Genomic DNA, 113,723 nt, shown 5'->3' with positions numbered 1-113,723 from the left:
AGGGAGCGACAGTGAGTGGCGCGACTCAGACCCGGCGACAGTTCGGCGACGGACCACTGTCGCGGATCACCTCGCGCGTCTACATCCTGCTCGTGGTCGAGCTGCTCCTGCTGCTCACCACGTTGCCCGCCCTGCTCCCGCTGCTGCTGCTGCTGGGCCGCGATCCGAGCAACCTGCCGCTGGCCGCGCTCCTCCTCGTACCGGTCGGCCCGGCGATCTCCGCTGCCCTGTACGCCCTGCGCCACCAACGAACCGACCTCACCGACCTGCGCCCGGCCACCCTGTTCTGGCGTGGCTACCGGGCCAACGTGCTCGGCGTGCTGCGCGTCTGGGTGCCGACGCTGCTGTGGCTGACAGTGCTCGCCGTGAACCTCGCCTACCGCGGGGCGGTCGGCCTGTCGAGCTGGTGGGCGGTGCCGCTGGTGCTGATCGGAGTGGGTGTGACACTCTGCGCGGCCAACGCCCTGGTGATCACCTCGCTGTTCGACCTCCGCACCCGGGACGTGCTCCGGCTGGCCGTGCACTTCCTCGTGCGTACCCCCGGTGTCTCCGTCGGCAACGCCCTGCTGCTGGCCGCGGCGGCCGGGATCACCGCGGTCTTCTCCGAAGCGGTGTTGATGCTGCTGGCGTCGATCGCGGTGCTGGCGTACCTGCGCATCAGCGAACCGATGATCCACCTGATCCGGAAGGAGTTCACCTCATGAGCCTGCCCCTCAGCGCCAAGGTGCCCTTCGGGGGCGACTACAACCCGGAACAGTGGCCCGAGGACGTGTGGAAGCAGGACTACCGTCTCTTCGACACCGCACGGATCGACCTGGTCACCCTCGGGGTGTTCGACTGGGCGCTCACCCAGCCCGCCGAGGGCACCTACGACTTCACGCTGCTGGACAGGATCGTCGAGCGGGCCAGTGCCGAGGGACGCGGGATCTGCCTGGCCACCGGCACCGGCGCCCACCCACCGTGGTTGGCGAAGGCGTACCCCGAGGTGACGCGGACCGACTTCGAGGGCCGCAAGCACCGCTTCGGTCAGCGACACAACTCCTGCCCCAGCTCGCCGGTCTTCCGCCGGCTCTCGACGGAGCTGGCCCGCCGGGTCGCCCGCCGCTACGCCGACACCCCGGCGGTGCTCGCCTGGCACGTCGGCAACGAGTACGGCGGCGCCTGCTACTGCGCACTGTGCGCGGCCGGCTTCCGGAACTGGCTGCGCCACCGCTACGGCACCCTCGACGCGCTGAACGAGGCCTGGTACACCACCTTCTGGTCGCACACCTTCACCGACTGGGACGAGATCGAGCCGCCGTCGGCGCTGTCCGAGCACTGGCGCGGCCCGGACCACACCGCGTTCCCGGGCATCACACTGGACTACCTGCGGTTCACCTCCGACGCGATGCTGACCAACTTCCGCGACGAGAAGGAGGCCATCCGGGAGTCCAGCCCGACGCTGCCGGTGACCACGAACTTCATGGGCATGTACCGGCCGATCGACTACCACCGCTGGGCCCCTCATCTGGACTTCGTCTCCTGGGACAACTACCCGCCCGACGACGGGTCGGCGGCCCGGATGGCGCTCACCCACGACCTGATGCGCGGGCTCAAGGACGGCCAGCCGTTCTGGCTGATGGAACAGACCCCGAGCTGCACCGCGTGCCGCGACGTCAACCCGTTGAAGCGCCCCGGGCTGATGCGGCTGTGGAGTTGGCAGGCCGTGGCGCACGGCGCCGACGCGGTGCTCTTCTTCCAGCTGCGTGCCTCCCGTGGTGCCAGCGAGAAGTACCACGGTGCGGTCATCGGCCACGCCGGTCGCTCCGACACCCGGGTGTTCCGGGAGGTCGCCGAGCTGGGCGCCGAACTGGAACGGCTCGGTCCGGCGTCGCTGGGCGCGCGGACCCCGGCCCGGGTGGCGCTGCTGTTCGACTGGGACAGCTGGTGGGCGTTGGAGCTGTCCGACGGCCCGTCCCGGCTGGTCCGCTACCAACAGGTCGTGCTCGCGTACCACCGGGCACTCTGGGACGCCGGTGTGGACCTGGACGTCGTCGCGGTGACCGCCGACCTGTCCCGCTACGACGTGGTCGTGGCCCCGGCCCTGCACCTGCTCAAGGGTGACCTGCCGCAGCGGCTGGAGGCGGTGGCGACGCGCGGAGGGTCGGTGCTGACCACCTACCTGTCCGGCCGGGTGGACGAAAACGACCAGGTGTTCCTGATGGACGTGCCGGGCCCGCTCGGGCAGCTCATGGGCGTCCGGGTCGACGAGTGGGACGCCCGCGGCCCCGAGGTGGTGAACCCGGTCCGCCTCGGCGACGGCGCGGATCAGGTCGACGTCGACGCGCGGCTGCTGTTCGAGCTGGTGATTCCGCAGGGCGCTCAGGTCATCGGCACCTACCAGGCCGACTTCTACGCGGGCACCCCGGCGGTGACCCGCAACTCCTTCGGCGCCGGCGACGGCTGGTACGTGGCCGCAGGACTGGACCAGGCCGGGGTGTCCTGGGTGGTGCGGCAGGTGCTCGCCCGGCACGACCTGCTCGGGCCCTACCCGGACGTGCCGGACCTGGAATCCGCCGTGCGGGTCGCGGCGGACGGGTCGCGACTGCTGTTTCTGCTCAACCACCGCGCCGAGCCGGTCGAGGTGACCGCCCGGACAGGCGGCGTCGACCTGCTCACCGGCGACCGTACGGCGGCCGGCGGTGCCCTGCGGCTGCCGGCGTACGGGGTTGTCGTGCTGGAGGAGGACCGGTGAACGCCGAAGAGTCGGTGGAGTTGGAGCAGCTGATGTTCGTCGAGGAGCCGATGGACGGTGACGACCCGCGCGTCCACCCGGCCTGGCTGCCCCCGGAGGCGTTCCGGTCGCTCGGCGCGCGCCGCGTCCTCCTGCACGGCGAGGGGTTGCTCGTCGACACCGTCCTCAACGAGGTCTCGCGCGCCTGCGCGCGATACGGCGGACGGGTGTGGCACTCCCCGTCCTGGGACGTCGACGTCGACCTGGTGCTCGCCCTGCGCGACGCCGGTGAGCTGCCCAACCCGTCGGTGGAGGCGGCGCGCGCCGCCGGCGAGGCGGCGCTGGTCGAGCTGGGCGACGGCGGGACGCTCGGCGACGAGGGTTTCGTGTTGGCGCGGGCCGGCGACGTGACAGCGGTGCTGGCCGACGCGCCCGCCGGCCTGCTGTACGGACTCTTCCACGTGGTCCGGCTCTGCGCGGCGGCCTTCGACCCGGCCCGACCGCCCGAGCGGCACCGACCGGCGCTGCGCCGACGAATGCTGAACCACTGGGACAACGTGGCAGTGCACCCGGTGATGGGCCAGGTCGAACGGGGGTACGCGGGCGGCTCGATCTTCTGGCAGGACGGCCGTCCGCGCGGCGACCTGGCCCGGGTACGGGAGTACGGGCGGCTGCTGGCCTCCTGTGGGGTCAACGCGATCTCGGTGAACAACGTCAACGTGGCCCGTACCGAGGCGCTGCTGCTCACCGAACGGCTCGGCGACGTGGCCGAGATCGCGGACGCGCTGCGCCCGTACGGCATCCGGGTGCACCTGTCGGTCAGCTTCGCCGCGCCGGTGCTCCTCGGTGGCCTGCCGACCGCCGACCCCTTGGACGAGGCGGTGCGGGCCTGGTGGGCCGCTACCACCCGGCGGGTCTACGACCGCATCCCGGACTTCGGCGGTTACCTGGTGAAGGCCGACTCGGAGGGGCAACCCGGCCCGTTCACGTACGGCCGCGACCACGCCGACGGGGCGAACCTGCTGGCCGAGGCGCTCGCTCCGCTCGGGGGAGTGGTGCACTGGCGTGCGTTCGTCTACAACCACCACCAGGACTGGCAGGACCGGTCCACCGACCGGGCTCGGGCCGCGTACGACCACTTCGCCCCGCTCGACGGGCGGTTCCGCACCAACGTGGTCGTCCAGGTGAAGTTCGGCCCGGTGGACTTCCAGACCCGCGAGCCGGTCTCACCGGTGCTCGCCGCGATGCCGGCGACCCGGCTGGCGGTGGAGTTGCAGGTCACCCAGGAGTACACGGGCCAACAGCGGCACGTCTGCCACCTCGGCCCGTGGTGGAGTGAGGTGCTCGGCTTCGCCCCCTGGGGGCCGGGCGGGCGGACGATCGCCGACGTGGTCACGGGGGAGTCCGCGGCCGGCGGCGGGATGGTCGCCGTCGCCAACGTCGGCGACGACCTCTTCTGGACCGGGCATCCGTTGGCACAGGCCAACCTGTACACGTTCGGCCGGCTGGCCTGGGACCCTCGGCGGGACCCGACGGCGATCCTCGACGAATGGATCACGCTGACCTTTCCGCCGTCGGCGACAGCCGACGCGGATCTGGTGCGGCGGACCCTGCACGAGATCATGGACGACTCGTGGCGGACGTACGAGCGCTACACCGCCCCGCTGGGCGTCGGCTTCATGGTCAACCCCGGCGACCACTACGGCCCTGGCGTCGATGGGTACGAGTACACCCGGTGGGGCACCTACCACTTCGCCGACCGCGACGGCGTCGGCGTGGACCGCAGCCGTGTGTCGGGCACCGGCTTCGCCGGCCAGTACCCGCCGTACTGGGCCCAGGTGTACGAGTCACCCGAGACCTGCCCCGACGAGCTGCTGCTCTTCTTCCACCACGTGCCGTACGGGCATGTGCTGCACAGCGGCTCGACAGTCATCCAGCACATCTACGACACCCACTTCGCGGGGGTCGAGGAGGTGACGGCGATGCGACGGAAGTGGCAGACGTTGACCGGCATGATCGACCCGAGCGTGTACGAGCGGGTCGCCGAACGCCTCGACGAGCAGGTGCGCTGCGCCACCGAGTGGCGCGACCAGATCAACACGTACTTCTTCCGCAAGTCCGGGGTGCCGGACGAGCGAGGGCGGGACATCTACTGAGCGGGGGTGGGGCGCGGCTCGGCCATCCGGTCGGGCCGCCCTCGTGCCGTGCGCCCAGCGCCCGGCAGGTTCCGAAAACGTCCCGATAATTTATCGCCACCCATTGCCCCTGATCATGCCCGTCGATGCCCATTGCTGTGCAGGTGACCGCCGGAACCGTTGCGGCGAAAGGTTTCCGGAAGTCTTGACAATCGAGTGTGCTCGATCGAAGCTGACATGGTCACGCGAGCCGCGGTCAAGGTCGGGCGAAGGGCAGTCCTCGACTTAAGTCCCCTTCCACGCGCCTTTTTCGCAAGGGATCGCGACGATGACACTGAAGACGAAAATGCTTGGCGTCGTCATGGCGGCCGTGACACTGGCCGCCGCCGCGTTGACGTTCGCCACTCCCGCGTCGGCGGCGACGCTCACGCAGGTGACCAACTTCGGCACCAACCCCACCAACCTGCAGATGCACCTGTACGTCCCGGACCGGGTGGCGGCCCGACCGGCGATCCTTCTGGCCATGCACTACTGCACCGGGACGGGCCCCGCGTTCCACTCGGGCACCCAGTACGCCTCCCTCGCGGACCGGTACGGATTCATCGTGATCTACCCGTCGGCCACCCGCAGCAGCAAGTGCTGGGACGTCTACTCGCCGCAGGCGTTACGCCGTGGCGGCGGCAGCGACCCGGTCGGGCTCATGTCGATGGTCGACTACGTTCGGCAGCGCTACTCCGCCGACCCCGCGCGGATCTTCGCCACCGGCACCTCCTCCGGGGCGATGATGACCAACGTCATGCTGGGCGTCTACCCGGACGTGTTCGCGGCGGGCGCCTCGTTCGCCGGGGTGCCGTTCGCCTGCTTCGCCACCGGCGGCACCTCGGAGTGGAACAGCCAGTGCGCCAACGGGCAACTCATCCGGACCGCCCAGCAGTGGGGTGACCTCGTCCGGGAGGCGTACCCCGGATACACCGGCCAGCGACCCCGGATGCAGATCTGGCACGGCACGAACGACGAGACGCTGCGCTACCCGAACTTCGGTGAGCAGGTCAAGCAGTGGACCAACGTGCACGGGCTGAGTCAGACCCCGACGTACACCGACTCCCCGCAGTCCGGCTACACCCGCACCCGGTACGGCAGCAGCGGCCCGATGGCGCCGGTCGAGGCGATCAGCATGCAGGGTGTCACGCACAACCTGCCGGTCGACGCCGCGCAGGTGATCCGCTTCTTCGGGCTGGACGGCACCCCGCCGCCGACGACTCCGCCGCCGACGACTCCGCCGCCGACCACGCCGCCGCCGACCACGCCGCCCCCGACCACGCCGCCCCCGACGACGCCGCCGCCGACCGAGGGCGCCTGCCGGGTCGGCTACACGGTCAACGCCTGGAACAGCGGCCTCACCGCGAGCGTGGCCATCACCAACACCGGTGCCACCGCCGTGAACGGCTGGGCGCTCACCTTCACGCTGCCCAGCGGACAGCGCATCACCAGCGGCTGGAACGCCCAGTACGCCCCGACGAGCGGCGCGGTGACCGCCCGCAACGTCTCCTACAACAACACCATCGCCCCGAACGCGTCGGTCGAGATCGGCTTCCAGGCCACGCACGAGGGCGGCACCGGCAAGCCCACGTCGTTCGCCCTCAACGGTGCCGCCTGTTCGGTGTCCTGATTTCCCTTCCCACCCCACCACCCCCAGAAGGAGCCACACGATGAGAAGTACGAGATGGAAGGCGGCATCCAGAGCCGCCATCGCGCTCGCCGGCGCGGGTGCCCTCGCCGCCAGCATGGCGCTGTTTGCGACGGCACCCGCGTCGGCTGGGACGACGCTCGGTGCGTCCGCCGCCGAGAAGGGTCGCTACTTCGGTACGGCGGTGGCCGGATTCAAGCTCTCCGACAGTGCGTACACCACGATTTTGAACCGTGAGTTCAACATGGTGACCGCCGAGAACGAAATGAAGATGAACGCCACCGAGCCGCAGCAGGGTCAGTTCAGCTACGGGGCGGCGGACCAGATCGTCAACCACGCGCGCAGCCGTGGGATGAGCGTGCGGGGTCATACGCTGGCGTGGCATTCGCAGCAGCCCGGCTGGATGGAGAGCATGAGCGGCAGCGCGCTGCGGCAGGCGATGCTCAATCACGTCACGCAGGTGGCCACCCACTTCCGCGGTCAGGTCGTGGCGTGGGACGTGGTGAACGAGGCGTTCGCCGACGGCAGCTCCGGAGGCCGTCGCGACTCCAACCTCCAGCGCACCGGCAACGACTGGATCGAGGCGGCGTTCCGGGCGGCGCGTGCCGCGGATCCGGGCGCGAAGCTCTGCTACAACGACTACAACACCGACAACTGGACGCACGCCAAGACCCAGGGCGTCTACAACATGGTGCGCGACTTCAAGGCCCGTGGCGTGCCGATCGACTGCGTGGGCTTCCAGTCGCACTTCAACAACGAATCCCCGTACGTGAGCAACTACCGCACCACGCTGTCGAGCTTCGCGGCGCTCGGTGTGGACGTGCAGATCACCGAGTTGGACATCCAGGGCGCCTCGGCGAGCACCTACCGCAGCGTCGTCGAGGACTGCCTGGCCGTGGCCCGCTGCAACGGCATCACCGTGTGGGGCATCCGTGACAGTGACTCGTGGCGGGCTTCGCAGACCCCGCTGCTGTTCAACAGCAACGGCTCGAAGAAGCCCGCGTACGACGCGGTTCTCGCGGCGCTGAACAACGGCACCACGCCGACGGACCCGCCGACCGACCCGCCGACCGACCCGCCGACCGACCCGCCCACGACTCCGCCTCCGGGCCCGGGTGGCTGCACGGCGACGGTGTCGGTGAACCAGTGGACGGGTGGCTTCGTGGCGAATGTTCGAGTGACGGCCGGCTCGTCGGCCCTCAGCGGCTGGACGGTGACGATCGCGCTGCCGTCCGGCGCGACGGTCACCAACGCGTGGAGCGCCAACCGCAGCGGTAACACCGGCACGACCAACTGGACGAACGTGGCCTACAACGGCCAGGTCGGCGCCGGACAATCCACCGAGTACGGGTTCCAGGCCAACGGCACCGCCGGCAGCCTCAGCCCCACCTGCTCAGCCCGCTAAAAGCCCACCGGCCGGTGCGGAGGCCCACCGCCTCCGCACCGGCCCATCCCAGCCCTCGTTGATCAAGAAGTTTGCGTCATCCTGATGACCTGTCATGACGCAAACCTCTTGATCACCGGGGTGGATGGGGGTGCGCTGTGCGGGACGGAAAATCCGTACGCGGTCGGGACTATCGCCAATAGGTTTGTTGTGGAAACCTGTTGGCATGACTTCCCACGCGGTTCCTGCCGACGGCGATCCCCGCCGGCTCCTGGCTGAGGCGCGCGGCCTGGCGCGCCGAGTACGTCTGACCCAGCGGGTGACGTGGCTGCCGCTGCTGGTGCTGGCCGTCGTGACCTTCGGCGCGATTCCCGTTTCCGGCTGGGGCCCCACGGTCACCAGCGGCTGCCGTGCGGTGGACGGCGGTCAGGTATGCAAAGTCTGGGAACCAGCCCCGCAGCTCTACTGGCTGGCGGCGCTGCTCCTGGCGTACGTGGTGATCGCCCGCGGGTACCTGCGGGTCGCCCGGGCCCGCGGAGTGGACGCCCGGGTGCGACCGTACGTGCTCACCGGTGTCGCGCTCACGGTCGTGCTGTTCGCCGCCCTCGCAGCCGGCACCGGGGCGTGGATCGTCCCCGACCCGCAGCTCCTCGACCCGTCCACCTCCGTCCAGGTCCTGTTCCGGCTGCTCACTCCGACCGGCGGGATCGGGCTCGCCCTGCTGGTGCTGGCCTGGCTGGAACGGCACCCCGCGCTGCTGCTGTTCGCCCTCGGGTACCTGACGGTGGTGCTCGTGCCGGTCACCTTCGGCTGGGCAGTCCACTGGGGCGGCCGTTGGCAGTTCGCACCCATGCTGGTCATCACCGGCGGCTTGCTGCTGCTGGGCAGCACCGGCTTCGCGCTCGCCCAGCGGCTGCGGCGGGCCCGATGACCGACCCCGACGACACCCCCGCGCCGGACGAGACGGCACCCGCGCATCCGGTCACAGACCTTGACGACGTGGTGCACCAGCGGGTCCGGCTCGGCATCCTCACCATCGCGCACGAGGCCCGCCGGGTCGAGTTCGGCTTCCTGCGCACCCAGCTCGAACTGACCGCCGGCAACCTCTCCAAGCACCTGAGCGTGCTGGAGACGGCCGGCCTGATCGGGGTCGAGAAGGGCTACGAGGGTCGGCGCGGCCGCACCTGGATCACGCTGACCCCCGCCGGCAGCGCCGCGCTCGCCGCGGAGGTCACGCGTCTGAAGGTGCTCATCGCACGAGTCGAGAACACCGACATCCCGGAGGATCGATGACCACCACACTGAACCGCCGACATCTGCTCGCAGCCGCGCTCGTCACCGGGGTCGCCGTGCCGCTCGGTGGCGCCGGCCGCGGGTGGGCTGCCCCGGTGAAGGCCGCGTCCGGCCCGCCCCGGCTCACGCTGCCCCCGCCCACCGGGCAGCACCCCGTGGGCACCGTGGCGCTGCACCTTGTGGACAGATCACGCCCGGATCCCGTCGCCGGCCCGGGGCGCTACCGCGAACTGATGGCCAGCGTCTGGTACCCCGCCACGCGGGACGCTCGGCATTATCCGCGGACGCCGTGGATGCCCGCCGCGCCGACGCGCGCGCTGCTCGCGGCCAGCGACTTCGACGCCGACATCGCGGCGGCGCCCCTCACGGCCGGCCACGAGGGAGCTCCGGCATTGCGGACACCTGGCCAGCTGCCCGTGATCGTGTTCTCCCACGGCAACAACGGTCACCGATCCGAGACCACCATCGTGGTCCAGGAACTCGCCAGCCAGGGCTACGCCGTGGTCACGGTGGATCACACGTACGACGCGTACGGCGAGTTCCCCGACGGCCGACTCACCGTCCCCGCCGACATGCCGTTCGCACCATGGGACTCCGCCCACGACGTCCGGTTCGTCCTCGACCGCATCGAGGACCTCGCCGCCGGCCGCAACCCGGACGCCGAGTGCCGTGCGCTGCCGGCCGGCCTGGGCGTGGCACTCGACCTGCGTCGCATCGGCATGTTCGGCTGGTCGAAGGGCGCCACCGCGACCGCGCTCGTCATGAACACCGATCGGCGCGTGCGGGCCGGGCTGAGTTTCGACGGCCCGATGGAATCGGCCCCACCGGCCACCGACCTGGACCGGCCGTTCATGCTGTTGACTGCGGAGTACACCCGGACCCCCGAGTCGAGCGTCGCCGAGTTCTGGTCACACCTGCGCGGATGGCGGCTCAACGTGCACGCCGAGGGTGCGGCCCACGGGTCGTACTGCGACCTCCAGTGGCTGATCCCGCAACTGGCGACGATCACCGGAATGCCCGACGAGGCCCTCGCCGGCTGGATCGGCACCCTCGACCCGACCCGGGCGGTGCGGATCCAGCAGGCGTACCCACTCGCGTTCTTCGACCTGCACCTACGCCACCAGCCGCAGCGCCTGCTCAGCGGCCCGAACCCGGCCTTCCCGGAGGTGCGGTTTATCGCCTGACCCACGCCGAGTTGGTACCCGGGTGTAGAGCGGGCGCTTGGGGAGTGACGGTGAACCGGCGTTGACGGTGGGCAGCGCTATTCCGGCGATTCCGCTCTGATGCCGACCGGAAGGAGTGGCAGCGGCGGGGCGGCCGGGTCGGCTCGTACCGGGAGACAACCGACTACGCCGCTGGCGAGTTCACCTCGCGCTGGCAGGGTGCGGTGCCGACGAACGTCGCCGCGCTGGGCGAGTGGTTCATCGCAGGCGGGTCGCCGCCCGAGGCGCCGGTGCAGCATCTGGAGTACGTGGCCGAGTTGGTCGGTGTGCGGCTGCTGAATCCGGCGCAGCGGGCCACGACGCTGCGGCTGCTGGCCGACCTTCCGGGCGTCACCGTGACCGGCACCGTCACCGACCGCGCCAGCCGCGCCGGCGAGGCCTTCTCGATCACGTCCAGCGCCCACGGGTTGCCCGCCCAGTACACGGTCATCATCGACACCGAATCGGGTGCGCTGCTCGGCTACGAGGAGGTGTTGACCACGACAGCGGGCATGTTGAACGTGACGATCCCCGCCGTGATCACCTACCGCTCGTACCTGGTTGCCGAGTACGCCCCGCTGCCTGGCTGAACGGCTCAGCCGTCGATGCGGGTGATGTTGCGGATCTTGTTGGACGCGTCAAGGGCTGCGACCTTGTACGCCTCGGCCAGCGTCGGGTAGTTGAACACCGCGTCGACCAGGTAGTCGATCGTGCCGCCGCAGCCCATCACCGCCTGACCGATGTGGACGATCTCGGTGGCGGCGGTGCCGAACACGTGCACCCCGAGCAGGCGGCCGTCGTCGGGGGAGACGAGCAGCTTCAGCATCCCGTACGAGTCGCCCACGATCTGACCCCGGGCCAACTCGCGGTAGCGGGCGATGCCCACCTCGAACGGTGTCGAGTTTTCGGTGAGCTGCGCCTCGGTCTGCCCGACGAAACTGATCTCCGGGATCGTGTAAATGCCGATCGGTTGTAGGCCGTGCATCTCCCGGATCGGCTCGCCGCAGGCGTGCTGCGCGGCCAGCCGGCCCTGCTCCATCGAGGTGGACGCGAGCGCGGGAAATCCGATCACGTCGCCGACGGCGTAGATGTTCTCCACCGGGGTGCGGTAGTTGGCGTCCACAGTGATCCGGCCGCGTCGGTCCGCCTCCAGCCCGGCCGCCTCCAACGCCAGGTCGTCGGTCTGACCCTGCCGCCCGGCCGAGTACATCACCGTGTCGGCGACGATCTTCTTGCCGCTCTTGAGGATGCACAGCGCCGCCGTCTGGTGCTTCTCCACGGCGGCGACCTCCTCGCCGAAGCGGAACGCCACGGACAGGTCGCGCAGGTGGTACTTGAGTGACTCGACGACCTCGTCGTCGCAGAAATCCAACATCCGCTCGCGGCGTTCCACCACCGTCACCTTGGTGCCGAGCGCGGCGAACATCGAGGCGTACTCCATGCCGATCACGCCGGCGCCGACCACGACCATGCTGCGGGGTACGGCCTGAAGGTTGATGACGCCGTCGGAGTCCACGATCGTCCGGTCGTCGAAGTCGACGCTGTCCGGGCGGGCCGGGCGGGTGCCCGCCGCGATGACGATCTTGTCGAAGGTCACCTTGGACTCGCGGCCGGAGCCGCCGTCGACCCAGATCGAGTGCGCGTCGGCGAAACGCCCGGTGCCGGTGATCATCGCGACCCGGTTGCGGGCCAGTTGATTGCGGATGACGTCGGTCTGCCTGGTGATCACATGCTGCGTCCGGGCCGCCAGGTCGCTGACCGTGATTTCTTCCTTGACCCGGTAGCTGCTGCCGTACAGGTCCCGCTGACTCAGGCCGGTCAGATAGAGCACGGCCTCGCGCAGCGTCTTGGAGGGCACGGTGCCGGTGTTGATGCACACCCCACCGATCATGTCGCGGCGGTCCACGATGCCGACCCGCCTGCCGAGCTTGGCGGCGGCGATCGCGGCCTTCTGACCGCCGGGTCCGGAGCCCAGCACCAACAGGTCGTAGTCATACACACGCGTTAGCGTCGCAAGATGTCGTGGCTGGCGCCAGACCCCGGAGTCGAGCGTTATTCGTCTGCCACAGTGCAGAGGCCGCCGTTCAGCGTGATCTCCTCCGGCAGTTGCGTGCCGGTGGCGACGAGACCCAGCGACACCGTGCCGCCGGGCGGGATCACCGCGTTGTAGCGCACGTTGCGCACGCGCAGGTAGCTGCTGTCGCGGTCGACGACCTCCGCACCCCACAGGCTGCGCAGTTGTTGGCCGGCGTAGAACCGCCACCTCATCGTCCACCCGTCGATCGCCGTCGAGCCGGTGTTCGTGACCTGGAGGCGTGCCACGAAACCGTCGGGCCACTGCCCCACGGTCGACCGAACCGAACAGGTTGGCGGCGGCGGCAGGGTGGTCACGGTGACCGGTGCGGACAGCGGGGACAGGTGTCCGACCTCGTCGCGGGCCTGCACCACGAAGGTGTACGTGGTGTTCGGTGCCAACCCGCTGATCTGTGCACTGTTCACGGGCGGGTACTGGTACACCTCGCGGACCCGGGTGAGAGTGCCGCCGGCGTCGACCCGGAACACCTCGTACCGGTCGAGGGCGACGTTCTCCACCGAGTGCGCCCAGCGCAGCCGGACCACAGCGGCGGTGACGTCGTACGCCACCGGTTGGCCCGGCGCGCTCGGCGGTTGGTCGTCGCCCGGTGGCATCGTCAGCCGCAGGGTCGGGTTGGACACCGAGCTGTTGCCGGCCGCGTCCAGCGCCCACACCGAGAAGGTGTACGTGCGCGACGGCCGCAGGTTGGTGATCCGGATGCTGTTGGTGTCTGTCGAATACTGGGCGCCGGAATCCTCGTATTGCGCGCCAACCGGGTAGCGGACCACGCCCACGTCGTCGGTCGAGGCCGCCCAGGTCAGCTCGACCGAGGTGGTGTCGATGGCGACGACAGTGATCGGGCCGGGCGCGGTGGGCCGTTCGGTGTCCGCTGCGGCGTACGCCGGGGTCGCGCCCGCCGCGACCACTGTCACCGCCAGCGCGCACGCGGCCAGGGCGGAGACCGTGGACCGGATTCTGCGGAACGGATGATCAGGCACGATGATGACCTCGCTTCCGAGTGACCGCAGCGGACCAGTTATCGACTTCCATTGATGTTAGGGCAGTGCCGGTCGGACCGGTGTCCCGTCAGCCCACGAGGCGGCGTTCCCACGCCCAGGCGGCGATCTCGACCCGGTTGCGGGCCTTCAGTTTCATCTGCACGCTCGCCAGGTGGGTCTTGACAGTGCCCACGGCGATGAAGAGCTGGGTGGCGATCTCGGCGTTGGTCAGGCCCCGGGCGACGAGCTTCACGACGTCGAGTTCCCGTGGCGACAGGCCACCGTCGTCGCGCGCCGGAGCCGGCGAGCTGAGGTGCTCCAACAGCCGTACCGTGATCGAGGGGCTGATCAGCGCGTCGCCGGACACGGCCGCGCGGACCGCCTCCACCAGCAGGGCCGGGCCGGAGTCCTTGAGCAGGAAGCCGCACGCGCCGTTGGAGAGCGCGGTGTGCACGTACTCGTCGAGGTCGAAGGTCGTCACGACGACCACTCGGATCGGGTCGGCGACGCCCGGCCCCGCGAGCAGCCGCAGTGCCTCAAGGCCGTCGAGGCGGGGCATCCGGATGTCCAGCAGCACCACGTCCGGGCGCAGTCGTCGGGCCAGTTCGACGGCCTGGACGCCGTCGGCGGCCTCGCCGACCACCTCCATGTCCGACTGGGCGCCAATGATCATGCCGAAGCCGGTCCGGACCATGGCCTGGTCATCGGCGATCAGCACGCGGATCACGGCGTCACCGCCACGTGGAGCGGGAACGCCGCGTCGAGCACCCAGCCACCGGCGACGCCGGGCCCTGCGGTGATCGTGCCGCCCAGGGCGCGGACCCGCTCGGTGAGGCCGATCAGACCGAAGCCGTGCCCCCGCGCCGGCGCGGTGCGCGGCGACGCGCCGTCGTCGGCGACCCGGACCAGCAACCAGTCCGGGGTACGCCGCACCGCCACGTCCACTGACCGCGCGTCCGGCGCGTGCTGGCGGGTGTTGGTCAGCCCCTCCATCACCACCCGGTACGCCGACGTGGACACCTCCACCGGCAGTCCGTTCAGGTCGCCGTCGACGTGCAGTCGTGCCGGCGCGTTCGCCGCGCCGTTGTACCCGGTCAGCAGCGGCTCCAGTTCGGTCACCCCGGCCAGTGGCGCCAGCGGCGCGTCCGGCGGGGCGTCCGGGTTGCGCAGGATGCCGACCATCCGCCGCATCGAGGCCATCGTCTCCGCGCCGGCCCGCTCGATCTGCTCCAAGGCGACGATCACCCGTTGCGGGTCCTGCTCGGCGACGAACCGAGCGCCCTGCGCCTGCACCACGATGCCGGTGACGTGGTGGGCGATGAAGTCGTGCAGGTCCCGGGCGAACTCGGCGCGCTGCTCGGCCCGGACCAGCGCGATGGCCCGCTCCCGGCCGGCGGCCATGATGCGCAGGTAGAGCCCCACCCCGGCGGCGCCGGCCGCAGCGAGCACCTGGAGCAGGCCGAAGATCACCAGCAGGTTCTCGGTGCCGACGCGCAGCGGCATCGCGGCGACGGCGAGCCCGGCGGCCACCGCCGCCCACGGGGCGAGCCGCGGCGCGCCCCAGCGGCTCACCACGAAGACCACGCCGATCAGCCCGGCCGACTCGGCGAGCCCCCAGGTGCGGGCGAGCAGGATGCCGCCGCCTCCGGAGAGGAGCACCACCCCTGCGGTCACGGCCAGTGAGGCGGTGGCGAGTGCCAGCGCGGCCAGCGGCAGCCGGCGGGAACCCAGCCGGTGCACCGGCAGCCACAGCGGCACCGTCGCCACCGCCAACCCCATCGGCACCAGCAGGAGCAGAAGAGTACCGATACCGGAGTCATCCGCCGTGCTGGCCGCAAAGTCGAAGAGGGCGAGCAGGCCGAAGGCCACCAGCCCGGCCGCTTGGGCCAGGCGTACCCACAGACGTCGAAGATCCGGCGCGCTCATGGTGACCCAGCGTAGCTAGCCGGGTGGAGGTGGCGGATCGGCCAAAAGGCAGACCCGGCACCGGCGATACCCGGCCCCGGGCCGATGCGCGCACCCACCGGTGGCGGCGACGCTTTGCCGGTCACCACGCAGCCACTGGAGGAACGATGACAACCCACGCCCCGCCGGAGACCAGCCACGCCGCGGTCGCCGCGGTCGACCTGGTGAAGGTGTACGGCAGCGGCGACACCGCCGTCCGTGCCCTGGACGGGGTCTCGGTCGGCTTCGGCCGGGCCGAGTTCACCGCGATCATGGGCTCGTCCGGGTCCGGCAAGTCGACCCTGATGCACTGCCTCGCCGGCCTCGACACGGCCACCTCCGGTCGCGTCCTGCTCGGCGGCACGGAGCTGACCGGCCAGTCGGACCGGACGCTGACCCGGGTACGCCGGGAGCGGATCGGGTTCGTCTTCCAGTCCTTCAACCTGCTGCCGCAGCTCACCGCCACGCAGAACATCACGCTGCCGCTGGACCTCGCCGGTCGGCAGCCCGACGCCGAACTCCTCGCGCACCTGGTGCGGGTGCTGGGCCTCGGCGACCGCCTGAACCACCGGCCCAGCGAGCTGTCCGGCGGCCAGCAGCAGCGGGTGGCGCTGGCCCGGGCGCTGGTGGCACGGCCCGAGGTGGTCTTCGCCGACGAGCCGACCGGCAACCTCGACTCCCGCTCGGGCGCGGAGGTGCTCACCATCCTGCGCGACTCGGTACGCGATCTCGGCCAGACCGTCGTCATGGTCACCCACGACCCGATCGCCGCCGCGTACGCCGACCGGGTGGTGCTGCTCGCCGACGGGCGGCTGGCCGGCGAGATCGACAAGCCGAACCAGGTGTCGGTCACCGACGCCCTGCGCGACCTGGCGGCCCGCCGATGAGGGCGACAGTGCTGCGTACCCAGACGACCGCCGCGGCCCGGCGGCCCGGCCGGCTGATCCTGACCGGCCTGGCGATCCTGGTCGCGTCGTTCGTCGTGTTCGGCACCGTGCTGGTGCAACAGATCACCGAACGGACCGTGCGGGACAACCTCAGCGGCACCCCGGCCGTCACCGCCCTGGTGATCGGCAGCGTTGACGTGCCGCCACCCACAGTGACCGACGTGCGGCAGGTCCGGGCCGTGCCCGGGGTGGCCGAGGCGGTGGCCCGGGTCTCGACCGGGGTCTCCATCGGCGAGGGGTACCTCAACCTCCAGTCCGATCCGGGTACCGGCCCGCTGACCACGGTCCGGGTGATCGAGGGCAGCTACCCGGACCAGCCGGGCGAAATCGCGATCACGCCGCGTACCGCCGAACGGCTCGGGCTCTCGGTGGGCACCACCACCAGCGGCACCGGCGGTGAACTCACCACGCCCGCCCCGCTCACCGTGACCGGCCTGGTGGAGAGCAGCGCCGACGCCGGCTACGACGCGTACGCCCCGGACAGCGCCGTGATCGCCTGGGCGCGCCTGACGACTGTCGAGCGCGTCGACGTGCGGGTGGCCCCCGGGGCCTCGACCGACGCGGTCCGCCAACGGGTCACCGCGGCGGTCGCCGGCCAGCCGATCCGCTCCGGCGCCGAGGTGCGCGAGGCCGAGGCCCAGGCGGCGGCCGAACAGGTCGGGAGACTCTTCATCCTGGTCGGCATGTTCGTCTCCATCGCGGTCGTCGCGGCGGCGCTGGTGGTCACCTCGACCTTCCGCATCGTCTTCGCCCAGCGGATGCGGCAGCTCGCGCTGCTGCGGGCTGTCGGCGCGAGTCGGGCCACCCTGGTGGGGGCCCTGACCGCCGAGGGAGCCCTGACCGGGCTGGTCGCCGGCGTCGTCGGGGTTGCCAGCGCCCTCACCCTCGGGTACGCGCTGCCGGCGATCCTGCGCGCCACCGGCCACGCGGTCTCCTCGCCGGGCCTGCCGCTGGCGGCGGCGGTCACTGTGGTGATCGGTGCCGTCGTGATCACCGTGCTGGCCGTGCTGGCACCGGCGCTGTCCGCCGCCCGGGTCTCCCCGCTGGAGGCGCTGCGGGCGGCGAGCGTCACCGCCGGCCGCCGCGGCATCGGGGTGTCACGTCTGGTCTTCGGCCTGCTCCTGGCCGTCGGCGCGGTCCTGGCGGCGGTCGGGACGATCAGCCAGTTGCCGAAGCCGGACCAGTCGGACTACGACCCGTCGATGCCAATGCTCCTGCTGGTCGGGTCCGGCGCGTTGGCGTTCTTCGCGTTGGTGGCCCTCGGGCCGCTGCTGGTGCGTCCGGTGCTGGCCGTGGTGGGTTGGCCGCTGCGCCAGCTCGGGCCGCTCGGGCGGATGTCGGTCGGCGGAATCGGCGGGACGCCGCGCCGCGCCGCCGCGGTCTCCGTCGTGGTTGCGCTGGGCGTGACCCTGATCTCCGGGGTGGTCATCGGCGGTGCGTCGCTTAGGATCCTCACCGACCGCGAGATGGCGCTCTCGGCCCCGTCCGACTTCGAGGTCACCAGCAACGGTGGGACGCTCCCGCCAGCCGTCGTGAGCCGGGCCGAGGCGGCACACGGTGCGCTGGCCAGGGTAGTGCCGTACCGGATGGTCGACGACGCCACGCTGCTGCGCGGCGCGGACAAGCTCGGCGACGTCGAGGCCGGTTATCCGACCAGCGACCTGGACCTGGCGGCGTTGCCGAGCACCGGCGACCTGGACGTGGCCCAGGGCACCCTGACCGATCGTGGCCCCGGCCGGATCGTGCTCAACAGCTGGGTCGCGCGGGACGCGGGTCTGCGGGCCGGCGACACTGTCACGCTCGCCGTCGCCACCCGCACTGTCGAGGTGCGGGTGGCCGGGGTCCTGCCCGGTGACGGGCCGCTGCACGCGGGCATCCTCGCCGATCCGGCCGACCTGGACCGGCTCGGTGTGCCGGCCGCGTACACCGGTCTGCTGGCCGACGCGGCAGGCGCCGGCGAGGACGGTCGCACCGCCGGCGTGCGGGCCCTGCGGCAGGCGATCGGGGGCAGCGCCGGGGTGGGCCTCGCGGTGCTCGCCGACGAACGGGACCGCAACGACGCGTTGGTGCGCACCCTGGTCTGGATCGCTGTCGGTCTGGTCAGCCTGACCGTGCTGATCGCGGTTGTCGGCGTGGGCTCCACGACCGCGCTGTCGGTGGTCGAACGGGTACGCGAGTCCGGGTTGCTCCGGGCGATCGGGCTGTCCCGGACCGGCCTGCGCACCATGCTGACCATCGAGTCCGGCCTGTACGGGGTGATCGGCGCGACCATCGGCCTGGTGCTCGGCATTCCGTACGCCTGGTTGGCGGTCCAGACCCTCGGGATCGAGGCACCGCTGACCGCGCCGCTGCTGCCGCTGGCCGGGCTCTTCGTGGTGCTGGTCGGGCTGACCGCGTTGGCCGGGGTGCTGCCGGCCCGTCGGGCGTCGCGGGTCAGCCCGGTGGAGGCACTGGGGGCCGACAACTGAGCACAGTCGTGGGGTGGCGCCGTGCCTTCGGCGCCACCCCACGGCGGCCTGGTCAGTTGGGGTTGTTGGCGTGGGTCAGCGTCTCCCAGGCGACGAAGAGGTTGTTGGTTCCGGCCGGACGTTGTTGCAGCGTGAGGGTCTGGGTGTTCGTCATGACGTTGCCCAACCGGGTGCTCATCGCGTTGAAGCCGACCTCGGTGATCGGCCCGAGGCCCCGGGTGAGGCTGCCACCGCAGAGCCAGGAGGGCGGCGCCTCGCCGAGCTGGTAGCGCGAGTGGAAGCCCAGCGCCTGACGCAGCCGCTCACCGACCTGTGGGTACAGGTCCCGTCCCTGGATCCGGGAGGTCTCCGCGACGTGCGAGATGGCGGAGATCCCGTACCCGGTGTGGACGAAGTCGCGGCAGGTCTCCTGGGCGAGGCCGGCGACGAAGGTGGACTGGCCCTGCCAGTAGCCGATGATCTCCGCGCTGGTGTCCAGGCCGCTGCCGGGCATCGTGTACGGCAACGCGCCATCGCTGGGCAGGTAGACGAAGGCCCGGGCGCGGTTGAGGAAGCGGGTGGTCGCCGCGTCGTACACGGCCCGGTCGTCCAGGAACACCGCGATGCCGACGGTGGCCTCCATCATGGTCAGTTCCCAGTTGCCGTTGCTGTTCGAGCCGTTGCGCACCATCGGCAGGTAGACGTTGCGCAGCATGGTGGCGAAGCGGTTGGCGTTGGGCCAACTCGAGTACGTGTACTTGATGATCTCGGCCGCCCGGGGCCAGACCGAGGCGGCCCAACCAGTCTGCAGTGGGGCGTTGCTGCCGGTGTGCGCGGTGATGGTGGCCGACCACGCGTCCATGATCTGGATCGACTTCTGCGCGTACCGGGCATCCCCGGTGAAGTACCAGGCGAGCGCGTCGGTGTATGCCGCGATCGCGTCCTCCCGCTCGTCGGTGCAGCCGTTGTTCGGGTTGGAGTAGGAACCACACTCGACCACCGAACGGGGAGCCGGGGTACGCGACAGGGAGGCGTACCGGCTGCTCATCATCTGGTTGTTGGCCGCCGCCCACGGCTGCGCGCCGGCCTGCACCCGGCCGCGGACGAAGTCGAGCTGGCCTCGGCTGACCAGCACGCCGGGGTGGGTGAAACCACCCGAGGGCGGTGGTGTGGTGCCGCCGCCGGTGGGCAGCGCCCAGGTCTGGTTGGCGGTGCCGGTGCAGCTCCAGATCTGCAGCGGGGTGCCGTCGGCCGAGCTGGGGCCGGTCGCGTCGAGGCACTTGCCCGAGGTCGGGTTGACCAGTTGCCCGGCGCTGGGCGACCACTGCTGGGCTCCGGTGCCGTTGCAGTCGTAGATCTGCACCCGGGCGCCGTTGGCGGTGCTGGCGGCGGCGATGTCCAGGCACTTGCCCAGCGCCCGGATCGTGCCGTCGTCGGCCACCGTCCACTGCTGCGCGGTGGAGCCGTTGCAGGTGAAGAGCTGCACCGGTGTGTTGTTGGCCGGGTTCGCTGCGGCCACGTCGACGCACTTGCCGCCGTACCCGGTGATGGCGCCCGTCGCGGCCGCCACCGCGGGCGACGCGGCGACGACCAGTCCGGTCGGTACGGCGAGCAGGGCCGCGGCGAGCGCGGAGGTCAGTCTGATGCGGGGGCGGCGGGGCAGGAGCCCGGCCGATCGTCGCGCCATGTGGGGGTCCTTCCGGGGCGGCGAAACAATTGTAAAGTGTGTTAATCATTGCAGCCATACACACCGATATCAATGTCTTCGTCGCCACGGATGCCGTTACGGGTGCATGGACGCACCCTTGAGCACCTTGTCCACCACGTTGCGCGGCGCGTGCAGCGCCAGGCCCACCAGGTCGAGCTTCTCCCGTCCGACCGCCTCGACGGCGGCACGGTTGTCCCGGTCGTTGCCGGTGGCGAACAGCTCGGACGTGAAGATCGCCAGCCGCAGGCCACGGGCGAGGGCGCGCGTGTGCGCGCCGACCAACGTCGCCCGATCCCCGGCGAAGACCAGCACCGGCTGGCCGAACATCGGCAGGTAACTGGTGCCGTCCGCGTCGCGGTACTCCTCGCCGACCAGCTCCGGCAGGGTGCTCGCGATGCCGCTGACCAGGAAAGCCGTGACGTTCAGGCGTTGCCAGCTCGCCAGGTCGTTGCGGAGCAGTACGGCGATCTTGGTGGGAAAGCGGATCGGTTCGGTCATGCCGTCGAGCCTGCCCGCCCCCACGCCTCCCGGTCTTGTACGTTCTTAGCGTGGCCACCCGCCCGGCCGGCTCGCACGTCAGAGCGTGGCGACCCGCGGTAGCCGGGGTCGCCGAGGTCTTCCACGCCCATTTCGTCGACCACGCCTACCCCCGGCACATCCACGAGGTGTGGACGCTGCTGATCGTCGACGACGGCGCGGTCCACTTCGACCTGGACCGGCACCGGCACGGCGCGTTGCGCACGTCGGTCACCCTGCTGCCGCCGTACGTGCCGCACGACGGCAGCTCCGCCACACCGGACGGCTTCCGCAAGCGGGTCCTGTACCTCGACACCTCGGCGCTCGACGCCGAGCTGGTCGGCCGGGCCGTCGACGAGCCGGACCTGGCCGATCCGCAGCTGCGCGACCGGGTCCACCACCTGCACCACGTGCTCGCCACACCCGGCGACGAGTTCGAGGCCGAGAGCCGGCTCGCGTTCATCCTGGACCGGCTACGCCGCCAGCTCCGCCAGCGCTCCCCGGCCGGTGGCCAGCCCCCGGGGCGCGGCCTCGCGGTGCGACTACGGGAGCTGCTGGACGCCCGGACCGTCGAGGGCGTCACGCTGGGGGAGGCCGCGCAGCTGCTGCACGCCCACCCGACCCACCTGGTCCGGACGTTCACCCAGGTGCACGGCGTGCCACCGCACACGTACCTGACCGGCCGTCGGGTCGAGCTGGCGCGTCGCCTGCTCCTCGCCGGGCAGCGGCCCGTCGAGACCGCTGTCGCGGCCGGGTTCTTCGACCAGGCGCACCTGACCCGCCACTTTCGGCGCTACCTGGGCGTCAGCCCGGCCCGCTACCCCCGCCCGAGCTGATCTCGGTCAGACGAGCTGGCCGCCGATGACGGCGAGCAGGCGCAGCTTCTCGTCGCTCGGCGACCCGGGCACGGCCGTGAAGACCAACAGCGTCTGTGACTGGTCGGGGTCCACCAGCGTCTGGCAGTGCAGCTCCAACGCCCCGACCTCCGGGTGCACGAAGTGCTTGGGCGGGCAGTAGCCGGCGGGGACCGGGTGCTCCCGCCACAGCTGCGCGAACTCCGGGCTCCTGGCCAGCAGGTCGTCGACGAGCGCGGCGGCCCGCGAGCCGCGCCCGTCGCGGGTGTACGCCGCGTGCAGGTGCGCCACGAGCAGGCGACTCTGCGTCTGGTGATCCTGCGCCGGGTGCAGCCGCCGTGCCATCGGATCGGTGAACCAGCGGTAATGCGCGCTGCGCGCCAACCCGGTGTACCGGGTCTCGTCACCGAGCAGGGCGACGGCCGGCGCGGTCTGCGCCAGGGTCTCGCCGAGGTGGTTCACCACCTGGGCCGGGGTGTCGTGCATCCGGTCGAGGATGCGCATCATTCCCGGGTTCACGTGGTCGGCCCGCACCGCGCGGCGCGGAACGGCGTAACCGGCGAGCTGGAACAGGTGGTCCCGTTCGGCGAGAGTGAGCCGCAGGCCCCGGGCCAGGGCGGCGAGCATCTGCTCCGAGGGGTGCGGCCCGCGCTGCTGCTCCAACCGGCTGTAGTAGTCGGTGGACATTCCGCTCAACGTGGCGACTTCCTCGCGGCGCAGCCCTCCGGTGCGCCGGCGCGGGCCCCGGGGCAACCCGACGTCCTCGGGCTGGAGCGCCTCGCGGCGGGTGCGCAGGAAGCTGGCGAGTTGGGCGCGGTCCACGGTGTCTCCGATCACTGCGTGCCGGCTGTCGACCGGCGCATCGAGTGCAACAGGGGAGACCCGGCAGGGTGTTCCGCCTCCCGGGCCGTCCCGTGCGGTCAGCGCTGGATGGACTTGGTCTCCAGGAACTCCTCCAGCCCGAAGCGGCCGAACTCGCGGCCGTTGCCGGAGTGCTTGTAGCCGCCGAAAGGGGCGAGCGGGTTCCAGTGGCCGGCGTTCACGTCGACCTGGCCCACGCGCAGCCGCCGGGCGATCGCCAGGGCGTGCTCCGGCTCACCGAAGACGCCGCTGGTCAGGCCGTACAGCGTGCCGTTGGCGATGGCCACGGCCTCCTCCTCGTCGGCGTACGGAATGATCGTCAGCACCGGCCCGAAGATCTCCTCCTGGGCGATCGCGGAGGAGGGGTCGACGTCGGCGAAGATCGTCGGCTGGACGTAGGCCCCGACGGTCAGCCCCTCGGGCCGCTGCGGACCGCCGAACACGAGCCGGGCGCCGTCCGTGATGCCCCGCTCGATGTAGCCGACGACCTTCTGCCGGTGGGCCTCGGACGCCATCGGGCCGATCCGGGTGGACTCGTCGCCCGGGTCGCCGACGGTGTACTGCTTCGCGGCCTCGACGGCCAACGCCACGACCTCGTCCTGACGGGAGGCGGGCACCAGCATCCGCGGCCACGCGCCGCAGACCTGACCACCGTTGCTGAACGCCATCATGAGACCCCGCTCGACCGCGGCGGGCAGGTCGGCGTCGTCGAGGATGATGTTCGCGCCCTTGCCGCCCAGCTCCAGCGCGACCCGCTTGACGGTCGCCGCGGCCACCGCGGAGATCCGCTGCCCCGCCCGGGTGGAGCCGGTGAAGGAGATCATGTCGATGTCCGGGTGGGCGGAGATCGCCTCGCCGACGGTCGCGCCGGTGCCGTAGACGACGTTGAAGACACCGGCCGGTACGCCGGCATCGGCGGCGACCTCCGCGAGGATGCGCGCGGTCAGCGGGGCGTTCTCGGACGGCTTGAAGACCATCGTGTTACCGGCGAGCAGGGCCGGCGCCAGCTTGGAGACGATCTGCTGAAGCGGGAAGTTCCACGGCGTGATCGCGCCGACCACGCCGATCGGCTCGCGGACGATCAGCGAGTTGCCGACCTCCTCGGTCCAGGCGAAGTCGTCGGCCAGGCCGGCGATGGACTCGACAACCGCGGCCGGGAAGGCGACCTGGGCGGTCCGGGACATACCGATCGGAGAGCCCATCTCGGCGGTGATCGCCTGGGCGATCTCCTCCGTGCGGGCGGCCAGGCCGGCGCCAAGGCGGCGCAGCACGTCCGCCCGGTGCTGCGGGGTGGTCACCGACCAGCCCGGGAAGGCGGCTCGGGCGGCGGCGACGGCGCGGTCGACGTCGGCGGCGGTGCCGACCGGGGTCTCGGCGACGAACTCGCCGGTGGCCGGGTTGACGACGGGAAGGGTGTCGGCGGAGCCGGTGACGGTCTCGCCACCGATCCAGTGGCCGGCGACGGTGTAGGTGGAAGGTGTCATGGACCGACCGTCGCACCGCTGCCGAACCCCAACCAGGTGCGGTCTATCCAGGGTTCCGCGATCCCTGGCTGGGGCCCGGCTCCCTCAGAGAGCGAGGACGATCCGGCCGGCGGTGGTGCCCGCGTCCTGCCGGGCCCAGGCGTCCGCGATGGCGTCGAACGGCACGATCTCGTGGTCGACGGTGAGCCGGCCGGCCGCCGCGTGCCCGGCCACCACGGTCAGCGCCGCTGCCCGCTCGGCGGTCGACAACCCGTTGTTGGTGTAGCCGATCATCCGCAGTGCGCCGCTGCGCAGCACGGCCGACTCGATGGGCGCTGTCGCGCCGGCCGCGCTACCCAGGTTGACCAGGCGCCCACCCGGGCGCAGCACCCGCAGCGCCGCCGCCGCCGGGACACCGAAGACCGGGTCGAGGACGAGATCGACCGGCCCGTCGGCGGCGTGGCGCAGCCGGTCGGCCATCGACGCGACATCGTCGTCGGGGAGCAGCGGGACCGCGACGGCGGCACCGAGCTCCTCGGCGCGGGCCCGTGCGGCGGCCGACCGGGCCACGGCGATGACGCGGCGGGCGCCGCCGAGCACGGCGAGCTGGACGGCGGCCTGACCGACCACACCACCGGCGCCGAGCACGATGACCTGGTCGCCGGCCGCCAGGCCGCCGGCGTGGGTCAGCGCCGCGTGCGCGGCGACCGCGGAGAGACCGAGGGCCGCGAGCAGGGTCAGCGGTACGCCGGCCGGCAGCGCCACCACGTCGACGGTCGGCACGGCGACAGTGGTCGCCATGCTGCCGTCGACGCCGGAGCGCATCCCGGCCGACGTGCCGAACCAGACCGGGGTGCCGTCGGCGAGCCGACCGACGCCCTGCACACCCGGCACGTACGGGGTGCTCGGCGGGCCGAAGTAGCTGGTGCCGCTGGCGCAGAGCACGTCCAGCGGAGTGATCGGCACGGCCTCGACGGTGACCGCTACCGCACCGTCGGCCGGTACGGGCGCCGGCCGCTCGACGATCGTCGGCGCGGTGCCGCAGGTGGTGAGCACTGCCGCGCGGATCACGTCGCGATGTCCGGGTACGGCATCGAGAAGTGGGCCAGCCGCGCGCCGTAGGACTTCTGGTATTCCAGCGGCTCGGTGTTGTCCCGCTCGAAGAGGGCGATGAAGAGGGTCAGGGTGAGGAACGGGTGCGCACCCAGCTCGAAGAGCTTCACGTGGTCATGGGTGGCCAACGCCTCGCGCTCCACGTCGGCGAAGCGCAGCCAGGTGCTCGCCTCGCCGGTGTGGCAGTTCAGCACCGTGTTGGCGCACTCGGCCTCCCACCAGGAGACCAGCTCGCGCGGCTCGCTGCGGTAGCGCTCGACCAGCTCCGGGTCCCGGTCGACCATGAAGAGGAACTTGTTCAGCAGGTACTTGCTCATGCCGTCGGCGCTCCGTTCGGATACCAGGTGAAGTACGCCTCCATGGTGTGGAACAAATCGAGGGTGTCCACGTAGTCGGCCTTCACGCCGGCACCGGCCACGCCCATCATCAGCATGAAGTCCATGAAGCCGTGGGTGGCGTTGCCCGGTGAGTGCAGGCTGTCCAGGGTGACCTCGCGCAGGCACTCGTCCAGGTCGCCGTTGGCGATCCACTCGACGGCCCGCTGGTCGAACTCCGGGTCCGGGCCGTGCGGGCCGAACTGCCGGGGGCCGCCCAGCTCGAGCGAGAGGTGGCCGGTGCCGATGACGGCCACCCGCAGGTGCGACGGCCACGACTCGACGATGTCGCGGATGCTCTGGCCGAGCTGGACGAAGCGCTTCGGCTGCGGCAGCGGCGGCGCGAAGATGTTGGTGTAGATCGGCACGATCGGCAGGTCGGCCTCGGGGCGCAGCGTGATGATCGGGCAGGTGATGCTGTGGTCGATGCGCAGCTCGTTGCTGAACGCGAGGTCGAAGCCGGCGTCGAGCCCGGCCCGCAGGATGTGCCCGGACAGGTCCTCCTGGCCCGTGAGCAGCATCCGGGGCAGCCCGAACTCGCGCTCCTCGTTGTACCAGTTGGCGTCGTAGTAGGGCGCCTTGCCGACCAGGAACTGCGGCATGTTGTCCAGCCAGAGCTGGTGGAAGTGGTCGGAGCCGACCATCACCAGCACGTCGGGTCGGGCTCGGGTCAACGTCTCCCGGAACGCCAGGATCTTGCGGGTCCACTCGTCGGCGAACGGTGGCCGGTCCTCGCCGGTGGCGGTGCTGGCCCGGTAGTAGAAGGGGTGGTGGGTGGAGGCGATGACAGCGACGATGGAGGCCATTCCCGCTCCTTTCGGGGGTGGAAGAGGAGATCAGGGTTCGTAGACGGCGTTGCGGTCGACGGTGCGGTAGATGTCCATGCCGAGCGGTCGTCGTCGCTCCTCGGCGAGGTGCCCGAGCAGCCCCGCCGCGCGGGCCAGCAGGGCGAAACCGCGCAACATCTCGACCGGGAGCCCGAGGTCGGCGAGTGCCGCCCCGCAGACTCCGGCGCCGTTGAGCGGCAGGGTGCGGCCGAGCACCTGTGGGTGTACGCGTCCGATCGCCTCGAACAGCCGCAGGTGCGGGCCGTGCAGACCCTCCTCGGTGGCGATCCTGATCAGCACGGGGGTGCGTGGGTCCTGCTCCTTGTGCACGGGGTGCCCGAGCCCGGGGACCAGTCGACGCTCCTGCTTGGCCCGGGTGACCGCGTCGAGCGCCACCGCGTCGTAGTCGGTCACCTCGCCGGCCTGGTTGAGCGTGTCGGCGAGGAAGCGTCCACAGTCCTCGGTGACACCGAGGAAGCGGGAGCCGCCGCCGAGCAGGCCGGCGGCGAGCGCGCCCTGCAACGACTCGGGCGCGGACAGGTACGTCAGCCGGGCGGCGATCGCCGTCGGGGTGAAGCCGTGGTCGGCGAGGGCCACCAGCACCGCCTCGAAGACCCGTACCTCACCCGGGGTGGGACGGCGGCCGGCGACCAGCCAGTACGCCAGCTCGCCGAAGCCCACAGTGCCCATCAGGTCGGCGGCCAGGTCCTGCCCGAGCAGCGAGATGGTGGCCGGGTCGGAGGTGCCGATCCCGGTCGGGAAGCTCAGTTCTTCAGCCACGCGCGGATCTCCTCGCCGTGTTCGTCGAGCCCCGGCGGCGGCAGCTCGTACCGGGCCGGGGTGTCGGAGAAGGTGATGGGGTTGCGGACACCGGGCACGTCTCCGACGGTGACGACCGGGTCGAGCCCCAACTCCTCGGCGAGCGCCACACCACCGTCGATGGTGTTGATCGGCGCGCACGGGACGCCGGCGGCGAGCAGGTCGCGGAACCACTCGTCCTTGGTCCGCTTGGCGAGGCGTTCGACCAGCAGGGGCCGCAGTTGTTCGCGGTTGGCAGTGCGGTCCTGGTTGCGCCCGAAGCGCGGGTCGTCGGGCAGGCCGGGCAGGTCGAGCACCTGGCAGAGCTTGCGGAACTGCCCGTCGTTGCCGGCGATGACGATCAGCTCGCCGTCGGCGGTGGGCAGTGGCTCGTACGGGAAGAGGCTGGGGTGCGCGTTGCCCATCCGGAACGGGACGCTGCCGCCGGCGACGTAGCCGCTGGAGTGGTTGACCAACCCGGACAGCGCCGAGCTGAGCAGGTTGACCTCGACGTGCTGGCCTCGTCCGGTCTCGCCACGGTGGTGCAGCGCGGCGAGGATGCCGATGCTGGCGTGCAGCCCGGCCATCACGTCGAAGACGGAGATGCCGGCCCGGTACGGCGAACCGTCCGGGTCGCCGGTGAGGCTCATCAGGCCCGAGATGGCCTGCACCATGAGGTCGTAGCCGGGGAAGTCCTTACCGGCGCCGGTGCCGAAGCCGCTGATGCTCGCGTACACGATCTTGTCGTTGGTCGCGGTGACCGTGTCGTAGTCGAGGCCGAACCGGGCGAGGCCACCGGGCCGGAAGTTCTCGATCAGCACGTCGGCGCGGCGGGCCAACTCCTGCGCGGTGGCCAGGTCGTCGGGTTTCCTGAGATCCAGGGCGACCGACCGCTTGTTGCGGTTGATGCCGAGGTAGTACGTCGAGACTCCGTCGCGGGTGGGCGGCATCCAGGTGCGGGTGTCGTCGCCACCGGGGCTCTCCACTTTGATCACCTGGGCGCCCAGGTCGGCCAGGAGCATCGTCGCGTACGGCCCGGCGAGGATCCGGGAGAAGTCCGCGACGAGCAGGCCGGCCAGTGGGCCTGTCGAATGCTGCACCATGTTTCCGCCCGTTCTGCGGACACCTGTCCGCCGGGACAGCTTGCGATACCGCACGGTGCGTGTCAACGGTGCGATTCGCGCGCGGGACCACGCTCTTGACACGAATCGTGACCGGGACCACACTTGCGCCACTCGGGCTGGCCGCACAGCGGACAAGAGTCCGGATTCCCCTCGTACTCCGAAAGGAATGGGTGGCGAATGAGCGCAACCGACCGGCCGGTGGTCTTCCGTAACGGCCTGGTTCTCACCATGGACGACGCGCACACGGTGCTGCCCGGCGCCGACGTGCTGGTCATCGGCGGCCGGATCGCGCAGGTCGGCGTCGGTCTCACCGCACCCGACGACGCCCTGGAGATCGACGCCACCGGCGGCATCCTCATGCCCGGCATGGTCGACACCCACCGGCACCTGTGGCAGACCGCGATGCGCGGGTACGGCGCCGACTGGACCCTGACCCAGTACTTCGTCTGGTACTACCTCGAGTCGGGCAAGCTGTTCCGGCCCGAGGACGTCTACGCCGGCAACCTGCTCGGCGCGATCGAGGCGATCGACGCCGGCGTCACCACCACTGTCGACTGGTCGCACGGGTTGCAGACACCCGAGCACGCCGACGCCGCCGTGGACGCCTTGGAGGCGGTCGACGGACGGTTCGTGCTCGCCTACGGCAACATCCAGCAGGGGCCGTGGGAGTGGGCCACCTCGCCGGAGTTCCGCGACTTCCACCGCCGTCGCGTCGACGGTGGCAAGCTGGCCGGCTTCCAGTTGGCGTTCGACGTCACCGGCGACCCCGCCTTCCCGGAACGGGCCGCGTTCGAGGTGGCCCGGGAGTTGGGCGTCGCGGTGACCACCCACGCGGGCGTGTGGGGCGCCACCAACGACGACGGCATCCGGCTGATGCACGAGAACGGGTTCATGACCCCGTCGACCGTGTACGTGCACGCGGCGACGCTCACCCATGACTCGTACAACCGGATCGCCGCGACCGGCGGCTCGGTCTCCGTCTCGACCGAGAGTGAGCAGAGCGCCGGCCAGGGTTACCCACCCACCTGGCAGTTGCGCCACCACGACATCCCGGTGTCACTGTCGATGGACACCAGCGTGTGGTGGAGCGGCGACCTCTTCTCCGCGATGCGCAGCACGCTCGGCGCGGACCGCTCCCGGGAGCACCTGGAGGCGCACGCCAAGCAGGAAACCATCACCCACTGCCACCTGCGCGCCGAACAGGTCGTCGAGTGGGCCACCCGAGGCGGCGCCCGTGCGCTCGGCATGGACGCCACGATCGGCGCGCTCACCCCCGGCCGTCAGGCCGACGTCGTCCTGATCAAGAACGACGCCTCGCCGGTGATGTTCCCGATCCTGAATCCGCACGGTCACGTGGTCTTCCAGGCCCAGCGTGCCGACGTGCACACCGTGCTGGTGGGTGGCCGGGTCGTGAAGCGCGACGGCCGCCTCGTCGGCGTCGACCTCGCCGCCGCACGGACCAGGGTGGCCGCGACCATCGACCACCTGCGCGAGACGATGGGGGAGGAGGCGTGGCAGCGGGGAATGAACCCGGACGTCCCCGAGACCGCGATCCTGGAGAACCCGTACCAGTACACCGAGTGGGACGCCGGGTCGGCGCAATGGAAGCATTAAGGACATGAGTGACAACGGAAGGGGCGCCGGGCCCGACTTCATCGAGGCTCTCGCCCGTGGCCTCGACGTCCTGCGCTCCTTCCGTCCCGCCTGCCCCTCGATGACGCTCAGCGAGCTCGCCACCGCCACCGGCCTGGCCCGCCCCACCGTCCGGCGCATCCTCATCACGCTCGAATCGCTGGGCTACGTCCGCGCGGTCGGCCGCGGCCACACCCTCACCCCGCGCGTCCTGGAGCTGGGAATGGCGTACGTCAACGCGCTGAACATGTGGGACGTGGCCCGGCCGCACATGGAGAAGCTCGTCGCGCAGACCAACGAGTCGACCTCGATGGCCCAGCTCGACGGCAGCGACATCGTCTACGTCGCCCGGGTGGCCGTACCCAAGATCGTCACGCTGGGTGTCACCATCGGCACCCGCTTTCCGGCACCCGCGACGTCGATGGGCAAGGTGCTGCTCGCGGCCCTCCCACCGGAGACGCTGGCGACCGTCCTCGCCGAGCCCAGCCGCTCCGGCATCACACCGCGCTGGCAACCCGCACCGGGCGACCTCGACGCCGTGCTGCGCGAGGTCCGGGCCAAGGGCTGGGCGCTCGCCGACCAGGACCTGGCACCCGGAATCCGGTCCGTCGCCACCGGCGTACGCGACGGCGACGGGCGGGTCGTCGCCGCCATCAACGTGACAGTGCACGCCGCCGAGACCTCGCTGGAGACCCTGCGCGAAGAGCACCTTCCAAGGTTGCTGCGCGCGGCCGCCGACATCGGGCACGACTGGGCGCTCACCGCCGCCGTGCCGGTGGTCACCGCCTAGACGAGCAAGACCTCACTTCGGGTTGGCCGGGCCCAGGTGATCGGCAGGCCGGGCGGCGCGACCCAGGGCATGTCCTGCCGATCATGAGCTTCGCGGATCGTCCGGGGCAGCGCCGACACCCGACCGGATGCCATAGTGCCGCGATGAAGGCGGACCTGCACAGTTACCTGAAGGGCGGCCGCGAGTCGCTGCTGTGGAAGCTCGACGGGCTCAGCGAATACGACATTCGGCGTCCGTTGACCCCGACCGCGACCAACTTGCTCGGTCTGGTGAAGCACTCGGCGGCCATGGAGATCCTCTACTTCGGCGTCGTGTTCGGCCGACCGTTCGAGCAGGAGCTGCCGTATGTCGGCGACGGGGCGGAGACCAATGCCGACATGTGGGCGAGCCCGGATGAGACCCGCGAGGAGATCGTCGCACTGCACCGTCGCGCGATCGCCCACGCCGACACCACCATTGAAGCCCTTTCGCTGGATGAGGTAGGCCGCGTGCCGTGGTGGGGCGATGCAACGGTCACTCTGCACCACGTCCTGGTCCACGTCATCGCGGAAACCCAACGGCACGCCGGCCACGCCGACATCGTGCGCGAACTCATCGACGGCACGGCCGGGCTGCTGCCCAGGAACGACAACCTGCCCCCCGTGGACGAGTCATGGTGGCTGGACCACCACCAGCGAGTGGAGCAGGCTGCCCTCGACGCCAGCAAGCGCAGCAATTAGTTCTCTGTCGATCATGGAAGCCAGATGTTGGCGGCGGCATCCTCCACCGATCGGCGCGGCATGCGGCGGCGGGACCGTCGGCGCGTTGTCTCCGTTCACCGGCGGAGCCCGTCGCAGATCGATCATGATGACTGAAAGTGTCGTACGCCTGTACTAGATTCGGGTCGTGGTCGAGGAGTTGACGCAGGCAGAGGGTGCCATCGCGGCCTGCGCCGAAACGGCCACCTGGGCACAGCCCGAGGGCGAGCTGGTCGCCGCGCTCGACACCGCGCACCGCATCGAGCAGCGTCTCGCGGCGGTGAAACTGGCTCTGATCCGTGAGCTCGACGGCCGGGGCACCGCCACCGCGCACGGCGCCTCCTCCACCGCGGTCTGGCTCCGCGAACGGTTACGCCTCACCATCCCGGCCGCCCGCCGCCTCGTCGACCTCGCCGAGGCCCTGGACACCGGCAACCCTGGGGTACGCCACGCACTGGCCGATGGCCACATCGCCGTCGACCAGGCCCGGGTCATCGCCGACACGGTCGACAGCGTGCAGACCGCCGCCGGTCCCGAGGCCGCCGACAAGGCCCTCGGAGTGCTCGTCGAGTGGGCCGGGCAATTCGATCCCACCCTCTTACGCAAACTCAGCACCCGCATCCTCGACCACGTCGCACCCGACATCGCCGACGCCGCCGCCCAAGCAGCCCTGGACGCCGAAGCCCGCCGTGCCACCCGCGACCGCCATCTCACCCTCTCCACCCTCACCGACGGCCGCCTGCGACTCACCGGCATCCTCGACACCGAGACCGCCGGCCTGCTCCGTGCCGCCATCGACCCACTCAGCGCACCCTCGGGCCCTGACGACCAGCGCTCTCCCGGGCAACGCCGGCACGACGCTCTCAGCGACGTGTGCCGCCTCGCCCTGCGCACCGGCGAGTTGCCCGAGCAAGGGGGTGATCCCGCCCAGATCGTCGTCACCACCAGCTACGACGGGTTGACCCGGCAGCTGGGCAGAGGTGCCCTCGACACCGGCCTGCGCCTCACCCCCGAGGCCGTGCGCCGCCTCGCCTGCGACGCCGCCATCCTCCCCGCCGTCCTCGGCGGAGCCAGCCAACCACTCGATCTCGGCCGACAACGTCGTCTCATCACCGGCCCCCTCCGGCGAGCTCTGGTGCTGCGGGACGGGGGCTGCGCCTTCCCGGGCTGCGACCGACCACCGCGCTGGTGCGACGCCCACCACATCAAGCACTGGGCCGACGGCGGCGACACCAGCCTCGCCAACGCCGTCCTGCTCTGCGGCCACCACCACCGTCACCTGCACCACAGCGACTGGGCGGTGCGACTGGCAGGCGACGGCCACCCCGAGTTCGTGCCACCGGCCTGGCTCGACCCCGAACAGGTCCCCCGCCGCAACCACTACCACCGACGAACGTGAGCACCACCAGCGCACACCGATCACCCCGGTCAGCAGGCCGACCGGGTGGCCAGCCCAGGACGCCCCACTTCCAGGCGACCACCGACGCGAAGAGAGGCGCGCGACCAGGGCCCCACTCCCGCTGAGCTTCGGGGGCGGTGAGGGAGGCGCGCGACCAGGACCGGCACGCCCCACTCCGTCTCAACTACCGAGGCGGTGAGAGAGGCGCGCGACGAGGACCCGGCACGCAGGTCGGCCGCGATTTCGTACCCGATTCGCTTCGCGCCGGGGACCAGCGCGATTCTCGATGCAACTTCGCCGCTGCGCCGTTGGTGGACGCGCCAACCGCCACGACGGTGATCGCTTGGCCGTCGCACAGCCGATACCCGGTCCGCACTGCGCTGATCCGGACCGCGACCCGTCCCTGGCTCGCGGCTCTGCCGGCTGATTGCCACCCCGACGTCCGGCCACAGTCGCACGGCCGATCGGATACGCGGCCGGGCCGTCACGAAATCCGGCGGCGAATCGTCACAGCTGGCGGTTAGTCTTCCTCCGCGCGTCGTCGTCCTGGCACGTCGCGCCCCGCGCCCGGTTGGCGCGGCATCGCCGCCACCGCCCACCATCGGCCGGCTCAATCGACTTCAGGAGAGTTAGTGACACAGCAATCCCTCGCGACATCGGACAAACTCGACGGCGCGGTGCTCAAGGTGGCGGGCGTCGTCGTCCTTGGCGCGATCATGTCGATCCTCGACGTGACGGTGGTCAGCGTGGCGCTGCCCAAATTCCAGAGCGAGTTCGACGCGTCCTACGCCCGTGTCGCCTGGACCATGACCGCCTACACCCTCGCGCTCGCCACCGTGATCCCGCTCAGCGGGTGGGCGGCGGACCGGTTCGGCACCAAACGGCTCTACATGGTGGCGCTGACCCTGTTCACGATCGGGTCGGGGCTCTGCGCCATGGCCGACACGATCGGCGAACTGATCGGCTACCGGGTCCTGCAGGGCCTCGGTGGCGGCATGCTCATGCCGCTGGGCATGACCATCATGACCCGGGCGGCCGGTCCGCACCGGATCGGCCGGTTGATGGCCGTCCTCGGCATCCCGATGCTGCTGGGGCCGATCGGCGGCCCGATCCTCGGTGGTTGGCTGATCGACACCGCGAGCTGGCACTGGATCTTCCTGATCAACCTGCCGATCGGCCTGATCGCCCTGATCTACGCGCAGGTCGCGCTGCCGAAGGACGCGCCAGAGCCGTCCGAGTCGTTCGACTTCGTCGGCATGCTCATGCTCTCGCCGGGCCTGGCCCTCTTCCTCTACGGCGTCTCGTCCCTGCCGGAGGCGGGCACCTTCGCCGAGGCCAAGGTCTGGGCCCCGATGCTGGTCGGCGGCGCGCTGGTGGTGGCGTTCGTGCTCTACTCGTTCAAGCCCCGGCACCCGCTGCTCGACCTGCGGCTGTTCCGCAACCGCAGCCTGACCATCGCGTCGGTGACGATGTTCGTGTTCATCATCGCGTTCATGGGCGCCGGCCTGCTGTTCCCGAGCTACTTCCTGCAGGTGCGCGGTGAGTCGACGCTGGCCGCCGGCCTGCTGATGGCGCCGCAGGGCATCGGCGCGATGATCACCATGCCGATCGCCGGCACGCTGGCCGACCGGGTGCCGATCGGGCGTACCGTCCCGTTCGCGTTGGGGCTCATCGTCGTCGGGTTCTTCGGTTTCACCCAGGTCGACCCGCAGACGTCGTACTGGCTGCTCGGCGGGTCGCTGTTCGTGATGGGCCTGGGCATGGGCGGCACGATGATGCCGATCATGACGTCGGCGCTGCGGACGTTGTCGGCCAACGACGTGGCCCGCGGCTCGACGCTGGTCAACATCCTCCAGCAGATCGGCGGCTCGGTCGGCGCCGCCGTGATGTCGGTGATCCTCACCAACGAGCTGAACGGCTCCCGGCAGATCCCCGGCCTGGTGGACGAGAGCGGCAAGCCGGTCACCGAGGCCGGGCTGGCCATCGCCGCCCAGCAGCGGCCGGAGCTGCTTCAGCAGATGCCGGTCGACCCGTCGCTCATCGAGCGCGGGCTCGACTTCGCCGCCAAGTCGTTCGCGAGCACGTTCTGGGTGGCGTTCGCGCTGGTCGTGCTCACGCTCATCCCGGCGGCGTTCCTGCCGCGCCGACGTCAGCCGGCGCAGCTCGACGACCCGCAGGGCGAGCAGGTCAGGACGCCCGTCGTCATCCACTGACCAACCCCGCCGCGCCCGGCACCTGAGGTGCTGGGCGCGGCGGGTACGGCGTCAGCGCAACGGACCGTCGCCGGGCCCGTCCGGGTCCTCGACCACGTGGATCGCCGCCTCCTCCGCGCTGGCGGCACCCGCGTCGATGCCGGCGTCCCACGCCACCGACTCGGCCTCGTCGTCCTCGCGGACGCCCTCGTCGTAGGCGACGAGACGGCCGGCGCGCTCCTCCGCGTCATAACCCCGGCGGGTCAGCTCGTCCTCGTCGTCGCCACCCTCGGCGTACGGGTCGACATCCGGCACCTCCTGGGCGAGGTGTTGCGCCAGGGACTCGCCCGCCCGCTCCTCGGCCGGCGTGGTGCCGAACCGGTTTGCCGCCGTCCAGTGGTCCTCGGCGACGATGCCGGTGTCGAGGGGGTCGCCGACCCGGTCGTCGTCGAGGGTGTCGGAGGCGTCCAGGACGCCGTCGTCCTCGGCCACGTTCCACTCGTCGACGGAATCCACTCGTTCGGTCTGGCTCACGGCGGTCTCCTCATCGTTGCGGTGCAGCAAAGCGCTCAGCCTATGACCGTGCAACGCGCCCGCACCCCGAGGCCTGCCCGCTGTGACGAACGGACCTCGGGGCGGGCGGTGCCACGGTGGGTCAACGCTTCAGCAGCTCCGCCACGGCGTCGGTGAACTCCACCGGTTGCTCGATGTGCGCGAAGTGTCCGCTTCGCTCCAGCGTCACCAGCCGCGAGTCCGGAAGCCCCGCGTGCAGCTGCTCGGCCCAGCGAGGGCCACAGATGAAGTCGTACGCTCCGACGATCACCACGACGGGCACGGTGATCTCACCGAGGTTCTTCCGCACGTCGAAGGGCGTGGGGTCCTGGGCGCCGGCCGGCGTCGCCCAGATCCGGACGGCCGCCTGAAACGAGGCGAACTCGTCCTGTCGGCCCCAGAAGTCCGCGAAGTACACCGGCAGGGCGGCCCGCAGAGCGGTTCCCAGCGACTCGTCGTCCGTCGCGCCGCCGATCTGCGCGAAGGCAGCCGGGACCGCCGCCGCCTCCGGCCGGTCCGGGTGCCGCTGCGGGTAGGCGGCGAGGCCGGCCATGGCCTCGCCCCAGAACTCGGCGCCGGTGACGGGCGAGGTGTCGTACAGGGCGAGGCCGGCGATCCGGTCCGGGTGGGCGAGCGCGTACCGCTGGACGACGAAACCGCCGTGCGAGTGCCCGAGGAGGTACACCCGGGGTTCGCCGAGGTGCTCGACGACGGCGTGCAGGAACCGGACATACGTGTCGAGACGGTAATCGTCAGGGTTGTCGAGCTGACCGGACGCGCCCGTGCCCACCGGCTCGACGTAGACCATGGTGAAGTGCGTCTCAAGGCGGGGCGTCCGCAGGTACGCCCACTCGATGCCCGGGCCGCCGGAGTGCGCCACGCAGACCGGACCGGTGCCGGCGACGTGGTAGACCTGCCGAACGCCATCCACTGTGAACGTGTGGGCGCCGGGTGCGAGGGCGCTGACGTCGTGGCTGGTGAAACCCATGAACTATCTCCCGATCCGAGACCCGCGCGGCGTCCGCCGACACGGCAACTGGTGCATGACGCAGACCAGATGCGCGGGTCAAGCGGAAAGTTCGCTCGGTCGGAGAAGTTTCTTCAGACCAGCGCGGGGACGGGGTGGAAGAGGGTGAGCTGGCGCACCCGGCCCTCGCGCAGCACCTGCAACCACAGCGCCGCGGGTGGGCAGTGCTCCGGGTCGTCGGGTGGGCTGATCAGGTCGGTTTCCCAGATCAGCACGTCGCCGCTGGCCACCACGTTGCGCAGCCGCTGACGTACCCCGGCGGCCAGGTCGCAGTTCATGCCGTTGATGGCCAGGTCACGGCCACCGCGCGGGCCGCCTGGCACGATCATCTCGGCGTCCGGCCACCAGCTCTCGCGGACCACCCGCTCGAAGTCGCCGCCCATCGCCGTGGTGATCATGTCGCTGCCCTCCCGCCACCGCGAGTCGTTCGAGGCGGCGACGTCCGTGTGTGCCGCGTCCGCCGCCGTCCGCAGGCCGCCGGCGAGCGCCCGGCGGGCGTGGCTGAGGCGGCTGCGGACGGTGCCGACCGGCACGCCACACACGGCCGCGATCTGCTCGTACGAGGACGCGTCGCTGAAGTACCGCAGCAGGGTGACCAGCCGGTCAGGTTCGGACAGTTGCCCCAGGGAGTGCCACACCCAGTCGCGCATCGCGGCCCGGTCCAGTGCCTCCTCCGGGGTGGGTGTGTCGGCGGGGCGGGCGAACCACTCGGGTTCGGCGACCGGGACGGCTCTGGGCCCGCGCAACGCCATCCGGCTGTTGTTGCGGACGATGGCCCGCAACCAGGGGCCGACGGCGTTCGGGTCGCGGACCTCGCCGATGCGACGCAGGGCGACGACCATCGTGTCCTGCACCGCGTCCTCGGCGTCCGGTCCGTAACCGAGGACGCTCAGCGCGACGGCCCGCATCCCGGCCTCGTGCCGGGCCAGCAGCGCCCCCAGCGCAGCCGCGTCTCCCGCCTGCGCGAGCACGACCAGCTCCCCGTCGCTCTGCGTCACGCCCAGTTCCTCCCCGAAACACCTGTTCTGAACGCTTCTGCTCCATCAAGCGTACGGCGGGCCGGCGTGCCGATGCCCCGGGCCGTCGGCCGTCCTACGCTGCGGACGGGCTGGCGGCGCGGGTCGCCCGGGTGCCGATCTGCCGTAGGTGCGCGATCAACTCCGGAGGCTCGTGCACCTCCATGTCGCAACCGAGAGTCAGCAGGCGCCACGCCAGCCACTCCAGAGTGTCGGCGTTGCTGCGCAACCGGCAGGAGGTCGCGTCGATCGGCTCCAGATCGACGCCGGCGCCACCGAGCGGGCCCGCCATCCGCTCGATCGGCGCGTGCAGCGTCACCACCGCCCGGTAGACGGGCGTCAGCTCAAGCAGCTTCTCCGTCATGAACGAGGCGGCGTCGGACGCCGGCAGTTGCCGGGCGGCGACCCGGGTCCGGGTGGGGCGCAGGTCGGTGATCCGGTCGACCCGGAAGATCCGCCAGTCGTCGCGGTCGGTGTCGTAGCCCACCAGATACCAGCGCCGACCCGCCGACACCAGCTTGTACGGCTCGACGAGCCGTTCGGCGTCCATGCCGTAGCGACGGCGGTAGGCGAACCGCAGCTGCTCACGATTGTTGACGGCGGCGGCCAGCGCGCTCAGCCGCTCCGGGTCGACCGTCGGTCGGTCCCAGGTGAGCAGCGGTTCGGTGGCCGCCCCCAGCGCGCTGACGCGGTGCCGCAGCCGGGACGGCAGCACCTGTTCGAGCTTGGCCAGCGCCCGCATCGAGGCCTCCTCGATGCCGGCCACCGCGTGACCGGCGGCGGTGCGCAGACCGACAGCGATCGCCACCGCCTCGTCGTCGTCGAGCAGCAGCGGCGGCATCGCCTTGCCGGCGACCAGGCGGTATCCGCCGATCGCGCCCATCGTCGCCTGCACCGGGTAGCCGAGGTCGCGCAATCGCTCCACGTCGCGGCGGATGGTGCGCAGGCTGACGCCGAGCCGGGTGGCCAACTCGCTGCCGGGCCACTCGCGGGGCGTCTGCAACAGCGACAGCAGGCCCAGGAGTCGGGCGGGGGTGTCGGACATGGTCCCAGAATGCCAGCGATGTGTGCCAGAACCTGTCCTATATGGGCCGTAGCGTTCCCGGCATGACGCCATTTCGCATCGACATCCCGCAGGCGGACCTCGACGACCTGCGTGACCGGCTCTCCCGAACCCGGTGGCCCCGCTCGTTGCCCGGCGCCGGCTGGAGCCGCGGGGTGCCGGTGACGTACCTGCGCGAGCTGACCGAGTACTGGGCGAATGGTTACGACTGGAGGGCCCACGAGGCGCGCCTGAACGACTTCCCCCAGCTCGTCACCGAGATCGACGGCTTGGATGTGCATCTGCTGCACGTCCGCTCGCCGGAGCCGGACGCGCTGCCGTTGTTGCTGACACACGGCTGGCCCAACTCCGTTGTCGAGTTCACCGAGCTGATCGGCCCGCTGTCGGACCCACGCGCTCATGGCGGGGATCCCGCGCAGGCGTTTCACGTGGTGGTGCCGTCGGTGCCCGGATACGGTTTCTCGCAGGCGCCGCCGGCCGGGTTCACGATCGACCGGCTCGCCCGGATGTGGGTCGAGCTGATGGCCCGCCTCGGCTACCACCGTTACGGCACGCAGGGCGGCGACCTCGGGGCGTACATCGCGCCACGGGTGGCCGCTGTGGCGCCGGAGCAGGTGGTGGGCGTGCACATCGACGGGGGGTTCGGCTTCCCGACCGCCGCCGACGTGCCGGACATGAGCGCGACGGAACGCGCCGAGTGGGAGCAGATGCAGCAGTGGATGAGCGGTGGCGTCGACCATCACGCGCTGCTGCGGGCAGCGCCGCAAACCTTCTCGTACGCCTGGAACGACTCGCCGGTCGGGCTGCTGGCCTGGATGATGCAGAAGTTCAAGGAGTTCACCATGACGGTGCCGACACCGGAGCAGGCCATCGACCGGGACCACCTGCTCACCAATGTGAGCCTCTACTGGTTCACCGGCACGTCGGGAACGTCGTCGTGGCCCATGTACGAGCGACTCACCGTCGCCGACGATGGCGGTTTCGCCTGGCCGACGGGCCAGCGGCGGGTGCCGTCCGGTGTGTACGGCGGCGGCTCCGCGCTGATGCGCCGCCTCGCGGAGCGAGACAACACGATCGTCCACTGGCCGCAGGGCAACCCGGGCAGCCACTTCGTGGCGATGGACGAGCCGGTCGCGCACGCGGCGGACATCCGCGCGTTCTTCGAGGGCCTGCGATGATCGAGCTGAGCTGGGCGCAGGTGTCCGCCCGACGGCTTGCGCGGCACCGGCTCCGCACGCCGGCGGCGGACGCGGCACCGGACGCCGCCCGCGTCGCCGACGTGGTGTCGACGATCTGCGGCGCGCATGCCCAGGTCGCGTCGGCCGCCGAGCTGTCCATCGGGCTGCGGGTGCCGGGCACGACCCGCTCCCTGGTACGCCGGGCACTGTGGACCGACCGCACCCTGGTCAAGACCCGTGGGCCACGCGGGACCGTGCACCTGCTCGCCGCAGCGGACCTGCCGATGTGGGTCGGCGCCCTGTCCGCGTTGCCGGCCCCGTCGTGGGAGCGGAGTGTGGTCCTGCTGACGCCCCGGCAGACCGAGCAGGTCCTCGCGGCCATCGCCGACGCCGTCGCCGAGGCCGACCTGACCACCGCCGAGCTGACCGAGGAGATCGTCGCCCGTACCGGCCCGTGGGCGGGCGACCTGGTGATGGAGGCGTTCCAGGACATGTGGCCCAGGTGGATCGCCGCGATGACCGCCGCAACCCGGGCCGGAGTGGTCTGCTTCGGCCCGAATCGCGGTCGGGTCAGCACGTACACCAGCCCGACCCGGTGGCTGCCCGACTTCGCGCCGATGCCCGGTCCCGCCGCCCTGGCCGCCCTCGCCCGCAGCTACCTGTACGCGTACGGGCCGGCCACCCCGGCACAGTTCGCCCGGTGGCTGGCGGTGGCGCCGGGGTGGGCGACGTTGCTGTTCGACTCGCTGGACCTGACCGAGGTGACGGTGGAGGGCACCCGGGCCTGGGTGGCCGCCGACGACACCGAATTTCCCGACGACCGGCCGTCCGGGTTGCGGCTGCTGCCGTACTTCGACGCGTACGCGGTCGGCTGCCACCCTCGCGAACGGCTCTTCCCCGGTGCCGCCGCCGAGCGGGCGCTCGCCGGTGGCCAGGCTGGCAACTATCCGGTGCTGCTGGTCGACGGGGTGGTCACCGGCGTGTGGCATCAACGCCGTTCCGGCCGCTCGATCCGGGTCACCGTCGAGCCGCTGCGGACGCTCGGGGCCGCCCAGCAGCGGGCTTTGGAGGAGGAGGTCGAGCGGATCGGCGAGATCCTGGAGGGCAGGGCGTCGCTGACCATCGGCACCGTCAGTGTCGGTCCGCACGCCTGAGGCCACGCCGGCCCACCGCCTGGGCGACGATGGGAGCGTGCATCCCGAACCGGTCGACCACGCGCCCCGGCAGGCGTTCCCCTGGGCGCTCCTGCGCCAGCGCTGGGAGGACCTCACCTTCCTGCACTGGGCCGTCGCTCCGGAGGTGGTCGCGCCGTTGCTGCCTGCCGGCACTCGTCCGGACACGCTGCAGGGGGTCAGCTACGTGGGCCTGATCGGTTTCCGGATGGTCGGGCTGGGCTTCGGCCGTGGCCCGGGGGTGCCGTACTTCGGCACCTTCTGGGAGACCAACGTCCGGCTCTACTCCGTCGACGACGCCGGCCGGCGAGCGGTCGTGTTCCGGTCGCTCGACGCGTCCCGTCTGCTGCCGGTGCTGGTGGCGCGGGCGACGCTGCGCCTGCCGTACCTCTGGTCGTCGATGCGGTTGGATCGCGACGGCGACCGTCGCACCTACCGCTGCCGGCGGCGCTGGCCGGGGCCGGCGGGCGCGACGAGCCGGATGGTGGTGCGGGTGGGGGAGCGGATCGTCGAGCCGACCCCGCTCGAACACTTCGTCACCGCCCGCTGGGGGCTGCACACCCGGGCGTACGGGCGCACGCTGCACCTGCCGAACTGGCATCCGAGCTGGCCGCTGCACCGGGCCGAGGTGCTGCACCTGGATGACGAGTTGGTCGCCGCCGCCGGGCTGCCGGCACCGCTCGGGCCACCGGTGAGCGTGCTCTACTCGCCAGGTGTCGGGGTCAGGTTCGGCCCGCCGGCGGCGGCCCGGCCACACGGTGCCGGGCCGCCGGAGCCTCAGTAGCGGCCACCCTCGGGTGCGGGCAGCGCGTCCAGGTCGGCCAGGTCCTCGGCGCTGAGCCGCACATCAGCGGCCGCGCAGTTGTCCACCAGGTACTTCGGGGTCTTGGTGCCGGGGATCGGGATGACCTGGTCACCTTGGGCGACCACCCACGCGAGGGCGACCTGCGCGGGGCTGAAGCCGGCCCGGTCGGCGATCTCCCGGACCCGGGCGACGATGGCGAGGTTGGCGCGCAGCGCGTCCTGCTGGAAGCGCGGCAGGCCACGCCGGAAGTCGTCGGCGGGCAGGTCGTCGAACGAGGTGAACCGGCCGGCGAGGAAACCGCGACCGAGCGGGGAGAACGGCAGGAAGGCGATGCCCTGCTCGGCGCAGTACGGCAACACCTCGGCCAACGGGTCGCGCGTCCACAGTGACAACTCGGACTGCACCGACGCCACCGGGTGCACGGCCTGGGCCCGCGCGATCTGCGCGACCGTCACCTCGGACAACCCGAGCTGCCGGGCCTTGCCCGCCGCCACGACCTCGGCCATCGCGCCCCAGGACTCCTCGATGGGCACCTCCGGGTCGACCCGGTGCAGCTGGTAGAGGTCGACGTGGTCGGTGCCGAGCCGGCGCAGGCTCTCGTCGATCGCCGCGCGGATGTGCTCCGGGCGGCCGTTGTTGCCGATCTTCGGTGAGTTGCCGGGGCCACCGGTGGGGGAGGTGGCCACCAGGCCGACCTTCGTGGCCAGTACGGTCCGCTCCCGGTGCCCGCCGGCCAGCGCCCGCCCGACCAGCTCCTCGTTGGTGTACGGCCCGTACACGTCCGACGTGTCGATCAGCGTCGCGCCCAGGTCCAGTGCCTGTCGGATGACGGAGATCGACGTGTCGTCGTCGCGAGGGCCGGTGATGTCGTAGCCGTGACTCATGCCCATGCAGCCGAGGCCGATGACGCCGACCTCGGGTCCGGTGCTGCCCAGCGTGGTGGTTCGCATGCGCCCCACGCTACGACCGGACCGGCCGACCCGCACCCGCCGTGGCGGGCACAGCTGCTCCCCGGGTACGTGACGACTCTCACCGGAAGTGGACTCGGGAGTCCGGTACGGTGGGCGCTAAGCGGACCTGCGAGTCCGGATCTGCCTGACGGAAACCACGAGGAGCCCCATGAGTCCGGTACGGATCAGCGATGCCCTGCGCGCGGTGGTCTTCGAGCCGACGCGCGACCTGACCGACGCGCTCGACGAGTTCTACGCCCCCGACTACACCCACCGCAGCGACGGCGAGACCCTCGACCGGGCCGGATTCGTCGAGATGGTGACCCGGGCACGCGGTCAGATCGTCAGCGGCACCGTGCAGGTCCTCGACGAGCTGCGCGACGGTCTCGACTACGCCGAACGACACGTCTACGAGATCACCCTGGTTGACGGGTCGACCGCCCGGCGGGAGATCACCATCTTCGGGACGTACGCCGAGGACGGCCGCTTCCGCCACCTCAGCGAGACGGGTTTCGACCTGCCCGCCTGAACCATCTCGACGACCAACTCAGGAGAGAGAGCCATGCCCCGCCTTGCCGACCCCGACCCGAACGCGATTCCGGCCGACGTCCGCGACGTCCTGTCCGCCCTGCCGCCCGACCCGATGGTCAAGATGCTGACCCACTCGGTCGGCACGGTGAACCTCTTCATCCAGCTCGCGAGGGCGCAGTTCACCTCGTTGGAGCTGCCCGCCCGCTCGCGGGAACTGGTCATCCTCACCGTGGCCGAGTACACCGGGTGCGAGTTCGTGGCGGCCCAGCACGCTCCGATGTCCGCGGCTGCCGGCGTCGACGAGGGCACCCGCGAGATCATCAGCAGCCGGGACATCGACAACCCGCACCTCTCCGCGTACGACCGCACGCTCATCCGGTTCGCCGCCGAGGTGGTGCGGTCACCGCGCGTTCCCGACGACCTCTTCGACCAGGTGCGGCACATCCTCAGCGAGCGCGAGATCGTCGAGGTGCTCCAGGTGGTCGGCTACTACTGGTCGTTCGGCCGGGTGGCCACGGTGCTCAACGTCGAACTCACCACCGTGTACGGCGACGAGCCGCTGCTGACCGACGAGACCGAGCGGGCAGACTGAGGCCATGGCCCCACCGACGCCGAGCGACCCCGATGCTCCCCATCGCCGTCTGGACGCCCGTCGCAACCAGGAGCGGGTCATCGCCGCCGCCCGGGAGCTCTTCAGCGAGCAGGGTCTGCAGGTGACGGTGCCGCAGGTGGCGGAGCGGGCCGGGGTGGGCCGCGCGACGGTGTACCGCAGCTACCCCAGCAAGGAAGACCTGATCGTCGCGGTCGTCCAGCAGCAGTTCCAGGAGCTGGAGCAGCGCACCCGCGCGGCGCTCGACGGCGTCGACGCGTACCGGGAGTGGTGTTCCTACGTGCCCGACCTGTTCGGACGCCTCGCCCGCGACCGGGTCCTCGCCGACGCGTTCTTCGAGGGCAGGCTGGTGCCCGCCGCGCGCATCCTGGGCCTGATCGGGCAACTGGTGGCGGCGGCCCGAGCGTCCGGCAGGATCCGCCCGGACGCCGGGGAGCTGGACATTCGGGTGATCCTCTGCGGGGCGGTCCGGCAGCTCATCGTGTTCGACGAGCGCGACCCGGCGGTGTGGCGCCGGTACGCCGACCTCGTGCTCAACGCGCTGCGCTCCTGACGGCCACGGCCGACACTGGGAGAAAGTTCGGCGGACGTGTCGAGGACCGTCGGCCGGCTTCGACCATTGGTTGAGGGCCGGAGACCGCCGGCCTCGCCGACGAGCCGACACGGCACGGACCGAGGAGTGGATCGATGACGAAGGTGACGACCGGGGCGACGATGTCGTTGGACGGCTACATCGCGGACGCGTCCCACGGCGGCTTCGAGTACCTCTTCCAGTGGTACGAGAACGGTGACGTCGAGACGCCGACGGCCGACCCCGAGCTGACCTTTCGGACGTCCGCCACGAGCGCCCGGCATCTGCGGGCTCTCACCGAGCGGACCGGCGCACTCGTCGTCGGCCGGCGGCTCTTCGACATCACCAGCGGGTGGGGTGGCCGGCATCCGTTGGACGTGCCCGTCGTGGTGGTCACGCACAGCGTGCCGGAGGGCTGGGCACCCGAGAACGACTCCTTCGTCTTCGTCACCGACGGCATCGAGAGCGCCATCGCCCGGGCGAAGGCGATCGCCGGCGACAAGGAGGTCGGTGTCAACGGCGGCACCATCGCCGCCCAGGTCGTCGAGGCCGGCCTGCTCGACGAGGTGCACGTCGACCTCGTCCCCGTCCTGCTCGGCGCCGGCATCCCGCTCTTCGCCGATCTGAAGATCGCGCCGCTTCAGCTGGACGGTCCGTTCAGCGTCGTCGAGGGCGACGGCGTCACGCACCTGGCCTACCGGGTACGCCCAGCGGCCTGAGCGCCTTGCCCCCATAGGCATTGATCGATATTGTGCGCGCAGGCGCCGCCCCGCCTCAGACCACCACCGTCGATCCGAAGCGGGTTCCGCATGCGCACACTGAGACTTGTCACGACCCTGGCCGTCGCCGGTCTGCTCGCCGGTGGGGTGGCAGTGATCGCCGCCACACCGGCCAGCGCGGCCACCGCCGTGTTCTCCGTGACGAACAACTGGGGCAACGGCTACCAGGGGCAGGTGACCGTCACCAACGACACCTCCGCACCGATCACCAGCTGGCGGGTCGAGTTCGACCTGCCGTCCTCCTCGACCGTCAGCCAGTCGTGGAACGCGCAACAGACGACCTCGGGCAGCCACTACACCTTCGCCAACGTGTCCTGGAACGGCACCCTCGCCGCCGGTGCCTCCACCTCGTTCGGCTTCCTCGTCAACGGGACCGGCACCCCGGTCAACTGCACAGTGAACGGCGCTTCCTGTGCCGGCGGTCCGCCCCCGACCACGCCGCCGCCCACCACGCCGCCCCCGACCACGCCGCCGCCGACCACCCCGCCGCCGACCACCGGCACGCCGGTCGAGCGGCACGGGCAACTGCGGGTCTGCGGCACCACGATGTGCGACAAGTCCGGCGCGCGGGTGCAGCTGCGGGGCATCAGCAGCATGTGGCTCAACTGGGAGACCGCCCCGTACGCCGAGAACCTCTCCGCGGTGACCTGGATGCGCGACAACTGGAACCTCCAGGTGATCCGCGCGGCCATGGGCGTGGAACCGGCCGGGGCGTACCTCAGTGACCCGGCCAAGGCGCGCGCGCAGGTGGAGACCATCATCAACAACGCGGTCACCACCGGGGTCTACGTGATCGTCGACTGGCACGCGCACGAGGCGCAGAACAACCAGTCCCAGGCGGTGGCGTTCTTCGGTGACCTGGCCCGCCGGTACGGCCACCTGCCCAACGTCATCTGGGAGCCCTACAACGAGCCGCTCCAGGTCAGCTGGACCAACGTCATCAAGCCGTACCACCAGGCGGTGGTGTCCGCGATCCGCGCCGCCGACCCGGACAACATCGTCGTGCTCGGCACCCCGACCTGGTCACAGGACGTGGACGTCGCGGCGGCCAGCCCGGTCACCGGCACCAACCTGATGTACACCCTGCACTTCTACTCCTGCACGCACGGGGCGTCGCTGCGCGCCAAGGGCGACGCCGCGATCCGCGCGGGTCTGGCGCTGTTCGTCACGGAGTGGGGCGCCAGCAACGCCGATGGCGGCCTCGACGGCCGGGCCTGCCTGCCGGAGGCACAGTCCTGGATCGACTGGATGAAGGCGAACGGCATCTCCTGGACGGCCTGGAAGCTCGACGTCGGCACCGACACCACCAACCTGCTCAGCCCGGGAGCGCCGGTGACCGGCGGGTGGAACAACTACCTGCACGGCCACGCGCCGTTCGTGGTGGCGAACATGAGGTGATCCCGGCCGCTCCTTGACCGTGATTGATCGAATCGAGACTGCTGATGTCGGGGTGTCCAGGCCGGCGGGACACCCCGACATCGCCGACCGCCACCACGACCACCGTCGAGGGGGTCACTGTGTGAAAGCCCGGCGGTACGCGGTCGGGGTGGTGGCGAAGGCCCGTTGGAAGTGCGCACGGAGGTTGGTCGCCGTGCCCAGGCCGGTGCGCCGTGCGACCTCGTCGATGGTGATCCCGCCGTTCTCGAGCAGGGTGCAGGCGGCGCGCAGCCGTTGCTGGATCAGCCACGCTCGTGGGCTCATCCGGAACCGACTCTGAAAGGTGCGGTGCAGCGTACGGCTGGACATCACACCCTGTCGGGCAAGGTCCGCGACGGTGATCGGGCGGTGCAGGTTGCTGCTCGCCCAAGCGGTGACCGTGGCCAACTCGTCGTCCTCACCCGCAACGCCGACCGGGATGAACTGCGCCTGACCGCCGGCGCGGTGCAGCGGTGTGACCATGTGGCGGGCCCGTTGGATGGCGGCAGCCTGCCCGTGGTCGCGGCCGACGAGGTAGAGGCACATGTCCAGACCGGCGGCCAGTCCGGCGCTGGTGATCACCTCGCCTTCGTCGACGTACAGCGCATTCGCGTCCACGAACACCAGTGGGTGCTCGTCGGCGAGCGCGTCGGCGTGCGCCCAGTGGGTCGTCGCGCGGCGACCGTCGAGCAGACCGGCCTGGGCCAGCGCGAAGGCGCCGGTGCAGATCGACGCGATGCGGGCGCCACGACGGTGGGCCAGCCGCAGCGCATCGAGAGCACGCGGCGGTGCCGGGCCGCGGCGGAATCCGGGCACGATCACCGTGTCGGCATCGTCGAGCGCGTCAAGCGCCGCGGCGACGCTCAGCTCCAGACCGTCCGTGGTGGTGGTGACCGAACCACCGTCCAGTGCGCACACCGTCATCGCGTACCGGCCGTGACCCTCGTGGCCGAACACCTGCGTCGCGATGGTCAGATCGAAGGCGACGACAGTGGGTAGGGCGAGGACGGCGACCCGATGCGTGGCGGGTTTCTTACGCATGGTGGCAAGGATGCCACTCGCCGCCGCCCGGTCGGCAGGAGATCCTGGGCCGTATGCGGATCGAGATCGTGGTGTTCGACGGCTTCGACGAACTGGACGTCTTCGGGCCATTCGAAGTGTTGTCGATGGCCGGCTTCGACGTGGCGCTGGTCGCCGTCGAACGATCGGGGCTGGTCACCAGCATGCGTGGTGTCCAACTCCAGGTTCCTGAGGTGCTGAGTCAGGCCGACGGCGTGGTCGTCCCGGGTGGCGGATGGCTGAACCGGGCCCCCGAGGGTTCCTGGGCGCAGGCGCGGCGTGGTGTGCTGCCGGCGAAGCTGGCCGAGCTGGCGCCAGCGGCGCGATGGATGGCGTCGGTGTGCACCGGTGCGCTGTTACTCGCTGCCGCCGGCCTGCTGACCGGCCGGCGGGCGACCACCAACCGCAACGCGTACGACGAATTGCGCGCCCACGACGTCACAGTCCTCGACGAGCGGGTGGTCGACGACGGTGACCGGGTCACCGCCGGCGCGCTCTCGGCCGGCCTCGATCTGGGTCTGTGGCTCACGGAACGCGAACTCGGCGCCGCCACCGCCAACCGGGTCGCCGCGTCCATCGAGTACCGGGCTGCGAGTCGCTGAGCAGCCCGGACAGAACGGGCGCGTCACCTTAACGCGCCGGAAACACCCCCGGTACCAACCCTGGGAACGCTCGTCGGACAGCCAGACCACCGACACGCGAACCGGGGTGACCATGGCCGACAACACCACGAACGCGCCGACGTACGACGGGCCGGTGGGCCGGTCCGGCAACGGCCGGATGCTGCCCGCTCCCCGTACGAATCCGGTCCTGTCGCTGGACGACGGCGACCCGGCGGACCTGGCCACGATCGGGGTGGAGGAGGAGTTCCACGTCGTCGACCTGCACACCCGGGAGTTGGTGCCCCGCGCCGGGGAGTTGCTCGACCGGTTGCCGGCGGCCTCGTTCACCGCCGAGCTGCACCGCAGCGTGGTGGAGACCAACACCGCGGTCTGCCGCACCCTGGACGAGATTCGCGCCGAGCTGACCCGGCTGCGTCAGGCGGCCGTCCAGGTCGCCGACCGTGCCGGTCTGGGCATCGTGGCGGCCGGTACGGTGCCGCTGCGCGCCGACGGCGACCCGAGTGTCACCCCCACCTCCCGCTACCGGCGGATGCTCGACGAGTACCAGCTGCTCGCCCGGGAGCAGTTGATCTGCGGCGCGCAGGTGCACGTCGGCGTCTCCGACCGGGACCTGGCGGTGGCGGTCACCCGCCGGGTCCAGCCGTGGCTGCCGGTGCTGCTCGCCCTCTCCACCAGCTCGCCGTACTGGATGGGCCAGGACAGCGGCTACGCCAGCGTCCGGTCCCTGGTCTGGCAACGCTGGCCCACCGCCGGTGACCCGGGCGAGGTGACCAACGCCGCGGACCACGAGGCGCTGGTCGCCGAGCTGATCTCCTCCGAGACCATCACCGACCCCGCCATGATCTATTTCGACGTCCGGCCGTCGGCGCACGTGCCCACGGTGGAGCTGCGGATCACCGACGCCAACGCCGACGTGGAGACCATCGTCCTGCTCACCGGTCTGTTCCGGGCGCTCGTCCGACGGGAGGTCGCCGCCCTGCGCGCCGGGGTGGAGCGCACTGCCGTACGACCACCGGTGCTGCGCGCCGCCGTGTGGCGGGCCGCCCGCTCCGGGTTGGAAGGTGACCTGCTCGACCTGCCCCGGTCGGCCCGACCGGTGCCGGCCGCCCAGGCGGTCCGCCGCATGGTGACCGACCTGCGCCCACAGTTGGAGGCGACCGGGGACTGGGAGCAGGTCAGCGAGCTGACCCGGTACGCGCTGGAACGTGGCACCTCCGCCGCCCGGCAGCGGCGGGCGTACGAGCGACGGGGCCGGTTGGCCGACGTGGTCGACCTGCTGCTCGACGAGACCCGGGGCCGGGTCCGCGGGCCGCTGCCGGGTGCGCCGACACCGCCGGCGCTGCCCACGTACGCCGACGCCGGCGACGAGGTCTTCGGACCGGCCGAACCGCAACCGGCGTACGCCCCGATGCTCGCGGCCCTGCGCCAACTCGGCGCCGGGGTCCTGCGTCAACGCGAACACGACCGGGACGAGGAGCAGCGGGCCCGGGGCGTGACGTTCAGCGTGGCCGGCGAGGCGAGCACCCGGCTCTTCCCGGTCGACCTGGTGCCCCGGGTGGTGCCCGCCGCCGACTGGCGGACCCTGCGTACCGGCCTGGTGCAGCGCGCCCGCGCCCTCGACGCGTTCCTGTGCGACGTCTACGCCGACCGGGCCGTGGTGGCCGACGGCGTGGTGCCGGCGTGGGTGGTGGAGTCCTCACCGGGGCTGCGCCCGACCGGGGCGCTGATGGGCCGGCGGGGCACCCGCGCCCAGGTGTCCGGCACCGACCTCGTCCGGGACCCGGACGGCGGCTGGTACGTGCTGGAGGACAACCTGCGGGTGCCCTCCGGGATCGGCTACGCGGTGCAGAACCGGCGGCTGACCCGGGCGGTGCTGCCGGAGCTGCCGGTGCCGGAGGATCTGCTGCCCGCCGACGAGACGCCGGCGATGCTGTACCGGGCGCTGGTCGCCGCCGCGCCCGCCGCGGCCGACGACCCCGCCGTGGTGGTGCTCAGCAGCGGCCCCGGTGATCCGGCGTGGTTCGAGCATCGGCTGCTCGCCGACGAGATGGGTGTGCCGCTGACCGAGACCAGCGACCTGCTGGTGGAGGAGGGTCGGGTCCGCCTGGTCCGCGAGGGCTGCCGCCGCGAGGTCGACGTGATCTACCTGCGGATGGACGAGGAGGCGCTGCTGCACGCGCCCGGCGCGGACGGGGTGCCGCTGGGCTGGCCGCTGCTCGCCGCCGTGCACGCCGGGCGGCTCACGCTGGCCAACGCGCTGGGCAACGGTGTCGGTGACGACAAGGCGCTGTACGCGTACGTGCCCCGGCTGATCGAGTACTACCTGGGCGAGAAGCCGTTGCTCGGGGACGTGCCGACGTACCTGTGTGGGCTGCCCGAGCAGCGGGCCGAGGTGCTGGGTCGGCTCGACGAGCTCGTGCTCAAGCCGGTCGATGGGTACGGCGGCGACCGTGTGGTGATCGGCCCCCGCGCCGAGGCGGAGGAGTTGGACGCGGTCCGGGAGCAGATCCTCGCGGCCCCGCACCGGTGGATCGCCCAGGAGATGATCGCGCTGACCACCCACCCGGTCTTCGACGGCGCGGCGCTGGCTCCCCGCCACGTCGACCTGCGGGCGTTCGTGTTCCTCGGCGACACCGCCGAGGTCGCGCCGGTGGCGCTGACCCGGGTGGCGCCGGCCGGCAGCATGATCGTGAACTCGTCGCGCGGCGGTGGGTCGAAGGACACCTGGCTGCTCGGTGGAGCCGACGAACCGTCGGCGTAACCGACGCTTGACCCACCCGTCATCGGGACGCAACCCGGCCCGCCAAGCCTGGACCGGTCAGCGGCCCCCAGCGGATCCAGCCGATGAAAGGTGTGTGCCATGTGCGGTATCGGAGGCGAGTTCCGCCTCGACGGGGCGCCACCGGACCTGGCCGCCGTCGAGCGGATGCTCCCCGCCCTGGCCTCCCGGGGCCCGGACGGCGAGGGTCGGTGGCAGCAGGGGCCGGTGGCCCTGGTGCACCGTCGGCTGCGCATCATCGATCTGTCCGATGCGGGCGCCCAGCCGATGGTCGACCTCGAGCTGGGTCTGGCCGTGGTCTTCAACGGCTGCATCTACAACTACCGGGAGCTGCGCGACGAGCTGACCGCCGCCGGTTACTCCTTCCGCTCCACCTCGGACACCGAGGTGATCCTCAAGGCGTACCACCGGTGGGGGACGGCCTGCGTCGAGCGGTTCTACGGGATGTTCGCGTTCGCCCTGGTCGAGCTGGCCACGCACACCCTGGTGCTGGCCCGGGACCGGCTCGGCATCAAACCGCTCTACCTGGCCGACGGGCCGGGCCGGGTGCGTTTCGCCTCGACCCTGCCGGCGTTGCTCGCCGCCGGTGACGTGGACACCGACCTCGACCCGGTGGCGCTGCACCACTACATGAGCTTCCACTCCGTGGTGCCGCCGCCGCGCACCATCCTCGCCGGGGTCCGCAAGTTGCCGCCGGCCACCGTGCGGGTGATCACCGCGGATGGCCGGAGCACCGACACCACCTACTGGCGGCCGGAGTTCAACCGGGCCGCCGTCCCGGCCATGTCCGCCGACGAGTGGCAGGAACGGCTCATGGCGGCGATGCGCACCGCCGTACGACGGCGGATGGTCGCCGACGTGCCGGTCGGCGTGCTGCTCTCCGGCGGTCTCGACTCCAGCCTGATCGTCGCCCTGCTGGCCGAGCAGGGGCAGACGGGCCTGGCCACCTTCAGCATCGGCTTCGAGGCGGCGGCGGGGGAGAGCGGCGACGAGTTCCACTACTCCGACCTGGTCGCCCGCCACTTCGACACCGATCACCAGCAGATCCGCATCGGCGCGAAGCGGTTCGTTCCCGCCGTGCACCAGGCCATCGCGGCGATGAGCGAGCCGATGGTCAGCCACGACTGCGTCGCGTTCCACCTGCTCTCCGAGGAGGTCTCGCAGCGGATCACGGTGGTGCAGTCCGGGCAGGGCGCCGACGAGATCCTGGCCGGATACGACTGGTACCCGCCGATGGCCAACGTGGCCCGCGCGGACGCCGTCGAGGCGTACGCCCGGGTGTTCTTCGATCGTCGCCACGACGCGCTCGGCGGGCACCTGGCGCCCGAGTGGATGCTCGACCACGACGCGAGCCTGGAGTTCGTCGCCGCGCACTTCGGCGCGCCCGGCGCGGACACCGCGCTGGACGCGGCGCTGCGCCTGGACAGCCTGGTGATGCTGGTCGACGACCCGGTCAAGCGGGTCGACAACATGACGATGGCCTGGGGGCTGGAGGCCCGCGTGCCGTTCCTCGACCACGAGGTCGTCGAGCTGGCCGCCGCCTGCCCACCGGCCATGAAGCTGGCGCAGGGCGGCAAGGGGGTGCTGAAGGCGGCGAGCCGGGGCATCGTCCCGGACGAGGTGATCGACCGGCCGAAGGGCTACTTCCCGGTGCCCGCCATCCGGCACCTCTCCGGCCCGCTGCTCGACGACGTGCGGGACGCGCTGACCGCCCGACCGGCGCGCGAGCGGGGCCTGTTCCGCAAGGACTACCTGGAGGAGTTGCTGGACGCGCCGAACGCCCGGCGGACCACGCTGGGCTCCAACGCGCTCTGGCAGCTCGGGCTGCTGGAGCTCTGGTTGCAGCGGATCGGGGTTTAGATGAGCGTACGGATTGAGCCGCCGCGCACCACCCGGCGGCCCCGACCCGCGAGCCACCGGCCGGTGTCACCGCCGGCGCCGATCAGCGAGGACTTCGCCCCCGCGCCGTCCCCCGACGGCCGCCGGGTGGCGTTCCTCTCCGACCGGGCCGGCACGCCCGGCGTCTGGGTCTGCCAGGTCGACGCGGGTGCGCCCGTCGCGCTGCCCGTCGGTGACGAGCCGGTCCTCGCGCTGAGCTGGTCCCCGGACGGCCAGTGGCTGGCCTGTGTCGTCGCCCCCGGCGGCGCGCCCCGCACCGAGCTGTGGGTGCTGCGCCCGGACGGCACGCGACGCCACCAGGTCGCCGGGTTCGGTCGCCGCAGCGCCGCGCTGGCCGGCTGGCTGCCTCACGGCGCGGTACTGGCGGTGACCGAGACCGACGAGCACGGGCAGGCAGTGCTGGTCGACGCGGCCACCGGGCACCGGCGGGTGCTAGCCCAGGGCGACCTGCTCACCCTCCTGGACGTGACCCCGGACGCCGGTACCGCGCTGCTGCGCCGCGGCCCCCGTAACGCCCGCTGGCTGGAGGTGCTCGACGTGGCCACCGGCGTTCGGCGGCGGCTGTTCCCGGACACCGGGCGGGGCAGCACCGACCAGGGCTGGTTCGGCCCGGACGGCACGGGCGTGCTGGCCCGCACCGACGCGTACTCCGAACTCGCCGCGCTGGTACGGGTCGACCTGACCCGACCGGAGCAGCCGCCGACCCGGCTCGCCGGACGACCGGACGCCGAGCTGGAACACGTCACGCCCAGCGCGGACGGGCAGCGCGGCGCGTTGCTGTGGAACACCTACGGCGGGCGCAGCGAGCTGAGCCTGCTCGACTTCGCCAGCGGTGTGCAGCGGGCCGTCACCGCGCCGGGCGAGGTGCTCGGCGACGCCGTCTTCGCCGCCGACGGTGACCTGCTCTGTCTCACCGCCCAGGGGCCGGTGCAACCACGGGAGGTCTGGCTGGTCGACCCGTCGACCGGGGCGCCGCGCCCGCTGCGGCCGGACACCGGTGCCCCGCGTACGGACGATGCCGGTGTCGCGCCGCAACTGGTCGACCTGCGGGCCCGTGACGGGTTGCCGCTCTCCGGCTGGCTCTACCGCCCGGCCGGGCCGGGTCCCTGGCCGACCGCGATCAGCCTGCACGGTGGCCCGGAGGCGCAGGAGCGTCCCGGCTACAACCCGCTGTTCCAGGCCCTGGTGGCGCAGGGCATCGCGGTCTTCGCGCCCAACGTGCGTGGGTCGTCCGGGTTCGGCCGTTCGTTCGTCGCCGCCGACAACCTCGCCGGCCGCTACGGTGCGATCGCCGACGTGGCGGCCTGCGCCGACTTCCTCGTCGACGCCGGCGTCGCCCGACCGGGCCAGCTCGGCGTTCTGGGCCGCTCCTACGGCGGTTACCTGGCCCTCGCGGTGCTGGTGAACTTCCCCGGTCTGTTCGCCGCCGGGGTCGCCGAGTGCGGCATCTCCGACTTCCGGACCTTCTTCGCCGGCACCGAGCCGTGGATCGCCGCCGCCGCCGTCAGCAAGTACGGCGACCCGCACCGGGACGCCGACCTGCTGCGTGACCTCTCCCCGCTGACGCACATCGACCGGCTGGACGTGCCGGTGCTGCTGATCCACGGCGCCAACGACACCAACGTGCCGGCGGGCGAGTCGGCGCAGGTCGCCCAGGCCCTCGCCGACCGCGGTGTGCCGCACGGGCACCTGGTGCTCGCCGGGGAGGGGCACGACTTCCTGGCGCGGACCAACGCCGAGGCGGCCCGTACGGCCACCACCGGCTGGCTGACCCGGCACCTCGCCGCGAGGACGACCGTCGCCCGCTGAGGCGTTATCCTGCGCCGGTGGAGGTCGCGGCGCAGGACGAGCGGTTGGCCGCGGACCTGGGTCGCTGGCTGGCCGAGGTGACCTTCGTCGACCTGGACACCGACGAGGTCACCGCGCGGGTGATCGACTCGGTGGTGCGGTGGGCCGAGGCCCAGGGCTGGCGGGTCTACCGGCGCGCGCCCAGCGTGCTGCCGTTGCCACCACCGCTGGAGCAGCGGCACTCGGTGCTCGACGTGGCGTGTGCCCGTCCGGACGGTCCGCCCGTCGTGGTGGAGGTCGACCACACCGACCGGGCCCGTACGGTGCAGAAGTTGCGCGCGGAGGCGGACGCCGGCCGGATCCCGATCTGGGTGCGGTGGGGCGTCGGGCGTTTCACCGCGCCGCCACCGCCGGTGCGGATGGTGACCGTCGAGGTGACCCGGCGGGCCGGTCCGGCCGGGCGCGGACGGCTGCACAGCCGCGGCGGTGACCGCCCCGCCCCGGCCCATTCGACCGGCGGCGGCACGGTGACCCCGCAGGCGCTGCCGATCCCGTTGACCGACCCGGCGCAGGGCCCGGCCGACGACGCGGGTAAGAGCATCGAAAGCGAATCGTAAGCGGGCTCCGGCAGAGTTCTGGGTGTCACCGGAGAGCACGACAAACACCCAGGAGATCCCGATGCGCAAGCTCGTCAACTCGACCTACATCACCCTCGACGGCGTCATCGACAACCCGATGTGGACCATGCCGTACTTCGACGAGGAGGCCGCCAGCCTGGCCGGGGCGCAGACCGAGGCGGCCGACGCGATGCTGATGGGCCGGGCCACCTACGACGGCTTTTCCTCCGTCTGGCCGAACATGGATGAGAGCGACCCGACCACGGGCGCCGCGTACTTCAACAACGTCAAGAAGTACGTCGCCTCGACCACCCTGACCAACCCCACCTGGAACAACACGGAGGTGCTCCAGGGCGATCTGGTCGAGGCGGTCACCGCGCTCAAGGCCCAGCCGGGCAAGAACATCATCCAGTACGGCTTCGGCTCGGTCACCGCCCAGCTGATCCGGGCGGGCCTGGTGGACGAGGTCCGGTTCTGGATCCACCCGGTGCTGGAGGGCGGCCCCAGCCTCACCGCGCCGCTGACCGACGTCAAGGCGTCGTTCGACCTGGTCGACACCCGGGTGCACAAGAGCGGCGTGATCGTCGCCTCGTACGCGCCGAAGGTGACCTCCTGAGCACCGGTCAGAGCTGGGCCCGGGCCTCGCCCGGGCTCAGCTTCGCGCCCTCGGCGAGCAGCGCGTCGAAGCGTTCCGGCCCGAGTTCGGCGCGCAGTCGCGCTGTCGTCCGGTCGGTGTCGTCGCGTTCGGCCGGCGCGGCGGGGGACTGCGTGGCGAGCCGGGCGGCGGCCGCAGCGCCCAGCAGCCGGGCGGCGACCTCGGGGGAGCGCACCGCCGCCGCCATCCCCTCCAGTGGGTTGATCGCGTCCCGCATCGTCGCCATCGCCTCGGCGACCTCGAACGCCTCGATGTGCAGGGCCAACGCGGCGTCCGGGTCGCCGCCCTGCTCGACCGCGTAGCCCAGCTCCACCAGCACCATCGGCAGGTAGAGCGCGGATTGGCTCTCTCCCCGACCCAGGTCGGCGAGGTGGCTGAGGTGGGTGACGGCCAGATCGAGCTTGCCGTCGCGGCGGGCGGCCAGCCCGAGGCTCATCTCCGCGAAGATCAGCGCGCCGGGCGAGCCCTGCTCCACCGCCAGGTCATAGGCGCGTTCGGCCAGTTCCCGACCCTGGGCGTAGTCGCGGGTCTGCACGGCGAGCCAGGCCAGCCAGGACAGCTCGGCGCAGACCTGCGGCCACAGCGCCAACTCCTCGGCCCAGCGCAGCCCCTCCCGGTGCAGCGCGGCGGCGCGCTCGTGCTCGCCGCGCATGTCGGCCAGCCCACCCACCCACTCGGTCGCCCGGAGCCGACCCCACCGGTCGCCGAGGTCGGCGAAGAGCGCGGCGCTGCGGGTCGCGGTGCGCTCCAGGGTGGCCTGGTCACCGTTGGCGTGGGCGATGTGGGCCAGGGAGGTGAGCACCGCGGCCTCGGTCCACGGGTCGGTGGCGGCGGTGGGCAGCAGCTCCGACACCAGGGCCAGGTCGCCGTGTTCGATCACCGCGTTCGCCGCGAACCACGCGGCGTGGCTGTCCGGGTCGGCGGCCACGGCGGCGCGCACGTCGTCCGGTGCGATCACCTCACCCTGCGACAGGGCGAAGCCGACCCGCCAGGGTGCCGCGCGGGCCTCCTGCTCCGGGTCGCCGGGCACGGCCAGCGCCCGCCGTGCCTCGGTGAGCCGGCCGCGCAGGAACCAGTACCAGCTCAGCGCGACCGCCAGGCGCAGCCCGCCACCGTGCGCCAGCGCCGACCGCAGGTTCGCCAGTTCGGTGTCGAGCAGCGCCAGCCACCGCTGCTGGTCGGCCCCGCGCAGCCCGGGGTCGGCCCGTTCGGCCAGCTCGGTGTAGTAGGTGGCGTGCCGCGCGCGTACCTCGTCGGCGTCGGTGAGGCGTTCCAGGCAGAACGCGGCCACCGATTCGAGCAGACGGTAGCGGGGGGCCGCGCCGGAGTCGTCGAGCACCACCAGCGACCGGTCCACCAGCCGGGCGAGGGCGTCCAGGTCGGTTCGGCAGACCTGTTCGGCGGCCTCCGGGGTGCAGCCGTCGGGGAACACCGCCAGTTGGGCGAGCACCACCCGGTCGGGTTCGTCCAGGAGGTCCCAGCTCCAGCCGATCACCGCGGTGAGCGTCCGCTGCCGGGGTGGCACGTCCCGCTGCGCGGTGGTGAGCAGCCGGAACCGGTCGTCGAGCCGGTCCACCATCCCGCGTACGCCCAGCGCGCGGACCCGGGTCGCGGCCAGCTCCAACGCCAGCGGCAGACCGTCGAGGCGGCGGCAGAGCTGGGCCACCGCCGTCGCGGTCTGCCGGTCGAGGCGGAAGCCGCGCTGCTGGGCGGCGGCGCGGGCGACGAACAACCGGGCCGCCGCCGAGCGCCGGACCTCGTCCAGGTCACCGTCGTCGGGCACCGGCAGTGGGGGTACCTCCCAGAGCAGCTCACCGGTCAGCCCGAGTGGCTCTCTGCTGGTGGCCAGCACGCTCACCCCGGACACGTCGCGCAGCAGCCGGGCGACCAGCTCGGCGACCGGTTCGATGACGTGTTCGCAGTTGTCCAGCACGAGCAGCAGCTGCCGGTGCCGTAGGGCCGTGACCACCCGGTCGGCGGGGGACTGGGTCGTTCCGGCGGCCTCGTGGGCGCCCAGAGCGCCGAGCACCTGTTCGGCGACGCGGGCGTCACCGGCCGGGAGTGGGGCCAGCTCGACCAGTCGGACACCGTCCGGGTAGGACGACGCGCGGGCCGTCTCGGTGGCCAGCCGGGTCTTGCCGACGCCGCCCGGCCCGACCAGCGTGACCAGCCGTTGCCGGGGCAGCAGCGCCCGCAGCTCGGCCAGCGCGTCGTCCCGCCCGATCAACTCGTCGAGCGGTGCCGGCAGGTTGTTCCGGATGATCGCCGCCTTCGGCGGGGCGTTCAGGCCGGCGTCCTGTTCGAGGATCCTGCGGTGCAGGGCGACCAGCTCCGGGCCGGGGTCGAGGCCCAGCTCCTCGGCGAGCCGGGCCCGCAGCTCGGCGTAGCTCTCCAACGCCTCGGACTGGCGGCCGGCCGCGTACAACGCGCGCAGCTGCACCGCCCGCAGACCCTCGCGCAGCGGATGTCTGGCGACCAGCTCGGCCAGGTCCGCGGCCACCAGGTCGTGCTCACCCCGGGCCAGCCGGGCCTGCGCCAACCGCTCCTGGACGACGAGGCGCTGCTCGGCGAGACGGGCCGCCTCGGCCCGCACGAACTCGGCGTCGGCCACGTCGGCGTACGCCTCGCCGCGCCACAACGCGAGGGCCTCGGTCAGCCGTTCGACGTCGGCGCAGCGGGCCAGCTCGTCGAAGCGGTCGACGTCGACCGCGTCGACCCGCAGCAGGTAGCCGGGTGGCCGGGACTCGACCAGCTCGCGGGCGCCGGGCTCGGCATCGTTGAGCGCCTTGCGCAGCTGCGACACCCGCACCTGGAGCGCGCCGGCTGGATTGGCGGGGGCGTCGTCACCCCACAGGTCGTCGATGAGGCGGTCCGCCGAGACCACCTGGTTGCGGTTGGCCAACAGGTCGGCCAGCAACGCCCGTACCTTGGTGCCGGGCACCACCACCGGCTCGCCGGCGTCGGTGGTCACGGCGAGCGGCCCGAGCACCCCGAACTGCACGGCGGTCAGCCTAGTGCGGCAACCGCCTTCGTGGTCATGGTGGGAATTCGAGGTTCAGACGGCGAGCGTGCCGTCCTGACGCATTCACGCCGATGGCCGATGGCCGACAGTTTCGGTGTGACACACGCCACTACGCTACCGCAATGGCAACAGGGCAGAGCAGCACGCTCTCGACCGCCGATGAGGCGGCCAGGCCGTTGCGCGGCGTGCTGGAGGACGCCTGGCTGACGCTCGACGCCCGGCCCGCCGGCGACGGCCGGTGGCTGGAGGTGTACCGCGGCGCCCCGGCCGACCCGGTCTTCGTGTGCATCGACGTGATGGGCAACGTACTGCACGTTGAGTTCCGGGACGCCACCACGCTGACCGTCAGCTACCTGCCCGGCTGGTGCTACGAGGCGGCCACCGCGGCGCACGCCGACCGGCGCCCGGACCCGCCGGAGATCCTGGTTGCCGACCTGGACTCGGCCCAGCCGTTGGTGTTCGAACTGACCGTCGAGAACCCGATCGACGGCGCGTACCGCAGCGTCACCGTTGCCGGCGAGGCAGTCGCGTACCGGCCGCTGCCCTTCGGGTACGCGTTCACGCCCGCACGGGGGTACCTGATCGAGGAGGCGCGGGCCGGATCCACGCCGCTGGTGCACTGGAGCGCGCTGCGGCTGCGGCTGGCGGCGGCGCCCGGCGTCGCCTACTCCGCCCGGCCGCTGCTCAGCACCGCCGCACTGACGACGCTGCGCGCGGCGTACGTGATCGGCGACGGGCCGACCACCTGCGACCAGGCCCTGTCGTTCGAGTTCGAACGCCACCGCCACCCCGGCACGGTGCCGCCGCTCGGCGAACCGCTGCGTACCGTCCCGGCCGCCGAGGCGGACCTGGTCGCCGGTGCCGTGGCGATGCGCGCCGCGGCCAGCGCCGGACCCGACGCGGGCGGTGGCGAACCCGACGTCGAGGGCTTTGCGGGCTTCGAGGGCTTTGCGGGCTTCGACCTTGGCGGCGGCCCGCTGGCGACCGCCGCGCACCAGGTCCGCGCCGACGGGATCGATCTGCTGCTGGTGAAGCCCGACCAGCGCAGCGCGCCGCGCGCGCAACCGTGGTCGTGGCAGCCGGCCTGGTTTGTCACCGCCGCGACGGTCCTCGACGACGCCCTGTTCGCCCTGGCCAAGGACATGTACGACTCGTACGTGCAGTGGCTGGGCGGGCTGCCGGACACCACGCCGCTGCCGATCCGGATCCGGGTCGATCCGGCCAGCGCCGAAGACCGCTTCGCGTACCGCCTCGACCACCTCGACGCCGACGGCAAGCCGACCGACCGGCCTGTCCCCGCCGAGCAGGGCCGGGCGGCATTCCGGCTCTCCGTCGTGCACACCCCCGGGGTAGAGGTCTTCCTGGACCTGGCCGTCGGCAACGCCGCGGCCGAGGGGCCGGACGCGATCAGCGGCATCGTCGAGTACCGGGCGCGGGAGGTGAAGTACTTCGACGACGTACCGCTGGAGATCACCGAGGAGACGCTGGTGCCGGAGGCGGTGCTGCCCGACCGTCCGGCAACGCTCGCCGAGATCGTCCACGTGATCCACACACTCGGCCAGTTCGTGCCGATCCCCATCGTGCAGAACATGTACGACCTGGAGGACCTCGGCAGCGTCGCCGCCTACGTGCTCACCGGCCGGAACCTGTACGGCGAGCCGATGACCGGCCTGGAGGCGGCCCTCACGCTGGGCGGGGTGCTGCTGCCCGAGATCGCCGAACGGGCCGGCGGGACGCTGCTGACTGCGGCGCGGCGCGTGCTCACCCTGGGCGACACCCCGCTGTACCGCCTGCGGGCCGCCGCCGCGGCCGTCCAGCCGGTGGACGCGCGCGTCGCCGAGGCGTTCGTCCACACGCTCTCCGAGGCGGCCCGATGACCCGGCCGATGTCGATGCTCGAGGAGCTGGGCCTGCTCATCCCGGAGCAGCGCCTCACCCGGCAGTTCCCGTCCGGCATGCCGGACGGCGCACCGCCACCGCTGCCCGCCTTCGTTCGCGACCCGACCGAGCTGATCGATCGGTCCGGCATCGCGCTGCGCTCCGGGTACCTGCAGAACGGGTTCGTCGCCGCCCGGGAGGCGGACCCCGACCTGACCCTGCTGGAGTACCTGGCCGGCGGTGGATTCGACTCGATCTTCCGCGGGGTCGTCGACGACCTGCTCGGCCACGCCTCGGCCACAATGCTGCGCACCATCGACGCCGCCCGGTACGTTCGGGCGCTGCAGGACGTGTACCGCGAGTTCCGGGCCGTCCCCACCCCGTTCGACGGGGGCGTCGCCTACGCTTCCTACCGCTACCAGACCGGCTTGCACGTCGAGCTGCCGGAGAACCTCAACGTCCTGCCGATGAACGCGCCGATCGTGGTGGGAAGCGACCTGCGCTACCCGGCCTACGGCGGCGTGGTCACCGCGCGCGGCCACCGCGCGATCGGCACGGTGATGGCCGGCCGAGCGTGGGGCCGGGACATCTCCCTCACCGCCCGTGGCAAGGAGCTCTTCAACGAGCTGGGGCTGGAGAGCAGGGACGTGCTGCACGGCTGGGACTACGACCCCGACCTGCTGATGTCCGAGGTGCAGATTGCGCACATGATCTCGACCGGCGAAGGGCCGGCGTACCGGTTCCAGATCCTCAGCGGGCCGCCTCGGCCGCGCGCGCGGTCGCAGGCCCGCTGGGAGCTGGCCGCCCGGCTCGGCGACGACGCGATCCTCGACGCGGACGAAGCGGGCCTTCAGCGGCTCTGGAAGTCCCACGGCCCGGACGCGGCCCGGCGCACCGGCGACCCGACCAATCTGAGCACCCGCTACGGCCGGGACCCCTACTACCGGTTCTCCCGCGACGAGCTGTTCGAGATGGCGCTCGGCCTGCCGCACGCGATCGACGTCCGGGACGTGGTGTACGAGTGGGAGCACGCCAGGCCGCAACGGTTCATCCGGGAGATGCAGCGCTGGGTCCGGAGGCTGGGCGATCAGCTGCCCGAGGCCGAGGACTTCTGGAGCAGCCGGCTGTCCATGCTCACCGGCGCGTCCGAGCCGGGCAACCTGCAGCTGCTCTCGCCGTACGAGCATGCCCGCACCGATCTGGTCGCCGGACGGATGTTCGGCGGCGCGACCCGCGTCGACCGGTACGCCAACCGGGCGGTGGCCACCATCGCCGGGGCCGAGGAGTACGACCTGGCGGCGCGGGCCGCGGACTACGCCTCGAAGAGCGGTAAACCGCTCAGCGCGTTCTCGCTCACCGACCTGGCCCGGGCGGAGGAGCCGATCGTCGCCTTCGACCAGCACACCCTCGCCGAGCTGACCGCCGCCTTGCAGGAGCACGAGTGGCAGGCCGCCGTGCGGGCCACCACGGGCGCCCAGGCCGACTGGAACGACCTCGTCAGGCGGCTGAACGCCCAGCTCGTCGCGTACGGCATGCCGAAGGCTCTGCTACTGCCCACGATCTGATCGCAAGTCGCCGGCGGGACCACCCCGCCGGGTGGAGAGGACGATCCGATGACCACACCGGCACAAGCCACAGTGCGTTTCGTCCAGCTACGCCGCGTCGGCGGGCCGGACGAGGACGCCTGCACCACCGGCCCGAAGACCACCGGTCCGCTCGTCGACTTCCGCGACGACTGGAGCGGGCCGGTCCGGGACGCGATCACCTCCGGTGACCGCGACGCCGCCCAGCAGCTCTTCAAGGCACTGCTGGCGCAGCACGACGAGCTGCTGGACGAGACCGGCCGGCTCGCCCTGCTGCTGCTGCGCCGCGCCGGAGTCGACGCCCGGCTCACCGTCGGGCAGCTGCGGGAGGCCCTCACCGGCTGGGCGGCCCAGCGGGACATCGGCGGGGAGCAGGTGCGCAGCGCGGTCGCCCGGCTGACCGCCTGGGCGGTCGACGCGCTCGTGCTCGGCCGGTTCCTACGGCTTCGCAAGCAGCCCTTGGCCGACACGCTGGTCCGGGTACTGCGTGGCGTGACGCTGCTGCGGCTGGCCCGCTCGGCGGCACAGGAGGCGTGCCTGGTGCGCGCCCTGCTCGGCGGGCGGGACCTGGTGCTGCCCGATCCTCCGGCGTCGCCGCGGCGGCCGGCCGACCCGAACGCCGAGCGCGCCGACCGGTTTGCCGAACTCAGCGGTACCGCGCAGCGGCTGCTGGCCCGCGCCCGGGTGACCGGCCGGCCCAACCCGACGCTGCGGGACCTGCAGGCCGACGGCTTCCCCGACCTGGGCGCGGCAGTCGAGGCCACCGCGCAGGCCGCCGACGAGCTGGGCGCGCCAGCCGCCACCACGCTGCGCGGGCTGCAGCGGGTCTTCGACGCCGAGCGCGACGACGCCCGCCGCCGCGCTTCGGCCCGGACCGCCACCGGCATCCCGGACGTCGACTCGAGCCCAGGCAATCCGATTCCCGGCAACGGCAACACCGTCCCCTACCTGCCGCCGCGGGTGCCAGTGTTCGACGCGTACGCCCGCGTCGCCGGCCGCGGCGACCTCATGCTGATCCGCACGACGCACCTGCGCTACGAGGCGGCCGACATCTCGCACGTCGAGAACGTGCTGGCCAGCGAGGTCCGGGGGCGGGTGCACACGGTGGACGCCAGCACCAAGGAGACCGTCACCACCGCCAGCCAGACGATCGCCGAGTCCACCGAGGAGCTGGAGTCCACCGAGCAGAACAGCCTGGATCGGGCGCTGCAGACGGCGGCGACCCAGCAGACCTCGACCTCGCTCGGGGTCAGCGTCTCCGGCGGGTTCGGGCCGATCCAGGCCGGTATCGAGGTCAACGCCGACCGCTCCAACACCACCGAGACCAGCATGAGTTCGGCCGTCTCGTACGCCAAGACGCTCGCCGAGAGCGCCTCGGAGCTGCTGCGCACCGAGACCTCGCAGCGCCGCACCACCACCAGCAGAACCCGGGTCACCGAGACCAACGAGCACCGGTTCGACAACGCCGACGGCGCGACCAACATCGCCGGGATCTACCGGTGGTTGAACAAGGTCGACCAGGCACAGGTGTACAACTACGGCGAGCGGCTGATCCTGGAGTTCATCGTGCCGGAGCCGGCCGGCACCCTGGTTTGGCTCGCCGAGCAGGCGGAGCAGACCAGCAGCCTGGGCGCCGTACCGGAGCCGCCGGCCTGGTTCCTGGAGGTGGGTGATCTCCACGACGACAACTACGCCGACAAGGCCGCCCGCTGGGACATCTTCGGCGTCGAGCCGCCGCCGGACTTCGAGATCTTCGCGACCGCCACGTTCCTCGACCCGGCCGCCCGGCCGTTCGAGTACAGCAAGAATTCCACCGACAAGTCGCAGCCGGAGTGGGGGTACACCTCGTACACCGGTGAGGTCGCCGTGCCGGCCGGGTACGCGGCCACCGAGGCGTACGTGACGGTCACCTGGTCGCTGGAGGAGGGCGAGTACAGCGCCGAGGAGGGCAGCCCGCCGCAGGCCGTGCAGATCGCCATCGGCGAGGACCGGATCGTCGACAACGACACCGACGACGGCGAGCACGTCGTCCCGCTCGACCACGTGATCCCCGGGCCGGTACCGATCGGGATCAGCGCCGACCAGCGCGGCGGCCTCACCGTCGTGGTGCGGGTGCGCTGCGAGCGCACCACCGCCTCGTACACCGCGTGGCAGCTGCGCGCCTGGGAGGCGATCCGGGCCGGGTACCTCGCCCAGCGCACCGCCTACGACAACGACCAGGCTCGCCGGCAGGCCCGGACCGCCTACCGGGCCGACCAGCCGGCTTCGGCCCTGCGGCTGGTCGAGCAGTTGGAGTTGAAGCGCGCCTGCCAGTCCCTGCTGACCGGCCAGGAGTTCGACCGGTACGGCTCGCTCGACTTCCCGGCCGACGAGGCGCCGCGGATCGACCGGCTGGAGCTCATCGCCGAGGCCGACCACATCCAGTTCTGCGAAGACCTGTTCGAGTGGGACAAGATCAGCTACCTGTGCTACTCGTACCAGTGGGCCGGTCGGGACCGCTGGGCGACACTGCGTACCCGGACCAGCTCCGACCCGCTGCACCAGGTGTTCCTGCAGGCCGGCGCGGCCCGGGTGATGGTGCCGGTGCGCGCTGGGTACGAGCACGTCATCGGCCGGTACCTCGCCACGTCGGAAGTTCCGGCGCTGACCCCGCGGCCGTGGCGCGGCGGACACAACCCCTACCCGCCGATCGACGATCTGATCAGCGACGCCCTCGACCGGCCCGGCGAGGAGGTCACCGTCGGCGAGCCGTGGGAGGTGGTCACCCCGACCGACCTCATCCAGCTGCAGGCGGGTACCGAACTCAACCCGGCTGCCTAAGTACGGCAGCCGCCGTCCAGCCTCGACTAGGGGATCGAGAGCGGACCGTAGGCGCGCCGGCGCACCGTGTCGGCATGGACATCGCGTCGGGCTCGGCGTGAAGTTTCGCCACCCCTGGTCGTGGCGTGTGGGCGCATTAACGGGTAGAAACATCTCAACCCCTTCCGGCCCGGCCCAACCTCCGGCGGCAAGGGTCAGAGAGCGCTCTCACCGCCCCCAGCTGCGCCGGAAGTACGCCCGGCCAGCGGAGAGGACGAACCACATGACAACCCCGTCCCGAGACGTGCGCCGGAGATCCGGCCGTACCCTCCTGCTCGCTCTGGTGTTGACCACCGCCACCACGATGACCAGCACGGCGGCCAGCGCCGGCCGCCCGACGCCCGGCGCACCCGACTTCGGCCCGAACGTGACGATCTTCGACCCGTCCATGCCGGTCGCCGAGATCCAGCAGACGCTCGACGCGGCGCACGCCCGGCAGGTCGACAACGAGATGGGCACCGAGCGGCACGCCTACCTGTTCAAGCCCGGCACGTACGGCACGGCCGCGCAGCCGTTGCAGGCCAAGGTCGGCTACTACACCGAGGTGTCCGGCCTGGGCGCCTCGCCCACCGACGTCACCGTCAACGGCAAGCTGGAGGTCTACAACCGCTGCCTGGCCGACGGCGGCACCGGCAACTGCCTCGCGCTGGTCAACTTCTGGCGCACCCTGTCCAACCTCTCGCTCACCATCAACGCGGCCGGTCAGGACGACTGCCGGTCGTCGGCGAACTTCTGGGCGGTCTCCCAGGCGGTCTCGATGCGCCGACTGAACATCGGCGGCGGCGGTCTGTCGCTGATGGACTACTGCACCGCCGGCCCGCAGTACGCCAGCGGCGGGTTCATCGCCGACTCACGGCTGCCGGCCACCACGAACGGTTCGCAGCAGCAGTGGCTGACCCGCAACAGCGAGGTCGGCGGCTGGTCCAATGCGGTGTGGAACCAGGTGTTCGCGGGGGTCGAGGGCGCACCGGACGACGCCACGTTCCCCGACCCGCCGTACACCACACTGGAGACCACCCCGCTCAGCCGGGAGAAGCCCTACCTCTTCGTCGACGGCAAGGGTCGCTACCAGGTGCGGGTGCCCGCCGCACAGCGCGACAGCCGGGGCGTCTCCTGGGCGGACGGCATCACACCGGGGCGCACCATCGGGATCGGCGACTTCTTCATCGCCAAGCCGTCGGACTCGGTGCGCGTCATCAACAGCCAGTTGGCGCGCGGCAAGCACCTGCTGCTCACGCCCGGCACGTACGACATCGCGCGCAGCATCGAGGTCCGGCGTCCGAACACCGTGGTGCTGGGGATCGGGCACGCCACGCTGACCGCCGTGAACGGCGCGATCCCGCTGGACGTGGCCGGTGTTCCCGGGGTGATCGTCGCCGGTGTCACGATCGACGCCGGCCTCGTCGAGTCGCCGGTCCTGCTGCGGGTCGGACGTGAGCACGGCCGCAACGCGAGCAGCCCGCACAACCCGACCACGCTCTCCGACGTGTACTTCCGGGTCGGCGGCCCGCACATCGGCCGGACGAACACCGCGCTGGAGGTCAACAGCGACAACGTGCTCATCGACCACACCTGGGTGTGGCGCGGTGATCACGGTGTCGAGGGCTTCACCGAGGGTGTCAACGGTGACACCGATCGCTGGCGTACCAACACCGGTCGCTACGGGGCCGTCATCAACGGCGACCACGTGACCGCGACCGGCCTCTTCGTCGAGCACTTCCAGCGCTACAACACGGTCTGGAACGGCGAACACGGCACCACGATCCTCTACCAGAACGAGCTGCCGTACGACCCGCCGACGCAGGCCGACTGGATGAACGGCGCGGTCGAGGGTTGGGCCGGGTACAAGGTCGGTGACCGGGTGCGTCACCACACCCTGTACGGGGGCGGGGTGTACGTGTTCAACCAGAACAACCCGTCGATCCACACCGAGAACGGTTTCGAGGTCCCGAACCGGCCCGGGGTGCGGCTGCACCACATCATGACCGTCAACCTCAGCGCCGGCACGATCGACCACGTGGTCAACGGCGTCGGGGACGCGGCCGACATGACCAAGGTCGGCGCTCCGGTGTACCTGACCCAGTACCCGACCCAGTAGCGGGGATCGGGCGTACCGACGGGGCCGGAGCCGGCGATGGCTCCGGCCCCATCGCGATCAGCGGGGTGGTGTCGTCGAGGTGGCCGGCGCGCGGTGCGACCGAACCGGTCGGGCGTTGGCGAGCACGAGTAGGAACGCTCCGGCACACAGCAGGCCGATGGCGGCCGCCAGGCCGACCGACGCGGGTAGCAGGGTGACCACGGTCAGCACCGCGCCCAGCCCGGCGCCGGCGAGCAGCACACCGGGCGCGACGATCGGCGCTCTCATCGCGGCAACCCCACCAGAAGGGAACGCAGCTGGGCACCTCGTGCCGACCAGCTGTTGCGGGTGGCGACCTCCCGGCGGCGGGCAGCGTCGCTGGTGTGCTCAGCCACGGCCCGACCGTTCCATCGGCCGTGGCGCTGCGGCGGGCAGCAACTCGTCCTCGCCGAGGCGGCCGAGCACCGCGCGGGCGCGTTCGTCGTCGAGCCGCAGCAGGCGGGCGCCGGCGTGCCGGTCCAGCCAACCGCGCAGCGCGCCGGCCGCGATCCGCCGGTTGATCCAGTTGACAAGCGGCACCGAGTCGCCCAGCGGCAGCGCGGTCGGTGCGATTGCGTGCCAGGCCGCCGAGCCGATCGGGCTCACCTCGCACCGCCAGCGCGGCCGGCGTCCCGGCGGGTCGACGAAGAGCAACCGTTGCCCGGGCGCCAGTTGCCCCAGCACCGCCGGATGCCCGTCGACAGACCAGCGGGTTCGGCTGAACAGGACCACCCAGTCGCGGGTGTCACCGTCGGGCAGCGGGCCGACGTCGCCGCGCAGCGCGGCGAACAGGTCGCCCAGGCCCAGCGGTACGGATCGACCGAAGAGTCGCTTGACCAGGTGGTCGGCGAGCAGCACGGCCCGGAACACCGGCAACCGGTACCGAGGTTGGGTCATCCGCAGATACCCGATCAGGCTGCCCAGCAGGTGTCGGAAGCGGATGGTCGGGCCGAGCAGCCGACAGGACGCGCCACGACTGTGCGTCACCACCGCGTCCGGAAGCATCCACAGCTCGTGCCCGGCCTGGTCGAGCTGCCGCGCGAGGATTGCGTCGTTCCAGTAGACGGGGAACGTCTCGTCGAAGATGGTCTGCTGCCCGAGCACCGCACGGCGCAGCAGCACGCAGCTGCCCGAGGCGAGTTGCCGGGGACGGCTGAAGTCCTCGCCCCGCATCTGGAACCGGTGCAGCGCCTGGCGGAACCCGGGCAGTCGGCGCAGCGCGGTCACCAGCGCGATGGTGGCGGCGAAGCTGGGCTGTTGAACGTAGTGCTGCTGGAAGGTGCCGTCCGGGTTGAGGTACAGCGGGCTGACCCCTGCGACGTCCGGCCGCTCCCGCAGATGGTCGACCATTCGGGACAGCGCGCCCGGGTGCAACCGGATGTCGCTGCTGAGCAGCAGGATCAGCTGCCCGTTCGCCCGTCGGTACGCCTGGTTCACGGCGGCGGCGAAACCGTTGTTGTGCTTGTTGCGGATCAGTCGGACCCGGGGTTGGTCGGCGAGCAGGTCGGCTGAGCCGTCGGACGAGCCGTTGTCGACGGCCACCACCTCGTAGTCCAGATCGGGATCGGCGGTCGACGCCAGCGACTCCAGGCACTGTCGGGTCTGCTCGCGGGTGTTCCAGCTGACCAGCAGTACCGACAGCAGGGGAGCGCTCGTCACGCCACCGCCCGGTTGTCGCGGTGGCGGGCCCAGAGTCTCTCTCAACACGCCGTCCTCCCTCTCCGTCCGGTGCTTTCAGGGCATGCCGGCGGACACCCCCCGGAGGAGAAAGTACTAGCGGTAAAAGGTGAATAGTGATGAATGGGTAAAACGACCTTTTCCACACTAGATCTCGCATATCTACACGAGGTATTCAGAGCGATCGTCCGTTTAGTGGCCTTTGTTGGGTTACGGTCGGGTTCGGCCGTCCGCTTGTCGCAGCGGGCCGACCGTTCCGTCGTTCCGAGGAGTCCGACATGGACCTGCCCGTTACCGCCGTCGGTGTCGACCAGCCGACGGACCTGATTCCCGGGCGCGTGCTGGTGACCGGGGGTGCCGGCTTCATCGGCAGCCACGTGGTCGCGCGGCTGATGCTGATGGGCAGCCAGGTCCGGGTGCTCGACAACTTCTCCACCGGGCGGATCGAGAACCTGACCGACGCCGCGTATGGCGGACTGACCGAGGCGGACGTCGTCTCGGGTGACATCCGTACGCCCGACGGTGTCGAGATCATCCACCAGTGGCAGCCGGACGTGGTGGTGCACCTCGCCGCACAGTCGAGCGTTCCCGCGGCCCACCGTTCACCCCCGTACGACGCCGACGTGAACGTCTTCGGCACCGTCAACGTGCTGGACGCCTGTGCGCGCAGCGGCGTACGGCTGGTGATCAACGCGGCCAGCAGCGCCATCTTCGGCAGTGTCGCCCCCCACGACCTGCCAGTCCAGGAGGACCACCCGATCGCCCCGGTGAGCCCGTACGGCGTCAGCAAGGCCGCCGGCCTGCACTACCTCGACTGGTACGGGCGTCAGCACGGCCTGTCGTACACCTCGATGGTGTTCGGAAATGTCTACGGGCCCCGGCAGGAGGGCAGCGACTGCGGCGTGGTGTCCCTCATGGTCGATGCGCTGCTCGGCGGTCGGCAGGCGGTGATCTACGACGACGGCACGCAGACCCGGGATTTCATCCACGTCAGCGACGTCGCCGAGGCGATCGCCGTCGCCTGTCACCACAACGGTGTGGGAATGGTCAACATCGCCTCGGGTCGGCAGACGAGCGTCAACGAGGTGTACGACACGGTCCGGGAGGCGTCCGGCGTCGACAGCGCGGCCCGCTACGAGCCGCTGCCCTGGCCGGGCGAGGTGCGCAACATGGCGCTGGACACCAGGAAGGCGCGAGAGTTGCTCGGGTGGCACCCGAAGATCGGCTTCACCGAGGGCGTACGGACAACGGTGCGCGATGCCCGCCGCCGCCAGGCCCCCAGCCAGATCCTGTCCCCGCTGTGGGCGCGTGAGCGGGCCGTCAGCCACTGATGACCCAGCGCATAATTCCCGTCATCTGATCGGGATTTTCATCGATCAGTCTAACTCTTGCGGGTCGGCATCCACTGCTGCCACGATGGCCGTCAATGCCTTCCGTCCCGAAGGAGTGGTCCTCATGGCGGTCTCCCGCCGCAGGTTCGTCACATCGGTGCTGGCCGGGTCCGCCCTCGCCACCGCCTCCACCACCGAGCTGCTCACCACCCTGTCCAGCCCCGCGCACGCCGCCAGTCCCCCCGGGGACGTGGTCGGCAAGGTGACGGTCGGCTACCAGGGCTGGTTCAGCGCCCCCGGCGACGGGGCGCCGATCGGCGGATGGTGGCACTGGGGCCGCGACCGGTTCCAGCCGCCCTCACCCGCCAACACCACAATCGTGTCCTGGCCGGACATGCGCGAGTACACGCGCACCTATCCCACCGCGTACCCCAACCTGGGCAACGGCCAGCCGGCCACCCTCTTCTCCTCGTACGACCAGCAGACGGTCGACACCCACTTCCGCTGGATGCAGGAGAACGGGTGCGACACCGCCGCGCTGCAACGGTTCAACCCGATGGGCGACGAGGGCCCGACCCGCGACGCGATGACGCAGAAGGTCCGCTCCGCGGCCGAACGGTACAACCGCAAGTTCTACATCATGTACGACGTCACCGACTGGCTGACCTTCCAATCGGAGATCAAGACCGACTGGACGACGAAGATGGCCGCGCACACCGCGTCCTCCGCGTACGCCCGGCAGAACGGCAAACCGGTCGTCTGCATCTGGGGATTCGGCTTCAGCGAGCCCAGCCGGCCCTTCGCCCCCGGGCCCTGCCTGGAGGTCATCAACTGGTTCAAGGCCCAGGGCTGCTACGTCATCGGTGGTGTGCCCACCTGGTGGCGGCAGGGCATCGAGGACTCCCGCCCCGGCTTCCTCGACGTCTACCACGCGTTCCACGCGATCTCGCCGTGGATGGTCTACCGGGCCAGGACCGTGGAGGAACTCGACTCGTACTACAACAACGTCAACGTCGGCGACATGGCCGACTGCGCGGCGCGCGGCATCGACTACCTGCCCTGCGTGATGCCCGGCGACCTCGCCGGGGGGCACCGCAAGCACGGCGACTTCTACTGGCGGCACATCTACAACATGGTCCGACTCGGCTCCCAGGGCCTCTACGTGTCCATGTTCGACGAGTACAACGAGGGCAACCAGATCGCCAAGACGTCCGAGACCCAGGCCACCACCCCGGCCGGCGCGAACATCCGGGCCCTGGACGAGGACGGCGTGGCCTGTTCCTCCGACTACTACCTGCGGATCACGGCCGACGGCGGCCGGATGCTCAAGGGGCAACTCGCGCTCACCGCCGTACGCCCCACCCCGCCGATGGTCGGCACCCCGCCACCGGCCACCGGCAACCTGGCCGCCGGCCGATCCACCTCGGCCAGCAGCCAGGGCGGCGGGTTCCCGGCGTCGAACGCGGTGGACTCGAACGCCGGCAGCTACTGGGAGAGCGGCGGCGGTTCTTTCCCGCACTGGTGGCAGGTCGACCTCGGCGCCAGCCACCAGGTCAACAAGCTCGTGGTGCGGCTGCCCGCCGGCTGGGGTGCGCGCACCCAGACCATCACGGTGCAGGGCAGCGTCGACGGCAGCTCCTTCGCCACCATCGCCGGGGCCTCCGCGTTCGCCTTCGACCCGGCGACCGGCAACACCGTCACCCGCACGCTGACGACCACCGCGGCCCGCTATGTCCGCCTCAGCATCAGCGGCAACACCGGCTGGCCGGCCGCCCAACTCGCCCAGGTCGAGGTGTACGCCGGCAGCACCGTCCCGGACAACCCGCCGACGACCCCGAGCGGCCTCACGGTGACCGGCAAGACGTCGACGAGCGTGTCGCTGGCGTGGACGGCCTCCACCGACGACACCGGAGTGACCGGCTATCAGGTACGCCAGGGCGGCAATGTCGTCGCCACAGTCACGGGCACCACGGCGACGGTGAGCGGGCTCAGCCCGTCCACCGCGTACACCTTCACCGTCGTCGCCCGCGACGCCGCCGGCAACACCTCCGGCGCGTCCTCGGCGGTCACCGTCACCACTGACGCCGTGGCCAACGCGGACCTCGCCCGGGGACGATCCACGTCGGAGAGCAGTCACGTCCAGAGTTACGGGTCGGGCAACGTGGTGGACGGTGACGCGAACAGCTACTGGGAGAGCGCCAACAGCGCGTTCCCGCAGTGGGTGCAGGTCGATCTGGGTTCCTCGCGGACGGTCGGACGGGTGGTGCTGAAGCTGCCGCCGTCGTCGGCGTGGGGCAGTCGGACGCAGACCCTCGCCGTGCAGGGCAGCACCGACGGGGGGAGCTTCGGGACGCTCGTTGGGTCGGCGGGGCGGACCTTCAACCCGGCCACCGGTAACCAGGTGACGCTGACGTTCACCGCCGCCCAGACCCGCTACGTGCGGATCACCGTCACCGGCAACACCGGCTGGCCCGCCGGGCAACTGTCGGCCTTGGAGGTGTACGCCAGCTGACCGAGGCGTGGGCGGCCGCCGGGGGAGCGGCGGCCACCCACCTCATCGAACGGGCGTAAGCCGCACCTCGCCAAGGCCCACGTCAAGGCAGAGAGGTTTACGCGAGCTGCCTCGCAACGAGAACCGTCGAAGTCACCTCGCTCGGTGACGACTGCGCATTCTCGGGTGACTTCGCCTTCAGGCGCTCGATGAGCCTAAAACGCGGCGGTCAGCTGAGGCCGTCGGATGAACTGACGGTCTCGAGCGTTGACCGAAGCCGTTGGGCTGGCCGCTCGGAGGACGACGTCGAGGACCAGGTGTGGATCCGCGACGTAGGCGCCGCTGGCCCACGCGGCATTCGCCTCGATCACGGCCCAGTAGCCGTCGACCAGTCCCACGTCCACGACGATGGCGGAGGGCAAGGTGTGCCCGTATCCGGCGATGAGATCGGTGCCGAAGGCTAGTGCGTCGGTCGACGGAGGGCCGAGGTGCAACCGGCCGTGTGCGGCGTACTGGCTGCCGGTGTGGACAACACCGTCGAGCAGGTGTAGCCGGTACTCGGCGGTGAAGTCGACGATGTCGCTGACGAGCACCGGAGTCTGCCGGTCGACAGCGTCCGGGCCGGGCAGGCGGGAACCATCGGTGTAGATCATCGCCGGGATGTTCTTGTCGTTGGGCGACTTGATGAACGCCGGTCGACGGAGTTCGTAGGCTTCGCCGATGGTGACCAGAGTGATCTCGCGGCGGGTAAGGTCCCGCGGAAGGCCAGTCAGCCAGCCAGGTTCGGCCTCCAGAGGTGCGATCCCGAGCACCGGTGCGACGACGTCGGCGAAGCTCGGCCCTGCATGAAGGTGATCAGCACGCAACCCGGCGGGTACTTCGAAGGTGTGCAGCTGGACGGTGCGTAGACCGCGCCGATGAGCGGCGTCGCGCAAGCTCTGAGCCGACGCTGTCAGGCGCGGCGGCAGGACAAGTGTCACGGCCGATGATCCTGCCCCAATGCGCCGTTTCAATTAAGCAGTTATCAGGCGTTCCAATGTGACCGTCCCTGGTGCTGCCCGTGCTGTGCGGATCACGGCGGGGTCGGCTCGACTTCATTGGGCCCTGCTGGGTCGATGTGGTCGGCGTGACGCAGGGCCTGAGCGAGCAGCTTACGGACGGTAGCCGTGTATGTGGCTGACCGAACGTGGCGCTAGATGACGGGAAGTTCGCCGCCGTCGACTGTCAGGCTTACTCCGGCAGCTGCAACTGCTCGTCCCGGCTCAGGACTCGGGATGCTCGTCGCCGGGTGGTCAACAGCGCCAAACCCACGAAACCCAGCAATACGAGCACAGCCACAATGCTCCACAAGAGGAGGTGGCCATCCATGCCCGCACGGTATCGGAGACAGGTAACCCCAGCACCAGCAAGCCTGCCCGGCGGCATAGCTCGACCCGGGCGAACCGACCCTCGACACGGCTCTTGCGCCCAACTCGGCAGGATCACAATCAAAGCCCGAGCGTGCGGGCTCCGCCCGAAGGGAGCGTTCCGATGAGCCGCTATTCGATGGACGAGCGCGAGGCCTTCCTTGCCATGTCCCGGTTCGTGTGGCAGTTCGCGAACCGTGCCGGGGACGACCTGCTCACGCTTCTGGGAGACATCGGCATCGAGGCAGACGGCGGGACAGCGGACCCCGCCGCGTGGAACGACTGGTTGGCCTGCGTTCGCTCCGTGGTAGACGGCGCAGAAGACCCGGCCGGCGGCTCGGCCGGCTAGAGACCACCCCAGCGGGTATCCGCGCTGCTCCCCGCCGCCGACCGCCTCCTTCCACCCTCATCCCACCCCGGTGATCAAGAGGTTTGCGGGACTATTGGAGATCAAACTTCCCCCAAACCTCTTGATCACCGGGGTGGGGGCGATCACCGGGAGTGGGCGGTGGGTGGGACGTTGCTGCTCCAGGCGGCGTTGGCCGCCGCCGGCTGCGGCGAGCACCGCCACGCCGACGAGCTGGCCGACCGGGCTGCGGGCGTTGCCGCCAGCCTGAGGGGGTACGACGATCCGCACCGCACCAGCTTCGGGCCGATCGCCGTCGAGTTGGCCCGTGTTCTGGTGGCGGCGCAACGCGGTGATGCCGTCGAGGCGCTACGACGGCATTCGACTGTCATGCGGCGGGAGGGGTGGCGGCGGTTGCCGGCCGAGTACCGGGGTGCGTACCTGGTCGACGTCGCTCGGGCGTACCTCCAGGTGGGTGACCTGCGCGGGGCTGCTCGCGCGCTGGTCGACGCGGACAGTGTCGCGCCGGCTGAGGTTCGGTGTCGGCCTTTGGTGCGTACCGCGATCGCCGATGTTGCCCGCGCGCAGCCGGCGCCGGCCGGCGTGGCGCGACTGGCCACGGTGGTCGGGCTCACCCACTGACGGACGAGCGCCGGCGCTCCAACCAGAAACCCGCAACGACGTGCGGGCAACTGATCCCGGCAGCGTCACTGCTCCCAGAGGTCCTCGGTGCGGAAGTACCTGGCGGTGAACGCCTCTTCCAGGGAGCCGGTGTCCGCCTCATCGGTCCACCAACCCGGCCAGACGTCGACACCGGAAGGCTCGCTGATGGCCGTCAGGGCCGCGGAGCACCGGTGGCAGCGCCGAGGTGCCGAGTCCCGGAATCGCCCGCCGCAGTCGCAACGCCGTAGCCGCGCCTCAAGTGCCGCCATCAGCGTGGCGTAGGTCCTGTCCTGCGAAGGGAGCGCGTCCGCGATGGTCATGAACGTGTTGTCGTAGTAACCGACATCTACCCGCATCGGGCAGCTGTCGCAGTAGAGGAAATGGCAGTCAAGAAACGGCGAGTGGTCGAGGCGGTAGAGGCGTTCGTGGCACTCCGGACAGGCAACTTCCTCGCCGTTCAGCCAGTTGTCGTCGACTTCGTCCGGATCGCCCACCGGTTGATCATTCCATGGGTGTGACGCGCAGTCGCGTCGGCGATTCGCGTTTTGGTCCGGGTGGCGCCGGTCCGCTGTGAGACTGGGCGAGTGCCGGCATCGTCGGTGCATCGGCAGTGGCCGACTCGACTTGGCGAGGTGGGGAAGATGTCCAACGACACCGAAATTCGTCCCTTCCGGCTCGACACATCGGAAGACGCGATCGCCGACCTGCGTCGCCGGATCGCGGCTACCCGCTGGCCCACCCGCGAGTTGGTCACCGATCGCTCGCAGGGTGTGCAGCTGGCGACGATCCAGGAGTTGGCCCGCTACTGGGTGAGCGACTACGACTGGCGGGCGTGCGAGACGACGCTGAATTCGCTGCCGCAGTACACGACGAACATCGACGGCGTCGAGATTCACTTCATCCACGTTCGTTCGCAGCACGAAGACGCCCTGCCGCTGATCATGACGCACGGCTGGCCGGGCTCGGTCGTCGAGCTGCTCGGGGCCGTCGGCCCGCTGACCGACCCGACGGCGCACGGCGGCACGCCCGAGGACGCGTTCCACCTGGTGCTGCCGTCCTTGCCCGGCTACGGCTTCTCCGGCGAGCCGACCGAGCCTGGCTGGAATTCGGCGCGGATGGCGCAGGCGTGGGCGAAACTCATGGACCGCCTCGGGTATTCGCGCTACGTCGCACAGGGCGGCGACGTCGGCGCCGCCGTCACGGACGCCATGGGGCGTCAAGCACCCGAGGGGCTGCTCGGCATCCACGTCAACCTGCTCGCCGGGGCGGTAGGCATCAAGGACAAGTTGCCGGCGAATTCCGAGCAGGAGCGTGCCGCGCTCGACGCGCTCAAGCTGTTCTCGACGGACGGTTTCGGCTACTTCCTGGAGCAGTCCACCCGGCCGCAGACGATCGGCTATTCCCTGCTGGACTCACCTGTCGGGTTGGCGGCCTGGATGCTCGACCACGACACGGACAGCTACTACAAGATCTCCCGCGCGTTCCTCGACGGTGAGCCGGCCGGCGGTCTCACCCGGGACAGCATCCTCGACAACATCACGCTGTACTGGTTGACGGGCACCGGTGCTTCGTCCGCCCGGTGGTATTGGGAGCAGGGGCGGTTTCAAGCAGCGGCCCAGGCGGCCGGTCAGGCGCCGCCGCCGGTTACGGTGCCGGTTGGCTTCACCACGTTCCCTGGCGAGATCTGGGCCGCTCCGCGTAGCTGGGCCGAGGCCGTCTACCCCGGTATCGCGTACTTCAACGAGGCTGACCGCGGCGGGCACTTCGCGGCGTGGGAGGAGCCGGAACTCTTCTCCGCCGAGGTGCGGGCCGCGTTCCGGCCGCTGCGGAAAGCCTGACGGCTCACCCGCTGACGGACGAGCGCCGGCGCACGTCGTCGGCCGGGTGGATCGTGCGCACCGGGTCGGGCACCGGCCCCCGGGGCTGCCACTCGCGGGGATAGCCGAGGGAGACCTCCTCGAAACGCACCCCGTCGTGGAAGGTGGTGCGGGGGATGTGCAGGTGTCCGTAGACCACTGTGGCCGCGTCGAAGCGTAGGTGCCAGTCGCTGGTGCGGACCGTGCCGCACCACTGGGCGAAGAGCGGGTAGCGCAGGACGTCGGTGGGTTCCCGCACCAGCGGGTAGTGGTTGACCAGCACCGTCGGCAGGGTCGGGTCGCGTTCGGCCAGCCGGATCTCGGTCTCGGTGATCCGGGCCGCGCACCACGCCTCCCGACTCGGGTACGGGTCGGGGTGCAGCAGCGCCTCGTCGGTGCACACCACACCGGCCGCGTACGCCAGAGCCAGCGACTCCTCCTGGGTGCCTGCCTCGGGCACCCGGAACGTGTAGTCGTAGAGCACGAAGAGCGGCGCGATGGTGGCCGGGCCGCCGTCGCCGTCCCAGACCGGGTACGGATCCTCCGGGGTGAGCACCCCCAGCCGCCGGCACATCCGCACCAACTCGCGGTAGCGCTCCTCGCCGCGCAACGTGACCGGGTCTCGCGGTGGCGTCCACAGCTCGTGGTTGCCCGGTGCCCAGACGACCCGGGCGAAGCGGCTGCTCAGTAGCCCGAGTGCCCACTCGATGTCGGCGAACCGTTCGGCGACGTCCCCGGCGACCAGCAGCCAGTCACCGTCGTTGTCCGGGTGCAGGTCCTGCACGAAGGCGCGGTTCTGCGGGTGCCCGACGTGCAGGTCGCTGACGGCCCGCAGCCGGGGCGGAAGTTTCACCCCCCGAGGTTAGGACGGCACGGGCGCGTCACGGAACCTCTGCGGCCTGCTGTTCGGGCCGATCTGACGGTCGCATATCCGGCGACCCGACGGGAAAGCGCGGGGCGTCCGACAGCCCGAGACCGGAGCAGGAGACAAACATGCCTTTCATTACCGTGGGGACGGAAAACTCCGCGCCCATCGACCTGTACTACGAGGATCACGGTTCCGGTAAGCCGGTGGTGCTGATCCACGGCTTCCCGTTCAACGGCGCGACCTGGGAGAAGGAGACACGGGCGCTGCAGAACGCCGGATACCGGACGATCACCTACGATCGCCGCGGTAACGGTAACTCCGCCCAGCCGGCCTTCGGGTACGACTACAACACGTTCGCGGCGGACCTGGACGTGTTGATGACCGAGCTGGACCTGAACGAGGTGACCCTGATCGGTCACTCGATGGGCACCGGCGAGGTGGTCCGCTACCTGGGTAACTACGGCTCGCAACGGGTGAGCCGGGCCGTACTGCTCAGCCCGCTGCAACCGATGCTGGCCAAGGCGAGCGACAACCCGGAGGGCGTCGACCGGAGCCTGTTCAAGGGCTTCCAGGACGCCATCATCAAGGACCGGTTCGCCTACCTGACGTCCTTCTGCGACGCGTTCTTCAACCCGGACCAGAACATGGGCAAGCGGGTCAGCGAAGAGGCGTACCGCGCGCACTGGCAGATCGGCGCGATGGCCTCCGGTAAGGCCACCCACGACAGTGTGGACGCCTGGCAGGAAGACTTCCGTCCGGACCTGCCGAAGATCAACATCCCGGTGCTGATCGTGCAGGGTGACCAGGACCGGGTGCTGCCCTACCCGGTGACCGGTCAGCGGCTCGGGCCGATGATGCCGACCGGCACGCTCATCACGCTCAAGGGCGCGCCGCACGGTATCCCGTGGACCCACGCCGACGAGGTCAACAAGGCGGTCCTGGACTTCATGAAGCAGCCGGCCAAGGCTCGCGCCTGACCCCGTACCGGTAGCCGATCGGACGCCCGCGCCGTAAGGCGCCGCGACACCCGGCCCACGGTTCGCACCGGGGCCGGGTGTCGTCGTCGGTCAGGGCCGGCGGGCCACCACCGCGCCGTTGGCGCCCGGCGCGTCGAACGGCACGGTACGCACGTCCACGAAGCCGGCGTCGGCGAGCCAGGCCGCGTACTCGGCACCCGAGTAGTTCCGGCCACCCTCGGTCTCGACCAGCATGTTCATCCCCATCAGGGCCGCCTCCGGCGGTCCGGTGCGTTCGTCGTTGAGCAGCAGTTCGCAGACGACGATCGCCCCGCCGGGCGGCAACGCCGCGTGGCACCGGGCCAGCAACGCCCGGTTCGTCGGCTCGTCCCAGTCGTGCAGGATCATGCTGAGCAGGATGACGTCGTGCCCGTCCGGCAGCGCCGGGTCGGCGAGAAAGTCACCGCCCACCGCGTCGATCCGCCCGGTCAGCCCGGCCTCCGCGATCCGCTCCCGCGCCCGGACGCAGACGTGCGGCAGGTCCAGGACCGTCGCCCGCAGCTCGGGCAAACGTCGGCAGAACTCGATCGGGAACGCGCCCGCCCCGCCGCCCACGTCGAGCAACCGCCGGTGCGCGGAGAAGTCGTACGCGTCGGCCAACGCGCTGGCGGTGAAGCTGGACGTGGAGAACATCGCATCCCAGAACTGCGCCAGCATCTGCGGGTCCGCGGTGTCGAACATCGACTGCTGGGACTCCGGGTCCCAGGTCAACGGTCGATCCGTGCGCAGGGCCTCGCCGATGCGGTGCCAGGGCAGGTAGGTGCGCAGGTCCGAGTAGCGGACCTGCGCCCCGAAGTAGTACGGGCGACCCTCGACCAGGAACTGCTCGGCCAACTCGGAGTTGCGGTAACCGTCGCCGGCCTTCTCCAACAGGCCGAGCGACGCACTGGCGGCCAGCAGCAGGTCCGCGGGCCGGTCGGGCAGCCCGAACTCGGCGGCGGCCTGCTCGACGGTCATCGTCCGCCCGCCGGCGAGCCGGGTGAACAGACCGAGTTCGACGCCGGCCGCGAGGGTCTTGAACCCCCACACACCGGCCACCAGACGCATGAGAGGAGTCGGGGTGATCACCACGACATGAGATCACACATCACACGTTTCCACGATGGATGGTCACGCCCGGATCAGCGTCACCAACCCCGCGGCCACCAGCACCCCGGCCCAGAGCCGATCGACGTTGAACCAGGCCCGACGCAGCACACCCACCCCGAGCACCTGGTAGACCAGCAGCGCCACGGCCAGGGCGACGCCGAGCATGGCCACTGTGTGCACCCCGGCCGCCGCGAGGCCGGACAGCGCACCGACCGGCGCGGTCGCCAGGTGCCCGGAGTGGCCCCCGGGCACCGGCTCGGCCACCAGCACCGGCAACAGCATCAGCCCCGCCCCGTGTGCCGACGACATCAGGAACGACCAGGCGGCGAGCTGCGCCGCCGACAGCCGCATTCCCGCCCAGCGGAAGTGCCGCTCCGAGAGCAACCGCCACAGCCCGAAGGCCACGAGCACCACACCGCCGACCACCGCGAGGGCACTGCTCGCCGTCACCGACCGGGTCGCCGAGACCAACGCGGCGACGATGGCCACCGAGGCGAGATGCCCGGCGGCTATCGGCGGCAGGGCGCGCAGCAACGCCAGCCGGCTGCGCTCCTGTAAGCCCCGGGCCACCGCGAACAACCAACCCATCGCCGGGTTCAGACCATGGAACGCGCCGAGCGCGGCGAGCGTCGCCACTGTGGTGACGGTCACGGATAGCAGTACGAGTCGGAGGAGGCGTCCCCGCCCTGCAACCGGGTCTGGTGCACCCGCAGGCCCCGGAACTCCTCCCCGTGCGGGAAGAACCGCTCATCCGGGGTGAGCCCGCCGGCGTCCACGTCGACGTCGAGCTTGGCCAGCCAGGCACCCACCCCGTCGGGGTAGAACTGGTCGTCCCACGAGCCGTAGAGCGAGTTGCTGACGTAGACCCGTCGGCCGTCCCGGCTGACCTCCACCATCTGCGGGCCACCGGCCAACGCCTCGTCCGGCGCGGACGGGTGCGCGGTCCGGCGGACGATCCCGCCGAGGTGCACCGAGCCCGTCTGCACCGGGTGCAGCGGATCGCTGACGTCGTACTGGCGCAACTCTCCGGTGCCCCAGCAGGAGACGTAGAGGAACCGGTCGTCGACCGACAGGTCGATGTCGGTCACCAGCGGCGGCACCGCCCCGAAAGGCTTGAGCAGGTCGGGCAGGTTCGCCGGGTCGGCCGGCTCGGCCGGGATGTCGATCACCTTGGTGACCGCCCAGGCGTCCCCGTCGCGGTGCCACAGCCAGATCGACGCGGACAGGTCCTCGACGCTGATCACCACCCCGACGAACCCGTACGACTTCGTCGGATCGTGCGCCGGCCGCAGCTCCAGCGGCATCTGGTACTGGTCGCCGAGATCGACCCGTTGGACGTGCCGGCGTTTCGCGAGATCCCAGAAGTGGATGGCGTGCCCGTAGCGTCGGCCCAGCAGCAACTCACCGATGATGCCGTCCTCGATCATCGACGGTGTGCCCCACTCGCTGGTGACCAGCACGTCCTGGGTGAGGTGCCACCACACGTCGTACGCCAGGAACTGCGGCCCACGGTCGGCCTCCCATGCCCTGCGGACCTCGAACGTGGTGTGGTCGAGAATGGCGATGCCACCCGGGCCCTCCGCGCCGTCCGCGCCGCCGAGGGCGGAGAGGTAGATGCCGTCCGGCCCACAGTGCACGGTGTGCGGTCGCGAGTAGCCGGCGCGCTTCGCCAGCTCCTCCGCCCCGATCACCTTGACGATCTGCGGCTGGCGCGGATCGGGCTGGGTGTCGAGCACGTGGATGCGCGACGACCGCAGGCCGGGCACGATCAGGTAGCGGCGCTCGACGTGCGGGTGCGGCGCGGTCGGGCAGAGCGCGCTGCTGCACGCGTTCCAGCCGAAGTGGTGCAGCTCGTCACCGACGTACGGCAGGTCGGTCCAGCCGACGACCCGGCCGTAGTCGGGGGAGTCGGGGTCGGTGTCGAGCACCACGATGGCGTCCGGACGGCTGGCCGTCCGGTCGAAGGCCGCCACGTAGGCGAGCTTCTCCGCCGGGGCGGTCACCGCCTCCCGGGGCGAGGGATAGAACGTGGGGTCGGGGGTCCAGCGGGTCATCACAGCTCCGCTCGTCAGGTGGTGGGAACGCCGAGTCGGTCGAGCAGGTGGCGGCGCAGCGCGCCGAAGGCCGGGTCGTCCGGCGTACGGGTGGGAGCGAGGTCGACGGGCAGCTCCGCGGCGATGCGGCAGTCGTCGAGGAGCAGGATCCGGTCGGCGAGCAGCAGCGCCTCCTCCACGTCGTGGGTGACCAGCAGGGCGGCGAAGCCGTGCTCGGCGCGTAGCCGGCGCAGCAGGATCTGCATCCGCAGTCGGGTCAGCGCGTCCAATGCGCCGAACGGCTCGTCGAGCAGCAGCAGGTCCGGTTCGCGGACCAGGGCCCGCGCCACTGCCACCCGCTGCGCCTGCCCACCGGACAACTCGGCCGGCCAGGCGCGATCCCGCTCGGCGAGACCGACCTCGGCCAGCGCCCGGCGGATCCGCCCCGGGCCGTCCGCGCCGGACAGCCCGAGCCCGACGTTCTCCGCCACGCGTTTCCACGGCAGTAACCGGTGCTCCTGGAAGACCACCGCGGCGGTGCCGTGCACGACGCTCGTCCCGCTGGCCTCGCCGTCCAACCCGGCGAGAATCCGCAGCAGCGTGCTCTTACCGGAACCGCTGCCGCCCAGCAGGGCCACGACCTCGCCGCGGGCGATGGTCAGGTCGACCCCGGCCAGCACGACCGTCGGCCCGAACGCCCGGCGCACCGCGTGGGCGGTGAGCACCGGCTCGGCGCCGTTCAGGTGGCCCGCAGTCCGCGACGCCATGTCAACATCCTCCTCTCCAGGACGCGCAGCGCACTGTCGGATATCAGCCCGAGCAGGGCGTAGACGAGGAGGCCGAGCACCACCACGTCGGTCTGGCTGAACTCCCGCGCCTCCATCATCAGAAAGCCGATCCCGGTCTGGGCGTTGACCTGTTCCCCGACGACCAGGCTGAGCCAGGCCGCCCCGATCGCCAGCCGCAGGCCGAGGAAGAGGGACGGCAGCGCGCCGGGCAGCACCACGTGCCGCAGTCGGGCGGCCTGCCCCAGACCACAGGTACGGGCCGCCTCCACCAACCGTTCGTCGATGTCCCGGATGCCGGCGTAGGTGTTGAAGTAGATGGGGAAGAACGCGCCCAGAGCCACCAGGCTGATCTTGAGTGATTCACCGATGCCGACCCAGATGATCAGCAACGGGACCAGCCCGAGGTGCGGCAGCATCCGGGCCATCTGCACCGGCGGGTCGACCAGGTCGTCACCGAGCCGCAACAGCCCGGCCACGGTGCCCAGCACCAGGGCCAGGAGACCGCCGATCAGCAGGCCCGCCCCGGCCCGGGTGAGGGAGTCCAGCAGGTGGATGCCGAGCGTGCCATCCCGGCTCAGCCGCGCGCCGGTGGCCAGGACGTCACTGGGCGCGGGCAGCTTCTCGGCCGCCAGCAGCCCGGTCCGTGCGGCCAACTCCCACCCCAGGACCAGCACCACCGGGCTCACCACCCGCCGCCAGCGCCGGGCCGGCCGCTGACGACGGGGTACGACCGGCACCACCGCCGTGACCTCGTCGGGCGCCTCGACGAGCGTCGTACGACTCACTGGAACACCTCGTTGAACCGGCCGTCGACCCGGGATCGGAGGTCGACCGGCCCCGGGATGAGTTCCAGGGCGATGAAGCTGTCGGTGATCGCCTGAAGCTCGTCGCCGATGGCCGGGGTGACCGGGGCGAGTGGCTTGGCGCTGCGGGCCAGGGCGCGGCTGGTGACGTCCTGCGGGATCTTCAGCTCCGGCGCGAGGGTGCTGGCTCGCTCCTCGGGATGGGCGATGCCCCAGTCGGTCACCTCGCGGTAGCGCTGGAGGAACGCCCGGATCTCGTCCGACCGCCTGTTGACCGCCCTGGGCGTGGCAAGGACGTACTCGCGGTTGCCGGCCAGACCTGTCGCGTCGGCGAGCACCTGGACCCCCGGTTGCTCGGCCAGGGCGAAGTACGGGTCCCAGATAACCCAGGCGTCGATCTGGCCGCCGTCGAACGCGGGTCGCCCCTCGGCGGGCCTGAGGTACTTGACCTCGATGTCCTTCAACGTCATGTTGTTCGCCTCCAGCAGCCGCACCAGCAGCCAGTGCACGTTCGACCCCTTGTTGAGGGCCACCGTCCTGCCCTTGAGGTCGGCAAAGCTGCGGTAGCCGCGTTCGGCCTTGACCAGCACGGCCTCACCCTGCGGAATCGGCGCCGAGGTGCCGATGACGGAGAACGGGATCTTCCCGGCGGCGGCGAAGACGGGTGGCGCCTCGCCGACCTGTCCGATGTCGATGGAGCCGGCCTTGAGCGCCTCGGTGAGCGCGGGCCCACTCTCGAACAGCGACCACTCCACATCCGGTGCGGCGCCGCGCGCCTTGACCAGGCTCAGCCCGCCGAAGCGCTGGTAGCCGATCCGGAGCTTGTCCTTGGTGCCGCCCGCATCGGCGGACCCGCCGCACGCGCTCACCGCGACAGTGGCGAGCAGCGCCACGGTGGTGAGCGCGGCCGTCAGGAGGCGGCGTTGCGGGGGACGGCTCGTCGACGGGGTGGGCATGGCGGCTCCTCGGGTCGGGGCAGGCGGACAGCAGCGCATCGACAGGTGTCGGCGTCGGCAGTAGCCTACTAACCTGATAGGTTTTATGGGTAGGCTGTCGGCGCGATCGTCCCACCCCTCAGGAGGTGCCCGCCTCGCCGCGTGCGCCGACCGCCCCCGCTGGAGGAAGAGCCGCGATGACCCTCACCTTCCACTGGTTCGTGCCCACCAATGGCGACAGCCGGGACATCGTCGGCGGCGGCCACGGCGGAGCAGCGGGCCTACGGCGACTTCCTGGACAAGGACGCCCGGTACGCGCGGGCCGACGAGTTCCTGCACGTGGTGCGTGCGCTGTGGCACGGCGAGACCGCCGACCACGGCGGCACCCACGTCCGTGTCGGACAGGCACGACTGCACCGACTGCCCGACCCGGTGCCGCCGGTCTACTTCGGTGGGTCCTCCTCCGCCGCCCTTCCGGGACCGCCGACCACGTCGACATCCCCTTCACCCGGGCGGCAGCGCCGCAGCCCGTCGAGGCCCGCTGACCGGCCGACAGGCGGCAACCGGCGCCACTGCCGCTTACAGGTCCATCGCGTAGACCCGGACCTGGCGGCCGGTGTCCGGCTGCACGGTCTCGCGCTCCAGCGACATGCCCAGCTTGACCATCACCCGCGCGGACGCCTCGTTGCCGACGACGTGGATGCTGACCAGCCGCCGCAGGTCGAGCTCGGCACGAGTGTGGGCGACAACGGCCTGGGCCGCCTCGGTGGCCAGGCCCCGACTCCAGTACGCGCGGCCGAGCCGCCAGCCGATCTCCACGGCCGGCATGATCTCGGGCAGGAAGGTCGGCACCGCCAGTCCGGTGAAACCGGCCAGCTCGCCGGTCTCTCTGATCTCCACCGCGTACAGGCCGAAACCGCGCTCGTCCCACTGCCGCTGATAGGTGGCCAGACGCTCCGCTGTCGCGGCCCGGTCCAGGGTGCGGCCGTCATGGATGTAGCGCATCACCTCGGGCTGCGCGTTGACCGCGGCGAACCCGTCCAGATCATCGCTTCGGAAGCGGCGCAACAGCAGCCGATGAGTCGTGAGGGACGTGGCATCAGGGGAGCTTGTCAGGTCAGGCACGTCCCCTTCTAGCATGTCGGCGCCCACGGGGCCATGGGTCAGCTCGAGGTGGGTCGGCCGGCGAACCGCCGGCCGACCCGCCGCCCCGCGAGGCTCACCACGGTGCTGCCGGCCGCCATTCCGAGCAGCACCAGAATCCCCCCGACCACCCACAGCCCGCTGTCGTCGGTCCCGGCGGCCCGCCACGACCAGACCGCCGTGAACGCCACGGTCATCACCGGCGCCACCAGCCACGGGCTGAGCCGCGTCCCGGCGAGCGCGGCCAGCACCACGAGCGTCAGCACGCAACCGATCACCTGCCACGGCTCGTACGGACCGCTGCTCGCGCCGGTCTGCGCGTCGACCGTGTACCGGGTGTCCCAACCCAGCCAGAGGATCCACGCCCCGACCGTGGCCGCCGCCAGGAACAGAACACCGAGCAGTGCGCGCGTACCCCTCGTCGCCGTCATCCGGCGATCATCCCCTGCCTGCCGCCCCACGGGAACACGGGCCGGCATCCAGCCGCCGACCGGCGCGATCCCCAATGGACTGTTGCCTCGATCGGTAGCGATCCTCTACGGTCTGCTCAGCGGTGGGCGGTGCGGTCCGCATCCGACCCGACACCGCCGGTTGCCCGTCGTGCGGGCCGGGATGGTGGAGTCCCGGGTCGCCCCGTCGGCGGTGACCCGGCGGTCGTGTGACTCCCAGCTCGTCCCCTCGGGTCCTGGTGCCCGGGTGGCTCCGCGTGGAGCCGACGGCGAGCCGGGGCACGCCGACCCACCGGGAGAGCCCCGTGTTCCTCAGCCCGCACGAGCAGGACCGCCTGCTCGTCCACGTCGCGGCCGATGTCGCCCGCGCCCGCCGCGAACGCGGCCTGCGCCTCAACTACCCCGAAGCCGTCGCGGTGATCACCGCGTTCCTCCTCGAAGGGGCCCGCGACGGCCGGTCGGTGGTCGACCTGATGTCCGCCGGCCGGACGGTGCTCGGTCGTGACGACGTCCAGGACGGCATCCCCGAGCTGCTGAGGGAGGTGCAGGTGGAGGCAACGTTCCCGGACGGCACCAAGCTGGTGACGGTGCACCACCCGATCCCGTGATCCCCGGGGAGATCCTGCCGGCAGCCGACCCGGTCGAGATCAACGTCGGTCGTCCGGTGACCACAGTGCTCGTGGTCAACACTGCCGACCGCCCGGTGCAGGTCGGCTCGCACTACCACTTCGCCGAGGCCAACGCGGCGCTGTCGTTCGACCGGAGCGCGGCCTGGGGGCAACGGCTCGCCGTTCCGGCCGGCACCTCCGTCCGGTTCGAGCCGGGCATCAACCGCAGCGTCGACCTCGTACCGCTCGGCGGGGCACGCGTCGTGCCGGGCCTGCGCGCAGAGTGCGCAGGCCCGTTGGACCCGTCGCCGCACCCGCCCACGGTCGAAAGGTCGTCGCGGTGAGCGCCGTGCGGCGGGACCGCTACATCGACCTGTACGGGCCGACGACCGGTGACCGGGTCCGACTGGCCGACACCAACCTGCTGATCGAGGTGGAGACCGACCACTGCGTGGGCGGCGACGAGGCGGTCTTCGGCGGCGGGAAGGTGATCCGCGAGTCGATGGGGCAGTCCCGTGCCACCCGCGCCGGGGGGGCACTGGACACCGTCATCACCGGCGCGGTGGTGCTCGACCACTGGGGCGTGGTCAAGGCCGACGTGGGGCTGCGCGACGGGCGCATCGTGGCGCTCGGCCGGGCCGGCAACCCGGACACCATGCCCGGTGTCCACCCCGACCTGGTCATCGGCCCGTCGACCGAGGTGATCGCCGGCAACGGACGGATCCTCACCGCCGGCGCGGTCGACACTCACGTGCACTTCATCTGCCCGCAGATCGTCACCGAGGCACTGGCCAGTGGCATCACCACGATGGTCGGCGGCGGCACCGGCCCGGCCGAGGGGACCCGCGCGACAACCGTCACGCCGAACGCCTGGCACCTGGCCCGGATGCACGAGGCGCTGGACACCATGCCGGTCAACGTGCTGTTGCTCGGCAAGGGCAACACCGTCTCCAGCGAGGCACTGTGGGAACAGTTACGGGCCGGTGCGGGCGGTTTCAAGCTGCACGAGGACTGGGGCACCACACCGGCGGCGATCGACGCCTGCCTGCGGGTGGCGGACGCGTCCGGTGTCCAGGTGTCGATCCACACCGACACGCTCAACGAGGCCGGGTTCGTCGCCGACACCCTGCGGGCGATCGGTGGACGGGCGATCCACTCGTACCACACCGAGGGAGCCGGTGGCGGGCACGCACCGGACATCATTACCGTGGCCAGCGAACCGAACGTGTTGCCGTCGTCAACCAACCCGACCCGGCCGTACACCGCGAACACCCTGGCCGAGCACCTGGACATGTTGATGGTCTGCCACCACCTCAACCCGTCCGTGCCGGAGGACCTGGCCTTCGCCGAGAGCCGGATCCGACCATCCACGATGGCCGCCGAGGACCTGCTGCACGACCTCGGCGCGATCTCGATCATCGGCTCCGACGCGCAGGCGATGGGCCGGGTCGGCGAGGTGATCATGCGGACCTGGCAGAGCGCCCACGTGATGAAGGACCGGGTCGGCGCGCTGCCGGGCGACGGGCCCGCCGACAACCACCGGGCCCGACGGTACGTGGCGAAATACACCATCTGCGCCGCGATGGCCAACGGGCTGGAACGGGAGATCGGCTCGGTCGAACCGGGCAAGCTCGCCGACCTGGTGCTCTGGGACCCGGCGTTCTTCGGCGTCCGCCCGCACCTGGTGCTCAAGGGCGGCATGATCGCGTACGCCCAGATGGGCGACGCCAACGCCTCGATCCCGACACCGCAGCCGATGCTGCCGAGGCCGATGTTCGGGGCGTACGGCGCGGCGGCGGCCGCCACCAGCCTGGCCTTCGTGGCCCCGGCGGCCCTGGACGCCGGACTGCGCCTGGACGTGCGTCGCCGGGTGGTGCCGGTGAGCGACGTACGGTCGCGGGGCAAGGCCGACCTGCCGGAGAACAACGCGATGCCGCGCATCGAGGTGGACCCGGACACCTTCACGGTGCGGATCGACGGGCAGGTGGTGGAGCCGGACCCGGTGACCCGGCTGCCGATGGCCCAGCGGTACTTCCTGTTCTGATGGCGACGCCGAGCCTGCTGTTGTTGTTGGCCGATGGACGCTTCCCGGCCGGGGCGCACGCGCACTCCGGTGGTCTGGAGGCTGCCGTCGCCGCCGGCCGGGTCACCGACCTGGCGTCGTTGGAGGCGTTCCTGGCCGGACGACTGGCCACCGCCGGTCTGGTCGGCGCGGCGTTCGCGGCGGCCGCACACCGGGCGGCGGTGGCCGAGACGGTCGGCTCGGCGCACCCGGCTCGGTCCGCCCGACCATCGGACCCGCCGGCCGGGTCCGCCGGCCGGTCGGCGGCGCTGGCTCGGCTCGACGCGGAGTTGGACGCGCGTACCGCCGCCCCGGCGTTACGGGCGGTCTCACGCCGACAGGGCCGGGCGCTGCTGCGTGCCGGCCGCACCATCTGGCCGGACGCCCGGTTCGCCGACCTGCCCCAGAAGCCGGGTGGCGCACACCAACCGCTGGTGCTCGGGCTGCTCTGCGCCGCGGCCGGGCTGTCCCGCGTCGAGACCGCCACGATCGCCGCGTACGGGACGCTGACCGGGGCGGCCAGCGCCGGCGTACGTCTGCTCGGCCTCGACCCTTACCAGGTCCAGGCCCTGCTGGTCGGCCTGGCCGACGCCTGCGACGGCACGGCCGCCGACGCGGCGCGGGCCGCCGATGACCCACCGGAGCGGCTGCCGGCCGCCGCCGCTCCACTCGCCGACATCCATGCCGAAATCCATGCCACCTGGGAGGTGCGTCTCTTTGCGTCCTGACACCGTTGTGCCGAGCGCTGTGCCCGCCGTCGAACCGATCACGCCGCCGCCGGCCACCCCACCCCACGACGAGACCGTTCCGCACACCCATCCGGAGCCGGGGGTGGACCCGCATCCGCCGTTGGCGCGTGCCGGCCGTGCCCTGCGGGTCGGCATCGGCGGCCCGGTCGGTTCCGGCAAGACGGCCCTGGTTGCCGCGCTCTGCCGTGCCTTCGCCGACGAGTTGCGGCTCGGCGTGGTGACCAATGACATCTACACGACCGAGGACGCCGACTTCCTCCGGCGAGCCGGTGTGCTGGACCCGGCCCGGATCCGCGCGGTGGAGACCGGTTGCTGCCCGCACACCGCGATCCGCGACGACATCGGCGCCAACCTGGACGCCGTCGACGAACTGGCCGAAGCGGTCGGTCCGTTGGACCTCGTCCTGGTGGAGAGCGGTGGGGACAACCTGACCGCGACCTTCAGCCGGGGGCTGGTCGACCGGCAGATCTTCGTGGTCGACGTGGCGGGCGGGGACAAGGTGCCCCGCAAGGGCGGGCCGGGGGTCACCGCCGCCGACCTTCTCGTGATCAACAAGACCGACCTGGCGCCGATGGTGGGTGCCGACCTCGCCGTCATGGATCGTGACGCGCGGGCCCGGCGCGGCGACCTCCCGACCCTCTTCCTGTCCATCGTGGGAGACCCCACGGCAACGTCGGTCGCGGACTGGATCCGGCACGAGTTGGCCCACCACGCCGCCCTGCACCCTCTGGACGTGCCGGTCGGCCCGGCCTGATGCGAGCGCTCGCTCGGCTGGTCGCCCGCGCTGATGGCCGGGGCGGCACGGCCCTGGTCGAGTTGCACGGCGAAACACCGTTGCTGCTGCGCCAGACCCCGACCGACGGTGGTGTCGCCACTGTGCACCTCGTCGGCGGGGCGGCCGGGCCGCTCGCCGGCGACGATCTGCGCCTGGAGATCGAGGTCGGGCCGGGCGCAGCCGTCCGGGTGCACAGCGTCGCCGCGTCGATCGCCCTACCGGGTCGCACGGGTGCCGTCTCCCGAATGGCGGTGCGGGCGGTCGTGCACACCGGCGCCACGCTGCACTGGCTTCCGGAACAGTTGGTCGCGGCGGCGGGCTGCGCGCACCTCGCCGAGTCCCGGATCGAGCTGGCCGCCGATGCGACCCTGTGGTGGCGCGACGAGCTGATCTGCGGCCGGTACGGCGAGGCGCCCGGCGGCGCCGTCGTGCACACCCAGGTCGACTACGCGGGTCGGCCACTGCTCCGTCAGTCCCTCGCGGTGGGGCCGCACGCGCCGGGCTGGGCCGGCCCGGCGGTGCTCGGCGGCGCCCCGGCCACCGGATCACTGCTGGTGGTCGACCCTTCGCAACCCGCCGAACCTCCGACGGTCGAGGGCAGCGTCGCCCGGCTACCGCTGGCCGGCGGCCCAGCAACACTGTGGACCGCCACCGCTCCCGACGCGCACACCCTGCGCACCCACCTGACTCCCTAGCAAGACCGGCGCCGGTCGTCGTGCGGGCCGGTCATTGTGTGGGGCCGGTCGTCGTGCGGCGCCGGTCGTCGTGCGGGCCGGTCATTGTGTGGGGCCGGTCGTCGTGCGGGCCGGTCATTGTGTGGGGCCGGTCGTCGTGCGGGCCGGTCATTGTGTGGGGCCGGTCGTCGTGCTGGGCCGGCGGCCGTGGAGGGCTCGCGGTCGTGCGGGCCGGTCCGTGGTGCGGCGCCGGTCGTCGTGCGGGGCTGGCGGCCGTGGGGGGCCGGCGGTCGTGGGGGGCCGGCGGTCGTGCGTGGTGTCGGCTGCGGTGGGGACCCGCCGGGCGGCACTTTCGCTCACGAGGGTTATACCTGTGAGTCATATTTATGCCTCAGAGGTATATCGCTCTCCGGGGCGATACACCTCTGATGCAGCCCGCGCGATTGCAACCCGGCCAGCAACGACTTGCCCGCAGCGGGCCGCTAGCGGTGGGGGCCACCAGCGGCGCCAGCATCGACGCGATCGTCGCGGCGGTCGGGGTCCTGGCGGCGGCCGGGGTCGTCGCGGCGGGCGGGGTCCTGGCGGCACGCGGGGTCCTGGCGGCGGCCGGGGTCGAGGCGGCCGATCAGGTCGTCGAGCTGACTCAGCAGGTCGGCGGCCGGTGGCACATCCGGGTTGCTGCTCTCCGCGGCGCCCAGCCCCGCGCTGTCGAGCCCCGCGCCGTCGAGCCCCGCGCTGCCGAGCCCCGTGCTGCCGAGGCCCGCGATGCCCAGTTCGGCGATGCTGGCTCGGACTCGTTCGTCCAGGCGGGCGTGCTCGCGGCGGCCACGAGCGGTCAGGTACGCCCGGATGCGTCGGCGGTCGATCGGATCGATCCGGCGGAAGACGAGGTTGCGGTCGACGAGCTGGTCGACCAGCTTGGTGAGGGTGCCCGGTGGCAGCGACGCCTCGACGGACACCTCGCTCATCGGGTGACCCTGGCCGTCGGCGAGCAGGCAGAGCACACGCCATGCCTCGATGCTGATCGCGTCGTCGGCCAGAACGGCGCCCAGGCGGCGGGAGAGCAGCCGTTCGGCGCGGGTGAGCGAGCGCAGCAGGTCGGCTGGCGCCCCGGGCACGTCTGACATGAAACTCCCTGGTCCGGTGGCCCTGTCATGGTAGCGAGTCGTCCCGGTCAGTGGTGAGTGCTGGTCTTCCGTCCTGGGCCGGACAATCATGTGCTCATGTCCGCGCCGGCACCGCCGTGGCTGACCGTCGACCGTGCCGTGGTCAGCATCGCGTTGGTCTACCCGATGCGCGGGCCGGCCGGCATGTTCGGCCCCACCTGCGAGCTCTGCGCGCAGCTCGCGGTCGAGGAGATCAATCGGTGCGGTGGCGTGCTGGGCCGGGAGGTTCGGCTGGTGCCGGTCGACGGTGGCGCACCGCCGGCCGAGGTGGCGGCCGAGGTCGAGGCGTTGGTGTCGGTGGGGGCCGTGCAGGGGGTGACGGGGTGGCACATCTCCTCGGTGCGCCAGGCGTTGGCGCCCCGCGTCGCGCACCGGGTGCCGTACGTCTACACCGCACTCTACGAGGGCGGCGAACGCACCGAAGGGGTCTTCCTGACCAGCGAGACGCCGGATGCTCAACTGTGGCCCGCGATGCGGCTGCTCGCCGGGGAGCAGGGCGTGCGCCGCTGGTTCGTGGTGGGAAACGACTACGTGTGGCCGCGCCGTACGTCGCGGGCGGCCCAGCGGTACGCGCTGCGCGGCGGTGGGCAGGTGGTGGGCCGGCACTTCCTGCCGTTGGAGGCGCACGACTTCACCGAGGTCCTGCGCCGCATCGAGCACAGTGACGCCGACGCGGTGTTGATGCTGCTGGTCGGCGCCGACGCCGTGCGGTTCAACCGCGCGTTCGCCCGATCCGGCCTGGATCAGCGCTGCCTACGGCTGAGCACCCTGATGGACGAGAACATGCTGTTGGCCAGCGGCGTCGGCGCGACCCGGAGGCTGTACAGCACGGCGGGTTTCTTCGCTGGGCTGGTCACCCAGGAGAATCTCGACTTCCACGGCGAGTTCGCGCGGCGTTTCGGGGTGGAGGCGCCGCCGCTGGGCAGCCTGGGGGAGTCCTGCTACGAGGGCGTCATGCTGCTCGCCGCGCTGATCGGCCAGGCCCGCACCCTGGACGTGCGGGCCATCGAGACTGCCGCCGACACGGTCGCCTACCAGGGGCCGCGTGGGCGGTTGCGGCTGCGTCAGCGGCACGTCCGGCAGCGCATCTACCTGGCCGAGGCCGACGGGCTCGACTTCACAGTGCTCGCCCAGCTCTGAACCGGGCACTGCCAGTCGGCCCACCAGACCCTTGACAGCGCCACCCGACACCGTCCTAAGATGCTTCCTGCGTGAAGTATCTGGCCACGGGGTCAGGTCTCGCCATTGTGTGCCCACCGTCGGCGGATTCTTCCGTCGACCATTGTGGTGGCACTTATTCTGCGTCTTTCCCAACGGCCGACACCGTTTCCTCCCCAACGGTGTCGGCCGTCTTTTGTGCGCGCCTCGACGGTCCCTCGGAAACAGTCAATTAAGGACCGGGAAACACCCACGCAATCATGCCGGTCGACGCTTTCGGTGCCCATATCCGATCCGGTGCCCTGCGCGGCGTCCACCCGTCGACCTTGGCATCGCCCACGTCAGCTCCATCGGACCGCACCGACCGTCCTTACGCCACTTGAGTGCACCGCAGGGAGAGTAGATGTCAATATTCCGGGGCCGCCGCATCCTGGCGGGTGCCATGACCCTGGTCGCCGCGGCCGCGATGACCGCGTGTGGCAGCAAGACCACCGACGAGGGTGGCGCGACCGGCGTGACCGCCGACGTCTCCGGCGACACCGTGAAGGTGGGCCTGCTCAACTCGCTCTCCGGGACCATGGCGATCAGCGAGGTCACCGTCCGCGACTCCATCATGCTCGCCGTCGAGGAGATCAACGCGGCCGGTGGTGTCCTCGGCAAGAAGATCCAGCCGGTCGGTGAGGACGGCGCCTCGGACTGGCCCACCTTCGCGGAGAAGGCCGAGAAGCTCATCTCCGAGGACCGGGTGGCCGCCGTCTTCGGCTGTTGGACGTCGGCAAGTCGCAAGGCGGTCAAGCCGGTGTTCGAGAAGAACAAGGCGTTGCTGTTCTACCCGGTGCAGTACGAGGGACTTGAGCAGTCGCCCTACATCTTCTACACCGGAGCGACGACGAACCAGCAGATCGTTCCCGGGCTGGACTACCTCAAGTCGCAGGGCGCCAAATCGGTCTATCTGGTCGGTAGCGACTACGTCTTTCCGCGGACCGCCAACAAAATCATCAAGGCGTACGCAGCGGCGAACGGGATGACAGTGCTGGGTGAGGATTACGCGCCGCTGGGCTCCACCGAGTTCGGCACCATCGTCAACAAGGTCAAGTCGTCCGGCGCGGACGCGGTTTTCAACACGCTCAACGGTGACAGCAATGTGGCCTTCTTCAAGGAGTACAAGTCCGCGGGCCTGAGCGCCGCCGCGATGCCGGTGGTGTCGGTGTCGATCGCCGAGGAAGAGGTCAAGGGCATCGGCACCCAGTACCTGGAGGGCCAGTTGACGGCCTGGAACTACTACCAGACCACCCCGGGCGCGGCGAACTCGAAGTTCGTGGCCGCGTACAAGGCGAAGTACGGCGCGGACAAGCCGACCAGCGATCCGATGGAGGCCGCGTACGTCGGCGTGCACCTGTGGAAGGCGATGGTCGAGAAGGCCGGTGCCTTCGACGTGGAGAAGGTCCGCTCCGCCTCGGACGGGATCACCTTCGACGCGCCGGAGGGTCTGGTCACCGTCGACGGCAAGACCCAGCACATCGCCAAGACCGCCCGGATCGGCAAGATCGGCGCGGACGGCCTGATCACCGAGGTGTGGAACTCCGGCAAGCCAGTCGCGCCGGACCCGTACCTCAAGACCTACCCGTGGGCGAGCGGCCTGAGCTGACGACGCCGGCCCGGGCGGAACGCGTTGCCGCGCGCTCCGCCCGGGCCACCCGACCAGCAGTTCGGAGTACCCACCGTGACAGTCCTCTTCGGTCAACTCTTCACCGGCATCAGCATCGGCGCGGTGCTGCTGCTCATCGCGCTCGGCCTCGCGCTGACCTTCGGCCAGATGAACGTGATCAACATGGCGCACGGTGAGTTCATCATGGCCGGCGCGTACACCACCTACGTGCTGCAACAGAGCATCACCGGCGCGGGCCTGTCGCTGGTGGTCGCGCTGCCGGTGGCGTTCGTGGTCGCCGGCACCATGGGTGTCCTGCTGGAGGTGCTGCTCATCCGCCGGCTCTACGCCCGGCCACTGGACACCCTGCTGGTCACCTGGGGTGTCTCACTGATCTTGCAGCAGCTGGCCCGGGACATCTTCGGCAGCCCGAACGTGCAGACCCGCGCGCCCGAGCTGCTCACCGGCAACGTGGCGCTGCCCGGCGGGCTGACCATCGCCAACAACCGGCTGTTCATCCTGGCCCTGGCGCTGGCCGCCGTCGCGGCGCTCACCCTGGCGCTACGACTCACCCCGCTCGGGCGCCGTATCCGCGCGGTGGTGCAGAACCGCGACCTCGCCGCCGTGTCCGGCATCGCCACGTCCAGGGTCGACCGGACGACCTTCTTCCTCGGCTCCGGCCTGGCCGGGCTCGCCGGGGTGGCCCTCACCCTGCTCGGCCCGATCGGCCCGACCATGGGCACCAACCTGATCATCGACGCCTTCCTGGTCGTCGTGGTCGGCGGGATCGGCCAGCTCAAGGGCAGCGTGATCGTCGCCTTCGCCCTCGGCGTGCTCCAGGCCACCGGGGAGTACCTCACCACCCTCAGCGTCGCCAAGGTGATCGTGTTCGTGGCGATCGTCGCGTTCCTCCAGTGGCGGCCACAGGGCCTGTTCACCCTGCGGACCAGGAGCCTCGCATGACCGCCGTCACCCCCGCGCCACCCAGCACCGCCGTCCGCCCGGCGCCTGCCGGCGCCGTACCACCGGGTCGGCCCGCCGGCCGCTCGCGGCTACGGACGCTGGCCGGCTTCGCCTTCGGCGCGGCGCTGCTGTTCGCCGTCGCTCCGCTGGTGTTGTCGGACTTCCGGCTGGCGTTGCTCGCCAAGTACCTCTGCGTCGCCATGGTCGCTGTCGGCATCGGGATCGCCTGGGGCCGGGGTGGGATGCTCACCCTGGGCCAGGGCGTCTTCTTCGGCCTCGGCGGCTACGCGATGGCCATGCACCTCAAGCTCGCCGCCGCGGGCCCGGGTGGGATGCCCGACTTCATGCAGCTGTACGGGCAACTCGACGAGCTGCCGCTGTGGTGGCGGCCGTTCGCCAGCCCGTGGTTCGCGTTGCCCGCGACGGTGCTGCTGCCGATGGCGGTCGCCTTCGGGCTCGGCTCGCTGGTGTTCCGTCGCCGGGTCCGCGGCGCGTACTTCGCCATCCTCAGTCAGGCGCTCGCCGCCGCGATGGTGATCCTGCTGATCGGCCAGCAGGGCACCACGGGCGGCACCAACGGGCTCACCGACATCAAGGGCTTCTTCGGCTACGACCTGTACGATCCGGTCAACCAGCGGATGGTGTACTTCATCATCGCCGGGACGCTGCTGGCGTTGCTCGCGCTGACCCGTCAGCTCATCCACAGCCGTTACGGCGAGCTGCTGGTGGCGGTCCGCGACGGTGAGGAACGGGTCCGCTTCCTGGGCTACGACCCGGCGTCGGTCAAGCTGGTGGCGTACGTGGTGGCGGCGGGCATGGCCGGGCTGGCCGGTGCGCTGTTCGTGCCGGCGGTGGGCATCATCTCGCCCGCGCTGATCGGCATCGTCCCGTCGATCGAGTTCGTCATCGGCGTCGCGGTGGGCGGCCGGGCGACACTGCTCGGGCCGGTGCTCGGCGCGGTGGCGGTGGCCTGGGCGCGTACCGCGCTCTCCGAGCGTTTTCCGGGCACCTGGACGTACCTTCAGGGGTTGCTCTTCGTGGTCGTGGTGGCGTTCCTTCCCGGCGGCCTGGCGTCGCTGTGGGCCTTGGCCCGCCGCCGCGACGTCGCCGCGCAGCCGCTGTGGCGCGGGCGGTTGTCGCTGGGCCGACGACGCGCCGAGCGGACGGAGGTGCCGGCGGCATGAGCGGCGAGCGGTTGGACGGGTTGTCCGTCCGTGACGTGCGGGTCAGCTTCGACGGTTTCACCGCAGTGGACGGCGTCTCGTTGGAGGTGCCCGCCGGTGACATCCGGTTCCTGATCGGGCCGAACGGCGCCGGCAAGACCACACTGGTCGACGCGATCACCGGTCTGGTCCGGGCCACCGGCTCGGTCCGGTTCGGTGACGAGGAACTGCTCGGCCGGCCGGTGCACCGGATCAGCCGGCTCGGCATCGGGCGGACCTTCCAGACCTCGACGGTCTTCGAGGAGCTGTCGGTGTTGCAGAACCTCGACATCGCGGCGGGCGCCCGGCGTAGCTGGGCGACGCTGGTCCGCCGCCGCCGAGGTGTGCCCGACGAGATCGCCGCAGCGCTGGAGACCATCGGTCTGGCCGAGCGGGCCGCGGACCTCGCCGGGACGCTCGCGCACGGTCAGAAGCAGTGGCTGGAGATCGGCATGCTGCTCGTGCAGGACGCGCGACTGCTGCTGCTGGACGAGCCGGTCGCCGGAATGAGCCACGAGGAACGCGACGCCACCGGCGCTCTGTTGGAGTTGGTGAGCCGGGATCGCACTGTCGTCGTGATCGAGCACGACATGGACTTCCTGCGTCGGTTCGCGCGTAGCGTCACAGTGCTGCACGGCGGTCGCGTGCTCAGTGAGGGCACTGTGGCGCAGGTCCAGGCGGACCCGCGCGTGCAGGAGGTCTACCTTGGTCACCCGGTTGACGCCGGGTCGGCCCGCACCGGCCTGGAGGCATGATGCTGACGCTGCGCGGGGTGCACGCCGGGTACGGGCGTTCCCGGGTGCTGCACGGGGTTGATCTGGCGGTCCCGCCCGACGGGGTGGCTGCCGTGCTCGGGCACAACGGTGCCGGCAAGAGCACCCTGCTGCGGGTCGCGGCGGGGCTGCTGCGCCCGAGTGCCGGCACCGTCGAGTTGAACGGCGAGGACGTCACCCGCGCCGGGCCGCACGAGCGGGTGGCGCGGGGGATGGCGTACGTCCCGCAGGGTCAGCAGTGCTTTCCGCACCTGACCGCGGCGGAGAACCTGCGGCTGGTCGCCGACGGTCGGCGCGACGGGGCGGTGGCAACGGCGGAGGTGCTCGATCTGTTTCCGGCGTTGCGCCCGTTGCTGCGGCGTCGGGCCGGGCTGCTCTCCGGCGGTCAGCGCCAGCAGTTGGCCATCGCCCGCGCCCTGATCACCCGGCCGCGGCTGCTGATGCTCGACGAGCCGACCGAGGGCATCCAGCCGTCGGTGGTCGCGGAGATCCAGGAGCGGATCGTCGAGTTGACCCGGCAGTCCGGGTTCAGCGTGCTCCTCGTCGAGCAGCACCTGGGCTTCGCGCTGCGGGTGGCGGACCGCTACCACGTGCTGGAGTCCGGTCGGGTCACCTCGCACGGCGACGGGGGTGTCACGGCGGAACGGGAGGTCCGGGCGGCCCTGGCGGTCTGATCGGCGCGGCGTCGGTCAGGTCCTCGGCGCGGGCCCGGTCGAGTCGCGGACGACCAGCAGGTGCCCGGTGGGGCGGCGGCGAGGGCGTGCCGTGCGTGGCTTGAGCGCGAGGGTGAGTGCCGTGCGGCCCATCTCGGTCATCGGCAGGCGGATGGTGGTGAGGCTGGGTGCGAGGTCGGCCGCCACGGAGACGTCGTCGAAGCCGACCACCGACATCCGCGTGGGCACCGGCACACGGCGGGACCGCAGCGTCGACAACACGCCCATGGCCATCGCGTCGTTGAGCGCGATGATCGCCGTCGTCTCGGGATGGTCGTTGAGGATCTGCTCGGCGGCGGCGCGTCCGCCGCCGCGGGTGAAGTCGCTGTGCACGACGGCGAGGTCGGCGGGGGACCGCCCGCGCTCCCGCAGGGCCGACGACACTCCGGCCAGCCGGTCGGCGACGGTGGTGAGGCCGGCGCTGCCGGCGGCGACCGCGATCCGCCGGTGGCCGAGGTCCATCAGGTGCTGGGCGAGCGCGTGGCCGCCGGCCTCGTTGTCCGGCAGGACGGCGTCGACGCCGAGCGCGTGCCGTCCGATGGCGGCGGCCCGTCCGCCGTGGTCCTGGAACGCGGCCAGCTCGGCGCGCGCCGCGCTCTCCATCCGTGGGTCGTCGTAGCCGGAGCCGCTGATCAGGACGATGCCGACCCGCTGGGCGATCAGGTGGCGCAGCTGTTGCAGCTCGTAGTCGGGGTCGCGGCCGGACTGGCAGATCTGCACCAGCAACCCCTGCTCGGAGGCGAGCTGGATGACCCCGGCGGCGATCTCGGAGAAGTACGGGTCGTCGACCTGGTGGACGATCAACCCGACCGTTGAGGTGGCCCCGCTGGCCAGGGTGCGGGCGTACGGATTGGCCACGTAGCCCAGCTCACGGGCTACCTGCCGGATCCGGTCGGCCACCTCGGTGCTGACCCCCTCACGGCCGGCGAGGGCGCGGGAGGCGGTCGCCAGCGAGACGGCGGCGTGTTCGGCGACGTCCACGAGGCGCGGCCGCTGGCTGGCCCTGGGCATCCGCAACCCTCCGAAACCATTCATGCCACCCGATCTGTTGCGAGTGGCATCGATCGAAGCCTAGGGTACGTAAGCGCTTACGTAAGCGCTTACGTGACCGGCATCCGGCATGCCGCGAAACGAGGTGACAGCCATGTCCAGGGCCCGACGAGCGGCCGTCTCCCTCCTGGCGATCGGCGCACTGACCGGCGCCAGCGCGCCACCGGCGCAGGCGGATCGGAGCATGTCGTCCGACGTCCACCCGGCGCTGCGCGCGCACCTGGTCGCCGCGTACGACTTCGACCACCCGGTGCCCGGCGACCCCGCACTGGAACGCGACCAGGGGCGTTCCCGTACCGAGATCGAGCTGATCAACGGCGGCACCGCCATGCGGGTGCCGGACCGCGCCTACCGGGGCAGCCGCAACGCGGTGCAGACCCGGCAGGTCGCCCCCGCCGTCGCCGGCAACGACGACTGGAAGGCCGGCACCTGGTCGGCCAGCGGGGTACGGACGCTGCGTGCCTTCAGCGCCACCGCCGGCACCACAGTCATGGGCTGGTTCAAGCTGAACATGGACAGCCCGCTACCCAACTCCACCACCGCCGACCCGGACGACAGGTACAACGCGATCGGCCTGGCCGGAGTGCTGACCGGCGACTCCGACGGCCACGGTGTCCGTGCCCTGCTGGAGCTGATCGACGTCGACGGGGAGTTGCGTCTCGTCGCGCTCGGCCGGCGGCTCGACGGCGGCAACTCACAGACCTTCGCCGCCACCCGGGACTGGCGCGAGCTGCTGCCGGTGGGGGAGTGGGTGCACCTGGCCGCCACCTTCGACTTCAACACCGGCGCGCTTGGCCTCTACCGCAACGGCGAACCGGTGGACGGCTTCTACACCCGCGCCGACGACCCGTGGCTGGTGTCCGGGCCGGGCCCGCACGTGACCACCGCGTCCGACCCCCGGGGCATCAAGATCGGCGGCAGCTTTCCCCAGGACACCCTGGAACGCAACCCGTGCGACTGCCGGATGGACGGCCTGATGTTCCTCGACAGTGTGGTCTCCGCGAAAGACGTGCGGAGGCAGTACCGCCACCTTGCCCGCTGACCACCCTCGGCACCGTCCCACCGAGAAGGAGACACGCGTGCGCACCCTGCACCGCCGCGCCGGCACCGTCCGCCGGCCCACAGTGAGGGCCGGCCTCACCGCCCTCGTGCTGATCCTGTCCACACTGGTCGCCACGCCCGCGCGCGCCGACGCGGTCTACGACCCGATCCCCGAGATGCCGGTCCAGTCCCGACTGGGGCTGGTCCTCAGCGAGTACGCCAGCTTCCCGCAGTCGTACCCCACGCCCGCGCCGACCGACGCGCGGCTCATGCGTACCGCGCGGATCAACACCATCATGGAGGTGCCCGACGGCTCCGGCCGGCGGGCGGTGCCCGACCTCAACGGCAGCCTCTACCTGGTCGAGGGTGGCGTGCCGCACGTCTACCTGGACGTGGCCGCGACGTTCGCGCCGCGGTTCTTCTCCGGTCGTGGGCTCGGCCAGGGCTTCGGGTACGTCGCGTTCCACCCGGAGTTCGGGGTGAACGGCCGGTTCTACACCATCCACACCGAGTTGGCGTCGACGACGACCGCCGTTCCGGACTACGCCCAGCCCAACACGCTCTTCCACGGTGTCATCACCGAGTGGACGGCGACGGATCCGGCCGCCGCCACCTTCGCCGGTACACACCGGGAAGTGCTGCGCATCGGCTTCGGCGGCCAGGTACACGGCATCCAGGAGATCAACTTCAACCCGACGGCCAAGCGCCACGACCGCGACTACGGCCTGCTGTACCTCGCCGTCGGCGACGGTGGCCAGGGCGCGCGCAACACCGACCCGCAGAACCTTGCCCTGCCGCACGGCAAGCTGCTGCGGATCGACCCCCGGGGCACCAACTCCGCCAACGGGCGCTACGGCATCCCGGCCGGGAACCCGTTCGTCGGCCGGGCCGGCGCGCTCGGCGAGCTCTACGCCGTGGGTTTCCGGGACCCGCACCGGTTCAGCTGGGACCGCGCGACCGGCCGGATGTACCTCGGGCACATCGGTGAACACGCCGTCGAGGCCATCTACGAGGTCCGCGCCGGGGACAACTTCGGCTGGAGCGAGCGCGAGGGCTCCTTCGTCTTCGACAAGGCGGCCACGAACCCCTGCGACCGGCTGCTCCCGTTGCCCGCCGACGACGACAGGTACGGCTACACCTACCCGGTCGCCGCGTACGACCACGACCCCGCCGCCGGATGGAACTGCACCGACGACGTCGGTGTCGCGGTGGCCGGCGGCTTCGTCTACCGGGGGCGGGCGCTGCCCGCGCTGCGCGGGAAGTACGTCTTCGGCGACCTGGTCGACGGCCGGGTGCTCTACACCGAGGCCAATGAAATGCGCCGGGGCCGAGGGCTGGCCACGATCCACCAGCTCGCGCTCTTCGACGCGGCGGGCACCCCGGTCCGGATGCGCGACCTGTCCGCGCCGGGCGCGCCCGGTGACCCCAACCGGGTGGACCTGCGCTTCGGCACCGACGCCGCCGGTGAGCTCTACGTCGTCGCGAAGGCCAACGGAAAGGTCTGGAAGGTGACCGGCACCAGGGAGTTCGCCAGCGGTGACGTCGGGGACGTCACAGTCCGCCGCACCGCCGGAGCCGCGAACTGGGCGCCGGTGACGCCGGCGAAGTGGCAGTTCACAGGCGACCAGGTCATCCTGGCCGAGGCCGGCGAGAGCCGGCCGGGCCCGCGCCGGCCCTTCGAGTACGCCGTGCTGACCAACGGCCCGGCGTGGTCGTCGGTGCAGGTCGACGCCCAGGTACGACTCGACACACCGGTGGAGGTCACCAACCGGGACGTGATCATCGTCTTCGGCTGGCGCTCAGACACCGAGTTCTACTACGCCCACCTCTCCACCGACAACACGATCTATCCGCACAACGGCATCTTCAAGGTGGACAACGCCGACCGGGAGCGCATCGACCACCAGTGGAACGGCCGCTCCCGAGGCGCCAACCCGGCGATCACCGATGCCAGATGGCACCGCGTCCGGGTGGTGCACCTGCCGGCCACCGGCGAGATCGCCGTCTACGTCGACGGGCATCGCGACCCGCTGCTGACCGCGAAGGACACCACGTTCGGCTCGGGACGGGTCGGCTTCGGCTCGTTCGACAACGTGGGCCGACTGCGCAACCTGACCGTCACCGGCACACCGACCTGAACCGGGGGCGCGGTGGGGACGGCGACGCTCGCGTCGCCGTCCCCACCGGCTCATCCGTCGACCTGCCCCGGCGGGGCAGGTCCGGTTCGTAGAATTCCTGGCATGCCGGAGATCGTCGAGTTGCTGGCCTCGCCCGTGCACCGCTTCCTGGGCCGGCCCGCCGACGGCCCGGCCCCGGCCCCGCCCGGTGAGCTGGTCGACGCCGTCCGGATCCGGGCCGGCCTCGGCATCGTCGGCGACCGGTACTTCGGCCAGCAGGCACACCGCGACGCCAGCGTCACCGTCATCGCCCAGGAGTCGCTGCCGGTCGGCATCGGCCTGGCCGAGGTGCGGCGCAACATCCTCACCACCGGGATTGCGGTGGACGAGTTGATCGGCAGAGTGCTGGTGCTGGACTCCGGCGACGGCCCGGTCAGCCTGCGGGTCAACCGGGCGGCCCGACCGTGCGCCTGGATGGACGTCACCGTCGGCCCGGGAACGTGGAAGGCGCTGCGCACCACCGGAGGCATCCGCTGCACGCCCCTCAACGACGGCACCCTGCGCGTCGGTGCGATCGAGGCCGTCGTGAGCTGAGGAAAGGGCTCGACGTCAGCACTCCCGGACCGGCATGGTGTGCACCGGACAACGGCCGGCTGGGCGGTCGGCGCAACGCTCGGGGGAGGCGGCGGCAGTGGAGCACACGCTGACGGATCAGCTGGTCGACGACCACACGATCTTGCAGGTGGTCGTCGGTTCCCGCGCGTTCGGGCTGTCCGGCGCGGCCTCGGACACCGACCGCCGTGGGGTGTACGCCCTGCCGGCCTCGGCGTTCTGGGGGCTGCGGAAGCCTGCGCGCCACCACGACGGGCCGCTCGACGAGCAGGTGCGGTGGGAGGTGGAGCGGGTCTGCACGCTCGGGTTGGCGGCGAATCCCACGGTCCTGGAGGTGCTGCACTCTCCGCTGGTCGAGACGTGCACCCCGCTGGGCGTGGAACTCCGGGCGCTCACGCCGGCCTTCCTGTCCCGACGGGTGGCCGACACCTACCTGCGGTACGCCACCGCCCAGTTCGGAAAGGCCGAGCGCGGGATCGCCCGCACCGGCGTTCCGGCGTGGCGGCACGTCATGCACCTGATCCGACTGCTGACCGCCGGGGGTGACCTGGTCCGTACCGGGCGCCTGGTGCTGGACGTGGGCGCGGACCGGGACCGTCTGCTGGCGGTCAAGGCGGGCGAGGTGCCCTGGGCCGAGATCGTCGCCTGGCGCGACCGGCTGGTGAGCCGGATGACCGCGGACCTGGCCACCAGCCCGTTACCCGACCAGCCCGACGAGGCAAGGGTCGAGCAGTGGTTGATCTCGGTCCGGGAACGCTCCGTGCGGTGCTCCGCGTGACGGCCTGGAAGGCCGCGGGTCTGCCGGTCGGCGTCGACCTGACCGCCGTCGTCGCCGAGCAGCCGCACCCGCTGGTGTTCGCCACCGTCTCCGGCGCCCACCTGTACGGGTTCCCGTCCACCGACTCGGACGTCGACCTGCGCGGCGCGCATCTGCTTCCGGTCGAGGACCTGATCGGGCTGGCGCAGCCGACCGAGACCCGTACGGTCATGACCGACCGCGACGGCGTGGAGCTGGACCTGGTCACCCACGACCTGCGCAAGTTCGTGCGGCTGATGCTGCGGCGCAACGGCTACGTGCTCGAACAGCTGCTGTCACCGCTGGTGGTGCACACCACGACGGTGCACGCCGCGTTGGTCGAGCTGGCACCGCTGGTGCTGACCCGGCACCACGCGCACCACTACCGCGGCTTCGCCGCCACCCAGCGGCGGCTGTTCGACACGACCGGCGAGCTGAAACCACTGCTCTACGCCTTCCGGGCGCTGCTCACCGGCGTGCACCTGATGCGCACCGGCCGGATGCTGGCACACCTGCCGAGCCTGCTGCTCGCTGAGGCGGCGCCGGCGTACCTTCCTGAGCTGATCGCGGCGAAGCGGTCCGCCGAACACGGTGGGTTGGACGGCCTGGTCGCGGGCCCGGTCCTCGGCCGGGACCTGGCCGAGCTGGCGTCGCGACTCGACGAGGCGCAGCACGACAGCCGGCTGCCGGAGCAACCCGCCGGGTCGGCTCAGCTCGACGAGCTGGTGGTAACGGCCCGGCTGGCGGATTCGGCGAGGTGACGCTCTGGCGAGCTGGTGCGTGGTAGAACCAAACCGCGCATCGGCTCGCAGGTCTCCGGGCAGCCGGGGGCAATGCCGGACGGGACCTCATCCGAACGGAGGTGGTGCGTTGAACCTCGAGCTGCGGCAGCTCATCGAGGAACTGCGGGCTGAGCTGGCCGATCTGCCGGACAGCCTGGCCTACGCCGAGTTCGGCGAGGGGGCCGCCATCGACGCCGTACCGGCGGGGCTCCCGGCCGACCTGCGGGACCTCCTGCTGGTGGCCGACGGGCTGCGGGCGGGTCGGGTCGAGCTGGCGTCCTCGTCGACCCTCGCGGGAATTCAGTACCACCTGGACTACGCGCCGGACTTCTCGTCCATCCCGCAGGACCGGGCGGGCTGGCTGGTGGTCGGCGTTCGCAGTGACGAGCCGATCTTCATGGACCGTGGCACGGGAGCGATCTGGTACTTCCCACCCACCGGCACCGAGTGGTTCATGTCCGACGCGTTCGAGGAGCTCGCCCCCGACGTCGAATCCTTCGTGGACTACTACCTGCTCGGGCCGGGCTACGCCGACCTGACCCCCGCCGACGACCGGTGGTTCGCGTTCCTCGACGAGCAGGGTCTGCTCGACGAGGACGACGAGGACGGCAGCTGAGTCAGACCGGGCTGATGTGTGCGGCCAGGACCCGCCAGCCGTGCGGGTCGTCGTGGACCCAGGTCCGGGTGTAGCGCAGCCGCGCAGCGAACGGCGCCCCCTCGAAGACCCCGGACACCCGGCCCAGGAAGAACGTCACCCCCGTCGCACCGACGACGAGCAGGTCCAGCTCCTCCTCCACCAACTCCTCGACGACCGAGCGGCGGTCCCGGTGGGCGGCCAGGTCATCCTGCTTGCTGTGGGTACGCCCGTCCGGGCCGATGGCGATCAGCTGGTCGACCAGCAGCTGATCGAGGGCGGCGACATCGCCGGCCCGTTGGGCGGCCTGCAGGGTGCGCTCGGCGTCGAGCAGCTCGGCCTCGCGTGCGCTGTCCGGCATCGTGGCGTCCTCCCGTTCGGGTCCGACCCGGTGCCACCGTCGGCCCGGGCTGTCCGCATTGTGGCAGGCAACCTGGCCCGGGCGGGTGGGGATCGCCGCCGACGTTCACAGACTCAGACGAATCCGTACGACGGTCTCCCCGGGGCTGGTGAGCACCGCGACCTCGTCACAGATCTGCTCCACGATCGCCAGCCCGCGACCCCGTACCGAGTCGGCGGCCGGCATGCTCCGGCCGAACACCCGCGTCGGACCCTGGTCGACCACGTCGCAGAACAGCTGACCCGGCTCGGCCCAGAGCCGTACCCAGCCGCCGCCGGTGGTGTGCTGCAACGTGTTGGTGGCCAGCTCGCTGACTGCCAGCGTCAACAGCTCCACCCGCTCGGCCGACAGACCGCGGGCCAGTGCCCCGGCGCTGACGAACGCGCGCAGCGCTCGTATGTCGGTCGCGACCTGATACGCCATGGTGTCCGCGGCGTGGGTGGCGACACTCTGCTCGGCCACGGTCTCCCGTCGCTCGCCCAACATCAGCCCACCCGGTGCGGCTGCCCGGCCAGCGGTACCGCGTTCCGCGCGGGTGCCGTGGACGTGCGAGCCTCGAAGTGCGCCATCGGGCAGCCGGAACCCTTCTCGTAGCGACAGCTGTTGCCGCCACATCATGTCACCCACTGCCCTCTTGCCTGTCTCGTCCGTTCGGCGGTTGATCACCTGCGGGCGGACCTGACCAGCCTCGCCGCTGAGCAACGGAACTCGGCGTCAGGGGCGGATGTCCAGGGCGCCGATGAGCCCGTCGCGCAGCGTGAACCGGTACCGCAGCTCGATCGGGCTGCCGGGGAAGTCGCCGGACACCCGGGTGATCGCCAGGTACGAGTCGCCCGCCTGCGACGTGACCCGGATCGGCTCCGCGGTGTACGAGTAGGCGTCCATCGTCTTCTGCCGCCAGGCGCGGATCGAGGCCCGCCCGTCGTACAGCTTGTCCTCGTCGGCGACGCTCGCGGTGTCCGCGAAGCAGGCGACGAAGGCGTCCAGGTCCCGGTCGTTGACGGCCTGGAAGTAGCGGTCGATCACGTCGGGCAGGTCGACGGCCATCTGCTCCTCCTGCGGCACGGGCCGCCGTCGGGCAGCCGTCGGGTTCCCGGTCCGACCTCACCGTACGAGAAGCGGACGGCACCGCGCGGAGCAACCAGCAGAACCATCCCGCTGCCGCTGCCGGGTTTGCTGCCGGTGGGCCCGGGTAGCCACGCGTTTCCGAAAGTGAAGGGCGGGGGGATGGCCGAGCTGGCGTTCGTCGACAAGGTTGCGGCACGGGCGGGTCTCCCGCCGGAGCAGGCGCGCTCGCTCGCCGAGGCGGTCCTGCGGACTCTCACCGAGCGGCTCAGCGGTGGGGAGGCGGGCGCTCTGGCCCCCCACCTGGCCGACGAGCTGAGCCCGCTGCTGGTCAAGGCAGCGGAGCCGCCGGAAGCGTTCGGCTACGACGAGTTCCTGCGCCGGGTGGCCGACCGCGCCGGGATCGACCGTCCGGCCGCCGAGCGGGGCACCCGCGCGGTGCTCCAGACGATGCACCGGGTGGTCGGGCACCGGGAGTTCGAGGACGCCCTGGCCCAACTCCCGGCGGACCTGCGGGCACTGGCGCAGCCGCTGCCGCACGGCCCGTGACCGACGCCCCCACCGCTGGACGCCTCGGGCGTCGGTGACCGTTCGGTCCCTGGTGCGCCGCCACGACACCGGATCTACTGTGCGTTACCGATCGAACGCGCAGTGGTGGTGGTCCCGCGCCCGCCCGCCGGGTCGTCGCCGCTCCGATCCGAGGAGCGTCCCCCTTGGCGTCCATGGTGTCCCCGCGTCCCCTGCTGACCGCAGCGACGACCGTCGTCGCGCTGATCACCCTCGCTCCCGCTCCCGCCGCGGCGTCCCCGCCCAGCTATCGGATCGTCGACCTCGGCACCCTGAGCGGAGGTGACGGCGCTGCCACGGCGATGAACGACCGCGGCGACATCGTCGGCTGGAGCACCGTCGCCAGCGGCGCCCGGCACGCCGTGCTCTGGCGCCACGGTGTCATCACCGACCTGGGCGTGCTGCCGGGCGACACGGACTCCAGTGCCGTTGACGTCAACGAGTTCGGTGACGTGGCGATCACCTCCTTCGGCTCGGACTACCTGACCCGCGCCGTGCTCTGGCGCAACGGTCAGCTCCACGACCTGGGCACCCTGGGTGGGGCGAACAGCGTGGCGATCGGCGTCAACGACCGGCGGCAGGTGCTCGGCACCAGTGAACCGGCAGGCGACATGCCGCACCGCTTCCTGTGGCGCAACGGGGTCTTCACCGACCTGGGTCGGGAGTACTTCTACGAGTTCACCACCGACTTCAACAACGCGGGCGACGTGGTGGGCGGGTTCAACGTGCCGCCGCAGGACTACCCGTGCACCTGCGTCGGTGGCCGGTTGCGCGACGGGGTGCTCACCCAGATTGGCAGTGAGGCCCTCGGGGTCAACAACCGGGGTCAGGTGGTGGGCGCGGCGAACGGGCGGGCGTTCCGCTGGCAGAACGGGACACTGACCGACCTCGGCACGCTGGGTGGCGACTGGAGCCGCGCCACCGCGATCAACGACCGGGGTGAGGTGGTGGGCCAGAGCACCACCATCGCCGCGTGGCACCCGTTCCTCTGGCGCAACGGGGTGATGACCGACCTGACCACCCGGGGCGTGTGGGAGACCGACTCGATCGAGGACATCAACATCCGGGGCCAACTCGTCGGCGCCCGGGGGAACCGGCCGGTGCTGTTCCGCTGAGCGGCGGTCCTTGCCCGACGGACGGACGGGGCGCGGCCTGACCCGCCGGTCAGACCGCGCCCCTTCGTCCGAGTCAGCCGGTTACCCCGCTGCTGACCACCCACTTCTGGTGTGCGCCGCCCGCGTACGTGCCGAGCTGGATCTGGGTGCGGTCGGCGCTGCTACCGCCGGCGGCCTCCAGGACCTTGCCGGACTGCGGGTTGCGGATCGACCCGTCGGCCTGCGGCTGCCAGACCTGCGCGCCGCTGCCGTTGCAGGTCCAGAGCTGAACCTTCGTGCCGTTGGCGGTACCGCCGTTGTCCACGTCCAGGCACTTGCCCAGCACCCGGTACGTGTCGCCGACCTTCGTCCACGACTGTGCCGTGGTGCCGTTGCAGGTCCAGAGCTGGATCTTCGTGCCGTCGGCGGTGCCCGCGTTGTCGACGTCCAGGCACTTGCCACCGACGCCGGTGATGGTGCCGCCGGTCGGCGGCGGGGGACTGCCCGGGATCGAGTTGAGCGTGTACCACGCCTCGGTGCTCCACAGCGACTGACCGCTGGTGGAGGTGAACGGGCGCGGTGAGCGCAGGTGCACCACCCTGCCCGCCTTGCGACCGGGCACCGTGAGGCTGACCTTCTTGCCGTCCGCCGAGAGGGTGGCCGCGGTGACGGTCAGGGTCTCCTCGTCGATCTTCGGACCGCCGTAGTTCGACGTCGCCACGTACCGCCACTGCTTGAGCTTGTAGCGCGCGGCCAGGTCGGTGGCGGTCGCCGTGGACACCGGCTGGGTGTACTCCACCTCGAAGCCGGTCGTGGTGGCGCGCATCGCGAGCATCTCGAACGTGGTGGCGGTGTTCGGGGTGAGCTTCTGCAGGCCGTACGACAGCTTGCCGGTCTGGCCCCAGTTGCCGCCCGCGCCGAGCCCGCCGACGTAGATCGCGCCGTCCGGGCCGACGTTGACCTCGGAGACGCCCGCCTCCAGGCCCTGGGTGAGTCGGAACAGCGCGCCCTGGTACTCGCCGTTGACCTTCTCCACATTCGCCCGTTGCAGGCCGCCGTAGGTCACGTCACCGATGACGAACTGACCGGCGTAGCGACCGCTGGTCAGGTAGAGCGGAGTGCTGGGCGAGTTGGCGATCTCGTTCTGCGGCATCCAGAGCACCGGTTGGGTGACCGGAGCGGTGTCGAACGGACCCGCCGGGTTCGTGAAGTGGTTGAAGAACCTGCCCTGCTTGACGTGCACCAGCTTCGACGAGGGCAGCCAGCCGCCCTGGTTGTCGGTGACGAAGATGCCGCCCTCCGGGCCCCAGCCGATGCCGTGTGGCGTACGCAGACCGCCGGCGACGTAGCTGACCGCGCCGGTGTCCTTGTTGACCTTCAAGGTGGTGCCCCGGTTGGTGGCGGGCTGCGGGTTGGTGGTGGCGCCACCGGAGTTGATCGACACCGACAGGTTCAGGTAGAAGAACCCGTCCTGGTAGAGCAGGCCGAACGCGAACTCGTGGAAGTTGCCGCCGTACGGCCAGGTGGCCACGGTCTCCAGACGCTCGGCCACCTCGTCACCGCCGGTGTTCACCAGCCGGGTCAGCCGCTGCTTCTCGGTCACGTAGACCACCCCGTCGACGACCTTGAGCCCCATCGGTTCCTTGAGGCCGCCGGCGATCTTCTTGGTGGTCACGTTGCCCGGGGTTGTCGACCCGCCGGTGTTGCCGAGGATCCAGACCTCGCCGTCCTGGGAGGTGCCGGACTGGTCGCTGCCGCCCCAGGTGCTGATGACCAGCCGGCCGTCGGCCAGCCAGTCCATGCCGGTGACCTTCGGCTGGAAGCCGCTGGGCCGCAGGTTGGTCAGGGTGTAGCCGGGGTGTACGCCGGTCAGCGGCAGGCCGTCACCGGGGGTGTCGGAGACACCCTCGCACTCCTTGCGTCCGGGTGCGGTCACCCGGACCACGCCGGCGTCGGTGCTCAGCGCCGAGTTCGGTACGACCACGAAGGTCGACGAACCGGGAGTCTTCCACTCCAGGGTGATCTGCTGCCCGCCCCCACGCTCGAAGTGGTCGATGCGCAGCGGGTGCAGGCCGGCGGTGAGGGTGACAGTGCCCTCTTTCGGCGGGGTCGCGCCGTGCAGGCCGTCATGGTTGATCACCACGGCGTTGTCGATCGACAGCTTGGAGCCGTCGTCGCTGCTGAGCCGGAAGGTGTAGCTGCCGGCCTGGGTGGTGGTGATGTTGCCGAGCACCTGCGAGACGAAGTTGTCCTCGAAGCCGAAGTCGGCCGCCGAGGTCCAGTTGATGGTGGACATCAGCTTGTCCACGTTCGGGGTCTGGGCGGGCTTGAGCGTGCACAACTCGGACAGCGGCACCTGCACGTCGAAGACGCGCAGCGTGACGCCCGGTTCCTGCGCGGGGGCGGCGTTGGCGGGGACGGCCCAGAGACCGGCGGCGAGGACGAGTGCCAGCGCACCCAGGACGGGATGGTGGAGTCGGCGTAGCAGGCGTGTGCCCATCGTTCCTCCAGGAGGCAGTGGAGTGTCCGACGGCCGGCGTGGATCAGCGGTGAGGATGACCGTCGGCCCGGCTCCGTAACGTCCTCGACGCCGACGAGTGACGTTGCGGAAACACCGGGTGGATGGCTCGGAACATTAAGGCGTTTCGATTGGACTGTCCATGGCTTCGCCTCGATACATCAAAAGTTTCCAATGTCCGTGCGAAAGTTCACGAGGGTACGCGAAGAATGCCCGGCTATTGGGACGGTCTATCGACGTCCCCGCCGCGCCGGGCCGCCGGACCGATTGCCGCTCTTCCGGGTCGGGTTGGCGGGCTTGCGGGTTGCGGCTCCGCCCCGGCCCGTGCCGCCAGCGGACCGCCGATCCACTGTGGATGCCCCGCGCGCCGAGGGCCGGCGACGGGCCGCCACCAGCACGATCGCCGAGACCACGACGACGATCAGGGCCGGGATCAGCCAGGCCGGGAACCCGCCGCCGCGTTGCTCCTGCGTGGCGCCGGCCGGGTCGTCCGCCGTGGCGCCGGTGGGGGCGACCGGGCTGCTGCTGGCCCCAGGGCTCGATCCCTCGCCCTCGGCCTGGGCGAGCAGCGCCGGATCCGGCCCCGCCGTGGGTGCCGACCAGCCGGCCGGGGCCGGTGTGCCCGGTCCCTGGTAGTCGAAGGTCACCTCGCCCCGCACCGCCTCACCGTCCGAGGCGACCGAGAGGTAGCTGGCGGTGTAGCGGCCCTTCGCCGGCCAGTGCGCGACGGTCACCATGGCCGGGAAGCCGGTGTGGTAGAGCCGCGGCTCGAACACGCCGTTGACCATGAAGTACTCGGTGACCGGCTTGTCCAGTCGCTTCGGCTCACCGTAGGACCACCCGTTGTCCACTCGCGACCCGTCCGGAGCGCTGATGGCGAAGTGCGCGTTGGAGGCCGGCTTCTCGGTGAAGTACAACGCCAACCGGGTCAGCGGCTCGCGTACGACAGTGCCCTTCAGCGGCGTGGAGGTCGCCAGCTGGCCGTGCGCGGACGCCGGGGCGACCGGCAGCAGCAACGACACCACCAGGGTCGCCGCCAGCGCTGCCACGACACGGCTCAGGACCTCACGCACAGTGACCAGCTTCGATCGCATCCGTTCATCATGGTCATTTCCCCGGCACCGAACAAGACGTAGAGTTCTCCTCCCCGACGATCAACCCGACACCCGTCCCCCTCGCGTCGTTCGGAGTCCGCCCGTGTTCGTCCGTACCCCCGCCGCCCGGACCGCCGTCGCCCTCGCCGCCGCCACCCTCGCCGCCCTGCTCCTCGCCGGTTGCGGGCAGGACGACGACCCCTCGGTGGCCACCCCCTCGACGGTGCCGACGTCCGCGGCCCCGTCGAGCGCCACCCCCACCGCGCCGGCCCCGACGGCCACCAGCACGCCCAGCGCCTCCGCCAGCACCACCGCGGTGGACCAACAGATCACCGTCACGATCGTCAAGAAGCGGGTCGATCCGCCGACCGGACGGGTCACCGTCAGTAAGGGCCAGCTGGTCCGGATCACCGTCACCTCCGACGTGGCCGACGAATTGCACGTGCACGGCTACGACCTGGGCGCCCGGCTGCCGGCCGGCACGCCCGGCTCGGTGGAGTTCCGCGCCGACAAGACCGGGCTGTTCGAGGTGGAGACGCACGACTCCGAGCTGGTGCTCTTCCAGCTCGTCGTCCGCTGAACGACATGACGGCCGCTCCCACGCTGCTGGCACACGGCGTCGGCGGCCGCCAGGACCTGCCGATCACGCTGCCGCAGCTCGTCGTCGCCGCAGCGCTGACCCTCGTCGTCACGTTCGTGGCGCTGGGCCTTCTCTGGCGCGAACCCCGGCTCGACCGGGACGCCACCGGCGGTCGCCCGGTGCCGCGGTGGCTCGCCCGACTCGTCGACGCGCCCCCGTTCCGGTGGAC

Annotated in this window: 103 protein-coding genes and 1 pseudogene (1 of these 104 only partly in view); 64 read left to right on the top strand and 40 right to left on the bottom strand. The window is 71.3% G+C overall.

Annotation, left to right across the window (positions count from 1 at the left end; all coding sequences use genetic code 11):
* The first annotated feature begins 11 nt into the window (after positions 1 to 11).
* The 9 genes from GA0070561_RS10810 (at position 12) to GA0070561_RS10770 (ending at position 11,004) form a co-directional block, all read left to right on the top strand.
* On the top strand, positions 12 to 704 hold the full coding sequence (locus GA0070561_RS10810) for a DUF624 domain-containing protein (RefSeq protein WP_091399120.1): 693 nt from the start codon (positions 12 to 14) through the stop codon (positions 702 to 704).
* A complete protein-coding gene (locus GA0070561_RS10805; RefSeq protein ID WP_091399116.1) occupies positions 701 to 2,734 on the top strand; it encodes a beta-galactosidase in 2,034 nt (677 codons plus the stop codon). Before GA0070561_RS10810 ends, GA0070561_RS10805 begins: the two co-directional genes overlap by 4 nt.
* On the top strand, positions 2,731 to 4,869 hold the full coding sequence (locus GA0070561_RS10800; protein ID WP_244166149.1) for an alpha-glucuronidase: 2,139 nt from the start codon (positions 2,731 to 2,733) through the stop codon (positions 4,867 to 4,869). The genes GA0070561_RS10805 and GA0070561_RS10800 overlap by 4 nt, the downstream gene beginning before the upstream one ends.
* A 307-nt stretch (positions 4,870 to 5,176) precedes the next feature.
* Positions 5,177 to 6,517: an extracellular catalytic domain type 1 short-chain-length polyhydroxyalkanoate depolymerase gene (locus GA0070561_RS10795; protein WP_091399113.1), complete on the top strand. Its 1,341-nt coding sequence runs from the start codon at positions 5,177 to 5,179 to the stop codon at positions 6,515 to 6,517.
* Between the two features lie 40 nt (positions 6,518 to 6,557).
* The gene (locus GA0070561_RS10790) at positions 6,558 to 7,940 is read left to right on the top strand and encodes a glycoside hydrolase family 10 protein (protein WP_091399110.1); all 1,383 of its coding nucleotides are present in this window, start codon (positions 6,558 to 6,560) and stop codon (positions 7,938 to 7,940) included.
* Positions 7,941 to 8,145: 205 nt separating this feature from the next.
* Positions 8,146 to 8,850, top strand: a complete 705-nt coding sequence (locus GA0070561_RS10785; protein ID WP_091399106.1) for a hypothetical protein — start codon at positions 8,146 to 8,148, stop codon at positions 8,848 to 8,850.
* Positions 8,847 to 9,212: a transcriptional regulator gene (locus GA0070561_RS10780; protein ID WP_091399102.1), complete on the top strand. Its 366-nt coding sequence runs from the start codon at positions 8,847 to 8,849 to the stop codon at positions 9,210 to 9,212. Before GA0070561_RS10785 ends, GA0070561_RS10780 begins: the two co-directional genes overlap by 4 nt.
* The gene (locus GA0070561_RS10775) at positions 9,209 to 10,396 is read left to right on the top strand and encodes an alpha/beta hydrolase family protein (RefSeq protein WP_091399100.1); all 1,188 of its coding nucleotides are present in this window, start codon (positions 9,209 to 9,211) and stop codon (positions 10,394 to 10,396) included. The genes GA0070561_RS10780 and GA0070561_RS10775 overlap by 4 nt, the downstream gene beginning before the upstream one ends.
* A gap of 203 nt (positions 10,397 to 10,599) precedes the next feature.
* On the top strand, positions 10,600 to 11,004 hold the full coding sequence (locus tag GA0070561_RS10770) for a hypothetical protein (RefSeq protein ID WP_244166148.1): 405 nt from the start codon (positions 10,600 to 10,602) through the stop codon (positions 11,002 to 11,004).
* Between the two features lie 5 nt (positions 11,005 to 11,009).
* Here the strand turns inward: GA0070561_RS10770 and sthA are convergent, their stop codons facing one another.
* The 4 genes from sthA to GA0070561_RS10750 all read right to left on the bottom strand — a co-directional run bounded on the left by sthA (position 11,010) and on the right by GA0070561_RS10750 (position 15,412).
* Positions 11,010 to 12,413: a Si-specific NAD(P)(+) transhydrogenase gene (gene sthA / locus GA0070561_RS10765; protein ID WP_091399097.1), complete on the bottom strand. Its 1,404-nt coding sequence runs from the start codon at positions 12,411 to 12,413 to the stop codon at positions 11,010 to 11,012.
* Between the two features lie 53 nt (positions 12,414 to 12,466).
* A complete protein-coding gene (locus GA0070561_RS10760; RefSeq protein WP_091399094.1) occupies positions 12,467 to 13,486 on the bottom strand; it encodes a cellulose binding domain-containing protein in 1,020 nt (339 codons plus the stop codon).
* A gap of 88 nt (positions 13,487 to 13,574) precedes the next feature.
* Complete coding sequence (locus GA0070561_RS10755) at positions 13,575 to 14,213, bottom strand: response regulator (RefSeq protein ID WP_091399091.1); 639 nt, start codon at positions 14,211 to 14,213, stop codon at positions 13,575 to 13,577.
* A complete protein-coding gene (locus tag GA0070561_RS10750; RefSeq protein WP_091399089.1) occupies positions 14,210 to 15,412 on the bottom strand; it encodes a sensor histidine kinase in 1,203 nt (400 codons plus the stop codon). Before GA0070561_RS10750 ends, GA0070561_RS10755 begins: the two co-directional genes overlap by 4 nt.
* A 146-nt stretch (positions 15,413 to 15,558) precedes the next feature.
* On the opposite strand from GA0070561_RS10750, the gene GA0070561_RS10745 reads away from it, so the two are divergent.
* Together GA0070561_RS10745 and GA0070561_RS10740 are read left to right on the top strand one after the other, a co-directional pair.
* Entirely contained in the window at positions 15,559 to 16,317 is a 759-nt protein-coding gene (locus tag GA0070561_RS10745) for an ABC transporter ATP-binding protein (protein WP_091399087.1), read from the top strand.
* An 8-nt stretch (positions 16,318 to 16,325) separates the two neighbouring features.
* Positions 16,326 to 18,845 carry an ABC transporter permease gene (locus GA0070561_RS10740; protein WP_244166147.1) on the top strand — a complete coding sequence of 840 codons (2,520 nt, stop codon included), beginning with the start codon at positions 16,326 to 16,328 and terminating at the stop codon, positions 18,843 to 18,845.
* A gap of 52 nt (positions 18,846 to 18,897) precedes the next feature.
* Here GA0070561_RS10740 and GA0070561_RS10735 read toward each other — a convergent pair whose 3' ends face one another.
* Complete coding sequence (locus GA0070561_RS10735; RefSeq protein WP_091399081.1) at positions 18,898 to 20,511, bottom strand: ricin-type beta-trefoil lectin domain protein; 1,614 nt, start codon at positions 20,509 to 20,511, stop codon at positions 18,898 to 18,900.
* Positions 20,512 to 20,607: 96 nt separating this feature from the next.
* Positions 20,608 to 21,030 (bottom strand): DUF2000 domain-containing protein, encoded by a 423-nt coding sequence (locus GA0070561_RS10730; protein ID WP_091399078.1) that lies wholly within the window; start codon positions 21,028 to 21,030, stop codon positions 20,608 to 20,610.
* 50 nt (positions 21,031 to 21,080) lie between these two features.
* Between GA0070561_RS10730 and GA0070561_RS10725 the strand changes: the two genes are divergently transcribed.
* Positions 21,081 to 21,884, top strand: coding sequence for a helix-turn-helix transcriptional regulator (locus GA0070561_RS10725; protein WP_208603732.1), 804 nt, complete (start codon positions 21,081 to 21,083; stop codon positions 21,882 to 21,884).
* Positions 21,885 to 21,890: 6 nt separating this feature from the next.
* On the opposite strand, the gene GA0070561_RS10720 is transcribed toward GA0070561_RS10725, so the two are convergent.
* The 7 genes from GA0070561_RS10720 to GA0070561_RS10690 all read right to left on the bottom strand — a co-directional run bounded on the left by GA0070561_RS10720 (position 21,891) and on the right by GA0070561_RS10690 (position 28,441).
* The gene (locus tag GA0070561_RS10720) at positions 21,891 to 22,724 is read right to left on the bottom strand and encodes a helix-turn-helix transcriptional regulator (protein WP_091400155.1); all 834 of its coding nucleotides are present in this window, start codon (positions 22,722 to 22,724) and stop codon (positions 21,891 to 21,893) included.
* A 98-nt stretch (positions 22,725 to 22,822) separates the two neighbouring features.
* Entirely contained in the window at positions 22,823 to 24,247 is a 1,425-nt protein-coding gene (locus GA0070561_RS10715; protein ID WP_091399073.1) for an aldehyde dehydrogenase family protein, read from the bottom strand.
* Positions 24,248 to 24,331: 84 nt separating this feature from the next.
* A complete protein-coding gene (locus GA0070561_RS10710; protein WP_091399070.1) occupies positions 24,332 to 25,297 on the bottom strand; it encodes a quinone oxidoreductase family protein in 966 nt (321 codons plus the stop codon).
* Entirely contained in the window at positions 25,294 to 25,656 is a 363-nt protein-coding gene (locus tag GA0070561_RS10705) for a hypothetical protein (protein ID WP_091399067.1), read from the bottom strand. Before GA0070561_RS10705 ends, GA0070561_RS10710 begins: the two co-directional genes overlap by 4 nt.
* A complete protein-coding gene (locus tag GA0070561_RS10700) occupies positions 25,653 to 26,519 on the bottom strand; it encodes a DODA-type extradiol aromatic ring-opening family dioxygenase (RefSeq protein ID WP_091399064.1) in 867 nt (288 codons plus the stop codon). Before GA0070561_RS10700 ends, GA0070561_RS10705 begins: the two co-directional genes overlap by 4 nt.
* Positions 26,520 to 26,549: 30 nt before the next feature.
* Positions 26,550 to 27,320, bottom strand: a complete 771-nt coding sequence (locus GA0070561_RS10695; protein WP_091400153.1) for a citryl-CoA lyase — start codon at positions 27,318 to 27,320, stop codon at positions 26,550 to 26,552.
* Positions 27,305 to 28,441, bottom strand: a complete 1,137-nt coding sequence (locus GA0070561_RS10690) for a CaiB/BaiF CoA transferase family protein (protein WP_091399060.1) — start codon at positions 28,439 to 28,441, stop codon at positions 27,305 to 27,307. The genes GA0070561_RS10695 and GA0070561_RS10690 overlap by 16 nt, the downstream gene beginning before the upstream one ends.
* Positions 28,442 to 28,639: 198 nt before the next feature.
* Here GA0070561_RS10690 and GA0070561_RS10685 point away from each other — a divergent pair, with 198 nt between their 5' ends.
* The 5 genes from GA0070561_RS10685 (at position 28,640) to GA0070561_RS10665 (ending at position 35,233) form a co-directional block, all read left to right on the top strand.
* On the top strand, positions 28,640 to 30,076 hold the full coding sequence (locus tag GA0070561_RS10685; protein WP_091399058.1) for an amidohydrolase family protein: 1,437 nt from the start codon (positions 28,640 to 28,642) through the stop codon (positions 30,074 to 30,076).
* 4 nt (positions 30,077 to 30,080) lie between these two features.
* Positions 30,081 to 30,884: an IclR family transcriptional regulator domain-containing protein gene (locus GA0070561_RS10680; RefSeq protein ID WP_091399055.1), complete on the top strand. Its 804-nt coding sequence runs from the start codon at positions 30,081 to 30,083 to the stop codon at positions 30,882 to 30,884.
* A 143-nt stretch (positions 30,885 to 31,027) separates the two neighbouring features.
* Positions 31,028 to 31,603 (top strand): DinB family protein, encoded by a 576-nt coding sequence (locus GA0070561_RS10675; protein WP_091399052.1) that lies wholly within the window; start codon positions 31,028 to 31,030, stop codon positions 31,601 to 31,603.
* Positions 31,604 to 31,769: 166 nt separating this feature from the next.
* Entirely contained in the window at positions 31,770 to 33,020 is a 1,251-nt protein-coding gene (locus tag GA0070561_RS10670; RefSeq protein WP_091399049.1) for an HNH endonuclease signature motif containing protein, read from the top strand.
* A 632-nt stretch (positions 33,021 to 33,652) separates the two neighbouring features.
* Positions 33,653 to 35,233, top strand: a complete 1,581-nt coding sequence (locus tag GA0070561_RS10665) for a DHA2 family efflux MFS transporter permease subunit (protein WP_091399045.1) — start codon at positions 33,653 to 33,655, stop codon at positions 35,231 to 35,233.
* A gap of 51 nt (positions 35,234 to 35,284) precedes the next feature.
* Here the strand turns inward: GA0070561_RS10665 and GA0070561_RS10660 are convergent, their stop codons facing one another.
* The 4 genes from GA0070561_RS10660 to GA0070561_RS10645 all read right to left on the bottom strand — a co-directional run bounded on the left by GA0070561_RS10660 (position 35,285) and on the right by GA0070561_RS10645 (position 38,852).
* Positions 35,285 to 35,746, bottom strand: coding sequence for a DUF5709 domain-containing protein (locus GA0070561_RS10660; RefSeq protein WP_091400151.1), 462 nt, complete (start codon positions 35,744 to 35,746; stop codon positions 35,285 to 35,287).
* A gap of 121 nt (positions 35,747 to 35,867) precedes the next feature.
* On the bottom strand, positions 35,868 to 36,752 hold the full coding sequence (locus tag GA0070561_RS10655) for an alpha/beta fold hydrolase (RefSeq protein WP_091399042.1): 885 nt from the start codon (positions 36,750 to 36,752) through the stop codon (positions 35,868 to 35,870).
* A 113-nt stretch (positions 36,753 to 36,865) separates the two neighbouring features.
* On the bottom strand, positions 36,866 to 37,789 hold the full coding sequence (locus tag GA0070561_RS10650) for an RNA polymerase sigma factor (protein ID WP_091399039.1): 924 nt from the start codon (positions 37,787 to 37,789) through the stop codon (positions 36,866 to 36,868).
* A gap of 94 nt (positions 37,790 to 37,883) precedes the next feature.
* A complete protein-coding gene (locus tag GA0070561_RS10645) occupies positions 37,884 to 38,852 on the bottom strand; it encodes a helix-turn-helix transcriptional regulator (protein ID WP_091399036.1) in 969 nt (322 codons plus the stop codon).
* Between the two features lie 62 nt (positions 38,853 to 38,914).
* Here GA0070561_RS10645 and GA0070561_RS10640 point away from each other — a divergent pair, with 62 nt between their 5' ends.
* Genes GA0070561_RS10640 through GA0070561_RS10630 form a run of 3 tightly spaced genes read left to right on the top strand, consistent with a single transcriptional unit; the run spans position 38,915 to position 42,004 of the window.
* Positions 38,915 to 40,048 carry an epoxide hydrolase family protein gene (locus GA0070561_RS10640; protein ID WP_091399033.1) on the top strand — a complete coding sequence of 378 codons (1,134 nt, stop codon included), beginning with the start codon at positions 38,915 to 38,917 and terminating at the stop codon, positions 40,046 to 40,048.
* Positions 40,045 to 41,202: a winged helix DNA-binding domain-containing protein gene (locus GA0070561_RS10635; protein ID WP_091399029.1), complete on the top strand. Its 1,158-nt coding sequence runs from the start codon at positions 40,045 to 40,047 to the stop codon at positions 41,200 to 41,202. Before GA0070561_RS10640 ends, GA0070561_RS10635 begins: the two co-directional genes overlap by 4 nt.
* A 37-nt stretch (positions 41,203 to 41,239) precedes the next feature.
* Positions 41,240 to 42,004: a YqjF family protein gene (locus GA0070561_RS10630; protein WP_091399026.1), complete on the top strand. Its 765-nt coding sequence runs from the start codon at positions 41,240 to 41,242 to the stop codon at positions 42,002 to 42,004.
* Here the strand turns inward: GA0070561_RS10630 and GA0070561_RS10625 are convergent.
* Positions 41,998 to 42,975 (bottom strand): aldo/keto reductase, encoded by a 978-nt coding sequence (locus GA0070561_RS10625; protein ID WP_091399023.1) that lies wholly within the window; start codon positions 42,973 to 42,975, stop codon positions 41,998 to 42,000. The two genes, GA0070561_RS10630 and GA0070561_RS10625, sit on opposite strands and share 7 nt — an antisense overlap.
* A gap of 169 nt (positions 42,976 to 43,144) precedes the next feature.
* Here GA0070561_RS10625 and GA0070561_RS10620 point away from each other — a divergent pair, with 169 nt between their 5' ends.
* From GA0070561_RS10620 to GA0070561_RS10600, 5 genes are all read left to right on the top strand, one after another.
* Positions 43,145 to 43,504 carry a hypothetical protein gene (locus tag GA0070561_RS10620; protein ID WP_091399020.1) on the top strand — a complete coding sequence of 120 codons (360 nt, stop codon included), beginning with the start codon at positions 43,145 to 43,147 and terminating at the stop codon, positions 43,502 to 43,504.
* A gap of 33 nt (positions 43,505 to 43,537) precedes the next feature.
* Positions 43,538 to 44,098 (top strand): carboxymuconolactone decarboxylase family protein, encoded by a 561-nt coding sequence (locus tag GA0070561_RS10615; protein WP_091399017.1) that lies wholly within the window; start codon positions 43,538 to 43,540, stop codon positions 44,096 to 44,098.
* Positions 44,099 to 44,102: 4 nt separating this feature from the next.
* Positions 44,103 to 44,669: a TetR/AcrR family transcriptional regulator gene (locus tag GA0070561_RS10610; protein WP_091399014.1), complete on the top strand. Its 567-nt coding sequence runs from the start codon at positions 44,103 to 44,105 to the stop codon at positions 44,667 to 44,669.
* Positions 44,670 to 44,803: 134 nt separating this feature from the next.
* Entirely contained in the window at positions 44,804 to 45,406 is a 603-nt protein-coding gene (locus GA0070561_RS10605) for a dihydrofolate reductase family protein (RefSeq protein ID WP_091399010.1), read from the top strand.
* Positions 45,407 to 45,496: 90 nt separating this feature from the next.
* Entirely contained in the window at positions 45,497 to 46,864 is a 1,368-nt protein-coding gene (locus GA0070561_RS10600) for a cellulase family glycosylhydrolase (RefSeq protein ID WP_091399007.1), read from the top strand.
* Positions 46,865 to 46,978: 114 nt separating this feature from the next.
* On the opposite strand, the gene GA0070561_RS10595 is transcribed toward GA0070561_RS10600, so the two are convergent.
* Positions 46,979 to 47,923 carry a GlxA family transcriptional regulator gene (locus GA0070561_RS10595; RefSeq protein ID WP_091399005.1) on the bottom strand — a complete coding sequence of 315 codons (945 nt, stop codon included), beginning with the start codon at positions 47,921 to 47,923 and terminating at the stop codon, positions 46,979 to 46,981.
* Between the two features lie 53 nt (positions 47,924 to 47,976).
* Here GA0070561_RS10595 and GA0070561_RS10590 point away from each other — a divergent pair, with 53 nt between their 5' ends.
* From GA0070561_RS10590 to GA0070561_RS10565, 6 genes are all read left to right on the top strand, one after another.
* Entirely contained in the window at positions 47,977 to 48,543 is a 567-nt protein-coding gene (locus tag GA0070561_RS10590; RefSeq protein WP_091399002.1) for a DJ-1/PfpI family protein, read from the top strand.
* Between the two features lie 112 nt (positions 48,544 to 48,655).
* Positions 48,656 to 51,325 carry a carboxylate--amine ligase/circularly permuted type 2 ATP-grasp protein gene (locus tag GA0070561_RS10585; protein WP_208603731.1) on the top strand — a complete coding sequence of 890 codons (2,670 nt, stop codon included), beginning with the start codon at positions 48,656 to 48,658 and terminating at the stop codon, positions 51,323 to 51,325.
* A 99-nt stretch (positions 51,326 to 51,424) separates the two neighbouring features.
* On the top strand, positions 51,425 to 53,203 hold the full coding sequence (locus GA0070561_RS10580; RefSeq protein WP_091398999.1) for an N-acetylglutaminylglutamine amidotransferase: 1,779 nt from the start codon (positions 51,425 to 51,427) through the stop codon (positions 53,201 to 53,203).
* On the top strand, positions 53,204 to 55,051 hold the full coding sequence (locus tag GA0070561_RS10575; RefSeq protein WP_091398996.1) for a S9 family peptidase: 1,848 nt from the start codon (positions 53,204 to 53,206) through the stop codon (positions 55,049 to 55,051). It abuts the gene before it with no gap.
* A 17-nt stretch (positions 55,052 to 55,068) separates the two neighbouring features.
* Positions 55,069 to 55,647: a hypothetical protein gene (locus GA0070561_RS10570; protein ID WP_091398993.1), complete on the top strand. Its 579-nt coding sequence runs from the start codon at positions 55,069 to 55,071 to the stop codon at positions 55,645 to 55,647.
* A 61-nt stretch (positions 55,648 to 55,708) separates the two neighbouring features.
* Positions 55,709 to 56,263: a dihydrofolate reductase family protein gene (locus GA0070561_RS10565; protein WP_091398990.1), complete on the top strand. Its 555-nt coding sequence runs from the start codon at positions 55,709 to 55,711 to the stop codon at positions 56,261 to 56,263.
* A gap of 7 nt (positions 56,264 to 56,270) precedes the next feature.
* Here the strand turns inward: GA0070561_RS10565 and GA0070561_RS10560 are convergent, their stop codons facing one another.
* On the bottom strand, positions 56,271 to 59,303 hold the full coding sequence (locus tag GA0070561_RS10560; RefSeq protein ID WP_091398987.1) for an AfsR/SARP family transcriptional regulator: 3,033 nt from the start codon (positions 59,301 to 59,303) through the stop codon (positions 56,271 to 56,273).
* A gap of 143 nt (positions 59,304 to 59,446) precedes the next feature.
* Here GA0070561_RS10560 and GA0070561_RS10555 point away from each other — a divergent pair, with 143 nt between their 5' ends.
* The 4 genes from GA0070561_RS10555 to GA0070561_RS10540 all read left to right on the top strand — a co-directional run bounded on the left by GA0070561_RS10555 (position 59,447) and on the right by GA0070561_RS10540 (position 67,741).
* A complete protein-coding gene (locus GA0070561_RS10555; protein ID WP_141710352.1) occupies positions 59,447 to 61,201 on the top strand; it encodes a hypothetical protein in 1,755 nt (584 codons plus the stop codon).
* Positions 61,198 to 62,766 (top strand): hypothetical protein, encoded by a 1,569-nt coding sequence (locus GA0070561_RS10550; RefSeq protein WP_141710351.1) that lies wholly within the window; start codon positions 61,198 to 61,200, stop codon positions 62,764 to 62,766. Before GA0070561_RS10555 ends, GA0070561_RS10550 begins: the two co-directional genes overlap by 4 nt.
* Positions 62,767 to 62,814: 48 nt before the next feature.
* Positions 62,815 to 65,604, top strand: coding sequence for a hypothetical protein (locus tag GA0070561_RS10545; protein ID WP_141710350.1), 2,790 nt, complete (start codon positions 62,815 to 62,817; stop codon positions 65,602 to 65,604).
* A gap of 262 nt (positions 65,605 to 65,866) precedes the next feature.
* Entirely contained in the window at positions 65,867 to 67,741 is a 1,875-nt protein-coding gene (locus tag GA0070561_RS10540) for an adenylyl cyclase (RefSeq protein ID WP_091398975.1), read from the top strand.
* Positions 67,742 to 67,798: 57 nt separating this feature from the next.
* Here GA0070561_RS10540 and GA0070561_RS10535 read toward each other — a convergent pair whose 3' ends face one another.
* The gene (locus GA0070561_RS10535) at positions 67,799 to 68,008 is read right to left on the bottom strand and encodes a hypothetical protein (protein WP_091398973.1); all 210 of its coding nucleotides are present in this window, start codon (positions 68,006 to 68,008) and stop codon (positions 67,799 to 67,801) included.
* A 99-nt stretch (positions 68,009 to 68,107) separates the two neighbouring features.
* A complete protein-coding gene (locus GA0070561_RS10530; RefSeq protein WP_091398970.1) occupies positions 68,108 to 69,418 on the bottom strand; it encodes a glycosyltransferase family 2 protein in 1,311 nt (436 codons plus the stop codon).
* 296 nt (positions 69,419 to 69,714) lie between these two features.
* On the opposite strand from GA0070561_RS10530, the gene GA0070561_RS10525 reads away from it, so the two are divergent.
* Together GA0070561_RS10525 and GA0070561_RS10520 are read left to right on the top strand one after the other, a co-directional pair.
* Positions 69,715 to 70,767 (top strand): GDP-mannose 4,6-dehydratase, encoded by a 1,053-nt coding sequence (locus GA0070561_RS10525; protein WP_091398967.1) that lies wholly within the window; start codon positions 69,715 to 69,717, stop codon positions 70,765 to 70,767.
* A 124-nt stretch (positions 70,768 to 70,891) separates the two neighbouring features.
* The gene (locus GA0070561_RS10520; RefSeq protein WP_091398965.1) at positions 70,892 to 73,279 is read left to right on the top strand and encodes a glycoside hydrolase family 99 protein; all 2,388 of its coding nucleotides are present in this window, start codon (positions 70,892 to 70,894) and stop codon (positions 73,277 to 73,279) included.
* Between the two features lie 194 nt (positions 73,280 to 73,473).
* Here GA0070561_RS10520 and GA0070561_RS10515 read toward each other — a convergent pair whose 3' ends face one another.
* Positions 73,474 to 74,193 (bottom strand): ATP-grasp domain-containing protein, encoded by a 720-nt coding sequence (locus tag GA0070561_RS10515; RefSeq protein WP_244166146.1) that lies wholly within the window; start codon positions 74,191 to 74,193, stop codon positions 73,474 to 73,476.
* Between the two features lie 595 nt (positions 74,194 to 74,788).
* Between GA0070561_RS10515 and GA0070561_RS10510 the strand changes: the two genes are divergently transcribed.
* The gene (locus GA0070561_RS10510; RefSeq protein WP_091398961.1) at positions 74,789 to 75,013 is read left to right on the top strand and encodes a hypothetical protein; all 225 of its coding nucleotides are present in this window, start codon (positions 74,789 to 74,791) and stop codon (positions 75,011 to 75,013) included.
* Between the two features lie 159 nt (positions 75,014 to 75,172).
* Positions 75,173 to 75,652: a hypothetical protein gene (locus tag GA0070561_RS10505; RefSeq protein WP_244166145.1), complete on the top strand. Its 480-nt coding sequence runs from the start codon at positions 75,173 to 75,175 to the stop codon at positions 75,650 to 75,652.
* A gap of 65 nt (positions 75,653 to 75,717) precedes the next feature.
* Here the strand turns inward: GA0070561_RS10505 and GA0070561_RS10500 are convergent, their stop codons facing one another.
* Positions 75,718 to 76,167: a hypothetical protein gene (locus tag GA0070561_RS10500; protein WP_091398959.1), complete on the bottom strand. Its 450-nt coding sequence runs from the start codon at positions 76,165 to 76,167 to the stop codon at positions 75,718 to 75,720.
* 147 nt (positions 76,168 to 76,314) lie between these two features.
* On the opposite strand from GA0070561_RS10500, the gene GA0070561_RS10495 reads away from it, so the two are divergent.
* On the top strand, positions 76,315 to 77,511 hold the full coding sequence (locus GA0070561_RS10495; protein ID WP_091398957.1) for an epoxide hydrolase family protein: 1,197 nt from the start codon (positions 76,315 to 76,317) through the stop codon (positions 77,509 to 77,511).
* A 4-nt stretch (positions 77,512 to 77,515) separates the two neighbouring features.
* Here the strand turns inward: GA0070561_RS10495 and GA0070561_RS10490 are convergent, their stop codons facing one another.
* Positions 77,516 to 78,382, bottom strand: coding sequence for a metallophosphoesterase family protein (locus GA0070561_RS10490; RefSeq protein WP_091398955.1), 867 nt, complete (start codon positions 78,380 to 78,382; stop codon positions 77,516 to 77,518).
* Between the two features lie 140 nt (positions 78,383 to 78,522).
* Here GA0070561_RS10490 and GA0070561_RS10485 point away from each other — a divergent pair, with 140 nt between their 5' ends.
* Positions 78,523 to 79,374 (top strand): alpha/beta fold hydrolase, encoded by an 852-nt coding sequence (locus GA0070561_RS10485; protein WP_091398953.1) that lies wholly within the window; start codon positions 78,523 to 78,525, stop codon positions 79,372 to 79,374.
* A gap of 90 nt (positions 79,375 to 79,464) precedes the next feature.
* On the opposite strand, the gene GA0070561_RS10480 is transcribed toward GA0070561_RS10485, so the two are convergent.
* Genes GA0070561_RS10480 through GA0070561_RS10455 form a run of 6 tightly spaced genes read right to left on the bottom strand, consistent with a single transcriptional unit; the run spans position 79,465 to position 85,082 of the window.
* Positions 79,465 to 80,481 (bottom strand): methyltransferase, encoded by a 1,017-nt coding sequence (locus GA0070561_RS10480; RefSeq protein WP_091400147.1) that lies wholly within the window; start codon positions 80,479 to 80,481, stop codon positions 79,465 to 79,467.
* A 42-nt stretch (positions 80,482 to 80,523) separates the two neighbouring features.
* Complete coding sequence (locus GA0070561_RS10475) at positions 80,524 to 81,153, bottom strand: hypothetical protein (protein WP_091398951.1); 630 nt, start codon at positions 81,151 to 81,153, stop codon at positions 80,524 to 80,526.
* On the bottom strand, positions 81,150 to 82,556 hold the full coding sequence (locus GA0070561_RS10470; RefSeq protein WP_091398949.1) for a selenium-binding family protein: 1,407 nt from the start codon (positions 82,554 to 82,556) through the stop codon (positions 81,150 to 81,152). The genes GA0070561_RS10475 and GA0070561_RS10470 overlap by 4 nt, the downstream gene beginning before the upstream one ends.
* A 14-nt stretch (positions 82,557 to 82,570) precedes the next feature.
* Complete coding sequence (locus tag GA0070561_RS10465; protein WP_091398945.1) at positions 82,571 to 83,302, bottom strand: ABC transporter ATP-binding protein; 732 nt, start codon at positions 83,300 to 83,302, stop codon at positions 82,571 to 82,573.
* Positions 83,275 to 84,108 carry an ABC transporter permease gene (locus GA0070561_RS10460; protein ID WP_091398943.1) on the bottom strand — a complete coding sequence of 278 codons (834 nt, stop codon included), beginning with the start codon at positions 84,106 to 84,108 and terminating at the stop codon, positions 83,275 to 83,277. The genes GA0070561_RS10465 and GA0070561_RS10460 overlap by 28 nt, the downstream gene beginning before the upstream one ends.
* A complete protein-coding gene (locus GA0070561_RS10455) occupies positions 84,105 to 85,082 on the bottom strand; it encodes an aliphatic sulfonate ABC transporter substrate-binding protein (RefSeq protein ID WP_091398940.1) in 978 nt (325 codons plus the stop codon). The genes GA0070561_RS10460 and GA0070561_RS10455 overlap by 4 nt, the downstream gene beginning before the upstream one ends.
* A 210-nt stretch (positions 85,083 to 85,292) precedes the next feature.
* Between GA0070561_RS10455 and GA0070561_RS10450 the strand changes: the two are divergent.
* Positions 85,293 to 85,475: pseudogene (locus tag GA0070561_RS10450) on the top strand (LLM class flavin-dependent oxidoreductase); the annotation flags it as partial.
* Positions 85,476 to 85,640: 165 nt separating this feature from the next.
* Here GA0070561_RS10450 and GA0070561_RS10445 read toward each other — a convergent pair.
* Both GA0070561_RS10445 and GA0070561_RS10440 read right to left on the bottom strand, forming a co-directional pair.
* Positions 85,641 to 86,186: a GNAT family N-acetyltransferase gene (locus GA0070561_RS10445; RefSeq protein WP_244166144.1), complete on the bottom strand. Its 546-nt coding sequence runs from the start codon at positions 86,184 to 86,186 to the stop codon at positions 85,641 to 85,643.
* 38 nt (positions 86,187 to 86,224) lie between these two features.
* Positions 86,225 to 86,635, bottom strand: coding sequence for a hypothetical protein (locus GA0070561_RS10440; protein WP_091398937.1), 411 nt, complete (start codon positions 86,633 to 86,635; stop codon positions 86,225 to 86,227).
* 323 nt (positions 86,636 to 86,958) lie between these two features.
* Here GA0070561_RS10440 and GA0070561_RS10435 point away from each other — a divergent pair, with 323 nt between their 5' ends.
* The 6 genes from GA0070561_RS10435 to GA0070561_RS10410 are packed head-to-tail and all read left to right on the top strand — an operon-like array spanning position 86,959 to position 91,542.
* The gene (locus tag GA0070561_RS10435) at positions 86,959 to 87,261 is read left to right on the top strand and encodes an urease subunit gamma (RefSeq protein ID WP_091398934.1); all 303 of its coding nucleotides are present in this window, start codon (positions 86,959 to 86,961) and stop codon (positions 87,259 to 87,261) included.
* Positions 87,258 to 87,605: an urease subunit beta gene (locus GA0070561_RS10430; RefSeq protein WP_091398931.1), complete on the top strand. Its 348-nt coding sequence runs from the start codon at positions 87,258 to 87,260 to the stop codon at positions 87,603 to 87,605. Before GA0070561_RS10435 ends, GA0070561_RS10430 begins: the two co-directional genes overlap by 4 nt.
* Positions 87,602 to 89,305 carry an urease subunit alpha gene (locus tag GA0070561_RS10425; RefSeq protein WP_091398928.1) on the top strand — a complete coding sequence of 568 codons (1,704 nt, stop codon included), beginning with the start codon at positions 87,602 to 87,604 and terminating at the stop codon, positions 89,303 to 89,305. The genes GA0070561_RS10430 and GA0070561_RS10425 overlap by 4 nt, the downstream gene beginning before the upstream one ends.
* On the top strand, positions 89,305 to 90,051 hold the full coding sequence (locus tag GA0070561_RS10420) for an urease accessory protein UreF (protein ID WP_091398924.1): 747 nt from the start codon (positions 89,305 to 89,307) through the stop codon (positions 90,049 to 90,051). Before GA0070561_RS10425 ends, GA0070561_RS10420 begins: the two co-directional genes overlap by 1 nt.
* Entirely contained in the window at positions 90,041 to 90,826 is a 786-nt protein-coding gene (gene ureG, locus GA0070561_RS10415; RefSeq protein WP_244166143.1) for an urease accessory protein UreG, read from the top strand. Before GA0070561_RS10420 ends, ureG begins: the two co-directional genes overlap by 11 nt.
* Positions 90,826 to 91,542: an urease accessory protein UreD gene (locus tag GA0070561_RS10410; RefSeq protein ID WP_091398911.1), complete on the top strand. Its 717-nt coding sequence runs from the start codon at positions 90,826 to 90,828 to the stop codon at positions 91,540 to 91,542. Before ureG ends, GA0070561_RS10410 begins: the two co-directional genes overlap by 1 nt.
* Positions 91,543 to 92,003: 461 nt before the next feature.
* Here the strand turns inward: GA0070561_RS10410 and GA0070561_RS34170 are convergent, their stop codons facing one another.
* Complete coding sequence (locus GA0070561_RS34170; RefSeq protein ID WP_244166142.1) at positions 92,004 to 92,648, bottom strand: MarR family winged helix-turn-helix transcriptional regulator; 645 nt, start codon at positions 92,646 to 92,648, stop codon at positions 92,004 to 92,006.
* A gap of 96 nt (positions 92,649 to 92,744) precedes the next feature.
* On the opposite strand from GA0070561_RS34170, the gene GA0070561_RS10400 reads away from it, so the two are divergent.
* The 6 genes from GA0070561_RS10400 to urtE all read left to right on the top strand — a co-directional run bounded on the left by GA0070561_RS10400 (position 92,745) and on the right by urtE (position 99,105).
* The gene (locus tag GA0070561_RS10400) at positions 92,745 to 93,827 is read left to right on the top strand and encodes a substrate-binding domain-containing protein (protein ID WP_091398909.1); all 1,083 of its coding nucleotides are present in this window, start codon (positions 92,745 to 92,747) and stop codon (positions 93,825 to 93,827) included.
* Between the two features lie 421 nt (positions 93,828 to 94,248).
* Positions 94,249 to 95,493 (top strand): urea ABC transporter substrate-binding protein, encoded by a 1,245-nt coding sequence (gene urtA / locus GA0070561_RS10395; RefSeq protein WP_091398904.1) that lies wholly within the window; start codon positions 94,249 to 94,251, stop codon positions 95,491 to 95,493.
* Between the two features lie 75 nt (positions 95,494 to 95,568).
* A complete protein-coding gene (gene urtB, locus GA0070561_RS10390; protein ID WP_091398903.1) occupies positions 95,569 to 96,456 on the top strand; it encodes an urea ABC transporter permease subunit UrtB in 888 nt (295 codons plus the stop codon).
* On the top strand, positions 96,453 to 97,640 hold the full coding sequence (urtC, locus tag GA0070561_RS10385) for an urea ABC transporter permease subunit UrtC (RefSeq protein WP_091398901.1): 1,188 nt from the start codon (positions 96,453 to 96,455) through the stop codon (positions 97,638 to 97,640). The genes urtB and urtC overlap by 4 nt, the downstream gene beginning before the upstream one ends.
* Positions 97,637 to 98,413 carry an urea ABC transporter ATP-binding protein UrtD gene (gene urtD / locus GA0070561_RS10380; RefSeq protein WP_091398898.1) on the top strand — a complete coding sequence of 259 codons (777 nt, stop codon included), beginning with the start codon at positions 97,637 to 97,639 and terminating at the stop codon, positions 98,411 to 98,413. Before urtC ends, urtD begins: the two co-directional genes overlap by 4 nt.
* Complete coding sequence (gene urtE, locus GA0070561_RS10375) at positions 98,413 to 99,105, top strand: urea ABC transporter ATP-binding subunit UrtE (RefSeq protein WP_091398895.1); 693 nt, start codon at positions 98,413 to 98,415, stop codon at positions 99,103 to 99,105. The genes urtD and urtE overlap by 1 nt, the downstream gene beginning before the upstream one ends.
* Before the next feature lie 15 nt (positions 99,106 to 99,120).
* Here the strand turns inward: urtE and GA0070561_RS10370 are convergent, their stop codons facing one another.
* Positions 99,121 to 100,155: a LacI family DNA-binding transcriptional regulator gene (locus tag GA0070561_RS10370; RefSeq protein WP_091398892.1), complete on the bottom strand. Its 1,035-nt coding sequence runs from the start codon at positions 100,153 to 100,155 to the stop codon at positions 99,121 to 99,123.
* Positions 100,156 to 100,288: 133 nt separating this feature from the next.
* Between GA0070561_RS10370 and GA0070561_RS10365 the strand changes: the two genes are divergently transcribed.
* The 6 genes from GA0070561_RS10365 (at position 100,289) to GA0070561_RS10340 (ending at position 106,158) form a co-directional block, all read left to right on the top strand.
* Entirely contained in the window at positions 100,289 to 101,236 is a 948-nt protein-coding gene (locus tag GA0070561_RS10365; protein ID WP_208603730.1) for a LamG-like jellyroll fold domain-containing protein, read from the top strand.
* 37 nt (positions 101,237 to 101,273) lie between these two features.
* The gene (locus tag GA0070561_RS10360; protein WP_091398887.1) at positions 101,274 to 103,373 is read left to right on the top strand and encodes a PQQ-dependent sugar dehydrogenase; all 2,100 of its coding nucleotides are present in this window, start codon (positions 101,274 to 101,276) and stop codon (positions 103,371 to 103,373) included.
* 102 nt (positions 103,374 to 103,475) lie between these two features.
* Positions 103,476 to 103,946: a molybdenum cofactor biosysynthesis protein gene (locus GA0070561_RS10355; protein ID WP_091398886.1), complete on the top strand. Its 471-nt coding sequence runs from the start codon at positions 103,476 to 103,478 to the stop codon at positions 103,944 to 103,946.
* A 97-nt stretch (positions 103,947 to 104,043) separates the two neighbouring features.
* The gene (locus tag GA0070561_RS10350) at positions 104,044 to 104,742 is read left to right on the top strand and encodes a nucleotidyltransferase domain-containing protein (protein WP_244166141.1); all 699 of its coding nucleotides are present in this window, start codon (positions 104,044 to 104,046) and stop codon (positions 104,740 to 104,742) included.
* Positions 104,743 to 104,762: 20 nt separating this feature from the next.
* Positions 104,763 to 105,521, top strand: a complete 759-nt coding sequence (locus GA0070561_RS10345) for a nucleotidyltransferase domain-containing protein (RefSeq protein WP_244166197.1) — start codon at positions 104,763 to 104,765, stop codon at positions 105,519 to 105,521.
* Between the two features lie 109 nt (positions 105,522 to 105,630).
* On the top strand, positions 105,631 to 106,158 hold the full coding sequence (locus GA0070561_RS10340) for an SUKH-4 family immunity protein (RefSeq protein ID WP_091398884.1): 528 nt from the start codon (positions 105,631 to 105,633) through the stop codon (positions 106,156 to 106,158).
* A 1-nt stretch (position 106,159) separates the two neighbouring features.
* Here GA0070561_RS10340 and GA0070561_RS10335 read toward each other — a convergent pair whose 3' ends face one another.
* From GA0070561_RS10335 to GA0070561_RS10325, 3 genes are all read right to left on the bottom strand, one after another.
* Entirely contained in the window at positions 106,160 to 106,537 is a 378-nt protein-coding gene (locus GA0070561_RS10335; protein ID WP_091398883.1) for a nuclear transport factor 2 family protein, read from the bottom strand.
* Between the two features lie 105 nt (positions 106,538 to 106,642).
* The gene (locus GA0070561_RS10330) at positions 106,643 to 107,062 is read right to left on the bottom strand and encodes an ATP-binding protein (protein WP_091398881.1); all 420 of its coding nucleotides are present in this window, start codon (positions 107,060 to 107,062) and stop codon (positions 106,643 to 106,645) included.
* A gap of 228 nt (positions 107,063 to 107,290) precedes the next feature.
* Positions 107,291 to 107,623, bottom strand: coding sequence for a nuclear transport factor 2 family protein (locus GA0070561_RS10325; RefSeq protein WP_141710349.1), 333 nt, complete (start codon positions 107,621 to 107,623; stop codon positions 107,291 to 107,293).
* 180 nt (positions 107,624 to 107,803) lie between these two features.
* Between GA0070561_RS10325 and GA0070561_RS10320 the strand changes: the two genes are divergently transcribed.
* Positions 107,804 to 108,190 carry a DUF2267 domain-containing protein gene (locus tag GA0070561_RS10320; RefSeq protein ID WP_091398877.1) on the top strand — a complete coding sequence of 129 codons (387 nt, stop codon included), beginning with the start codon at positions 107,804 to 107,806 and terminating at the stop codon, positions 108,188 to 108,190.
* Between the two features lie 173 nt (positions 108,191 to 108,363).
* A complete protein-coding gene (locus tag GA0070561_RS10315) occupies positions 108,364 to 109,323 on the top strand; it encodes a hypothetical protein (protein WP_091398875.1) in 960 nt (319 codons plus the stop codon).
* Positions 109,324 to 109,396: 73 nt separating this feature from the next.
* Here the strand turns inward: GA0070561_RS10315 and GA0070561_RS10310 are convergent, their stop codons facing one another.
* On the bottom strand, positions 109,397 to 111,802 hold the full coding sequence (locus GA0070561_RS10310; RefSeq protein WP_091398873.1) for an RICIN domain-containing protein: 2,406 nt from the start codon (positions 111,800 to 111,802) through the stop codon (positions 109,397 to 109,399).
* 248 nt (positions 111,803 to 112,050) lie between these two features.
* Positions 112,051 to 112,914 (bottom strand): copper resistance CopC family protein, encoded by an 864-nt coding sequence (locus tag GA0070561_RS10305; RefSeq protein WP_091398871.1) that lies wholly within the window; start codon positions 112,912 to 112,914, stop codon positions 112,051 to 112,053.
* 103 nt (positions 112,915 to 113,017) lie between these two features.
* Between GA0070561_RS10305 and GA0070561_RS10300 the strand changes: the two genes are divergently transcribed.
* Positions 113,018 to 113,494: a cupredoxin domain-containing protein gene (locus GA0070561_RS10300; protein ID WP_091398869.1), complete on the top strand. Its 477-nt coding sequence runs from the start codon at positions 113,018 to 113,020 to the stop codon at positions 113,492 to 113,494.
* Positions 113,495 to 113,499: 5 nt separating this feature from the next.
* Positions 113,500 to 113,723: the start of a hypothetical protein gene (locus GA0070561_RS10295; RefSeq protein ID WP_091398867.1), read on the top strand. 1,117 nt of this gene lie beyond the right edge of the window; the window shows 224 of its 1,341 coding nt (coding positions 1-224); it begins with the start codon at positions 113,500 to 113,502; its stop codon lies off the right edge, out of view.

The sequence above is a fragment of the Micromonospora saelicesensis genome (assembly GCF_900091575.1).
GTDB lineage: Bacteria > Actinomycetota > Actinomycetes > Mycobacteriales > Micromonosporaceae > Micromonospora > Micromonospora saelicesensis.
This window is presented reverse-complemented; position numbering and strand designations above follow the sequence as displayed.

What these genes read in the sequence shown, in the direction of transcription:
- GA0070561_RS10805 (WP_091399116.1), top strand. Translation starts at nt 701, where the DNA reads ATGAGCCTGCCCCTCAGCGCCAAGGTGCCCTTCGGGGGCGACTACAAC.
- GA0070561_RS10795 (WP_091399113.1), top strand. Translation starts at nt 5,177, where the DNA reads ATGACACTGAAGACGAAAATGCTTGGCGTCGTCATGGCGGCCGTGACA.
- GA0070561_RS10790 (WP_091399110.1), top strand. Translation starts at nt 6,558, where the DNA reads ATGAGAAGTACGAGATGGAAGGCGGCATCCAGAGCCGCCATCGCGCTC.
- GA0070561_RS10785 (WP_091399106.1), top strand. Translation starts at nt 8,146, where the DNA reads ATGACTTCCCACGCGGTTCCTGCCGACGGCGATCCCCGCCGGCTCCTG.
- GA0070561_RS10780 (WP_091399102.1), top strand. Translation starts at nt 8,847, where the DNA reads ATGACCGACCCCGACGACACCCCCGCGCCGGACGAGACGGCACCCGCG.
- GA0070561_RS10775 (WP_091399100.1), top strand. Translation starts at nt 9,209, where the DNA reads ATGACCACCACACTGAACCGCCGACATCTGCTCGCAGCCGCGCTCGTC.
- GA0070561_RS10750 (WP_091399089.1), bottom strand. Translation starts at nt 15,412, where the DNA reads ATGAGCGCGCCGGATCTTCGACGTCTGTGGGTACGCCTGGCCCAAGCG.
- GA0070561_RS10745 (WP_091399087.1), top strand. Translation starts at nt 15,559, where the DNA reads ATGACAACCCACGCCCCGCCGGAGACCAGCCACGCCGCGGTCGCCGCG.
- GA0070561_RS10735 (WP_091399081.1), bottom strand. Translation starts at nt 20,511, where the DNA reads ATGGCGCGACGATCGGCCGGGCTCCTGCCCCGCCGCCCCCGCATCAGA.
- GA0070561_RS10730 (WP_091399078.1), bottom strand. Translation starts at nt 21,030, where the DNA reads ATGACCGAACCGATCCGCTTTCCCACCAAGATCGCCGTACTGCTCCGC.
- GA0070561_RS10715 (WP_091399073.1), bottom strand. Translation starts at nt 24,247, where the DNA reads ATGACACCTTCCACCTACACCGTCGCCGGCCACTGGATCGGTGGCGAG.
- GA0070561_RS10705 (WP_091399067.1), bottom strand. Translation starts at nt 25,656, where the DNA reads ATGAGCAAGTACCTGCTGAACAAGTTCCTCTTCATGGTCGACCGGGAC.
- GA0070561_RS10700 (WP_091399064.1), bottom strand. Translation starts at nt 26,519, where the DNA reads ATGGCCTCCATCGTCGCTGTCATCGCCTCCACCCACCACCCCTTCTAC.
- GA0070561_RS10690 (WP_091399060.1), bottom strand. Translation starts at nt 28,441, where the DNA reads ATGGTGCAGCATTCGACAGGCCCACTGGCCGGCCTGCTCGTCGCGGAC.
- GA0070561_RS10685 (WP_091399058.1), top strand. Translation starts at nt 28,640, where the DNA reads ATGAGCGCAACCGACCGGCCGGTGGTCTTCCGTAACGGCCTGGTTCTC.
- GA0070561_RS10680 (WP_091399055.1), top strand. Translation starts at nt 30,081, where the DNA reads ATGAGTGACAACGGAAGGGGCGCCGGGCCCGACTTCATCGAGGCTCTC.
- GA0070561_RS10675 (WP_091399052.1), top strand. Translation starts at nt 31,028, where the DNA reads ATGAAGGCGGACCTGCACAGTTACCTGAAGGGCGGCCGCGAGTCGCTG.
- GA0070561_RS10655 (WP_091399042.1), bottom strand. Translation starts at nt 36,752, where the DNA reads ATGGGTTTCACCAGCCACGACGTCAGCGCCCTCGCACCCGGCGCCCAC.
- GA0070561_RS10645 (WP_091399036.1), bottom strand. Translation starts at nt 38,852, where the DNA reads ATGTCCGACACCCCCGCCCGACTCCTGGGCCTGCTGTCGCTGTTGCAG.
- GA0070561_RS10640 (WP_091399033.1), top strand. Translation starts at nt 38,915, where the DNA reads ATGACGCCATTTCGCATCGACATCCCGCAGGCGGACCTCGACGACCTG.
- GA0070561_RS10635 (WP_091399029.1), top strand. Translation starts at nt 40,045, where the DNA reads ATGATCGAGCTGAGCTGGGCGCAGGTGTCCGCCCGACGGCTTGCGCGG.
- GA0070561_RS10625 (WP_091399023.1), bottom strand. Translation starts at nt 42,975, where the DNA reads ATGCGAACCACCACGCTGGGCAGCACCGGACCCGAGGTCGGCGTCATC.
- GA0070561_RS10620 (WP_091399020.1), top strand. Translation starts at nt 43,145, where the DNA reads ATGAGTCCGGTACGGATCAGCGATGCCCTGCGCGCGGTGGTCTTCGAG.
- GA0070561_RS10615 (WP_091399017.1), top strand. Translation starts at nt 43,538, where the DNA reads ATGCCCCGCCTTGCCGACCCCGACCCGAACGCGATTCCGGCCGACGTC.
- GA0070561_RS10610 (WP_091399014.1), top strand. Translation starts at nt 44,103, where the DNA reads ATGGCCCCACCGACGCCGAGCGACCCCGATGCTCCCCATCGCCGTCTG.
- GA0070561_RS10605 (WP_091399010.1), top strand. Translation starts at nt 44,804, where the DNA reads ATGACGAAGGTGACGACCGGGGCGACGATGTCGTTGGACGGCTACATC.
- GA0070561_RS10600 (WP_091399007.1), top strand. Translation starts at nt 45,497, where the DNA reads ATGCGCACACTGAGACTTGTCACGACCCTGGCCGTCGCCGGTCTGCTC.
- GA0070561_RS10595 (WP_091399005.1), bottom strand. Translation starts at nt 47,923, where the DNA reads ATGCGTAAGAAACCCGCCACGCATCGGGTCGCCGTCCTCGCCCTACCC.
- GA0070561_RS10590 (WP_091399002.1), top strand. Translation starts at nt 47,977, where the DNA reads ATGCGGATCGAGATCGTGGTGTTCGACGGCTTCGACGAACTGGACGTC.
- GA0070561_RS10585 (WP_208603731.1), top strand. Translation starts at nt 48,656, where the DNA reads ATGGCCGACAACACCACGAACGCGCCGACGTACGACGGGCCGGTGGGC.
- GA0070561_RS10580 (WP_091398999.1), top strand. Translation starts at nt 51,425, where the DNA reads ATGTGCGGTATCGGAGGCGAGTTCCGCCTCGACGGGGCGCCACCGGAC.
- GA0070561_RS10575 (WP_091398996.1), top strand. Translation starts at nt 53,204, where the DNA reads ATGAGCGTACGGATTGAGCCGCCGCGCACCACCCGGCGGCCCCGACCC.
- GA0070561_RS10565 (WP_091398990.1), top strand. Translation starts at nt 55,709, where the DNA reads ATGCGCAAGCTCGTCAACTCGACCTACATCACCCTCGACGGCGTCATC.
- GA0070561_RS10555 (WP_141710352.1), top strand. Translation starts at nt 59,447, where the DNA reads ATGGCAACAGGGCAGAGCAGCACGCTCTCGACCGCCGATGAGGCGGCC.
- GA0070561_RS10550 (WP_141710351.1), top strand. Translation starts at nt 61,198, where the DNA reads ATGACCCGGCCGATGTCGATGCTCGAGGAGCTGGGCCTGCTCATCCCG.
- GA0070561_RS10545 (WP_141710350.1), top strand. Translation starts at nt 62,815, where the DNA reads ATGACCACACCGGCACAAGCCACAGTGCGTTTCGTCCAGCTACGCCGC.
- GA0070561_RS10540 (WP_091398975.1), top strand. Translation starts at nt 65,867, where the DNA reads ATGACAACCCCGTCCCGAGACGTGCGCCGGAGATCCGGCCGTACCCTC.
- GA0070561_RS10535 (WP_091398973.1), bottom strand. Translation starts at nt 68,008, where the DNA reads ATGAGAGCGCCGATCGTCGCGCCCGGTGTGCTGCTCGCCGGCGCCGGG.
- GA0070561_RS10525 (WP_091398967.1), top strand. Translation starts at nt 69,715, where the DNA reads ATGGACCTGCCCGTTACCGCCGTCGGTGTCGACCAGCCGACGGACCTG.
- GA0070561_RS10520 (WP_091398965.1), top strand. Translation starts at nt 70,892, where the DNA reads ATGGCGGTCTCCCGCCGCAGGTTCGTCACATCGGTGCTGGCCGGGTCC.
- GA0070561_RS10510 (WP_091398961.1), top strand. Translation starts at nt 74,789, where the DNA reads ATGAGCCGCTATTCGATGGACGAGCGCGAGGCCTTCCTTGCCATGTCC.
- GA0070561_RS10495 (WP_091398957.1), top strand. Translation starts at nt 76,315, where the DNA reads ATGTCCAACGACACCGAAATTCGTCCCTTCCGGCTCGACACATCGGAA.
- GA0070561_RS10485 (WP_091398953.1), top strand. Translation starts at nt 78,523, where the DNA reads ATGCCTTTCATTACCGTGGGGACGGAAAACTCCGCGCCCATCGACCTG.
- GA0070561_RS10470 (WP_091398949.1), bottom strand. Translation starts at nt 82,556, where the DNA reads ATGACCCGCTGGACCCCCGACCCCACGTTCTATCCCTCGCCCCGGGAG.
- GA0070561_RS10465 (WP_091398945.1), bottom strand. Translation starts at nt 83,302, where the DNA reads ATGGCGTCGCGGACTGCGGGCCACCTGAACGGCGCCGAGCCGGTGCTC.
- GA0070561_RS10455 (WP_091398940.1), bottom strand. Translation starts at nt 85,082, where the DNA reads ATGCCCACCCCGTCGACGAGCCGTCCCCCGCAACGCCGCCTCCTGACG.
- GA0070561_RS10440 (WP_091398937.1), bottom strand. Translation starts at nt 86,635, where the DNA reads ATGACGGCGACGAGGGGTACGCGCGCACTGCTCGGTGTTCTGTTCCTG.
- GA0070561_RS10420 (WP_091398924.1), top strand. Translation starts at nt 89,305, where the DNA reads ATGGCGACGCCGAGCCTGCTGTTGTTGTTGGCCGATGGACGCTTCCCG.
- GA0070561_RS10410 (WP_091398911.1), top strand. Translation starts at nt 90,826, where the DNA reads ATGCGAGCGCTCGCTCGGCTGGTCGCCCGCGCTGATGGCCGGGGCGGC.
- GA0070561_RS34170 (WP_244166142.1), bottom strand. Translation starts at nt 92,648, where the DNA reads ATGTCAGACGTGCCCGGGGCGCCAGCCGACCTGCTGCGCTCGCTCACC.
- GA0070561_RS10400 (WP_091398909.1), top strand. Translation starts at nt 92,745, where the DNA reads ATGTCCGCGCCGGCACCGCCGTGGCTGACCGTCGACCGTGCCGTGGTC.
- urtA (WP_091398904.1), top strand. Translation starts at nt 94,249, where the DNA reads ATGTCAATATTCCGGGGCCGCCGCATCCTGGCGGGTGCCATGACCCTG.
- urtC (WP_091398901.1), top strand. Translation starts at nt 96,453, where the DNA reads ATGACCGCCGTCACCCCCGCGCCACCCAGCACCGCCGTCCGCCCGGCG.
- urtD (WP_091398898.1), top strand. Translation starts at nt 97,637, where the DNA reads ATGAGCGGCGAGCGGTTGGACGGGTTGTCCGTCCGTGACGTGCGGGTC.
- urtE (WP_091398895.1), top strand. Translation starts at nt 98,413, where the DNA reads ATGCTGACGCTGCGCGGGGTGCACGCCGGGTACGGGCGTTCCCGGGTG.
- GA0070561_RS10370 (WP_091398892.1), bottom strand. Translation starts at nt 100,155, where the DNA reads ATGCCCAGGGCCAGCCAGCGGCCGCGCCTCGTGGACGTCGCCGAACAC.
- GA0070561_RS10365 (WP_208603730.1), top strand. Translation starts at nt 100,289, where the DNA reads ATGTCCAGGGCCCGACGAGCGGCCGTCTCCCTCCTGGCGATCGGCGCA.
- GA0070561_RS10355 (WP_091398886.1), top strand. Translation starts at nt 103,476, where the DNA reads ATGCCGGAGATCGTCGAGTTGCTGGCCTCGCCCGTGCACCGCTTCCTG.
- GA0070561_RS10335 (WP_091398883.1), bottom strand. Translation starts at nt 106,537, where the DNA reads ATGCCGGACAGCGCACGCGAGGCCGAGCTGCTCGACGCCGAGCGCACC.
- GA0070561_RS10330 (WP_091398881.1), bottom strand. Translation starts at nt 107,062, where the DNA reads ATGTTGGGCGAGCGACGGGAGACCGTGGCCGAGCAGAGTGTCGCCACC.
- GA0070561_RS10325 (WP_141710349.1), bottom strand. Translation starts at nt 107,623, where the DNA reads ATGGCCGTCGACCTGCCCGACGTGATCGACCGCTACTTCCAGGCCGTC.
- GA0070561_RS10320 (WP_091398877.1), top strand. Translation starts at nt 107,804, where the DNA reads ATGGCCGAGCTGGCGTTCGTCGACAAGGTTGCGGCACGGGCGGGTCTC.
- GA0070561_RS10315 (WP_091398875.1), top strand. Translation starts at nt 108,364, where the DNA reads ATGGTGTCCCCGCGTCCCCTGCTGACCGCAGCGACGACCGTCGTCGCG.
- GA0070561_RS10310 (WP_091398873.1), bottom strand. Translation starts at nt 111,802, where the DNA reads ATGGGCACACGCCTGCTACGCCGACTCCACCATCCCGTCCTGGGTGCG.
- GA0070561_RS10305 (WP_091398871.1), bottom strand. Translation starts at nt 112,914, where the DNA reads ATGCGATCGAAGCTGGTCACTGTGCGTGAGGTCCTGAGCCGTGTCGTG.